This is a genomic window from Flavobacterium sp. GCM10022190 (genome assembly GCF_042656445.1).
Taxonomy (GTDB): Bacteria; Bacteroidota; Bacteroidia; order Flavobacteriales; family Flavobacteriaceae; genus Flavobacterium; species Flavobacterium nitratireducens.
In genome coordinates, this window is the sequence record NZ_JBHSOQ010000006.1 from 1 (window position 1) to 115,343 (window position 115,343).

A 115,343-nucleotide genomic window follows, 5' to 3' on the forward strand; every position below is an offset into this window, starting at 1 on the left:
GAGCCAGGATCAAACTCTTCATCGTATATTGTTTATCCTGAATTAATTTCAGGATCATTTTATATTGACTCCAAGTTACTATCGGTTTATTCAAATCTCGCGATTCTATTACTCTTATTTTATTTGTTTCGATTTGCATCGAAACGGCTGTCAATTCAATATGTCTAGGAACGTGTCTTTTTGTTTTTAAACTGAATTTATTTCAGTTTCTCGCTTATCTTTCAAAGCGGCTGCAAAACTACAACTTATTTCTTTACTCACAAGAAAAATTTAAAGTTTTTTTTCGATTTATTTACCGAAGCTTAACTCCTCTTCTCTTGTCAATATTTCAAATAACTTTGCATGTTTTATCTCGCTTAACTTTTATTTAAAAACAAGCTCGATAAACTCACGTTTGCGGGGTGCAAATGTAAATCGCTTTTTCAAATCTCACAAGCTTTTTTGAAACTTTTTTTCAAACTTTCGTTCGATTATCTCTTTATCGCTTGTCTGTATTTAAAGGAACGTTTTCGCTGTTGCGGGTGCAAAAGTAGAACCTTTATTCGATTAAACAAGCACTTTTTGAAACTATTTTTGGTTTATTTTTTAATCAACTGATAACATGCGATTTAATTTTTGAAGTTTTTTCAGTTTTGTAGGAATTTTAACTCTTTAAGATTAATATAAACACAAAGAACACTAAGAAGACACGAAGAACACAAGATTCTTTATACTATATATTATAGCAATTAAGCCGTTTTAACCGCAAAGACCACTAAGAAATCGCCAAGAAAAGGAAGACTACACTATATATTATAGTAGAAAAGAGTTCTTAAACAGTCATCACACGACATAAAACAAGAGATTAACCATCATCCTACACTATGTATAATAGCACAAACATCATCTTAAGCCACTTCCCTAGCCCTGACCTTGCCTGCCGGCGAGGCAGGTAGCAGCAACATCCTCTTGTGGAAACAATAGTGAACACAAGAGATATAGCGGATAGCAGGAAATTGCTTCAAATAAAAAACCCGCCTCGACAAATCGAGACGGGTCATAAAGATTAAAACTACTCTATATTACTTAGTAGAAAATTTGAAAGCAGTTTTTGTTTTATACGTTTCACCTGGGTTTAAAACCGTTGTTGGAAAATCTTTTTGGTTTGGAGAATCAGGATAATGTTCTACCCCTAAACACAAACCAAATTCAATAAAAAAAACCTTCTTTTTCAAGAAGGCTTTCAAAATATCTTAAAATTGTATAATTACAATTTATTAACGAATTTAGTTAATTTAGATTTTAAGTTAGAAGCTTTGTTATCATGAATAACATTCTTTTTAGCTAACTTATCAATCATAGAGATTACTGTAGATAATTTCGCAGTAGCATCAACTTTATCAGTTGCTAAACGCAAAGCTTTAATAGCGTTACGTGTAGTTTTGTGTTGGTATCTATTTAATACTCTTTTTTTCTCGTTGCTTCTAATTCTTTTTAAAGCTGACTTATGATTTGCCATTTTAATTTTTTTTTTAATTGTAATAATTATTTTAAACTATTAGCTAAAAAAGAAAAACCTCCCACAATCACATTATACAAAGCAATCACTTTGGTTTTAACTAATAAAACACACATCAGAGACACTTGATATTTGTTTCATAAAACTATTTCACAACTAATTCTGTAGTCCGTAGGGGAATCGAACCCCTGTTACCAGGATGAAAACCTGGCGTCCTAACCCCTAGACGAACGGACCAAAAATTCCTCTAAGTTAAGTCAAACAATTTATTCTTAACAGAACAATTGTAGTCCGTGGGGGAATCGAACCCCCCTTACCAGGATGAAAACCTGGCGTCCTAACCGATAGACGAACGGACCATAATTCCTTTTAATAAAACAGGAACTCTATTTCAATATTTCAATCTGTAGTCCGTGGGGGAATCGAACCCCCCTTACCAGGATGAAAACCTGGCGTCCTAACCGATAGACGAACGGACCATTGCGTTACATTGTGCAGTGCATTTCTGTATTGCGGTTGCAAAGATACAACTGTTTTTTAATTGCGCAATAGCTATCTAAAAAAAAATATTTTTTTTTAATATGCCTTAGCAAAAAACACTCTTCGAGTAGACTTTTTTCCAGTAAATACGCAGGTTCCCGACTCTTCTACCCCATCCAAAGGTATACATCTTATGGTTGCTTTAGTCAACTCTTTAATCTTCTCTTCAGTTTCAGCAGTACCATCCCAATGAGCTGATACAAAGCCTCCTTTGTTCTCTAAAATATCTTTGAACTCTTCAAAGCTATTTACTTCAGTAATATGAGTCTCTCTATAATCTAATGCCTTATTAAACAAATCCGATTGAATTCGCTCCAATAATTGCGCTACAAATTCAGCAATTCCTTCTTTAGATTTGACTTCTTTGGTCAAAGTATCTCTCCTCGCAACTTCATAAGTACCGTTTTCAAGATCTTTTGGACCTACAGCAATACGCACCGGAACACCTTTTAATTCCCATTCTGCAAATTTAAATCCTGGTTTTTGAGTTGTTCTATCATCAAATTTTACAGAAATACCCAATTTACGTAAATCAGCAATTAAATTATCTACCTCAGCAGAGATTGCTTTTAATTGATCGTCTGATTTATATATAGGTACAATTACAACCTGGATTGGAGCCAAGTTTGGAGGCAACACCAAACCTTGATCATCTGAATGTGTCATTACCAAAGCCCCCATCAATCTTGTAGAAACTCCCCAAGAAGTTCCCCAAACGTATTCTTGTTTCCCTTCGGCATTTGCAAACTTCACATCAAATGCTTCAGCAAAATTCTGTCCCAAAAAGTGTGAAGTACCAGCCTGAAGCGCTTTTCCATCCTGCATTAAAGCTTCAATACAATAGGTTTCAACAGCACCAGCAAAACGCTCTGATTCTGTTTTCACTCCTTTAACTACAGGAATAGCCATGAAGTTCTGAACGAAATCTGCATAAACATTCATCATTTTCTCTGATTCTTCAATTGCCTCTGCTTTTGTAGCGTGAGCAGTATGACCTTCCTGCCATAAAAACTCGGCTGTTCTTAAAAACAAACGAGTACGCATTTCCCAACGAACTACATTCGCCCATTGATTAATCAATAAAGGTAAATCTCTATAAGACTGCACCCATCCTTTATAAGTAGACCAAATAATAGCCTCACTGGTTGGACGAACGATAAGCTCTTCTTCTAATTTAGCATTTGGATCAACAATTAACTTCCCTGGTTTATCCGGATCGTTCTTTAATCTATAATGAGTTACAACTGCACATTCTTTCGCGAAACCTTCGGCATTTTTTTCCTCAGCTTCAAACATACTTTTAGGAACAAATAATGGAAAATACGCATTTTGATGTCCTGTTTCTTTAAACATTCTATCTAATTCTCTTTGCATTTTCTCCCAAATTGCATAACCGTACGGTTTAATTACCATACAGCCTCTAACTCCTGAATTTTCGGCTAAATCAGCTTTTACAACCAGCTCATTATACCATTTCGAATAATCTTCTGATCTTGTAGTAAGGTTCTTACTCATATTGAATATTTTGGCACAAATTTTGTTTTGTATTATTTAACTAAATAGTTTGGCAAAACTAACTATTTTTGTAATGTGCAACAATAAAAAACCCATCAGATATGAAAACAAATATTTTTTCATCACAAAACGTGCAGAAATATCTATATTTTGCATTACTAAGCCTTTTTATGGTTTCATGTGGTTCTTTTCAAAATAGTTCTTATTATGAAAGCGATGGAATTTATACTGCCGACAACTACCAACCTATAGAGAGGAACACAGCATCAAGTGAATACTACAAAAATTATTTCAATTCGCTACAAAATGATGCCGAATCATCTGATACTTTTACAGATATCGATAGCTATAATAGCTTTGACTCAACTACGGATAACAATTCCGAAATAAGTTATGCTGGATGGGGAAATAATAATACCGACCCAATAATTAATATCTATTCTAACAACTGGGGATGGAATAATTGGGGTTGGAACAACTATTGGGGCGTTAATAACTGGGGTTGGAATAATTGGGGCTGGAACAACTATTGGGGATACAATAATTGGGGCTGGAATTACGGATTTGGTTGGAACAACTGGGGATGGAATAACGGCTGGGGATATCCTTATTCTTACGGATGGTATAATTATCCTTATTATTATAATCGCCCATACAGAAACACTTATTACTCATACGCTCCAAGCAGAAGATATGAGGCAGTGAATTCTAGAAGCTACAATACGACTTCCAGAAATTACTCTACTAGCAGGAGTTATACAAACGATAGAAACTATTCAAACGATAGACAAAGAACCTATTCAACTAGCAGATTTAGCAATTCAAGAGACAATAGCAATTTTAATACTAGAAGAACCTATAGTGCTCCAACTAACACTTCTGAGTCTACATCTAGAAGAAATAATACACAAAGCCAAAACAGCAACTATTCCAGAAACGATAGCTACACACCTACAAGATCATACAGTAGCCCTTCTTCTTCCTATGGAAATGGTAATAGCGGAAGATCTTATGGTGGAGGAGGCGGAAGCAGTAGCGGAGGTACTTCTAGATCTTCAGGAGGAAGTAGACGATAAACAGCTCACCCAACTTCTACTATTAAAAATTCAACTATGAAAAAATATCTATTCATACTATTAGGGCTTACTTTTAACACTATACAATCGCAAGAAGTTGTAAGCGGATTGCGATATGCTCAAGACAACTCAACAGGCACAGCTCGCTTTAGAGCAATGAGTGGCGCGTTTGGTGCTTTAGGTGGCGATTTATCATCTATAAATGTAAATCCTGCTGGAAGTGCTGTTTTTTTAAACAACCAGCTCGGATTTTCTTTCAGTAATTTTGATATCAAAAACAATTCAGAATATTATGGAAGTCAATTAACTGGCAAAAAAAACGCACTTGATCTAAATCAGGCAGGTGGTGTTTTTGTATTCAAAAATTACGATCCAAAAGCCAATTGGAAAAAATTCTCTTTAGCAATAAACTACGAGAACACTAATAATTTCAACAACACTACCAGAACATTCGGTACTAACCCAACCAATTCGGTCGCTAACTATTTTTTAAGTTATGCTAATGCTAATCCTGCTAGAAATCAAGAAGAAATTCCATTAGGTACGCTAAAAGAATACAATTATTTTGAATTGAACTACGCAAAACAACAAGCCTATTTAGGATATAGAGGATACTTAATCAATCCTATCTCAGATACTGACGACAATGTAGAATACATTTCAAATGCACCAGTAGGCACCTCTCCAAACACTAATAATTACTACCAAGAAAACACTATTATTTCTGAAGGATATAACGGAAAACTATCCTTTAATGCTGCTACCTCATACAAAGACATATTGTATCTTGGTTTATCGTTAAATTCTCACTTTACAGACTTCAGACAAAACACACTTTTTTATGAAGACAATGGAAATGCTAGTAATTTTGACGACCTAAAAGCCGTTTCTTTTGAAAACGACTTATATACCTACGGCTCTGGTTTTTCATTTCAACTAGGGGCGATTGCTAAAATCAATAATGAATTACGTTTAGGAATTTCATACGAATCACCTACTTGGAACAAATTAAACGATGAATTAAGACAAAATCTTATTACTACAACCTACTTAACAGCAACTACTTCGAATACTAATAACCCTAATTCGGACGGAACAATAGTATACAACGATTACAAACTAAAAACACCTGGAAAAATTACTGGAAGTATGGCGTTAGTTTTTAATAAAAAAGGCTTGATTAGTTTTGATTACAGTTACAAAGACTACAGTAAAATTAATTATTCCATTGAAGATGATAGTAGAAACCGATTCATCAATTCGGATATAGCCAACGAATTAACTGCCGCTTCAGAAATAAGAATTGGAGGTGAATACAAAATTGAAAGGCTTAGTTTAAGAGGAGGTTACCGTTTTGAAGGCAGTCCGTATAAAAACAAAAGTACTATGGGCGACCTAACTGGATATTCTGCTGGTTTAGGGTATAATTTCGGAGGAACCAAAGCCAATTTATCCTATGCATATGCTAAACGAAATTCAAATCAAGGTTTCTTTAGTCAAGGTTTTAGTGATGGAGCCAATATTAATTCAATAAACAACACAGTAACATTCACACTTCTATTTGAATTATAATTCCTTTAAAATATATCGATAACATCAACCGTCTTGTCTTTTTTTAAAACATGACGGTTTTTTTTCAACTAAAAATGTAAAAGGGAAAAAGCATCAACTGAAAAAAACCTATATTCTTTTAAAAATTAGCAGAAAGTAGATTATGAAAACTTGAAATGCGAACAATCCCCAATGCCATCAAGACAATTTGAATAAAAAAACGTAATTTTGCCATCCAATTTACATAGCTATGAGAACTAAGTCTTTAAAAAAGAACAAAATAAACGTAATCACCCTTGGGTGTTCAAAAAACATATATGACAGTGAGGTATTAATGGGGCAACTTCGTGCTAATGGAAAAGAGGTTGAACATGAAGCCCCTGCGGAAAAAGAAGGCAATATTATTGTCATCAACACCTGCGGTTTTATTGATAATGCAAAAGCAGAATCAGTGAACATGATTTTAGAATACGCTGATAAGAAAGAAAAAGGCTTAGTTGATAAAGTTTTTGTCACAGGCTGTTTGTCTGAGCGCTACCGTCCTGATTTGGAAAAAGAAATTCCAAATGTGGATCAGTTTTTCGGAACAACTGAATTACCACAGTTACTGAAAGCTTTGGGTGCCGATTACAAACATGAATTATTAGGTGAACGTCTTACTACAACCCCTAAAAATTATGCCTACCTAAAAATTGCCGAAGGCTGTGACAGACCTTGTAGTTTTTGTGCTATTCCAATTATGCGTGGAAAACACGTTTCACAACCTATTGAAAAATTAGTTAAAGAAGCCGAAGGATTAGCCAGAGACGGAGTAAAAGAATTAATTTTGATTGCTCAGGACTTAACGTATTACGGTCTTGATATCTATAAAAAAAGAAATCTGGCTGAATTATTAGAAGCTCTAGCAAAAGTAGAAGGAATTGAATGGATTCGTTTGCATTATGCCTTCCCTACCGGTTTTCCAATGGATGTTTTAGAGTTAATGAAACGAGAGCCTAAAATTTGTAATTATATCGATATTCCGTTGCAACATATTTCTGATTCTATTTTAAAATCAATGCGTCGTGGAACAACCCAAGCTAAAACGACTCAACTATTAAAAGATTTTAGAGCCGCTGTACCAGGAATGGCTATTCGTACAACGCTAATTGTAGGTTACCCTGGAGAAACTCAAGAAGATTTTGAAATTTTGAAAGATTTTGTTCAGGAAATGAAATTTGATAGAATGGGTTGTTTTGCCTATTCACATGAAGAAAACACTCACGCATATTTATTAGAAGATGATGTTCCAGATGATGTAAAACAAGCTCGTGCTAATGAAATCATGGAATTGCAATCTCAGATTTCTTGGGATTTGAACCAAGAAAAAATTGGAAAAACATTTAAATGCATTATTGACCGAAAAGAAGGCGCTCACTTTATTGGCAGAACAGAGTTTGACAGTCCTGATGTTGATAATGAAGTTTTAATTGATGCTAGTAAATTCTATCTAAAAACAGGCGAATTTGCGATGATCAAAATCATTGATGCCACAGAATACGATTTATACGGTGAACCTGCTTAAAAAGCAACTTGACTTTAAAATTTAATTAACATGAAAAAGACACAATTTTTCTTTGTACTAGCGTTACTATTATTATCATTTAATTCTATTCAAGCACAATACGGATACGGCGGAGGTGGATACGGAGGATATGGTGGATATGGTGGATATGGAATGGGCAGAAACAGCATGAGCCAAATGAGCCAGCCTGATTCTAAACCAAAAGAAATTCCTGTTGAAGTTACTGTAGGTAAAATTATGGAGAAATTAAAGCCTGAATTAAATCTTGACGAATTACAATCAATTGCAATTGCAAATGTATACACTGACATTATTAAATCGCAAACCGCAATTATTAAAGACGAAAAATTAAGTCAGCAACAAAAATCAGACGAGATTAAAATTCTTTTTGAAGTCAACGAACGTAAAATAAACGAATATTTAAATGACCAACAGAAAGTAAAATTCAAGGCTCTTAAAGAAGACCAAGGAGACAACAAAAAAGAGAAAAAGAAAAAATCAAAGAAAGAAGAACAAGAAGCTACTTTAAACAAGTAAATATAAATGATGATTAAACCATTTTGTTATATATTACCCATTGCTGTAATAACAGCTTGCTCTACTAATCCCTATAAAAAGAGTGAAAAAGAATACGATACGAAATTAAAAACACTAAAAGTTCAAATATCTGCCAAAGAACCTGAACCATTACCTATCGTAAATAAAGTAACAATTAGTATTGATAGTGTTTATTCAAAACAGCTATATACTTTTAAAGACAGTATTTTCAAAACAGGACCAACCCAATTAAACAACGGAATTCATACCGAATGGATTAGTGCGGTAAACTTTAATTTACGCAAACCTAATTATATAATCATCCATCATACCGCTCAGGATTCTATCCAACAAACGATAAAAACCTTTACAAAAGAAAGTTCTAAAGTTAGTGCACACTATGTAATAGGAGACAATGGTGATGTTGTACAAATGCTAAATGATTATTTACGTGCTTGGCATGCAGGTATAAGTTCTTGGGGAAAAGACACCGATATTAATTCGGCATCGATAGGAATTGAATTAGACAATAATGGAAGTGAACCTTTTTCTGAAGCACAAATTACAAGTTTAATGGCTTTATTGAGTAGGTTGAAAAAAAATCATAACATTCCCACTCAAAACATCATCGGTCATTCGGATGTTGCTCCAACCAGAAAAAAAGATCCTAGTGCTTTATTTCCTTGGAAAACACTTGCAGAAAATGGATTTGGTGTATGGAAAGACGAGGTACTTCCATTAGCTCCATTAGATTTTAATCCAGAATTAGCTTTACGCATCATTGGGTACGATACAAAAAACTTAAATGCTGCTATTACTGCTTTTAAATTACATTATATGCCCGAAGAAGTCAATGCAGTTTTAGACCAAAATACAATCAATACCATTTATTCCATTTTTCTAAAACAATAATATAAACGGTTACTAATTTTAAAAAGTTCTTTGAGGTAAAACACAAAGAACTTTTTTTATTTACAAACTTCTCGTTAAAAACAGTGCAAAAAAACTGCCAAGACACATTCGAAATGTACCTTGGCAGTAAAAAAAAAATTATGTTTTATTGCTATTGATTCATTTATTAGAATCCGTAAACCACACCTATTGTAGCTTGTGTAGCTGATTTAGTAGGAGCCATATCAGAATCAAAGAAGTTATCTTCTTTAGCGGAATCTAATCTTAACTCAGGGATGATAGTCAATCCACCTACTTTATAGTTAGCTGATAATGTAAAAGCAGTTACAGAGTTGTCAGCAGATAAACCAAACATATCACTATTTTCTTTAGCTTTAAAATACTCTGCACGTAAACCTAAACCAAAGTTATCATTTACAGCTACTGAAGGATATAAAGCGAATCCTGTATAACCAACATTATCACCATTACCTGACCAATCAGCTGCATTTAATCCTAATTTAAATTTCTCTGTCAATTGGAAAGTAGCTGTTAAATCAACGATAGTTCCACTTTCAGCACCATCCATGAAATTTAAATAAGCAGAGATTCCTTCGCTTGGAGCTAAAGATAACTGAGCACCGATGTTATTCAAACCTTTAGTAGGATTTGCCATGTAGTTATTCCACGTATTATTGAATGCTCCAACCATAATTCCTACTTTATCAGAGATAGCATAATTAGCTTTTACCCCTGCATTTTGGAATGGACCATTAGTAAACAAATAAGATGTTGAATAATGGAAGTTAGCTAAAGGAGAAATTACTTCATATCCAATAAATGTCCCCATATATCCTGCTGTGAAACTCAATTTATCAGTTGCAGCATAAGTGGCATATAAATTTTGAATGTGGAATGAATTAGCTCCTGATTCATCGTAAGTCCCATCTGAATTTGGAATCGATTGATATTGCCCTCTAGGTCCAAAAGAAACCTCACCCACGAAAGAAGTTTTACCTGTTTTTTTCTTTAAAGCGATATCGATCATACCTAAAGAAAGTGAATTTTGATCTGAAGCAAAACTTGTTCCAATATTTCCTGTTTTTGCAAAATCATATTTGTAATATACATCCGCAGAACCTGAAATTTCTAATGGTGTGTCTTGAGCAAATGTCACACTTCCTGTAAGGGCTAGAGCTAAAATAAAAATTACTTTTTTCATGTTTAAAAGTTGTTTTGGTTATTTAAATTATTTTCACATTATAGAAGATATTAACATATTATTCTCAGTTTTTAATACATTTTTAACTTCTTTGTTGAAGCAAATTTATCAACTTTTAGTTTTAGAAAAACGAAAAAACACAACTTTCTGTCATTTTTAGCGCAGAATTATCAAATAATTTGAATCATCAAAAAAAAAATACATTTTTTTTATTTTTCAACCCCCAAAAAACAATTATTCATACAGCAAAAAACACAAATACCCCTTAAAAAATAGAGTTAAAAACAAAAAACAACATCAAAAAACACCTAAAACAACACAAAAAACACAGTTAAAACCAAAACACCCCTATTTTACACAGGGGTAACTATAAATTAAAAATTTTAATTAATTGATAAATCGATAAAAAACGCTTAATATAAGCTTTACTCTGATTTTCTTAATAAGATCCGATTAATGCAAAAAAAAAGTCAACATAATCGTTGACTCGTATATATTAAGATTAATAAAAAAAAATAATGTTAAATAGCTATAGAATACAACGATTCAAGAAGCTATAAAACCAAAAGCCCATATTCTCTCAGTACACTAATAGGTTTTGAATACCAAAACAATTCAAAATCAACTAAGTTTACCTCAAAATCATTTTTTAATTCTTGGAAAGTGTAGATTTTAGTATTTCCTAACTGTATCTTTTCTAGTATTTGTGCTAACCACTCTCCTTCGGCTTTATTAGTTTGAATTGTAAAACTTTCTTTTTTATCATGGAAAGTCATTACTAATATCTCCCAGTACCTTCCTTTTTTAGTTTTAACGATACTATCTACTGTAGGCTTTCCTCCTAACCAAACAATCTTAGCTGCTGGTTTTGTGCTAAATTGATTTTCATCTTGAAGTGCATCAAAAATAAAATCAGGATGAATTTTTGTTTTAGGTATTTTAAAATCAAACCATTCTTGCAAATCATAATCAAAACAAATTCCGTGCATATAATTAAAGAGTGATTTTTTCAAACCATAGCTAAACTTATCGTGATTAATTCCTGTCGAATCTTTGTAATTGATATCATTATTAGCAAAAGTTCCAATTTCTTCACTATTTTTAATCACACCAAATTTTTCCGGATACAATCCTACAGGACTATGAGCCGTCATAGCAAACTGATGCCAAAAGCCCGACTGTAAAATACCCGCCTCAAACAATTGACGCACCATTTCTAGACTATCAATTGTTTCCTGTACGGTTTGAGTAGGATAACCATACATCAAATAGGCATGAACCATAATACCTGCTTCCGTAAAATTTCGGGTTACCTTAGCCACCTGTTCAACCGTAACCCCTTTGTCAATTAATTTTAATAATCTATCCGATGCCACTTCTAAACCGCCAGAAACTGCTATACAACCAGAAGCTTTTAATAATAAGGTTAAATCTCTAGTAAAACTTTTCTCAAAACGAATGTTCGTCCACCAGGTTACTGATAATTTTCGTCTAAGAATTTCTAAAGCTAGCGCTCTCATTAAAGCCGGAGGAGCAGCCTCATCCACAAAATGAAAACCATTTTCTCCGGTTTGCGCCATCATTTCTTCCATTCGATCACATAACAAACTAGCAGCAACAGGTTCATATACCTTAATATAGTCTAATGAAATATCACAAAAAGTACACTTACCCCAATAACAACCATGCGCCATAGTTAATTTATTCCACCGACCATCACTCCACATACGATGCATGGGATTCACTATTTCGATAACTGAAATGTATTTGTCTAATAATAAATCCGAATAATCCGGTGTCCCTACCTGGGATTGCTTATAATCTGGTTTCGTGGAATTGTTTTTATAAACAACTTTTCCATTTTCTAGAAGGAAAGTACGTTTGTATTGCTTCTCGACTTCGCTCGAAGTGACAGCATTAACAAGCTCTTCAATTGGAGCTTCACCATCATCTAATGTTATGAAATCGAAGAAATCAAAAACACGAACATCCGAAAGAGAACGCAATTCGGTATTAGGGAAACCACCGCCCATTGAGATTTTGATTTCAGGAAAATGCTTTTTAACCCATTGCGCCGAACGAAAAGCCGAATATAAATTACCTGGAAAAGGAACCGAAATCAAAAACAAATCAGGTCGAATGGTTTCGATACGTTCTTTAAGAATTGAAATAAGTATATTATCTATATAAGTAGGTTCCTGTTGTAAAGCTTCATACAATTCGTCAAAAGAATTCGCACTACGCCCCAAACGCTCCGCATACCGACTGAAACCAAAATTAGCATCGACACATTCTACAATAAAATCGGAGATATCTTCCAAATACAAAGTAGCCAAATGTTTTGCCTTATCCTGAGTTCCCATCGTACCAAAAGCCCAATCCAATTCTTCTAATTGTGCAAAGCGAGAAGCTTCAGGTAAATAACTTTCCTGGCAAATTTGCAAAGCCAAGGTTGGATTTTTTCCCTGCAAAAAAGAGATTACCGAATCAATCGTTTTGATGTATTCGTCTTGCAAGGCAATAATTCTCTTAGAGTTGTCTGTTGATGGTTGATGGTTGATAGATTTAAACAAATCCTGAAGTCCTTCTTTCGAAAAAATCTTCAAAATCACCTCTATTCCTAAATCCGCCTGAACCGATTCAATATTCTTAGTATTCAAAAAACCTTTAATATAAGCCGTTGCCGGATACGGAGTATTCAGTTGGGTAAAAGGAGGTGTTATGAGGAATAGCTTCATTTTTGAGAAAAATATTTGGCACAAAAGTAAAGTTTAATTTTAGTTTCTATTCTGAATGTGGATTGAAAGTTTTTATACATCAAATTGACTTAAAATATGCAAGTATTTAACTACTTTTGACACTGTATTTAAACAAATCATCAAAGTGAGTTACAAATCTATTATCATAACTTTATTCTTTACCCTAAATCTTTTTGCACAAAACAAGAATACCTCTTTAGGCTTTAAAGAAAACAAAGGTCAAATAATTGACCAAAACGGACATTCCAACAATGCTGTAAAATACCTACTGAACACTAACGGACTAAATGTTCAACTGAAAAAAAATGGTTTTTCGTATGATGTTTATGAAACTAAAAAAGTTACTGTAAAAAAACGTATCGAAGACAATAACATTCTATCATCCATTTCAAAAAAAGTTAAAAAGGAAGACGATTACACCTTAGAATATAGTTTTCATAGAATTGACATTGATTTTCTTAATTCTAATCCCAATGTTGAATTGATTACTGATGAAAAATCTAAAGACTATGATAACTACTATAATATTCCCAATCATCCTGAAGGTATAACTAATGTACACCAATACCAACAAATCACCTACAAGAATATTTACCCCAACATTGATGTCGTTTTTTCCATACCAAAAGACAGTTTAAAAGCTGTTGAATACAATTTTATAGTACATCCGAACGGAAAAGCTTCTGATATTCAATTAAAATTTAATGGTGCTCCAACTGAATTAGTCAATAACAAAATCAAAATGCAAGTTCGTTTTGGTGAGATGGAAGAAATTTTACCCGCAAGTTGGACTGAGGATGGTAAAAATAAAAAGTACGTTAGCACTACTTATAAAAAAATCAAAAAAGATGTTTACGGTTTTGAGACTTCAAACATTGAAAATGGAAAAACTTTAATTATTGATCCAGTGCCTGTGAGATTGTGGGGTACATATTTTGGGGGAGAAAATGGAGAAATGCCAACATATAGCTTTTGTAAAGATGATTATATTTATTTAAGTGGTATTACTTATAGTACAGAAAATATTGCCACTACAGGAACAAATATTATTTATTTTGCTAATATTTATGATTATGATAGTTTCTTAGTAAAATTTAACTCTAACGGAATAAGAATTTGGAGTACTTATTATGGAGGTAGAAAAGCGGACAATATATATCAAGTAAAAGTCTCAAATAATCAAAATGTATATATTGTAGGTGAGACACTAAGTGACAATAACATTTCTACAACTGGTAGTTTTGAAGCCGATTTTAACTTAATTATTCAGGATGGAAGGCAAAAATTGGCAGGTTTTTTTGTAAAATTTGATGCTAATGGTGAAAGAATATGGGGTACCTATTATTGGGGTAGCATTAGTAACTTATCTATAGATTCATCAGAAAAAATCTATATATCTGGAGAAACATTTGCAGATAAAAAAATAGCTACTCCAAATGCTCATCAAATAAATATTAACAACCCTAATTTAAATCCAATTTACGGTTATTTTAGTGAGGGATTTATTGCTAAATTTAATTCAGATGGAAATAGAGAATGGGGAACTTATTATGGGGGTTTAGATGATGACTACATTACTGATTCTCAAATAGATTCAAATGGTTTTCTATATTTTTCAGGAATTACCTCAAGCTCAAATAATATTTCTACAATAAACACAACTAACATTCCTAGTCATTCTAACGCAGATAGTTTTTTAATAAAATTTGACTCAAATGGAAATAGAATTTGGGGTAATTACTTTGGAGGTGAAAAACATGACTATGTATTCTCTCTAGGAATTGATTCTAATAATTATCTATATACTTTTGGTTGGACTCAAAGTTTATCAAATATTTCAACACCAGGTGTTTTCCAAGAAGCATATGATGATTCATTTTGGGCTACGTATAATAATGGTTGCATTTTTAAGTTTAATTCAGATGGAAATAAAATTTGGGGAACATATTTTTTTTCAGAAACTTTAAAAGGATCTGTTTCAAAAAACGGCGACTTATATTTTACAGGTACTACTAATATAAATAATCCTTCAATAACCACTCCAAATGCTTATCAAGAAGATAATCATGGATGGGTTCAAGCTTATTTAGTAAAATTTGACAACAATGGGAAAAGAAAATGGGGAACATTTTATGGTGGTGATTTTGGTGGAAGCACAGGAAATGTTACAGCGACTGATAACAATGGTAATATATATTTAGCTGGCACAACTAGTAGCGCTTATTATATATCTACTCAAAATACACATCAAACAAATCTGTATAATTCTGGTAATGATGCATATCTAATAAAATTTAAAGATTGTGAATCAAGCGCATTAGCATCAAGCAACTCCCCTGTCTGTATCGGAAACGACCTGGAACTAAAAGCGTCCGGAGGAACAACTTATTTATGGACAGGTCCAAATGGTTTTACTTCAACAGACCAAAATCCAACAATTACAAATACATCAACTTTAAACAGCGGACAATACAGTTGCTTAATTACTGGAACAGGAGGATGCGACGATACAAAAACAGTTGATGTATTAATCGGTGACAATCAAGCTCCAATACCTGATCTTGCCACTCTCCCAACAATAACAGGAGATTGTAATACAACTATAACCACAGTCCCAACCGCAACAGATGCGTGTGCAGGTACAATTACTGCAACAACTACAAGTCCACTAAGCTATAATTTATCTGGAACCTATACAATAGTTTGGAATTACAATGATGGAAATGGAAATTCTGTTAATCAGAATCAAACTGTTACGATTACAAGCCAGCCCCTACCAACTGCCAACTCACCCCAAACCTACTGTATTCAACAAAATGCATCTCTCAACAACATTGCTATTACAGGACAAAACATTAAATGGTATGATGCGTTAACCAATGGAAATTTACTTCCCAACACCTCTTTATTGCAAGATGATGTGACTTATTATGCTTCACAAACTGTTAACGGTTGTGAAAGTGATAGAATAGCTGTTTTGGTAAACATTCAAAACACTGTAGCTCCAACTGGTGATACTAATCAAAGTTTTTGCAGTACACAAAATGCTACTTTAAATGATATCGAAATTACGGGAACTAACATTAAATGGTACAATAATTCGAATATTGAAATTTCGAACTCAACACTCATTAGTGACAACACTACCTATTATGCTACACAAACTATTAATGGTTGTGAAAGTGCAAATAAAACAGCAATAACAACCACATTAATCAATACGCTTAATGCCAACAATTATGAAGTTGAATTTTGTGATGATAATAATGATGGTAAAGAAATCATCAATCTAAGAGATTATAATTCCAACTTAATTTCAAATCCTTCCGATAATAATTTCACCTATTATACAACTCTTGAAGGAGCCGAAAACCAAACTAATAGTTACAAAATCAACAATAGTAACAATTATAGTCTGATTACTGGTTCACATATAATATTTGTACGTATTGATTCTCCGAATAGTTGTCATCAAGTAGTCGAATTAAGTTTAGAATTATTTACTAAACCAATCATTCCCATAAATGATATCACTCCAATTTGCGAAGGCAGTTCCATAACTATAGATGCAGGAGTAGGAAATGATGAGTATCTATGGTCAACCGGTGAAACTTCCCAAACCATAAACATTCAAACACCAGGTAATTATTCGGTAACTGTAACCAATAATTACGATTCAATGAGTTGCTCAAGCACTAAAGATTTTACAGTAAAAAAATCCACAATTGCTACAATCAGTTCAATTGAAACAAAAGATTGGACCGACAATCAAAACACAATTAAAGTATTCGTAACTGGAGAAGGTGATTACGAATTTTCAATTGATGGAACCCATTTTCAGGACAGTAATGAATTTTCTAATGTAATTAGTGCTGAATATATAGTGACAATCAGAGACAAAAACGGATGTGGTTCTACAACTGACACCGTCTTTTTGCTGATGTATCCGCATTTTTTCACACCAAATGGAGATGGATTCAATGATACCTGGAAAATTAAATTTTCGGATAACGAAAAAAATATAAGTATTAAAATATTTGACCGATACGGAAAACTATTAAAACATTTATTACCCAATGCCTCTTGGGACGGTTTATTCAATAACCAACCTTTACCTTCTACCGATTACTGGTTTATTGTTACCCGAGCTGATGGCAAAGAATACAAAGGACATTTTAGTTTAAAGAGATAAAAAAAAGAGCGTAAAATGTAAAACCTTACGCTCTTTTACCATATAAATTTTAAACTTTTAAAACTTATGCTCTTCCTTACTAATTACCAATAAAGAAATCAAAGAAATACAAGCCGCAACCGTAAGATACATTCCTACTGAAGCAATTCCGTAGCTAGCGGCCAACTTTATTGCCACCATCGGAGCAAATGCAGCTCCCAGAATTCCTGCTAAGTTAAAAGTCAATGAAGCTCCTGTATAACGAACGGTTGTTGGGAATAATTCAGATAAAAAAGTACCAACCGGCCCATAAATGAATCCCATCAATGACATTCCTAAACAAACAAATAAGGTCACTAAAACAATATTATTGCTTGTTAAAAACAACGAAAAGAAAAACCCAAAAATAGCAATAGCAATTGTTGTATAAATCAACATTTTTCTACGACCAATTTTGTCGGCTGCTAAAGCGGATATTGGAATAAATAGGGCAAAAAACAACACCGAAAACAACTGAATCAAAAGCGCGTCTCTATTCGTAAATCCTAAATTTTTAGTGTTCCAATTCAACATAAAAACAGTCATCAAATAAAACACTAAGAATGTGGTTACTGCTGCCAATGTTCCAAAAATTAATTGATTCTTATACAATTTAAAAACCGTTACAAAAGGCACTTTTACTTCTTTTTGTTCTTCTTTTGAATTCTCAAAAGCAGGAGTCTCAGTAATTTTTAATCGAATATAAAAACCTACCAACACTAAAAGCGAACTAGCTAAAAAAGGAATTCTCCATCCGTAATCCATAAAAGCTTCCGAACTCATGCTATCTGTTAAAATTAAAAAAGTACCTCCGGAAAGCAACAAACCAATTGGTGCACCAAGCTGTGGAAACATTCCGTACCAGGCACGTTTATGCGGTGGAGCATTTTCGATAGCCAATAAAACAGCTCCACCCCATTCGCCTCCTAATCCAACACCCTGACCAAAACGACAAAGCATTAGTAAAATAGGCGCCAAAACACCAATACTGGCATAACTAGGTAAAAATCCAATACTCACTGTAGAAATACCCATGGTTAACAAAGCAACAACCAAGGTTACCTTTCTACCTATTTTGTCCCCATAATGACCAAAAACAGCCGAACCTAGCGGCCTAGCTAAAAAAGCAATAGAAAAAGTAGCCAAAGATTCCAAAGTAGAAATGGTACTATCCTTTCCAGGAAAAAACAATTGTGGAAAAACTAACACAGCCGCATTAGCATAAATATAAAAATCGAAAAACTCTATCGTAGTCCCAATTAAACTACCAAAAAGCACATGTTTTAAGGAATTTATTTTTGTTTTTTCAGTATTCATCATAAAAAAATTTGAATTTAAAATCTAGCAAAAGTCTTCCTTATTTTTGAAAGCAACAAATATTTAGTTCCAATATTTTTTGGTAATTTTACTAAAAAGAAACACAAACATGCCTAACGACTGTATTAGCTATCAAGAATCAGGATTTTTTACTCCATTACTAAACGATTATTTAAATCAAAACGCCAAAATACAAGCCTTATATAATCGATTTCCTAAACTCGAGAATTTTGAAGCTCAAATAGCCGAAAAACAATCCAATTTTAATCATAACAATAGAGCTAGCCTTGTTAGTGTTCTACAAAAACAATATGCAGGCATTGACATTTCTCCTTTAACGCATCAAAATATTGAGGCTTTAAAGGTTAATAATACCTATACAGTTACCACAGGACATCAATTAAATTTATTCTCGGGACCACTCTATTTTTTGTATAAAATCATTTCAACAATCAATTTAACATCTGAATTGAAAGTAAAATACCCCGAATATAATTTTGTCCCTATCTACTGGATGGCGACTGAAGACCATGACTTTGAAGAAATCAATTATTTTAATTTCAAAGGGAAAAAATTTAGATGGAATGCTGCTAGCTCAGGTCCCGTAGGAAGATTATCTACTGATGGTTTAGATGATTTTTTTGAAATTTTCGAACAAGAACTTGGTCATAGTTCAAATGCCGAATCCCTAAAAAAACTCTTTACAGCCTCCTACCTTCAACATAAAAATCTGTCTGATGCTACTCGTTATTTGGCTAATCATTTATTTGGTTCGCATGGTTTAGTCATTATTGATGCTGATGATGCTCAATTGAAGCAAAATTTCATTCCCTATATAAAAGAGGAATTATTACATCAAACAGCCTATAAAAAAGTAATCGAAACAACCGAAAAACTAAAAGAGTATACCATTCAGGTTAACCCACGTGAAATCAATTTATTTTACATCGAAGATAAATTACGTGAGCGTATTGTCTTTGAAAACAATACATTCCGAGTTAATAACACCAAAATAGAATTCACAGAGGAAGAAATCCTCCATTTACTGGAAATTCACCCTGAAAAATTCAGTCCGAATGTTATAATGCGACCTTTATATCAGGAAGTAATTCTACCTAATCTTTGTTATATTGGCGGGGGTGGTGAAATAGCCTATTGGTTGGAATTAAAATCTTTTTTTGATGCCGTGAATGTCACTTTTCCAATGTTATTGGTCCGCAATTCAGTTTTGCTTGCAACTGAAAAACAAATCAAAAAAATGGACAAATTAGATTTAAAATGGAATGACTTATTCTTAAAACAAAAAGATTTAATCAATAAGAAAACAAAAATATTATCCGAAATAGATATCGACTTATCGATGCTTAAAAAGCAATTACAATTGCAATTTGCCATTCTTCACGATATGACCACCAAAACGGATGCTTCATTTTCAGGTGCTGTCAAAGCGCAAGAAATAAAACAATTAAAAGGACTTGAAAATCTTGAAAAACGCCTGCTTAAAGCTCAAAAAATAAAACTTAAAGATACTTTAGATCGAATAATCGATTTACAGAACGAATTATTCCCTAATCATGGTCTACAAGAACGACAAGCTAATTTCTCGGAATTTTATCTTGAATGTGGGGACGAACTCATTCCTATGTTAATGGAAAATTTAAAACCACTTGAGCAATACTTCAACAACATAAAATTATAAATTAACACAATAAAGTATTTTAAAATTATTATATTTTGTCATATTAATAATTTTTAGATTAAAAAACTTATTTTTGTCAAAAAAATAATCAAAACAGATATGACAACTAACAGAACTTTCACCATGATTAAACCTGATGCTGTCGCTAACGGACACATTGGAAACATCCTTGCCATGATTACTAATGCTGGTTTTAAAATCGTTTCTTTAAAACTAACCCAACTTACTGTTGCTGATGCACAAGCATTTTATGCCGTACACAGTGAAAGACCTTTCTATGGAGAATTAGTTGAATTTATGTCTAGTGGACCAATTGTTGCTGCTATTTTAGAAAAAGAAAATGCAGTTGCCGATTTCAGAACGCTTATTGGTAGTACGAACCCAGCCGAAGCAGCTGAAGGAACTATCAGAAAACTTTATGCTACATCTATGAGTCAAAACGCGGTACATGGTTCTGACAGCGATGAAAATGCGGCTATCGAAGGAGTTTTCCATTTTTCAGGAAGAGAGCAATTTTAGTATTCAGCAATCAGATTTTTAGTGTTCATTATCATTTAAAAGTCGTAGATAAAAAGAAATCCCGTCTATTTTTAGAACAAGACGGGATTTTTTATTTGATAATAACTGATTACTAAAAGCTGTGCACTGACCACTACCTAAGAACCACCTCTTTCACAACATCACGACGTAATTCTTCGTTAATCATCTTGATAATTTTTGATTTTCCATGGCTTAATTCTTCTCGTAAAACCGATGAAGTTAACTCAACATACAAGGTATTTCCTTTCAGAACTACATTTCGGGTGTAACTGTTTACACCATTTCCCATTAGATTTTGCCAAGCCTCTTTTACATTAATTCCGTCCATTCCTGCTTGCAATTTATTTGCTTGAATAATATGCTGTAACACATCAGCTACGGAACTTTCATTATTTAGTCTCTTTGCCATCTCCTAATAAATTAATTGGTCCTGCTTTTTTATATTCGTATTCCTTATTTTGATCGTTTTTTATCACCATATTTTCATCTGAAATCTCCACTAATTCTTCTGTCCATTTAGCATAAGCGGTAGAATAGTCTAAATAAACATGTTCGTTTTCAAAACGTACTTTTACATTTTCAAAATCTTCATTAAATAAAAAAGTACCATTAAACTGCGGTCTCACTTTTCTACGAATACCTTTATTATCGGTAATTTTGAAATAATCAAAATTCTCATTCATTTTGTATTCCTTATCATCCCCCTCTTCAAAAGAAACTTTCTCGATTTCCCAATAACCGTTCAGCTTTTCAATATCAGCAGGAGTAATTTTTTGTTGGCATGAAACCAAAGACAAACACACAAAAAGTACTATTAAAACATTTTTCATCATAATTTTTTTTAGAAGCATAATCCTGCTGTTCGCTATATCTGTTGTGTTGAACCCCAACACAACAGGACACCGCTTCCATCAGGGCTAGAAATTTGGAACAAAAATACATTTTGTTCTCCTAACAAAGTTAACTTTAATTAACTTATGTTAGTTAAAAAACAAGTACTCTCTTAAACTATTTTACATATTTTTGGTCTTAAAGTAGTTATCCCTAAAACTCCAATATCATGACTAAAATACTCTTCGGTTTACTTAGTGTTTTCTTATTCATCAATTGCGGTTCTTCAGATTCGAATGATGATACTACAACTTCAGAAAGCATGTATTTCCCTCCAGTTTCTGGAACAAATTGGGAAACAAAATCCATCAGTGCTTTAGGATGGAAACAAGAAGCAGTCCAACCCTTACTGGATTATCTGGAGCTAAAACACACCAAATCATTTATAATTTTAGTTAATGGTCGAATTGTAATGGAAAATTATTTTAATGGACATTCGGCTACTTCCAATTGGTACTGGGCAAGTGCCGGAAAAACATTAACCGCAACCTTAACCGGAATTGCCGAGCAGGAAGGTTTTATCAATATCAATAATAAAGTTTCAAATTATATTGGAACAGCATGGACTGCAGAAACTTTAGAAAAAGAGAACTTAATTACTTGCAAACATTTGCTTACAATGACTTCTGGTATCGAAGATATTGCTAATGGAGATGATGTTTCACCGTCTAAACTAACTTATAAAGCTGATGCAGGGACTCGTTGGGCGTACCATAATGTTTATGTAAAATTGCAAGACGTAATTGCACAAGCTACAGGTCAAAGCTGGAGTAATTATTTCAATGCAAAACTTCGCGATAAAATTGGCATGAATGGAGTTTGGCTGCCTTTAGACAATAATATCGTTTATTTTAGCAACACCAGAAGTATGGCACGATTTGGTTTACTGATGTTAAACAAAGGAAAATGGGACGACACTGTTATCTTAAACGAAACCTTTTTTAACGCAGCTACTTCTACTTCCCAAAACATCAATTTAAGTTATGGCTACCTATGGTGGTTAAATGGTAAAAGCAGTTATCATTTACCGCAAAGCCAATTACAATTTCCCGGAAGCATTATTCCTAATGGCCCAAATGATATGTTCATGGCATTGGGTAAAAATGATCAAAAAATTTACGTAATTCCTAGCAAAAAAATGGTCGTAATCCGAATGGGCGACGCTGCCGACAATGTCAATCTGGCCTTATCTGATTTTGACGATGTACTATGGCAAAAAATTAATGCTTTGTATAAGTAAAATACAAAAGGTTTATTACAAAAAAAGGCATAAAGTATTCGTGAATACTTTATGCCTTTTTTATAAATATATGTTCTAACTATGAGTTACTTTTACTTCTGTTTTTAAAACCAATGAAAAACGATAAAATCCCAACTATAAGTAACACATAATAGAATGTTAGGTATTGATCTCTAATCAGGTTTGCGACCACAAAACAAACTACACTTATCATATAAAAATAAATAGGAGCTATATTTTTCATGATTTTTATTTAAAGAAACTGTCTACAAATTCATATTTATTGAAGACTTGTAAATCCTCAATACCTTCTCCTACTCCAATGTAACGAACAGGAATTTGAAATTGGTCTGAAATACCAATAACAACTCCACCTTTAGCCGTACCGTCTAATTTAGTCACCGCTAATGAAGTTACTTCGGTTGCAGCTGTAAATTGTTTGGCTTGTTCAAAAGCATTTTGCCCTGTAGAACCATCTAAAACTAATAAAACATCATGTGGTGCATCGGCAACTACTTTTTGCATAACACGTTTTACTTTAGACAATTCGTTCATCAAATTAATCTTGTTGTGCAAACGTCCCGCAGTGTCAATAATTACAATATCAGCATCCTGCGCAACCGCTGATTGAAGCGTATCAAAAGCTACAGAAGCAGGATCAGAACCCATATTTTGTCTTACAATAGGAACATCAACTCTATCTGCCCAAATTTGTAATTGATCAATAGCAGCTGCTCTAAAGGTATCGGCAGCACCAAGAACTACTTTGTATCCTTGTTTTTTAAATTGATAAGCCAGTTTACCAATGGTAGTTGTTTTCCCCACACCATTAACCCCTACTACCATCAAAACATAAGGCTTTGTATTAATTGGAATTACAAATTCAGTTGCTTCACCAGTATTAGTCTCTGATAATAAGGAAGCAATTTCTTCTTGTAGAATTTGATTTAATTCGGCAGTACCTAAATATTTATCTTCGGCAACACGCTTTTCAATACGAGTAATAATTTTTAAAGTAGTATCAACACCTACATCCGAAGAAACCAGAATTTCTTCCAGATTATCCAAAACATCATCATCAACCTTAGATTTCCCTACAATAGCTTTACTTAACTTGGAAAAGAAAGTAGTTTTTGATTTTTCTAGACCTTTATCTAAAGTTTGCTTTGCCTCTTCGCTTAAACTCGCGTCTTTTTTCTCTGTAGAAAATATTCTTTTAAAAAAACTCATTGCGTGTACAGTATTAAAAATAAACCAATTAGTTCTTTGAAACCAATATAGTTTTCAAATGGTAAATATAGAAAATAAAAAAGCTACTTCCGAAGAAAGTAGCTTTTCTATATATTCTTTTATGAATTATTTCTTTTTCAAGAACTCATCCACTAATTCAGGAGCAACAATAGTTTCAACGAAAGTATATGCGCCAGTTTTTGGAGATTTAACCATTTTGATGGCTTTTGATAATCTCTTAGAAGATGTTTGTAACGATGCTACGGTTTTCTTTGCCATGATTCAAATGTTATTTGAAGTTCTTTGTAAATCTCCAATGGAGTAGCCATTTGAGATTTACAAAAATCTCTAATTATTACTTAATTTCTTTGTGAACAGTTACTCTCTTCAAAACTGGATTAAATTTTTTAATCTCTAATCTGTCTGGAGTATTTTTTTTGTTCTTAGTTGTTATGTATCTTGATGTACCAGCAACACCTGAAGCTTTGTGCTCTGTACACTCTAAAATTACTTGGATTCTATTACCTTTCTTTGCCATCTTGCTATATATTTATTAAAGGAATAAGATTATTTAATAAACCCTTCTGACTGCGCTTTTTTCAAAACAGCAGAAATTCCATTTTTATTAATTGTTTTTATCGTAGATGCTGCTACTCTAAGAGTAATCCATCTATCTTCTTCTGGAAGATAAAAACGCTTTTTAACTAAGTTTACAGAAAACTTTCTCTTAGTTTTGTTCATAGCGTGAGAAACGTTATTTCCTACCATCGCTCTTTTACCTGTAAGGTCACAAACTCTTGACATTATACTTATCTTTTATATCGTTATTCAAAATCAGGGTGCAAAGAAAAGAAAAATAAACGGTTCAAACAAAAAAATTATAAGACATTTTTAAAAATTTCTTTCTTTAACATTTCCAAGCTTTTAATTTGCGCTCTGTCTATCACTTTTTCACGTGGTTGACCAAAATTAAACTCTTCTACAATCACCTCATTTGGAGTCGCTAAGGCAATAAAAACACTTCCTAGCTCGGCATTTTCTTCCCCTTTTGTTGGACCGGCATTTCCAGTTGTAGCAATTGCATAATCTGTATTTAATAATTGTTTTACATTCAAAGCCATTGCTTTAGCTACCTCAGCGCTAACTACAGAATGCGTTGCTATCAATTTTTCAGAAACGCCCAATACATTAATTTTGGCTTCCGTTGCATAAGAAACAACACTACCTTTAAAATAAGCCGAAGCCCCTGGAACAGAAGACAAACTAGCAGCAATATGCCCTCCTGTACAACTTTCAGCTGTCGCTATTGTTTTTTGCTGCTCTTTCAAAATTTTCCCTACTACCACTTCAATCGTTTCATCTTCCTCAAAACCAACTATTATATCATTAATAATTGCACTCAAAGAAGTGACATAAGCATCAATTGATTGCTCTAAAAGCTCTCTATCTTTTCCGCGAGCAGTAAGTCGCAATCGAACTCTACCCGGCGCTGGCAAATAAGCTAACTTAATAAACTCTGGTAAACTATTTTCCCAATCTTCAATTCGCTCCGCCACCAAACTCTCTCCCTGACCATAAGTCAATATGGTTTTATGAATAATATAAGGACGATCGTATTCTTTTACCACCTTAGGAATAATTTCATTCTCTACTAAATACTTCATTTCAAACGGAACACCAGGTAATGAAACAAAAACCGTATTTTCTTTTTTCATCCACATCCCTGGAGCCGTCCCTACTTGATTATGCAAGACCGTGCAACGAGAAGGAACCAACGCCTGATCTTTATTCATTTGGGTTATTTTTCTTTTAAAAAACCCTTCTATTAATTGTGTTACATGCGCTAAAACAACCTCATCTACAATTAATTCATCTTCAAAATATTCACAAAATGTTTTTTTAGTAACATCATCCTTTGTAGGCCCCAAACCTCCTGTAATGATAACCAAATCCACTTTGTTTTGCAATTTTGTAAAAGTATCCAGAATATGCTGCTTATCATCACTTATAGAAATCATCTCATAAGTTTCTACTCCTATTTTATCCAATGATTTAGCAATAAACCCCGAATTAGTATCTATAATTTGACCTATTAATATCTCATCACCAATGGTTACAATCGTAGCTTTCATTTAGTTTGCTTATAATTTATTTAAAAAAACAAAATCAACATCCAAACGCATTTGAATGTTGATTTTATCATTAGTATTTTTAGTTAAAAAAACTTCTACAAATCAAAGTCTTTCTTTATTTCTTTTATAGCCTCTTTCACTTGCGACTTGATACTATCAAAAATATGCTCAACATCTTTTCGCTTTCCTTCTGCTTTTGTCCAAGCTTCTACCTGAAGGATTTCTTCAAATGCCACTGTCATCCCCAACAAATCAAGAGTTGGCTTAATCTTATGTGCAAAAGCATAAGCTTGTTTGTAATCTTTATTTTTGATACCTTCTTTTATTTGAGCCAAATCTTCAGGCACATCATTCACAAATAGTGTTAGAATTTCGTTTACAAAATCCTGATCATTATCAGAAATTGCATATACTTTTGCTAGGTTGTAGTGTAAAGCCATTATTTTATCTGTATTCTAAATAGTTTTTGTCCTTCTAAATATCCTTCCAAAATATCATTTGGTTGTACTCTTGCAACTCCCTTGGGAGTTCCCGTAAAAATAATATCACCAATCTTTAAGGTAAAGTATTGCGAAACATAAGCAATAAGCTCATCAATTTTCCACAACATCATATTCACATTACCTTCCTGAACGGTTTTATTATTATTCTTTAATTCAAATGTAAGATTTTCTAACGAACTAAACTGTTCTTTTGGTAAAAAATCTCCAATTACAGCCGAACCATCAAACGCTTTTGCTTTTTCCCAAGGTAAACCCTTAGATTTCAATTTGTTTTGCAAATCACGAGCTGTAAAATCAATCCCCACACTAATTTCGTCATAATACTTATGAGCAAACTTTGCATCGATATATTTCCCTACTTTACTAATCTTCACAATAATTTCAACCTCATGCTGGATATCCTCGGAAAATTCAGGAATTACAAAAGGATGTTGCTTTAACAAGATAGCCGAGTCTGGTTTTATAAAAATCACTGGTTCACTTGGACGCTCATTTTGTAATTCATCGATATGGTCTACATAATTTCGACCTATACAAATTATCTTCATTCTTGCAAGTTTATCGTTTTTAGTTTATGGCTTCCTGTTGAGTTACTAAAAGAACTACAAACTATAAACCACAAATTACAAACTTATTTTGTATTTAACTTTCTTAATTTGATTGCTGTCAACACTTTTTTAGTATACAAAGGGAAATCAGCGTTTTGTACCCAACTAAAATACCCAGGTTCTTTTTCTAACACCACATCAACTTTAATACCTTTATGTTTTCCAAAAGTAAATATTTCATCGCCATCCTTATCAAAAGCGATCATTCCAGCAAAATCAGCAATCTTTTTTCTAGTGGTAAATTCAGACAATGACTTAACATCATTTTCTAAATCAGGATAACGATCCAATTGGGCTTTTAAAATCTCATAAGTAGCCATTGTATCTGCCTCTGCAGAATGTGCGTTTTCTAAACTCTGCCCACAATAAAATTTTAATGCAGCACTCAAAGTACGTTCTTCTTTTTTGTGGAAAATAGTTTGAATATCAACCGAAACTCTATTTTTCATATCAAAATCAACACCTGCACGTAGTAATTCTTCTGCCAAAAGAGGAATATCAAATCGATCTGAATTAAAACCTCCTAAATCACTATCTTTTATCATTTGGTATACTTGCGGAGCCAATTCCTTAAATGTAGGTTCATTGGCAACTTTTTCATCTGTAATACCATGAACGGCGGTGGTTTGTGGAGGAATAGGTATAGTAGGATTGACAAGCCATGTTTTACTTTCTTTATTTCCATTTGGAAAAACCTTGAAGATTGATATTTCTACGATTCTATCTTTTCCAATATCAATACCTGTTGTTTCAAGATCAAAAAAGCAAATTGGTCTGTTTAATTTTAATTCCATTTTAAAAAATATATGATGGCAAATATAAAGGTTTGAAATTAATTTAAACAACAGATAAAAAAAGAAAACCCGATAGCTTTTGGAAAACTATCGGATTTACGGGTTATTTTTTTATTTCTAAATGGTTCTTGTAATATCAAACGCTTCTAAATATTCTGTAACTCTTTTTACAAACATCCCTCCTAAAGCGCCATCAATAATACGGTGATCATATCCATGAGTTAAAAACATTTTTTGACGAATACCTATAAAGTCACCTTCAGGAGTTTCAATAACCGCAGGAACTTTTCGGATGGCTCCAAGTGCTAAAATCCCAACTTCTGGCTGATTGATAATTGGCGTACCAAATACACTTCCAAAAGAACCAACATTTGTTACGGTATAGGTTCCTCCTTTAGTTTCATCTGGCTTTAATTTTCCTAATTTAGCGCGATTACCTAAATCATTAACAGCTTTTGCCATTCCCACTAAATTAAGTTGGTCTGCATTTTTGATAACAGGAACAATTAAGTTACCATTTGGCAAGGCTGCTGCCATACCCAAATTGATATTCTTTTTCTTTATCACATACTCTCCATCAATCGAAATATTCATTCCAGGAAAATCTTTCAATGCCTTAGCAACAGCTTCCATAAAAATAGGAGTAAAAGTAAGCTTTACACCTTCTCTTTTCTCAAATTCATTTTTATGTTTATCACGCCATTTTACAATATTGGTAACATCTACTTCTATAAAAGAATAAACATGTGCCGAAGTTTGTTGCGATGAAATCATATAACCAGCAATCAATTTGCGCATTCTATCCATCTCTACAATCTCATCCCCACCATTAACAGAAACTGGAGTCGCTGATGGAATTGAACTTGGTTCTGGAACTCGTTTAACAACCTCAACTGGTGCTGCTTGCCCCCTATGTTTTACATATTCTAAAATATCGTTTTTAGTAACTCTTCCTTCGCTTCCGGTTCCTGGAATTGTTTCTAATTCAGCCATAGAAATTCCTTCGGCTGCAGCTATATTTCTCACTAAAGGTGAAAAGAACTTTTCCGAATGACTATTTACAAGGTTTGGAACAGCTAAGCTTTCTTTAGCAATTTCAATCGTTTTACTTACTTCTTCAATTATTTCAGGCGCAACTATTTCTTCACTAATTGAATTTTCTTCTACTTCTTCCCCTTCTATTTCGATAATCGCAATAGTTTGCCCTACTTCAACCAAATCATCTTTCGAAAACAATTGCTCAATTAAAACACCCGAAACCTCACTAGGCACCTCACTATCCACTTTGTCGGTAGCAACTTCTAGCACAGCCTCATCAGCTTCAATTTTATCGCCTACTTGTTTCAACCAATTAGTAATGGTTGCTTCTGCGACACTTTCTCCCATTTTTGGAAGTTTCAATTCAAATCTTGCCATATTGTTAACCCAAAAGGTAGTTTTTATTTTCTGTTTGCGAAATTACTAAATTCTTAAAACATAAATTACACAAAACACATCTTTCTATGTTAATTACAACAAGCGACTCATTTTCAAAACAATAATCCGAATATTAATAAAAATCAAATCCGAAACAGAGCGTTTTTTACCGAATTGATAAAAAAAAGGAATATTTAAAAAAACTGATTTTTACTATTACTTCAACTTTAACAATGCTTCATCAGTCATAATAACACCTAACTTTCAATTTCTAATTCTGGGTACAATTTCTATTATCTAAAACTATTGCTGTATTTTTGAATAGCTTTAAAGATTAACCACTGTATGAAACTATATTTATTGATTTTTTGCCTTATAAATTGCAGTCTTTATTCTCAGATAAGTGGCTGTACAGATTTTAGGGCTAAAAACTTCAATCCAAATGCAACCCAAAATAACGGAAGCTGCTATTATCCAAAATCAAAAATTAAAGCTCAATTTGTAACTCAACTTTCTGATTCTATTCCTGAATCATCAGGATTAATTGCTTTTGATTCACTACTTTGGACGCATAATGACGACCATGACACAACGCTCTACGGCATGGATGAATCGGGAAAAATTAGAAAAAAAATCAATTTACCCCATGTAGCCAATCAAGACTGGGAAGAAATTACTCAGGACGAAAGCTTCATTTACATTGGTGACTTTGGCAATAACTATCAAGGTAACCGAAACAACCTTCACATCTTGAAATTCAACAAAAACAGCATTTACAACGAGAATCCTCTATGTGATACCATTAGTTTTTCGTATGATAAACAAATCGATTTTAGTTCGCAAGCTGCTAATACTACAAATTTTGATTGTGAAGCATTTATAGTATACCAAGACAGTATTTATTTGTTTACCAAAGAATGAAAAAATAAAAAAACGACCCTCTATAGCTTACCAAACTCTCCCGGAAATCATATAGCAAAAGCCAAAGCCTCTCTTACTATAAAAGGACTTGTAACTGGCGTAACTTTTCTTCCAACACAAAAAATGCTTGTCCTTTGTGGTTATACTAAAAAAGGAAAAACATTTTTGTACTTATTATATGATTTTAAGGCGACGGATTTCTTTTCGGGTAATAAACGAAAAATAAATTTAAAATTACGATTTCATCAAATTGAAGGGATCGCCACATTTGATGGCATAAACTATTACATTACCAACGAACATTTACAACTAAAACCCATAATCAATGTTCCACAAAAGCTCCATAAAATCAATTTAAATGCATTTTTAAACTCTTCTTTACAAAAGTAAAATCTTAGTCAAAACAATAATCTAGTAGCGAATCAATGAAATAGTTTACTTTTGCCAAAAAATTACAACTGTGAATTATTTATCTGTAGAAAATATATCCAAATCATTTGGAGAGAGAACCCTTTTTGACAACATCTCATTTGGGATTAACAAAGACCAAAAAATTGCTTTCATTGCTAAAAATGGTTCTGGTAAAACGACCATTATGAGTATCATTAACGGTCTAGATGAACCTGATACAGGACAAGTTGTCTTAAGAAAAGGAATTCGAATGGCTTTTTTATCTCAGGATAATAATTTACAGGACGAACTAACGATCGAAGAAAGCATATTTGCATCGGATAACGAAACTTTAAAAGTTATCGAACAATATGAAAAAGCATTAGAAAATCCGGAAGACGAAGAAGCGTATCAAAAAGCCTTTGATGCTATGGATCAACACAATGCTTGGGATTTTGAAACCCAATACAAGCAAATTTTGTTCAAACTGAAGTTAGAAGACTTTAAATTAAAAGTAAAAAATCTTTCTGGAGGACAAAAAAAGCGTCTTTCCCTAGCCATCATATTAATCAACCGTCCCGATTTATTAATTCTGGATGAACCTACTAACCACTTGGATTTAGAAATGATCGAGTGGCTTGAAGCCTATTTTGCTAAAGAAAATATTACTTTGTTCATGGTTACACACGACCGTTTTTTCTTAGAACGGGTTTGTAATGAAATTTTAGAATTAGACAATGGTAAATTATATCAATACAAAGGAAATTACTCCTATTATTTAGCCAAAAAAGAGGAACGAATTGCTTCTGAAAATGCCAGTATTGATAAGGCGCAAAACTTATTTGTAAAAGAATTGGAATGGATGCGCCGTCAGCCAAAAGCGAGAACTACGAAGTCTAAATCGCGTCAAGATGATTTTTATATTATCAAAGAAAAAGCACAAAGCCGTCGTAAAGAAAACAAGGTAGAGCTTGAAATCAATATGGAACGCATGGGAAGCAAGATTATTGAGCTTCATAAAATTTCCAAGAAATTCAAAGACCGAGTAATCCTTGACAACTTCAGTTATGATTTTCAACGTGGTGAACGCATTGGAATTATTGGTAAAAATGGAACTGGAAAATCGACTTTCCTAAACCTGATGACCGGAACTTTACCTTTAGACGCTGGTCGTGTTGTAAAAGGAGAAACCATTAAAATAGGTTATTATACGCAAAGCGGAATTAACCCAAAACCGGGACAACGTGTTATTGATATCATTAAAGAATACGGCGAATACATTCCTTTAACGAAAGGAAAGATCATTTCAGCTTCACAATTACTGGAACGTTTTCTATTTGATGCCAAAAAACAATACGATTATGTCGAAAAATTAAGTGGAGGTGAATTAAAACGTTTGTATTTATGTACAGTTTTAATTCAGAATCCTAACTTTTTAATTCTGGATGAGCCAACTAATGATTTAGACATTGTAACATTAAATGTATTAGAGAATTTCCTCTTAGACTATCCCGGATGTTTACTAGTGGTTTCCCACGACCGCTATTTTATGGACAAAATTGTAGACCACTTATTTGTTTTTAGAGGACAAGGTGAAATCGAAAATTTCCCTGGAAACTATTCCGATTTCAGAGCTTATGAAGACAGTGCCGATGTAACTCAGAAAGAAGAAAACAAGGCTGAAAAAAAAGAATGGAAACAAAAAAATCCAACTGGAAATTTAACCTTCAACGAACAAAAAGAGTTCCAAAAAATAGAAAAAGACATCAAGGATTTAGAAATTCAAAAAGCAGCTATTGAACAGTTATTTTCGGAAGGAAAAGTGGCAGATAATGAAATAGAAAAGAAGGCAAAAGAACTAGAATCTATCATCACCAAAATAGAAGAAAAAGAAGAACGCTGGTTTGAACTTTCAGCTAAAATGGAAGGTTAATTTATATTCCTAACATAGTCTACAACTACCATAAAAACAACAACAAACGTTCTAATCAAATAAACAAATGCCCCAAATAGTTCCTTAACTTTTTGGGGCATTATTAATTACCAACGGGATTTTTTTAAATAATAACTAACTAACTAAACTAAATCAAAACGATCTAAATTCATTACTTTATCCCAAGCAGTAATGAAGTCTTTTACAAATTTTTCTTTAGAATCAGAGCAACCATAAACCTCAGCGATTGCTCTTAATTCAGAATTCGATCCAAATATCAAATCAACACGAGAAGCCGTCCATTTCAATGCTCCCGACTTGCGGTCATGACCTTCAAAAATATCTTGATTATTTGAGACTGCTTTCCAAGTAGTATCAAAATCCAACAAGTTTACAAAAAAGTCATTTGTTAAAACTTCAGGTGTAGCTGTAAAAACACCATGGTTCGAATGATCATAATTTGTATTTAACACACGCATACCACCAATCAAAACAGTCAATTCAGGAACGGTAAGAGTCAACAACTGCGCTTTGTCTACCAATAATTCTTCGGCTGAAACAGTATATTTTGTTTTCATATAATTACGGAAACCATCAGCTATAGGTTCTAAAACAACAAAAGAATCCACATCGGTTTGTTCTTGTGAAGCATCAGCTCTTCCTGCAGTAAACGGAACTTCAATATCGTAACCTGCATTCTTAGCGGCTTTTTCTACAGCTGCAGCACCTCCTAAAACAATTAAATCCGCAAGTGACACTTGTTTGCCATTCGTTTGAGATCGATTAAATTCGACCTGAATAGCTTCTAATTTAGTAATAACTTTAGCCAATTGAGCAGGGTTATTTACTTCCCAATCTTTTTGAGGCGCTAATCGAACACGAGCACCATTTGCACCTCCTCTTTTGTCTGAACCTCTAAAAGTAGATGCCGAAGCCCAAGCGGTACTCACTAATTCAGCCACTGACAAACCTGAGTTTATGATTTTTGCTTTCAGCGAAGAAATAGCTGTAGCATCCACTAGTTCATGATTAACGGTCGGAATTGGATCTTGCCAAATTAATTCTTCTTTTGGTACTTCCGGCCCTAAATAACGCGCAATAGGCCCCATATCTCTGTGTGTCAATTTATACCAAGCTCTTGCAAAAGCATCTGCAAATTGATCTGGATTTTCATAAAAATTTCTGGATATCTTTTCATAAATAGGATCAAATCGTAAAGCTAAATCAGCCGTAAGCATTGTTGGGGCATGTGTTTTTGAAGGAATATGAGCATCCGGAACGGTTCCTGCTCCACCGCCGTTCTTAGGTTTCCATTGGTGTGCTCCTGCGGGACTTTTTGTTAATTCCCATTCGAAACCAAATAAGTTCTCAAAATAGTTATTGCTCCATTTCGTTGGAGTTGTTGTCCAAGCACCTTCTAAACCACTCGAAATAGTGTCGGCACCATGGCCTGTTCCAAAAGTATTTTTCCAACCTAAACTTTGTTCTTCAATACTTGCTCCTTCTGGTTCAACACCAACATATTGACTAGGATCAGCCGCTCCATGTGTTTTCCCAAAAGTATGCCCTCCTGCAATCAAGGCAACTGTTTCTTCATCATTCATTGCCATTCGACCAAAAGTTTCTCGAATATCTCTAGCCGATGCTACAGGATCTGGATTACCATTAGGTCCTTCAGGATTTACATAAATCAATCCCATTTGAACAGCTGCTAATGGATTTTCTAACTCACGATCTCCCGAATAGCGTTGATCATCTAACCATTTACCTTCAGCCCCCCAATAAATATCCTGCTCCGTTTCCCAAATATCTTCACGTCCTCCGGCAAAACCAAAGGTTTTTAATCCCATTGATTCTAAAGCGCAATTCCCTGCTAAAATCATTAAATCCGCCCATGAGATTTTTTTTCCATACTTTTTCTTTATTGGCCATAAAAGCAATCTAGCTTTGTCTAAATTCACATTATCAGGCCAACTATTTAAAGGTGCAAAACGCTGTGAACCCGAACCTGCTCCTCCACGACCATCTGCAATACGGTACGTTCCTGCACTATGCCAAGCCATACGGATAAAAAATGGACCGTAATGACCATAATCAGCTGGCCACCAATCCTGTGAGCTAGTCATTAAGTCGAAAATATCTTTTTTAACGGCCGCTAAATCAAGTGATTTAAAGGCTTCAGCATAATTAAAATCTTCTCCCATAGGGTTGGAAAAAGTAGCATGCTGACGTAAAATATTCAATTTTAATTGGTTTGGCCACCAATCTTTATTTGAGGTACCAGAACCTGCAGTTTCTTTTACTATGCCACTTGAAAAAGGACATTTACCCACACCGTTTGAACTTTTCATATTTTCCATACTATTTTATTTTTATGACATTTATTAGTTTCAATGCTAAATTACAAAACTTAAAACTATTGATTTTTTATTTTTGATAGATAAAAACTATTTCTAAATATCTAAATCAATTATTCAAATAAAAAGGACTTTAAATTATGAAAAAAAATCCACACAAAAAAATAAGTGCGTTTGTTTAAAATTAATAAATTCAAACTATTCTGTAAATAAAATAGAAGGCTACTTTTTTATTGTCAAAAAAAAGAAAATTCAACAATTTTTTCCTATTTTGCATAGCATTACAAAACATGTAACCATGGCCTCAATAACTAGAATTTTTGATTTTCCCTATCATCAACAAGATGAATTCAATAGCATTCCTGACGCATTAGCATCAAAACAAAATGGAACTTGGATAAAAGTATCTACACAGGAATATATCGCTAAAGCCAATCATATATCTCGTGCACTTTTGCAACTAGAAATCAAAAAAAACGATAAAATTGCCATAATCTCATCCACAAACAGACCAGAATGGCACATCATGGACATTGGAATTTTGCAAACTGGTGCTCAAACAGTTCCAATCTACCCTACAATATCTGAACAGGATTACGAATATATTCTTAATCATTGCGAAGCAAAATATTGTTTTGTATCTGATATTGAATTATTCAACAAAATAAACGCCATTAAGAGCAAACTACCACATCTAAAAGACATTTACAGCTTTAACAGTATCGATAATTGTAAAAACTGGAATGAATTACTGAAACTTGGTGAAAGTAATTCAAATCAAGACGAAGTAGAAGCCAGAAAAAGCAGTATCAATACCGAAGATTTAGCCACAATCATATATACTTCTGGAACTACCGGAAACCCAAAAGGAGTAATGCTTTCGCATCAAAATATTGTTTCGAATGTTTTAGGTAGTGCTCCTCGAATTCCGTTTGAAGCGGGAAAAAGCAGAGCTTTAAGCTTTTTACCTATCTGCCATATATTTGAAAGAATGGTTCTTTATTTGTACCAATTTTATGGCGTATCAATCTATTTTGGAGAATCAATCGAAAAAATTGGGGAAAACATCAAAGAAGTACAACCTACAGTTATCACTGCTGTTCCTAGACTTATTGAAAAAGTATATGATAAAATTTATGCTAAAGGGGCTGACTTAACCGGAATTAAACGAAAGCTATTCTTTTGGGCCATTAATCTTGGTGAACGTTATGAACCTTATGGCGCCAATGGCTTTTGGTATGAATTCCAACTTAAAATTGCCAGAAAACTAATTTTTAGTAAATGGCAGGAAGGATTGGGAGGTAAACTTGAAGTAATGGTTTCAGGAAGTGCAGCACTACAACCCCGATTATCTAGGATATTTGCTGCGGCAGGAATCCCAGTTATGGAAGGCTATGGCTTGACAGAAACCTCTCCTGTAATTGCAGTAAACGACATGCGTAATTTTGGTTTTAGAGTAGGCACCGTTGGAAAAGTCATTGATAACGTGGAAGTCAAAATTGCAGAAGATGGCGAAATCCTTTGCAAAGGACCTAATGTAATGATGGGCTATTATAAAAATGAAACCTTAACCAATGAAGTAATTACTGATGGCTATTTCCATACTGGCGATATTGGAAACATAGATAAAGACGGTTTCTTGAAAATCACCGACCGTAAAAAAGAAATGTTCAAAACCTCTGGAGGAAAATACATAGCACCTCAACTTATTGAAAACACCATGAAGCAATCCCGTTTTATTGAACAAATCATGGTTATTGGAGAGGGACAAAAAATGCCAGCGGCTTTTATCCAACCCAATTTTGATTTCATCATCGAATGGGCTAAAAAGAATCGCATCGAATTAGATGCCAATCATGAGAACTTAATCAAAAATGAAAAAGTAATCGCCCGAATTCAAAAAGAGATTGACACTATTAATGGTAAATTTGGACATTGGGAACAAATCAAACGTTTTGAGCTTACACCAGACATCTGGTCCATTGAGAGTGGTCACTTAACACCAACTCTTAAGTTAAAACGAAAAAACATATTGGAGAAATATCAAACCTTATTTAATAAAATTTATCAATAATTGCTCTGTGAGATTTTAGACTAAAACCTAATTTTAATTAATCTAACACGAAGTTTTTAACTGATTTTTTCTTAAATTTCATCTCCAAATACCACTTAACCATTTTATATGCTCAATAATCCCGAAAATAAATTTAAAAAATTAATACGTATAGTTAGCATTTCATGTGCATTCTTGGGCATTTTTGTTCTATTTGGTTGGATATTCAATATTCCCTTACTGAAATCCATTTTTCCTGATACGGTTACAATGAAATTCAATACAGCGCTGTGCATTACATCATTAAGCTTGGCGCTGTATTTTATTAATTCTGGAATAAGTATTCAAAATAAATATTTATCTAAAATACTGGCGGCTTTTGTATTACTCATTGGAACTTTAACACTCATTGAAGGAATTTTTCAAATTAATCTTGGTATTGACGAGTTAATTGTCAAAGATTTTGATCCTCGATTTCCAAAAAATATCGTACCAGGTAGGATGTCACAAACAAGTGCTTTTAGCTTTGTTTTAATGGGGACTTCTTTTTTATTAATTAATAGTAAAAAAAAGACGATACAAATAATTTGTAATATACTTCTAAACGTTACAACATTAATAACTTTCATTGCTGCCTTAGGATATTTGTATAATGTGCCTACTTTTTATAAACTGGCATTCCTTACTTCAATGGCAGTACATACATCTATTGCACTTTGTACCTTATCAATTGCGGCTTCATTAGTTAATTACAAAATTGGATTAGTCGGAATCTATACTGGTTATAAAATTGGTAATAAAATGGCGCGAATATTATCCTTACAAATAGTAACGATGATTATCATTTTGACCTATTTAAGATTACTCACACACCGTTTTGATTACGTTTCCGTAGAATTTGGAATTATCCTTTTTTCAATATGTTTTATTCTTTCGAGTATTTTTATCATTACAAAAACTGCAAAAACACTTAATCAAATCGAGTTTAAAAAAATACAAGCCGAAATAAGTCTTTTAACCGTTAATTCCTTTTTAAATGCAACACCAGATCCTATGGTAATAGTTGATGAAAACGGATTAATTCAAACTGTAAATGATAAATTAGAATCCGAGATAGGTTATACCAAAGAGGAATTAATTAACCAACCTATAAAAACCATCCTCCCGGAAATTAACTTTATTAAGGATGATATATCCAATAAAAACAATACTATTAACATTAACGTAAACTTTGCATCAAAAAAAGATAAAACCGAAATACCTGTTGAAGTATCACTAAATAAGGTAACCATAAACAATAAGCAATGGACATCGGCATCAATTAGAAATATTTCTAAACAATATAAAATCTCTGAAAGATTAAAACTTGCCACAAACAATTCCTCTATCGGAATTTGGGATTATGATGTAATCAATAATATTTTGGTTTGGGACGACATAATGATGCACTTGTATGGTGTTGAAAAAGAAAACTTTAAGGGAGCTTACGAGGCATGGGCAGAAGGGGTACATCCTGATGATTTAGATAGAGCTGTTTTAGAATTTCAACTTGCTTTAAAAGGAGAAAAAGAATTTGACACCAATTTTAGGGTAGTTTGGCCTAATGGTTCAGTTCGTTACTTAAAAGCAAAAGCAATCGTGCATTGGGACTCTTCAGGAAAACCAACAAGAATGGTTGGTACCAATCATGATATAACCGCCAACGTAGAATTTCAAAACAAAATAAAAGAAAGCAACGAAAGAAACATGATTTTTATCGAACAGGCTCCTGGAGCGATTGCTATGTTTGATTCTAATATGTGCTATATGGCAGCATCTAAGCAATGGATTAAAGATTACAAGCTTACAGGTTTAGATCTTATTGGTAAATCCCATTATGAAATATTTCCAGAAATTGGAGACGAATGGAAAAAAATCCATCAAGATTGTTTAAATGGTGAAATAAATCAATGTGATGAATCAATATTTGAAAGAGAAGATGGCTCCATACAATGGATCACATGGGATGTAAGGCCTTGGTATTTATACGAAAATAAAATTGGAGGGATTATCATGTATACTGCCGACATTACTCACATAAAGCAAAAAGATCTAGAAAAAAGAAAAATTGAAGAAATTCTTGATAAAACTAATGAAGTAGCCCGAATCGGAACTTGGGAAGTGAATTTAAAATCGAATACTATTCATTGGAGTCGAATTACGAAAGAAATTCACGAAGTTCCTCAAGATTACCAACCTGAATTAACCACCGCCATTAACTTTTTTAAACCAGGTGAAAGTAGAGATCAAATTCAAAAAGCAGTTGGAGAAGCAATAGAAAATGGTACACCTTATGATCTCGAAGTAGAACTAACTACTTTAAAAGGAAATAATATTTGGGCAAGAGCAATTGGTCAAGCCGAATTTGAAAAAGGAAAATGTTCTAGACTTTATGGCGTTTTTCAAGATATAACTAAAATCAAACAAACCGAAAAAACCTTAAGCAGAGCTAATGAGGAATTAAAAGCCATTTTTAATAATGAATTAATTTCTATTATTGTAACTGACCCAAACGGTACAATCACTCATTTCAATACTGGTGCAGAAAGAATGCTACACTACTCTGCTGAAGAGATGATTGAAATAAAAAACCCAATTATTCTACATCTTGAAAATGAAGTAAATCAACAAGGAATCCAACTTTCAGAAAAATTGGGTAGAGAAATTACAGGTTTTGAAGTATTAGCAGAAATTGCAAAAAATGGAAATCAAAAATCTGAAGAATGGACTTATGTTCGCAAAGACGGTTCTATTCTTCATGTATTATTAACAATAACAGCATTAAAATCTGAAGATGGAGAAATATTAGGATTCTTAGAAACAGGAATAGATGTTACCGAAAAATTAGAAAATCAACATAATCTTATAATTGCAAAAGAAAACCTTGAAATCCTAGCCGAAAAACTGAGTAGTCAAAACAAACAATTAGCCAACTTTGCGCACATTACCTCTCATAATCTTCGCTCACCTGTAGGGAATTTAAACACCTTGTTGAGCTTATATAACGATTCGGATGATGAAGAAGAAAAAACACTTCTTTTTGAAAAATTTGGAATTGTTATTGGGCATCTTACATCCACATTAAATAGTTTAATTGAAGCTTTATTAATCAAAGAAAAATCAATTACCAATCTGGAAAACATAGAATTTGAATCCGTTTTCAAAAAAATAAAAGAAATTGTAACGGCTCAAATCATGGAAACAAAAACAGAAATCAAAGCCGATTTTTCACTAGCTCCTAACCTACTTTACAATAACGAGTACCTTGAAAGTATTTTGTTAAATCTACTAACAAATGCCATCAAATACAGAAGCCCTGAAAGAAATCCTAAAATTGAAATAAAAACATACTTAGAAGAAGATAAAACAGTGCTAACATTTTCGGATAACGGACTAGGAATAAATTTAGACAGACATAAAGACAAATTGTTTGGTTTGCACAAAACCTTTCATAGAAATTCAGATGCAAAAGGAGTTGGTCTTTACCTAACTAAAACACAAATTGAATCTATGGGTGGAACAATTTCTGCCGAAAGTGAAGTTGACAAAGGAACTACTTTTAAAATAGTATTTTAAAAACATAATTATAATTTGATAATCCCCAAATCTTTTAAAATAAAATTAAGCTTATGGAAAAACTTCTAGTAATTTGCATCGTTGATGATGATGATGTATATAAATTCACTTTAAACAAAACCATTGAAAGTCAAAATTTTGCAAACAAAATAATGATGTTTTCTGATGGTGAAGAAGCAATAGATTTTTTATCAGAAAATCTTAATGATCCTAATAATCTTCCAGATGTGATATTCCTAGATATAAACATGCCCATAATGGATGGTTTTGAATTTATGGAGGAGTATATCAAAATTAAACCATATGTAGGAAAAAAAATAATTATTTACATGGTGACCTCTTCGATAGACCCAATTGATATTGAGCGATCAAAAGCTATTAGCGAGATATCCGATTATATTGTAAAGCCTATCGATGCGAAGCAACTTGCCGAAATTGTAGAAAATTTAGAAACAAGTAGTGAAATTTGAAATAATTAAACAAAGTCAAACTATTTAAGAATATTTATCTTTTTTCAACATAAAGAGATTGTTTCAAAACAAATGAAACAGTCTCTTTTTTTTGTAAAAACCTTGTTTTTTAACATTAAAATAGCTAACTTATATTATGCTTGCATACTATTTTTTTCTTATATTTGAAAAACAACAATATCAGTATCGTAAATTCCACATTATAATAAAACGATTATGATAAAATAAATACATCTATTTTATCATAATCTAAAAATTATGCCGCATGAAAGACAAATCAATCGACTATATATTACGTGCTACTTGGCAATCCATTGCGAGAATGTACAATGAAGAAGCTGCAAAATATGGAGCTACAATGGCAACAGGATTTGCCTTGTTAAGTATTGATAAAGAAAAAGGAACTCCTTCAACTGCTTTAGGCCCTAAAATGGGAATGGAACCTACCAGTTTAACCCGTACGCTAAAATCGATGGAAGAAAAAGGCTTAATCATTAAAAAGAAAAACCCTAATGATGGCCGAGGTGTATTAATATATCTAACCGATTTTGGAAAAGAAAAAAGGGAGTTATCTAAGAATACGGTTATTCATTTTAACGAAACTATTAGAAAACGTTTTAGTGAAGAACAATGGGATAATTTCATTGAAATCGCCATAACTATCAATCAATTAATACAAGACAAAGAGATTTTTAGTCAATGTGAAAAGAGTAACAGTGAAAAATCATAGTTGTAAAAGTTTAAAAAACTTAAAATAGTAAATGATTTTCATGAAAATATAAATAGTACCAACGTATGAAACGCACAATTAAAAAAGTTGCCGTAATTGGTTCTGGAATCATGGGTTCTGGAATTGCTTGTCATTTTGCAAACATCGGTGTTGAGGTATTGCTTTTGGACATTATTCCTAAAGAACTAACCGACAGTGAAATTCAAAAAGGACTCACGTTAGAGAGTAAAGCCGTTAGAAACCGAATAGTGAATGAGCATTTGGCTAATTCGCTTAAATCCAAACCATCGCCTATTTACAGCCAAAAATTCGCCAGCCGAATTACAACTGGAAACACAACCGATGATATGGCTAAAATTGCAAATGTAGATTGGATTATCGAAGTAGTAGTAGAACGTTTGGATATCAAAAAAATGGTTTTCGAACAAATCGATCAATACAGAACTCCTGGAACATTAGTCACTTCAAATACTTCGGGAATTCCAATTCATTTTATGAGTGAAGGACGTTCAGAAGACTTTCAAAAACATTTTTGCGGTACCCACTTTTTTAACCCTGCGCGTTACTTAAAACTATTTGAAATTATTCCGGGTCCAAAAACTTCGGCTGAAGTATTAAGTTTTCTAAATAATTATGGAGAAAAGTTCTTAGGAAAAACCTCAGTTGTTGCTAAAGATACTCCTGCATTTATTGGAAACAGAATTGGTGTTTTTGGAATTCAAAGTTTGTTTCATTTAGTAAAAGAAATGAATCTAACCATTGAAGAAGTCGATAAACTAACAGGCCCTGTGATTGGACGACCAAAATCGGCTACTTTTAGAACGGTTGACGTAGTAGGTTTAGATACTTTAGTTCATGTTGCCAATGGGATTTATGAAAACTGCCCTAATGACGAAGCTCATGAGTTATTCAAACTCCCAGAATTCATCAGTAAAATGGTCGAAAACAAATGGTTCGGCAGTAAAGCTGGACAAGGTTTTTATAAAAAAGTTGACAAAGATATTCTTTCATTAGATTTAAACACTTTAGAGTATCGTCCAGCTAAAAAAGCATCATTTGCCACTTTAGAATTGACGAAAACCATTGAAAAACCTATTGACCGTTTCAAAGTTTTAGTAAGCGGACAAGATAAAGCAGGTGAATTTTACAGAAAAAGTTTCGCCGCTTTATTTGCTTATGTCTCTCATAGAATTCCTGAAATCTCAGATGAATTATACAAGATTGACGATGCTATGAAAGCCGGTTTTGGCTGGGAAAATGGTCCATTTGAAATTTGGGATGCCGTTGGAGTCGCAAAAGGAATTGAAATGCTAAAAGCTGAAGGTCTTACTCCTGCTGCATGGGTAAATGAAATGTTAGCTTCGGGAAATAACAGCTTTTATACTGTTAAAGAAGGCGCAAGCTATTATTATGACATTGTAAAAAAATCACAAGAAAAAATTCCAGGACAAGATGCGTTCATCATTCTGAATAACATTCGCGAAAGCAAAAAAGTTTGGAGCAATAGCGGGGCTATCATTGAAGATTTGGGAGACGGAATATTAAACGTCGAATTCAAATCGAAGATGAATACGATAGGGAGTGATGTTTTACAAGCTATTAATAAAGGAATTGATTTAGCCGAAAAAGAATATGAAGGTCTGGTAATTGGAAATCAGGCCGCCAATTTTTCTGTTGGAGCTAATTTAGCCATGATATTCATGATGGCTATAGAGCAAGAATATGATGAATTGAATTTTGCTATCAAGTACTTTCAAGACACGATGATGCGTGTACGTTATTCTTCTATTCCGGTTATTGTCGCTCCACACGGAATGACTTTTGGAGGAGGTTGCGAAATGAGTCTTCATGCCGATAAAATAGTTGCCGCAGCCGAGACTTATATGGGATTGGTGGAATTTGGCGTAGGTGTTATACCTGGTGGTGGTGGTTCGAAAGAAATGGCTTTGCGTGCCTCCGATTTATTCCGTAAAAATGATGTTGAACTGAACACCTTACAGGAATATTTCTTAACAATTGCTATGGCAAAAGTTTCTACTTCAGGTTACGAAGCATTTGACACCGGTTTATTGCAACACGGCAAAGACCTTATTGTGGTAAACAAAGACCGTCAAATTGCCGAAGCTAAAAAACATGCCCTTCTTATGGCCGAAGCAGGTTATACACAGCCTATCCGACGTAATGATATTAAGGTGTTAGGAAAACAAGCCCTTGGAATGTTTTTAGTAGGTACTGACCAAATGGTAGCAGGAAATTATATTTCGGAACACGATAAAAAAATTGCTAATAAACTAGCCTATGTAATGGCTGGTGGTGATTTATCCGAACCAACTTTAGTATCTGAACAATATTTATTGGATTTAGAAAGAGAAGCTTTCTTATCGCTTTGTACCGAAAGAAAAACCATGGAACGAATTCAGTATATGTTGAAAGCAGGAAAACCTTTGAGGAATTAATTTTGAAGTATTAAGATTTGAGTATTAAGTATTAAGACCAAAAAGAAACTATTATGCATCAATTTGAAAAATTAAAGATTTGGCAAAAAGCAATAGACATTACTGTAGATGTTTATAAAGTCACTTCAGAATTACCCATTGATGAAAGATTCAACTTAACACATCAAATTAAAAAATGTGCCGTTTCTATTCCTTCAAATATTGCTGAAGGATCAGGAAGAAATTCAAACAATGAATTTGCCCATTTCTTAGGAATTGCAAATGGTTCCACATATGAATTAATTACTCTGTTAATTATTTCAAAACGTCTTGAATTAATTGATGAAGAAAAAATTTCTCCAATAATAAATGAACTAGTTGAGATAAGCAATATGAATTTTGAACTTCAAAAATCTCTAAAAAAACAATAATGACATTGATTGGAAGTCTTAATAATTAATTCTCCAATCTTAATACTTTTTATCAATGAAAACAGCCTATATAGTTAAAGCATACCGAACAGCAGTAGGAAAAGCGCCTAAAGGATTGTTCCGATTTAAAAGACCGGATGAATTAGCCGCAGAAACCATTCAACATATGATGAATGAACTACCTGATTTTGACAAAAAACGCATCGATGATGTAATGGTAGGAAATGCCATGCCTGAAGCAGAACAAGGCTTGAATTTTGGACGATTAATTTCTTTAATGGGATTAGAAATTAACGATGTTCCAGGGGTAACCGTCAACCGTTATTGCGCTTCCGGATTAGAAACTATCGGAATGGCAACTGCCCGAATCCAGTCGGGAATGGCCGACTGTATCATTGCCGGTGGTGCCGAAAGCATGAGTTTTATTCCAATGGGTGGTTATCGTCCAACTCCTGATTATGCTGTTGCAAAAGCAGGCCACGAGGACTATTATTGGGGAATGGGATTAACTGCCGAAGCCGTCGCCAAACAATTTAATGTTTCCAGAGAAGACCAGGACGCCTTTGCTTATCATTCACACATGAAAGCTTTAAAAGCACAAGCCGAAGGTAAATTTGATAAACAAATAGTTCCTATTACCATTGAACAAACTTTTGTTAATACTAATGGCAAAAAAGAAACGAAAAGCTACACTGTAAATAAAGACGAAGGTCCAAGAGCCGATACTTCAATGGAAGCCTTAGCCAAATTAAGACCTGTTTTTGCCGCTGATGGAACGGTTACGGCAGGAACCTCATCACAAATGAGTGATGGTGCTGCCTTTGTTTTAATCATGAGCGAAGAATTGGTAAAAGAATTAAATATCCAGCCTATCGCCCGATTAGTGAATTATGCCTCAGCAGGAGTTGAACCAAGAATTATGGGAATAGGCCCAGTAAAAGCGATACCAAAAGCGTTAAAACAAGCTGGATTACAATTAAAAGACATTGAATTAATTGAATTAAATGAAGCTTTTGCATCCCAATCATTGGCTGTAATCAGAGAATTAGACCTTAATCCAGATATTGTAAATGTCAACGGAGGAGCGATTGCATTAGGTCATCCTCTGGGTTGTACCGGAGCTAAATTATCCGTTCAGTTATTTGACGAAATGAAACTCCGTGGCAGTAAATACGGAATCGTAACGATGTGTGTGGGAACAGGGCAAGGTGCAGCAGGGATTTTTGAACTGTTATAAATCATTAAAAAAACACTAAATAAATATATACCATGGCAGATACAATAGAAAAAAATGTGACTCGTGGTGGTCAGTTTTTAGTTAAAGAAACAAAATGCGAAGACATTTTTATTCCAGAAGATTTCTCTGAGGAACAAAAAATGATGCGCGACATGGTCAAAGAATTTGTGGATAAAGAACTTTGGCCAAACAAAGATCGTTTTGAAAAAAGAGACTTTGCTTTTACTGTAGAATGCATGCAAAAGGCTGCCGAGCTGGGACTTTTGAGCATTTCTGTACCTGAAGCTTATGGCGGAATGGGAATGGGATTTGTTGATACAGTATTAGTATGCGATTATATTTCGGGAGCAACTGGTTCTTTTTCAAGCGCTTTTGGGGCACATACCGGTATCGGAACCTTACCAATCACTTTGTATGGAACAGAAGAACAAAAACAAAAGTACGTCCCTAAACTAGCTTCGGGAGAATGGTTTGGCGCTTATTGCCTAACTGAACCAGGAGCAGGTTCGGATGCTAATTCAGGAAAAACAAAAGCGGTTTTATCTGAAGATGGAACACATTATAAAATCACTGGACAAAAAATGTGGATTACCAATGCCGGCTTTTGTTCCCTTTTTATTGTTTTTGCCCGAATTGAAGATGATAAAAATATCACGGGTTTCATTGTTGAAAATGATCCAAATAATGGCATAAGTACTAATGAAGAAGAACATAAACTTGGTATTCGAGCCTCCTCTACCCGTCAGGTGTTCTTTAACGAAACGAAAGTCCCTGTAGAAAACATGCTTTCAGAAAGAGGAAATGGTTTCAAAATAGCAATGAATGCACTTAATGTTGGTCGTATTAAGTTAGCTGCTGCTTGTTTAGATTCTCAAAGAAGAATCATTAGCGGAGCGGCTAAATATGCGAATGAAAGAATTCAATTTAATGTTCCTATTTCTAAATTTGGTGCTATCCGTTATAAATTAGCCGAGATGGCAACGAGCTGTTATGCTGGAGAAAGTGCTGTGTACAGAGCAGCTAAAAGTATCGAAGAACGCATTGCAATTCGCGAAAGCGAAGGCGCATCTCATCAAGAAGCTGAGTTAAAAGGAGTAGAAGAATTTGCTATCGAATGTGCTATCTTGAAAGTAGCCGTTTCTGAGGATATCCAAAATTGTTCTGACGAAGGTATTCAAATTTTTGGTGGAATGGGATTCTCTGAAGATACCCCTATGGAAAGTGCTTGGCGTGATGCACGAATCACCCGAATTTACGAGGGTACTAACGAAATTAACCGAATGCTTTCTGTAGGTATGCTTATCAAAAAAGCGATGAAAGGTCATGTTGATTTGTTAGGTCCTGCTTCTAAAGTTCAAGAAGACCTTATGAGCATTCCATCTTTTGATACTCCAGACTATTCTGAATTATTTGCTGAAGAAAAAGAAATGATTGGCAAATTGAAAAAAGCTTTCTTAATGGTTGCCGGAGGAGCAGTTCAAAAATATGGTCCTGATTTAGATGAACACCAACAACTGTTAATCGCTGCAGCCGATATTTTAATCGAAATCTATATGGCTGAGTCTACTATTTTAAGAACGGAAAAATTAGCTAAAAAACTAGGAGAAGCCAATATCAAAGAACAAATTGCAATGGCAAAATTGTATTTGTATAAAGCTGTGGATATTGTTACTCAAAAAGGAAAAGAAAGTATTATTTCTTTTGCAGAAGGCGATGAACAACGTATGATGCTAATGGGATTAAGACGTTACACAAAATATACCAATATGCCTAACATCGTAGAAATTAGACGAACAATTAGTGCAAAAATTATTGCTGAAAACAAATATTGTTTCTAAAGTTGAATATTTAAACTATAAAATGAAGCCCTTTTAAAAAAATTAAAGGGCTTCATTTTTTTTAATTCTTTTTATCCTCTTTAATTGGCATTATTTCACCAAAATAAGAAATAGGCCCTCTATTATTACTATTTATCGATAACGTTGCCATACCACTAAAAGTAACCGAAAGCCTGATATCAAAGTAATCGTTTTGCGATTTGAATAAAACCTTAACTTGATACTCCTTACTATTTTTTTCAACGGTAAATAATTCAGGCTTACCCTCAAAATGCAATCCTGCATCAGTTCCACCATAAGCTAAACCACTGAATCCACGACCAAAAAAAGGCAAATCACTTTGTATAAAATCAGGTTTGAATTTGATAAAATTAGGATTATTTGACAAGTCCATTATTGGAAAATACTGTGAATTTGAGTTTCGGGCAACGAATTGAAATTCCTTAGCCTCAACTATTCTCTGGATGGTACTTTGTTTTTCTATTTTTTGTTCTTTTCTAAGTTGTTTTTTTGTTTTTTCCTGTGAAAAACCAACCAAAACAGAACATAAGAAGAGAATATAAACAAGTATTCTAAATGTTTTCATAGCCAAAAGTTTTAAAATTTAAACCAATAAAAATCTGATAGACAACCAACTAATTTTAATATAAAAATAAGACAAATTGCTCTTTTGAAATCACAAAAATTGTTCCTATTTTAGATAAAAAAGATAAACATATGAAAATACTAGGCATAGGTTCCCGAATTACACATCCAGAATACGGAAAAGGAGTAATTACCAATGTTTCATCTAAAGAATATTGGGTAACATTCATTGAAAATGGCTTAGAAACAATTCCTTTAGACGACACATTCGAAATTATTGAAGCTGCCGAAAACGAGGTAGATACTGTAAGCTTCTCAGATGTAGAAACAACATTAAGAAACCTATTAAAAAAATGGTCGGATGTTTCTGAAATTGTCCCTATAGGCGACAAATGGAAAGGAGGAAAAATCATATTAGAACCGGGTCAGGCAAACTTAGCTAGCAAAGAAATGCCAATTGATACATTTTTTCACAAAATTGTCATGGTACGAGACCGTCTACGTGTAATGGAACAAAAAATAAACTCGAGTAATCTGGAAGAAATTGAAAAAATTGAATTACAACAATACATTACTCGAATTTATGGAAGTTTGACTTCATTTAATGTATTATTTAAATCCCCTAACAATCATTTTATTGGGGAAAAATCAAAATAGAAACGCTCTATTCTTTGATTTTTGCCCGATTTTATAGTACTTTTATGTTTTTAAACTTCAACAAAAAAATCATGAAAAATTTTATTGTATTTACATTTGCCATTAGTACAGTCTTAATCGGTTGTAAGCCTCAAAACAAATCGGCAGACAGTAAGAAACTAAATATTGCATTTGAAGCAAAAAGTAATAGTAAAGTTGGCGGAACAGCTACTTTTATTGAAAAAAACGGAAAAGTAACTTTTGAAGCAAAAGTAACAGGGCTAAAACCAGGCGTTCACGCTATCCATATCCATGAAAAATCAGATTGTTCAGCTGCTGACGGAAGTTCGGCTGGAGGTCACTGGAACCCAACCTTTAAAAAACATGGAAAATGGGGTGTTGGAGAATACCATAAAGGTGATATTGGGAATTTTACAGCAGATGAAAATGGTAATGGAACCATCAAACTAACTACAGACGAATGGTGTATTGGATGTGGTGACCAAACAAAAGATATTTTAGGTAAAGGATTAATTGTACATGATGGCACTGATGATTTTACATCACAACCAGCAGGAAATGCAGGAGCTAGAGTAGCCTGCACAGCAATTATTAAATAGTATTTTCTTAAAAAAATTTCAAGCCGTCTTAATTTAACAAAATTAAGACGGTTTTTTTATTTTAATATAACATCAAAACTATAAAAAAACATAGCTTTGTAGCTTCAAAAAAAGACTATGATTAACCCTTCTGCATCTGGTTGGATTGATAAATTTTTCATCAAACAAGAATTCAAGAAAGAACATCTTTTCTTGGACACTGGTTCTTTTTACAAAAAAACAAGAGCTACAGGATTTATCTATGGTCATATTATTTCTTTTGAAACACCAATGCTTGTTGATACTAAAGGTTGGGTGCAAAATGAAATACCTAAAGTAGCCTTATTAAATACCTTATATGGTGTTTACGGCTTGATGACTCAGGACGAAGACCCCAATAATTTCATAAAAAAAGCTTTAGATTTTTATGACGATTTACATCCTCAAGGATTTAACTTATTTAAAAAGGTGTTACCAAATGGTTCACCTTCACTAAATCTAGAAAAGATAATTGATACTCGTGTTCAAACAAATGTAGACATCATCAATAAGAACTTTTCACACATTGTTACTAATGCCTTACTTTTTATTGATATTTTGGCTTTTGGACAATATTTACGAAATGGTAAAATTCCTGAGAAATACCTAAAAAAAATTGAAGAAGCCGTAGTTAGCGTTGTCACGTTGGCTTTGAAGATAAAAACCAATAAGTCAAATTATGATGATTTATTAATTAAACTATTTGAAGCTTCAGTTCGCTACAGTAAATTCTCCAATATTAGTGTTCAAAATCTAGAAGATCTTAATCTTGATTATTTTGAATCTGATTTAGAAAAGTACTATTTGATGGATATGGCAGGAATGGCAATTTGGAGTGATGGACAAATTGAGAACGAAGAAATTTATTTTTTACACAAACTAGCCGAAAACCTAAAAATACCATCTGATTTTGTCACCGAAAGTATTAAAAACACAGATACTTTTATTACGAAGTACAAAGACCAAATCCCCTATTTTAAGTATTCTAATCCCGTAAAACATTTTTACGACCAAACTACACAAAGTGTAATCACTCTTATCAGTAGGAACAAAAATAGATTGCTCAAAGAAATTATAGAAAGTAAAGAATTAATGCTTTTATTGGCTTATTCTACACGCAGAGACTTAAGTGAGAAAGAAAAAAAGAAAGTAAAAAAACAGCTATTAGATATTTGTAAAACGATACCATCGCTAACTATTTTTTTACTTCCTGGTGGAAGTTTACTACTTCCTATCTTGATTAAATTTATCCCAACTTTACTTCCATCAGCTTTCAATGAAAATTTAGATAATGAATAAAAAAACGCCTTGATGGCGTTTTTTTATTACAAATTCAGTTGATATACTTCATCTAACTCTTTATTAGAGCTCATATTTACCTCTAAATCAGTCACAAATCCAGAATTCAATCCATAAACCCAACCGTGCAAAGTTAAATCTTGCTTGTTCTTCCAAGCTGCTTGCACAATAGATGTTTTAGCCAAATCGAAAACTTGTTCTTTTACATTGATTTCAACAAAAGTATTGAATCGTTCCGTTTCATCTTGAATGGAATCAAGATACTCATTATGCAATCGATAAACATCCTTAATATGTCTAATCCAGTTGTCGATAATTCCTATAGATTGATTTCCCATTGCTGCTTTAACCCCTCCACAACCGTAATGACCGCAAACAATTACGTGTTTTACTTTTAAAACATTGACCGCATAATCCAGAACACTTAACATATTCATATCAGAATGTACAACCATGTTCGCAATGTTTCTGTGAACAAATACTTCTCCTGGTTTAGCTCCAATAATTTCATTAGCAGGAACACGACTATCTGAACATCCTATCCATAACAATGGAGGTGTTTGCCCTTTGGCTAAATCAGCAAAATAATTTGGGTCTTTTTCTAATGCTTTTTCAACCCATTCTTTATTATTATCTAATATCTTTTTATAAAAATCAACCATATCCTTTAGCTTTATAATTTAAACAATTATTCAAAAATTTCTTTTTTTATTACTTTTCGTTTGGCTACATCATAATAATGTTCAATCGACACATGATTAGGCACTTCATCTGAATTTTCTAAATGATACGCTTCCTTAAATCCTTTTAATTTTACTTTAATATTTTCGTCAACAGCTCTAATAGTTTTAAATTCTTTAATTAAATCTAAAATATCATGAGCGATATACACCGTGTCATGTGCCGAAATAATTACTTTAGAATTTTCAGGAATTTCTTTTAAAGTGTTTTTGATTGCTGCCTTATTTAAAAAAGAAACTTCTTGGGCTAAATCAATATGTATGATATCGCCATCAACATATTCCTCCTTTTTAAAAGTATATGCTTTTTTTAAATTCCCTCTTAAAACAAAAATAATACTAATAATAATTCCAAGCATTACTCCTTTTAATAAATCTGTAGCTACTACAGCGACCATCGTAGCAATAAAAGGCAAAAATTGATATTTCCCTTTTTCAAAAAAGTATTTAATCTTAGATGGCTTAGCTAATTTATAGCCAACCATTATTAATACAGTTGCTAAGGTTGCCAACGGAATCTTGTTCAATAATGCCGGAATAAGCAGGACACTTAATAATAACATGAATCCATGAATAATTGTCGACATTTTTGTCTTTGCACCTGCATTGCTATTCGCTGAGGAACGAACTACTACAGAGGTCATAGGTAAACCTCCAATAAGAGAACTTACTATATTCCCAATTCCTTGCGCTTTTAATTCTACGTTAGTATTCGTATATCTTTTTTGAGGATCTAATCTATCCGAAGCTTCAATACACAACAAAGTTTCAATAGAAGCTACAATAGCAATAGTTAAACCTACTGTCCAAACTTTTGGGTTAGTTAATCCTGCAAAATTTGGAGTGACAATTATTGCTTTAAAATCTTCAAATGATGTTGGAACAGGTAATGATACTAAATGGTTTTTACCAATTGCAAGAGCACTACCACTATTAATAAAAATTTCATTGATAATTACTCCTAAAATTACCGCTACTAAGGCCCCTGGAACTAATTTTATTTTCTTAAAAAAAGAAACCTTTTCCCAAGAAATCAGTATGGCCAGAGAAACTACAGTTACGATAATAGCTCCCAACTGAAAATGATTCAATACCTTAAACAAGGCAAAAAAAGTATTATCACCATCAATTTGAATAAAGGCTTCATCACCTTCAAAATCTGAATCATAACCAAAGGCATGAGGTAGTTGCTTTAAAATAATGATTACTCCTATTCCTGCAAGCATTCCTTCAATTACATTAGTGGGAAAATAATTAGAAATACTTCCTGCCTTTATAAAACCTAAAAGTAATTGAATTACTCCTGCTAAAAACACTGCTAATAAAAACACATCAAAAGAACCTAAATCAGTAATTGCTGTTAAAACAATAGCTGTTAAACCTGCAGCTGGACCAGAAACACTTATATGAGATTGACTCAAATAACCTACTACTATCCCCCCTACAACACCTGCTATAATTCCAGAAAACAAAGGAGCTCCTGAAGCCATTGCGATACCTAAACACAAAGGCAATGCCACTAAAAAAACCACCAAACCAGATGCGAAATCCGATTTTAAGTTGGCTAAAAGATTATTTTTTTTTGTCATAATACGAAGAAATTAAATACGTTAGAATATTGAAAACCAAGTAATACTGTTTTCAAAATTTCTTTAAAAACATTTATTTGTATTAAGCCCAATTAGGTGGAGGTACAAAAATCTTTTTTGAAACTATGTTGTGTTTTAGTACTTTCTTAAAAAATGATATAGTTCTACTAATAATAGTTTTTTGCTCAAATAGCGGTTGAATAGTTGTATAAAATGCTTTGTCTTTTACTTCTTTTTTTACCTGTTCCTCTTCTGACATCTTTAAAATAATAGATGTAGAAGCTCCCTTTTCTACAAACGACACAATTAAAGGCGTTAATAAAAAAGCTATAAATAAAAATAAAAAAAGACGGGCTATTATTTTCATAAAGCTAAAATAAAGCTAAAAAAAACACAAAAATGAAAAAAGCGCTTTTTTTTGATAAAAAGAAAAAAATAATTTTTCCAGACTAAACAATTTTAAATTTTCACTTCCTATTTATCTTCTAAACACAGCCTTCATTGTGCTTCTATTGATGCATAATTTTATAGGAAGTTATACAATTCAATCGATAGTGTTTATATTTGCAGCAAAATCTTCTATTTATGACTATTACCCAACTTAAATACGTACTTGCTGTTGCCGAACATAAAAATTTTACACTAGCCGCCGAAAAGTGTTTTGTTACGCAACCAACGCTAAGTATGCAAATTCAAAAAATTGAAGAAGAACTTAATATTCAAATATTTGATAGAACAAAAAAACCTATTCAACTAACCGATATTGGACAAAAAATTGTTTCGCAAGCTAAAAATATAGTTAACGAAGCCGACCGAATCCAAGATATAGTTGAACAACAAAAAGGATATATTGGAGGAGAATTTAGACTGGGAATTATACCTACTATCATGCCTACTTTATTACCTATGTTTTTGAATAATTTCATTAAAAAACATCCAAAAGTCAAATTAATAATTGAAGAACTAAATACAGAAGAAATTATTACTAAACTTAACAATGGACATTTAGATGCTGCTATTGCTGCGACACCATTGATGGAGGAAAAAATCAAAGAAATAGTCTTATACTTTGAACCTTTTGTAGCTTACATACCGGAGAGTCATCACCATTTTCAGAAAAAAGAAATCGAAATAAATGATTTAAATATTGATGAAATTCTATTATTACAAGACGGTCATTGTTTTAGAGATGGAATTATCAACCTTTGTAAAAATAATACTCGAACGGCCACTAATAATTTTCAAATAGAAAGCGGAAGTTTTGAAACCTTAATTAAACTTGCCGATGAAGGACTAGGGACTACTCTATTGCCTTACTTACACACCTTAGATTTGAAAGAGTCTGATAAATTAAAATTACGCCATTTTGTAGAACCTAAACCCGCACGAGAAGTAAGTTTGATTTATCCAAAAAGCGAATTAAAAATCCAAATTATTGAAGCTTTACGATCTACAATAGCTGGAGTTGTAAAAGGAGCTATTGTTTTTCAAAATGTTCAGATTATTAGCCCTCTACAAAAAAAATAGAGTCAAGAAACTCTTGACTCTACCTCTTACTTGTTTTTGTCTAACTCAATAAGACATTGTTTTAACTCTGGTCTTTCTTTTGTATAGTAATTAAGCCAGTTTCTAAGATGTTCCATCTCATGTGGCAATAAATTTCTAACTGCTTTTTTAAGCTCTTTCACAAATAAATCTGGAGCAAAGCTTACTCTTTCGAGGATAGACTTTGTATAATCATATATCATTCTAGGCATAACATTTAGGTATTAAAATTGATATGTCTAAAGTACAAAATTCAAAATTGATTCTCACTTATCGCAGTAGTTAAAAAACACATAAAATCGACCAAATACTTTTTAATTGTTTTTTAAAAATATTTTACTTACAAAATAAGAGAATTGCAATCCATTGTGAAATTGTCCAAAATAAACAAAAAAAAAGGAATCAAATGATTCCTTTTTAATTATTTATAATTCCTAATGAAGGTTTTAATTCTGGTTTTTCTACTATAAAAGATACTAACCATTCTTTTAACTGTTCTAACTCATGTGGAAGTAAAGTTTTTATGGCTTTCTCTAATTCCTTGCTAAAAAGTACTAAATCAAAACTTACTCTTTCTAATATCGATTTGGTATAATCAAACATAACTTTTGACATAATAGATTAACGATTTTAGGTTAAACATTCATTTTTAAGCTATGTAAAAGTAAGAATTTTAGAAATAGCTTTATCAAACAATAACGAGTTACAATGATTTTTATTATTTCAAAATAAAAATTGTTAAGTTTTTAACGAAAAATCATTTTATTGCCCTAAACATTTCTCTTTTACCAGGTGGACCTGCTAATTTTTCAACTCTAAAACCAACTTCTTGCATACTCCTTTTAACCACTCCTCTGGCTGCATAGGTCACTAAAATGCCATTCGTTTTCAAAGCGTTATACATTTTTTGAAAAATTTCAGTACTCCATAATTCAGGCTGCACTCGATAGCCAAATGCATCAAAGTAAATTAAATCAAATTGTTCAATATCGTCAATATCTTGAAAAAACTGTTGTCGCTTAGTTAAAGTAAAAAAATCACTCAATACTATTTTTTCATTCCAAGCCGATTCATGCATTTTTTTAAAAATAACCAATTCATTTTCCGCATTTAATTCCTGAACATAATTCATAGAAACCAACTCTTCTGACACTACGGGATAAGCCTCTACCCCAATATAATCAATAGTTTGATGCAATCCAGAAGCTTCTAAAAAACTGATGAAAGCATTTAAACCTGTACCAAATCCAATTTCTAAAATTGAAATCGCTCTCCCTTCAAACAATGAAAGTCCATTTTTTATAAAAACATGTTTCGCTTCTTGGATGGCTCCATGTTTAGAATGATAACTTTCATTCCACTCTTCCAAATGAATTGTAGTAGACCCATCACTGGTTTGAATAATTTCTCTTTTCAATTTTTTTAATTTAAATGTATATCCACAGCCAAAATTACTTAAAAAAATTAGCAACCTTGGCTCTAAAGGAAATGAATTATTGCATTTTTCATAGAAATGATTCTAATTTTAGGTTTTATTTTAAACAAATACGAAAATCCAATTATACACTAACAAATAGTAAAGTTTTAGCAAACTTTTTGCCCTTTTTTATTTATTTTTGCAGGAAATAAAGTTGACTTTCATTATAAATGAAAAATAACTTAAAATTCAACAATGCATTCAAAAAACAAAAACATATAATTATGAGTACAACTCAAACCAAGAAAATTGAAATTATAAAAGCCTCAAATACAAAAATCAACGAAGTAGATTTTGACAATTTAAGTTTTGGTTCTGTTTTTACTGATCATCTATTTGAATGTGACTACAAAGATGGCGAATGGCAAAATCCAACAATAAAACCATATGCTCCATTTTTAATGGATCCTTCTTCAAGAGTTTTTCATTATGGTCAAGCTATCTTTGAAGGAATGAAAGCGTACAAAGATGATAATAACGACATCTGGTTGTTTAGACCTGATGAAAATGTAAAGCGTTTTAATAGTTCGGCTGTAAGAATGGCAATGCCTGAAATTCCTGAATCAATATTCATGGAAGGACTTAATGAGTTATTAAAATTAGACGAAGCTTGGATAAAAAAAGGTTTAGGAAACTCCCTTTACATTAGACCATTTATGATTGCTACTGGATTTGGTGTAGTTGCAAATCCATCAAACGAATATAAATTTATGATTATCTTATCTCCAGCTAAAGCATATTACTCTGGAGAAGTAAAAGTTATTATTGCAGAACATTACAGTAGAGCTGCTAATGGCGGTATTGGAGCTGCTAAAACTGCTGGAAACTACGCAGGACAATTTTACCCAACTAGTTTAGCTAATAAAGACGGTTTCCAACAAATCATTTGGACGGATGATGCTACTCATACTAAATTAGAAGAAGCTGGAACCATGAATGTATTCTTCAAAATTAATGATACCTTAGTTACAGCTCCTACAAGCGAAAGAATCTTAGATGGAGTAACTAGAAAAAGTATCATTGCTATGGCTAAAAAAGAAGGAATCGCTATTGAAGAAAGACCAGTTCTTGTTTCTGAATTGATTGAAGGTATTAAAAACGGAAGCTTGAAAGAAATCTTTGGCGCTGGAACTGCAGCTGTAGTTAGTCCTATTAAAGGATTTTCATATAAAGATGAGTACTACGAATTACCTCAAATCGAAAATTCAGTTGCTTTACAACTAAAAGAAAAATTAACAAACATTCAACATAAATTAGCTGAAGATCCTTTTGGATGGACAGTAAAAATTTAAATGTAATTTTGTATCAATAAAATGGCGGTTATCCAATTTCGATAACCGCCATTTTATTTTTTAATCTTAACTATTTTCAAAAATCTTTGTAAAATCAGGCTTAAAATAATTAGGCCCTTTCATCACTTTCCCATCTTCACGATAAATTGGTTTTCCATCTTCACCCAATTTACTCATATTACTCCTTTGAATTTCATCAAAAACAGCCTCAATTTTATCCTGAAGTCCGTGCTCAATAATAGTTCCACACAAGATATACATCATATCTCCTAAAGCATCTGCAATTTCCACTAAATCATTATTTTTTACTGCTTCCAGATATTCTTCGTTCTCTTCCTTCATTAAATGATAGCGAAGTGTCTTTTTTGTTTCTCCTAAATCAGCGATTGGTGTTTCACTGTATCCAATCCCGAATGCTGTATGAAATTCTTTAACAGAATTAATTTGATCTTGCATAATTATTATAAGTTAAATGAAATGCAAATTAGCAACTAATCCTAAACATTTGACTATTTTTGCAATAAATATTTTTACTATGTTTAGTCAAGGACAATTAATTTTTGCCATTTGTTTTCTAATTACTTTTATCGTTATTATGATTTTTTCTTATCGAAAAGACATTGCTACCCACCGAATTTTTTATAAAGGAAATTACAAAATACTAATTGGTTTTTTAATTTTCATAGGTTTACTATTTGTAATCAAAGTTGTTCTAAAACACTAACACTATTGAATTCCCTAATTAGCTTCTTTTTATTAAAACCAAAACACTAATAAACAACAAGTTACCTCAAAAAACTATTATCTAGTTTTTCAAGGAATTCTATTCAATACCCCTTTGTAAATCGATAAATCATCGTATTTTATAATTTTCTTACCAATAGCATTGCATATTGATAAAATTTCTAACTTTACAACAGAAATAATCAATTTATTATGAGAATTATAAAATATATCTTTCTTCTTTTATTACTTAGCTTAGTTGCCCTATCCATTTTTATTGCTACACAAAAAGGCGATTTTCTTGTAGAAAGAAGTAAGATTATTAATTCTCCTAAAACTTCTGTTTATAATTATGTAAATGATTATAGAAACTGGAGTGACTTTTGTTCGTGGACTACTCAAGATCCTGAAACCAAATTAGATTACCCTCAAAATACCATTGGAAAAGGCGCTTCTTTTTCATGGGAAAGCCAAGATGGAAGTGGTAAAATGCAAACCATCGCCGTAAAAGAAAATGACAGTATTAGTCAAACTATGGAATTTGAAGGAACAAATTCTCAGGTGAGTTGGTATTTCAAAGATACAATAGGAGGCACTAAAGTAACTTGGAGAACTAAAGGAAAAATGAGCTTTTACTTTAAAATTTATACTGCTTTACATGGCGGAATAGAAAAAGTTATTGGTGAAACTTACGAAAAAAGCTTAGCAAATTTAGACAAAGCTTTGGTTTATGAAATCAATACTTTTTCTACTAAAGAAAATGGAATTGTTCAAAAAACAGCCATGAATTACCTGGGTCAAAGTTTTACTTGTGAAATTCCTAAAGTGAACAAAAATTTCAAAATTGTTCTGCCTAAATTAATCGCTTTTTGCAAAAAAAACAACATTATAATTAACGGCAAGCCTTTCATATTGTATCACACTTACGATACTCCCAAAGGACTTACTAAAATCACCATTGGTGTTGGAATTCGTGATGCTATTTTTTTGAGCTCAGGAAGTGACTTAGTAGCAGGAAAATTGGATGCTTTTGAAGCGGCCAAAACAACGCTTACAGGTGATTATTCTCATCTAAAAACAGCTTACAACAAAACGATTAATTACTTAAACCAACAAAAAATAGCGCCAAACCCTATTTTTTCTTTCTTAGAAATTTATATTTCTGGTAAAACAGAAATAAAAAATCCATCAAAATGGGTAACTGAAGTTTATGTTCCTATTTTCCCTAGAATTATAGCGCCAAAACCAGCCATTACTGATCCCGCTACAACCAATAATATAACCCCAGAAACTCCAAATCCAGAAGAAGAATCTGAATTTTAATTTTTTTCAAAAAAAATTAAACCTTTTAGTCCATTTTAAATCTAAACTCCAAAAAACTTTGCTGGAAGAAAAGGAATTCATAGAACAATTATTAAATCCGAAAACGCAAAATGATGCTTTTCAAAAATTGTTGCATTCCTACCAAAAGCCCTTATACAATCATATTCGTAACATCGTTTTAAGTCATGATGACACCGATGATGTTTTGCAAAACACTTTTATTAAAGTTTTCCAAAATTTAAAAAATTTTAAAGGTGAAAGTAAATTATTCTCTTGGATGTATCGAATTGCAACCAATGAAGCCTTAACTTTTTTAAACCAAAAAGCAAAAAAAAGTGGAATATCATCCGAAACATTACAAAACAACACTATAAATAATCTTCAATCTGATGTTTATTTTGATGGAAATGACATTCAAATTGCGTTACAGAAAGCCATTGCTACACTTCCTGAAAAACAACAACTAGTATTTAAAATGAAATATTTTGAAGAATTAAAATACGAAGAAATTTCTGAAATTCTAGACACTTCAGTAGGAGCTTTAAAGGCTTCTTATCATCATGCCGTAAAAAAAATAGAAGCCATTTTAACCACAAATTAAACCTTTTCCATTTTATTTGGTCTAATAGATATTATGAAAGAATTTAAACTACATAACAACCCTAAGATTGAATCTGGATTCAAAACTCCAGACGAAAATTATTTTGAAAATTTTTCAGCTCAATTACTCGCTCAATTACCTAAAGAAGAACCAAAAACAATCTCATTATTCCAAAGAAAAAAATCAATAATAATGATGGTTGCAGCTGTTTTCGTTTTTGCTCTAGCAATTCCTGCATTGATAAAAAATGCGAGTACTAAAAATGATTTAGATACAATTACATTAGAAAACTATCTAAGCTATCAATCTAACATCAACCAGTACGATTTAATAAACGCTTTAGATGAAGAAGATATTAAAAACATCGATCAAGATATCGAATTAAAAGATCAAACCATTGAAGATATTTTGATTAGCAACAATAATATCGAACACTATATAATAGAATAATCCCTCAAACAGAAAAGATGATGAATTTTAGAAAACTTTTACCCTTATTATTGCTATTCACTTGTAGTTTTTATGCTCAAGACAATATAAAAGATAAAAAAGAGCAAGTAAAAGCAATGAAAGTTGCTTTTTTAACTACCGAATTAAACCTTAGCCCACAAGAAGCTGAGAAATTCTGGCCGCTTTACAATGCTTATGACGATAAGCAATTTGAGATAAGACATGAAAAAATGAGAACCTTAAAGTGGCGAATGAACGGAGATGCTTTAAATAAAATCAGTGAAAAAGAAGCTATAATTTTGCTTAATCAAATGGAAGCCGCTGATGAAGAATTATTTTTATTGCGAAAAAAATTCACTAAAAGTATCCGAACCATTTTGCCAGCAGTTAAAATTCTTAAGCTAAAAAAATCAGAGGATGATTTTTACCGAAAATTGCTTCAACAATACGGTGATCGCGGGAGGAGAAAATAAACGCAAATACTCGTTATACAAACCGTTCTGAAATTAATACAGAACGGTTTTTTTTATTTTAAATAATAGAATCTACTCTTTTGTATACTCATATTGAACATCGGCTAAATAGGTTCATAATGAATTGGCACAGTAATTGAATATACCCAATCAAGAATGTAAATATCCATTATCATGAAAAATACAATTATACTATTAGGTGTGGTAGCTACTTTGTTCTCAGCTTCTGTTGAAGCTCAAAATAGAACAACAGTAAACGCGATGAGTAACGAAATAAGCGACAATCTTGATTTAAGAGCAGTTGCTTCTGTATTTGGAGACTCCAGAAATTTAGAAGACTTTGAAAGAAGATTGAATGACCCAGAACTTCAAATTTCAAATTTAGATTTGAATAACGATAACGAAGTCGATTATTTGCGCGTAATTGAAACGGTGGAATATAACACACACGTAGTGATAATTCAATCTGTTTTAGATCGTGATGTATATCAAGATGTTGCGACTATAGATATCGAAAGAAGCAATAATAGAGTGCAAGTACAATTTATTGGTAACGAATATTTATATGGTCCTAACTACATTTATGAACCAATATACTATTCAACTCCTCACATTTATGCGTCATTCTGGATCTCTAACTATCGTCCATACATCTCTAACTGGTATTGGAATTATTACCCATCCTACTTTTACGCATGGAATCCATACCCAATTTACAGATATAGAAATAATATTAATTTATGTGTAAACTTCAGTAATCGTTATAATTATGTAAGCTATAGAAGAAGTAATGTAGCCATCTCTTTATACAACACCAGACGTTCTAATGCTTACGAAAGACGTTATCCAAATTACGCCTTTACCAGAAGATATAGCAACTATACTAATCGTTATGAATTAGATCAAAGAAGAAGTTATTATAACAAAAATTATTATTCAAACAGATATGTTGAAGGCAGACAATACAATAACAATTCGGGATCTAGAAGAGAACAAACAAGAGATTATTCGTCAAATAGAAACACTCCTTCAAGAGACTATTCTAATTCAAGAATAAACACGAGAGAATCTAACGGTAATTCGTCAAATTCAAGACAATATAACCCTTCCAGAGGTTACACTACCGAAAATAGCTCTCGAGATAATGCCTCACAAAGAGGTACAAACAGAGAGTACAATCAAAATAGAGCTGAAAACTCAAGATCGAATTCAAACCAAGCGGGACAAAATCAAAGAGCCTACACTCCAAGACAAGAAAATGGTGCAGCAAGAACAGAGAATCGAGAGTACAATCAAAATAGAGCCGAAAACTCAAGATCGAATTCAAATCAATATGGACAAAATCAAAGAGCCTACACTCCTAGACAAGAGAACAGCGCTCCTAGAGTAGAAAATAACAACAGAAATTCTAACCAAGGCTCCTACTCTAGACCAAGTAATCCATCCTATTCTGCACCAGAAAGAGGCGATTCAAATAGAAATAGAGGATCAAATCAAGGCGATAATAATGGATCTTCAAGAAGCAACAACAGAAGAATTTAACAAAATAAATAACTATTATTAAAAACACGGCTAATTAGTCGTGTTTTTCTGTTTTTTAGGGATATTAACTTTTGGTTTATTTAAAAATGAGTAAATTTGATGCCTTTACAAAAAAATATAATGAACGCATCTCATAAAAACTTACACAGCAAATTATCTTTAGGAGGTCTATTAATTACTTTAGGAATTATTTATGGAGATATTGGGACCTCTCCTTTGTATGTAATGAAAGCCATTTTAGGAGAACACACCATTGACGCAGATGTTGTATTAGGTGGTATTTCTGCTGTATTTTGGACATTAACATTACAAACGACACTGAAATACGTTATCATAACCTTAAATGCTGACAACCATGGTGAAGGTGGAATCTTTGCGTTGTATGCTTTAGTAAAGAAAACAAAAATCAAATGGCTAATTGTCCCAGCAATTATAGGGGGAAGTGCCTTGCTAGCGGATGGAATTATTACACCTCCAGTATCCGTATCTTCTGCTGTTGAAGGAATTAGAACCTACTATCCAGATATTAACACCGTCCCTATCGTAATTGGAATCTTATTTGTCCTTTTTACCATTCAACAATTTGGTACTAAACTAGTTGGTAAATTCTTTGCTCCAATGATGCTTATTTGGTTTAGTATGCTTGGAATTTTAGGTATTATCCAAATTATAGAACACCCAGAAGTATTCAAAGCTTTCAATCCTTATTATGCCTACCACTTATTGACCATTCACCCTGATGGCTTTTTTGTATTAGGATTTGTATTCTTATGTACCACAGGAGCCGAAGCTTTGTATTCTGACATGGGGCACTGTGGTCGAAAAAACATTCGCATTAGCTGGATTTTTGTCAAAGCAACTTTGGTCTTAAACTATTTTGGACAAGGAGCCTATCTTATCCATCATGAGGGAGAAACATTATTAAGTTTAGGTGGAAAAAACGGAAACCCTTTCTACCTAATTATGGCTGATTGGTTTCAACCTTTCGGAATCGTAATTGCAACTACTGCAGCTGTAATTGCGTCTCAAGCCTTAATTAGTGGTTCATTTACCTTAATTAATGAGGCTATGCGATTAAATTTCTGGCCAAAAGTAAAAATCAACTACCCAACCGAATTACAAGGACAATTGTATATTCCATCAATAAATTGGCTTTTATTCTTAGGTTGTGTTGGAATTGTATTGCATTTTAAAGAGTCCAGTAACATGGAACACGCATACGGTTTAGCCATTATTCTTTGTATGATAATGACCACTATTTTACTTAATTTCTATTTAATTATGAAAAGAGTAAAATTGTATTTTATGGTTCCATTAATCACAATATATCTTATAATAGAATTTAGCTTCTTAGCCGCAAATGTTACAAAATTTAGCGATGGAGGTTATGTAACCTTAATTATTGCAATACTTTTAATTACTGTAATGTCAATATGGTTCTCTGCCAAAAAGATTACCAAAAGCTATACTAAAATTGTAAAAGTACAAGATTACATTAAAGTACTTAGCGAGTTAAGTGTTGATTTGAGTATCCCTAAATATGCAACTCACTTAGTGTATATGACCAACGCAGGACGAGTTGATGAAATAGAAGAAAAAGTAATGTATTCTATTTTACAAAAACGACCAAAAAGAGCCGATATTTATTGGTTTGTGCACGTAAATATTCTTTCTGAACCCTATAAAACCGAATATAGAGTAACTGAAATCCGTAAAGATGATTTATACCGTGTGGATTTCAATCTTGGTTTTAGAGAGCCTACTAAAATTAACCTCATGTTTAAAGAAGTTATCAAAGACATGGTGAAGAATGGCGAAGTAGATATCAGAAGCCGATATGAGTCCTTAAATAAAAACAACATCATTGGAGACTTTAAATTTGTGCTTTCTGAAAAATACTTATCAAATGATAATGAATTAAAATGGCACGAAAACATTATTATGAATTCTTATTTCTTTATTAAAAAGCTAAGCTTATCTGAAGAAAGTGCTTTTGGTTTAGATAGTAGTTCTGTAAAAATTGAGAAATTCCCAATGGTACTTCATACTCCAGAAAATATGGATCTCACCCGATTGGAAGCCAGAGAAATACACATCGAAAAAGCATAAAACCTATCTTATTTTAATTAAAGCGATTTTTTAGAAAGTCGCTTTTTTTTTTTTTTGCAAACACTTATACTAACTCTTTTTTCAAAATAAATTTTAACATGAATTTTATTTAATTAAATTTGGAATAATAAATCAATTAATACGTTCCACTTGAAAAAAGCACTTAAAATACTTTTAAAAACGATTATTTATTTTTTAGGATTTATTATCATCTACATATCTTCGGCTTATCTGCTTTCAAAAATCACAATAGAAAAAGAAAATAACAGTAAAAGTGAAATGGAAATTTACATTCTCACTAACGGTGTTCATACAGATATTGTAATGCCTACAAAAAGTGAACAGATAGACTGGAGTAAAAAAATTCCCTATAAAAACACTATAGCAGCTGATTCAACATATCAATATATTGCAATGGGTTGGGGCGATAAAGGTTTTTATTTAGAAACGCCTGAATGGTCGGACTTAAAGGCTTCAGTTGCATTTAAAGCGGCTTCAGGACTAAGTTCGTCTGCCATACATGCTACTTACTATAAAAAAATGAAGCTAGGAAAAGATTGTAAATCCATTTTAATCAGTAAAGAACAATATAGTCGTTTGATTACATATATAACTGACAGTTTTCAAAAAGAAGCTTCAGGTGATTTTATAGTAATTAAAACAAATGCTAACTATGGCAAAACCGATGCTTTTTATGAAGCAACCGGAAGTTACAGCATCTTTAAAACCTGCAATACTTGGGCAAATAGTGCTTTAAAAGCCTGTGGGCAAAAATGTTCTTTTTGGACAGCAACCGATTCAGGAATTTTTTCGAAATACAATTAATTTTATAAATAGGATACAAAAAACATCAAATGCCTTTGTGGCTTCATCATGGATCTTAGTGATTGGTGGTAATTATAAAAATCTGCAATGAAAAGACACTTTTTTTTATTGATTTTACTCTGTAATTTAATTTCATGTGGAAATCTTGAAGAGAATAGCTTGTTGGAATATTCAGAGAAAAATAAATCTTACCAAATCACTATAACTGAAAATAATTTAAACGAAAAAGATTCAATAATCAGAAGAGCAACAAGTGTAACAAATATTTATGATTCAAAAAATAATTTAATAAATAGTAACAACTTATCATTCTATTTTTATAATTCACAAAACAAATTATCCGAAACTAAATCAGTCTACAAAAGAGAAGGGAAAGGTTTAATTTCAAAAATCCTAAAACATAAATATTTATATGATAAAAATGGAAAACTAATAAAAATAATAGATAACACTAAGAATGATGTAATCATTTGGGAATTAAAATATGATAAGTTTGGAAATTTAAAGTCTGAAATTGGATTACGAGAAACTATAAATTATGAATACTTAAATGGTAAAGTTATAAAGAAAACAGTAATCGAAGACAATGAAATTTCAAAGGTATCTGAATATAAATATGATAAACTTAACAGAATAGAAATAGAAGATTGGGTTTTTAGTGGAACAAATCGAATGAAAACTTATTATAAATATAATTCTAACAATAAACTATTTAGCAAAAGAGATAGTAGCTTTTCAAAAATTACAAATCCTAACCAATACATTGAGTTTCTAACTGAATATTATTATGACAAAAATGATTCATTAATCGAAATCAGAAAATTAGGACGAATTTATACTGAAAAGGAATTCAAAATTCGAGGGAAAACAAAATTCAAATATTTGAAAGAATAACTACCACCAACAGCTAAAGGATACGTTGCGTGCGTAGCATGAACTCCCGAGCCTTAGTGACCGGACGAAGTAATGAAGCCGGTGTTGAACAGAACCGCTCAACATTTATGCCTATGGAGTTATCGTAAAGTTTTGATAGAGAATTTCAAGAGGATTTAATGTCATCTTTTTTTGAATCGTTTTTGATGTGGTGTGTTTTTAAAAAAAATAGCTTGCTTTCTCAAAAATGGCGTATGTTAAAAATACGATTTTTCTCTCTATAAAAAAAATGAAAAACTATATTTGTTGCTAGACTGGGATGTTTTTTCAAAGTATGACATTGTAGGTAATGCACCTAGCTAGCCGTAAAATTATTTTCATCAGAAATTTAAAATTTAAAAAATATGTTTAACATATCTTCAACAACAGCTGATACGATTTATAATTATTCCAACATTGCACTAGTTTTCGGAACTACAATAGCTTTAATTGCAACAATTGGAGCAATTTATAGCAGTTCAATTCGTGAAAATTATAGTAATGAAAGAACTATAGCAAACGAGAAACTCACATCTTTAGCAAAAGCTGAAGCAGCTAAAGCTATAGAAAATGCAGCTAAAGCGAATGAAAGTGCAGCGCTTGCAAATGAAAGTGCTGCAAAATCAAATCTACGTGCAGAAGAAGTAGAAAAGCAAAACATAGAACTAAGAATAAAATTTTCAAGTCGCCATATTGATTTGAACACATATAAAATTTTATTGCGTGAATTATCTAAAACTCCCTCTTCTTTTAATATCCAAACGATGGGCGATCCTGAATCAGCAATGTATGCCTCAGATTTTTTAAAAGCGTTTTTAGATTCAGGTTGGAAAGTTGATAAAAAAGAATTTCCCTTAGGTGTAATATGGGAAGGAATAATAATATTCAAAACAAATGATCCAGCCTCATTAATAATGGCAGATGCTCTTAAAAAAGCAGGAATTGAATTTAAAATCGGAGATGAGTTTCACGATAAAGCTACAATTATGATTGGCGGAAAACCTAAAGCGTTTTAAATGCACTACATACAACAGCTAAGGGATTCGTTGCGTGCGTAGCACGAACACCCGAGCCATAGCGAACGGACGAAGTAATGAAACTCCTGTTGAACAGAACCGCTCAACATCCATGCCTATTGGAGTTATTGTAAAGTTTTGATAGAGAATTTCAAGAGGATTTAATTCCTCCTTTTTTGAATCGTTTTTGATGTGGCGTGTTTTAAAAAAATAGCTTGTTTTCTCGAAAATGGCGTATATTTAAAAACATGATTTTTCTCTCAATAAAAGAAATAAAAACTATATTTGTTTCAAGACTGGGAGTTTTTTTCACAGTCTGACGTTATAAGCAAGTTTCTGAACGAAGCTCAACAGAATCAACGATGAAAAAATATTTAACCATATTTATTTTGAGTTTAGGCTTAAATTCAATTGGACAGAATTGTTCCATGTTGGTAAATGGAGAATATGAAACTCAATATGACGACAAAGATTGGAGTTCATATAGATTTGAAATAAAAGGAAATCACTACTACACTTTTGACGAAAAAGTAAAAAAAGACTACGAAATTGTATTGCTTAGTAAATGTAGTTTTATATTGGAGAGTGTTGAAAAACTAGACGAATCTAAACTTACTGAATTTCAAAAAGTAATCTCGAAACAAAAACCATATTTTGAAATTACAAAGGTTGAAGGGAATATCTATTATTTTATATGTAGAGTAGATTTACATGTTCAATGTGGAACTGGAAAGTTTATCAAAAAAGAAAAATAAAACCTGCTTATAACCGCCATTTATCTCAATTGCTGGTTTTTTCGAAATTGAAACTATCAATTCACGCAGAAAGTTTTAACTTAAGCGAAAATAATCAATCCGCTTTGGCCACAACTTAGCCAAGTGGCCAAACGTTATAATCCACAAAAAAGCCTCAATAAATTGAGGTTTTTTTTTGATGTTTAAAATTTAAGCTTATTCACTCAAATCCATTTTTATATGCGGAATATCATCTTCCAGATACATTTCGCTGGATTGAACAAAACCCAGTGATTCATAGAATTTTTTTAGATACAATTGCGCACCAATGGTAATCTGAGTTTCGCCAAAGTATTTTTTGATGGCGGAAATAGATTGTAGCATTAATTCTTTTCCCCATTTTTTATCGCGATAATCCGCTGAAACGACTACTCTTCCTATTGACGCGGTTTCATACGTAATTCCGGGTTTAAAAAGTCGGCTGCAAGCAACAATCTGATTATCGTATATTCCAAAAAGATGTAATGCTAAGGGATCTTTGCCATCTAAATCCAAATAAACACAGTTTTGTTCCACTACAAACACTTCTGAGCGCAATTTTAAAATGGCGTAGAGTTCGCTAACTGTTAAGGTCTCAAAAGATTTAATTTGCCAAACTATTTCCATGTTGTTATTTTTAAACTATTCCTTTTATCAAGTAAAACAAAAATACATTTTATTGTTTTCATTCTTTGGTTTATGGTCGCTTCTTCTAAAAAACAATTCCTGTCTAATAGCCCTGATGGTAGCGGCATCCTTGTGGCAGCTGTCTTTAGGCTGCCACAAGATACAGCGAACAGCAGGAACTATTGCTATTAAAAAAGCCAAATGTTGTGCTCCAAATAAAAAAAACAAAAAAAATAGGCTGTCGTTGTCGGACAGCCTATTGTATGAAGAAATTGAGTGATTATTTACTCAAATACATTTTTCTTCTTGAATACAATTCGTAGAATTGATCATCTTTCAAGTCATCGATAAACAAGATGCTTTCTCCTGTTGATTTCATTTCAGGTCCTAAAGCTTTGTTTACATTAGGGAACTTACTGAAAGAGAATACCGGTTGTTTGATAGCGTATCCGTTTAATTTAGGATTGAAATCAAAGTCGGTTACTTTACTGTGTCCTAACATTACTTTAGTAGCGTAGTTTACGTAAGGCTCACCATACGCTTTAGCAATAAATGGGACTGTACGAGAAGCTCTTGGATTCGCTTCGATGATATAAACGGTATCATCTTTAATCGCAAACTGAATATTGATTAAACCTACTGTTTTTAATGCTTTAGCAATTTTGTGCGTATGATCTTTGATTTGTTGCATTACAAACTCTCCTAAGTTGAAAGGAGGTAAAGTAGCATTAGAATCTCCCGAGTGAACTCCACATGGCTCGATATGCTCCATAATTCCGATGATGTAAACATTACCATCAGCATCACAAATAGCATCTGCTTCTGCTTCGATAGCACCATCTAAATAGTGGTCTAACAATAATTTGTTTCCTGGGATTGATTTCAACAAATCAATTACGTGCTCTTCTAACTCTTGTTTGTTGATTACAATTTTCATTCCCTGACCTCCTAATACATAAGAAGGACGAACTAATAATGGGAAATCTAATGAATCAGCTAATTTAGAAGCTTCGTCTGCGCTTTCTGCAATTCCGAATTTAGGGAAAGGAATTTTCAACTCAGTTAATAAATCAGAGAAACGTCCTCTGTCTTCCGCTAAATCTAGGGCATCAAAGCTTGTTCCGATGATTTTTACACCGTATTTAGATAATTTTTCAGCTAATTTAAGCGCTGTTTGACCACCTAACTGAACGATAACTCCTTCTGGTTTTTCGTGCTGGATAATGTCATAAATATGCTCCCAGAATACTGGCTCGAAGTATAATTTATCGGCTGTATCAAAATCAGTTGAAACGGTTTCTGGGTTACAGTTAATCATAATCGTTTCGTATCCACACTCTTTAGAAGCTAAAACTCCGTGAACACAAGAGTAATCGAACTCAATTCCTTGTCCAATACGGTTTGGTCCAGAACCTAAAACAATTACTTTCTTTTTATCAGTAACAATACTTTCATTATCTACAAAACGAGTCCCATCTGCTTTTTCAATTTCAGCCTCAAATGTTGAGTAGTAGTAAGGCGTTTTTGCTTTGAACTCCGCCGCACAAGTATCAACCAATTTAAACACACGGTTGATGTTCATCTCCATACGTAAAGCGTGAACTTCACTCTCCAAACATCCCATCATGTGAGCTAATTGACGGTCAGCAAAACCTTTTTGTTTTGCCTCAAGCAATAACTCTTTTGGTAAATTGCTCACTTTATAATTCGCAATTTCTTTTTCTAAGATAAATAACTCCTCATACTGTTTCAAGAACCACATATCAATTTTAGTGATTTCATGAATTCTGCTTAATGGAATTCCCATAGCAATCGCATCGTAAATTACGAATACACGATCCCAGCTTGCATAAGTAAGTTTTTCAATAATTTGTTCGTAATTGGTATACCCTTTACCATCTGCACCTAAACCATTACGTTTAATTTCTAATGATTGTGTTGCTTTGTGTAAAGCTTCTTGGAACGAACGCCCAATTCCCATTACCTCACCTACCGACTTCATTTGAAGACCTAAAGTTCGGTCAGATCCTTCAAATTTATCAAAGTTCCAACGTGGTATTTTTACAATTACATAATCTAAAGTAGGCTCGAATAAAGCCGAAGTAGATTTTGTAATTTGGTTTTGTAACTCATCTAAGTTATAACCTAAAGCTAATTTAGAAGCGATTTTTGCAATTGGATAACCCGTAGCTTTTGATGCCAATGCAGAAGAACGAGATACACGTGGGTTAATTTCAATAGCCACAATATCTTCTTTTTCATCAGGTGATACTGCAAATTGTACGTTACATCCTCCAGCAAAGTTTCCAATACTGCGCATCATCAAGATAGCGTAATCACGTAATTTTTGGAAAGTCGTATCTGATAATGTCATAGCTGGCGCTACCGTGATAGAATCTCCAGTATGGATTCCCATTGGGTCCATATTTTCGATAGAACAAATGATAACAACATTGTCATTTTTATCTCTTAAAAGCTCTAATTCGTATTCTTTCCATCCCATTAAAGCTTTATCAATTAAAACTTCATGGATTGGTGAAGCCTCAAGACCTGCAGTTAATAATCTGTCAAAATCTTCTGGTTTATATACGATAGAAGCCCCAGTTCCTCCTAATGTAAAAGAAGGACGAATAACCAATGGGAAACCAAATTCCTGAGCAATTTCTTTACCTCTTAAATACGATGTACAAATTTCTGCTGGAGCAGTAGGTACATTAATTTTCTTTAAAAGCGCTTTAAACTGGTCTCTATCTTCAGTAATATTAATTGCGTTTACATCAACCCCAATCATTTTTACACCAAAATCATCCCAAATTCCTTTTTCCTGCGCTTCCAAACACAAGTTAAGTGCCGTTTGACCACCCATAGTAGGCAATACAGCATCAATTTGTGGATGTTCTTTAAGGATTTCAATGATCGATTTAGTCGTTAAAGGTTTCAAATAGATATGATCCGCCATTGATGGGTCGGTCATAATTGTAGCAGGATTCGAATTGATAAGAATAACCTCGATTCCTTCTTCACGAATAGAACGAGCTGATTGCGATCCTGCGTAATCGAATTCGCAAGCTTGACCAATAACAATAGGACCTGAACCTATAATTAAAACGGATTTGATTGAAGTGTCTTTTGGCATTATGATGTAATTATTGTTTTTGAAGTTTTTTATTTCTCAAATTTACTTTTTTTTAAAAGAGGTAACTCATTAAAAAACATAAACTTGAGTACTATTTTCAGACTAGGTATAAAAAAGGGCGATACTAATAAAAGTAACGCCCTTATTTATGCTTTTTCAAACATTATTTTTTGTGTCTAGGCTCGCTAGAAACAGTTAATTTATGTCTTCCTTTAGCTCTTCTACGCGCAAGAACTTTTCTTCCATTTGCAGAAGCCATTCTGTCCATAAATCCGTGTTTATTTCTTCTTTTTCTTTTCGATGGTTGAAACGTTCTTTTGCTCATTGGTTTGTATCTTTAAATCTTATTAATTGTATCTTTTATTGTTTGATATAACGGTCATTTCTAAACCGAGTGCAAATATACAAAGACTTTTTTTTCTAGCAAGAAGTTTTATAAAAATATTTTTAATTCCTTTTACTATATTTGCAAACACAAATCAAACAACCATCATGTTAAACAAGAATATCAAACTTATTATCGCTGGACTTATTGTAATTACTAGCATTTGGCAATTTACGGAAAACAATATTGGCAATGGAATCTTCTTATTATTGCTTACAATAATTCCTGTTTTTCTTTATTACAGAAACGAATTCATCTTATTGGCCTTTTTAAAATTAAGAAAACAAGACTTTTTAGGCGCTCAAAAGTGGCTTTCATACATAAAAAATCCTGAAGGAGCTTTAACTAGAAAACAACAAGGATACTTTAATTACCTTCACGGAATCATGCTTTCGCAAACAAATATCAATCAATCAGAGAAATATTTTAAGAAAGCGATTGAACTAGGCTTATCTATGGATATGGATTTAGCCGTTGCTAAACTAAATTTGGCTGGAATTGCGCTTTCAAGAAGAAGAAAAATTGAAGCGACCAATTTAATCGCTGAAGTAAAGAAACTAGACAAACAAGGAATGTTGAAAGATCAAATCAATATGATGAAAGAACAAATGAAAAAAATGTAATTTCATCACACCTTTTTTTTTAAAATCCGTCACTTATTTAAAGTTGACGGATTTTTTTTAGCCCTACTAGAATATTTAACTATAAATTAAATTTTTTGAATCTAAAATAATCGCTGGTAAATTAGCATTAAACCATCGGTATTTAGTATAAATCATTACATGTGTTCCACCTTCTACCACCACACATTTTTGGATATTTTGGATGGGAAACACTGCATCTTTATCACCATGAATATGAATCACACGTTCATCTATTTTTATACGATCCCATAAAACTACTTTCTCAAAAGCCCATTTTAAATAATTAACATCGCGTACCGATAGAAAAGTATCATACAACTGCATTCTATTTGAGCTTTTTTCACCCAAAACAAACTGCGCCAACTTACCCAAACTCAGCACCAATCGAATTGGAATCAACTTATAAAGCAATGTTTTTCGGGCAAAACGAATTCGTTTAGGAAATTCTTCCTTTGATTTAACACTCGAAATAATAATTATTTTTTGCACATTGAGAAACTTCGCCATTTCCTGCACCAAAATCCCTCCAAAAGAAACACCTATTAAAACTGATTGCTCCTTTTTCACACCCAAAGCGATGCGCTTAGCATAATTTTCAAGAGTTTCTCCTTGCTCTGGAATTTTCCATTCTAAAAAATGAACATCAAAAAGCGAATCATCCAACCTTATTCTTTCAAAAATTAAAGGATTGGCCGCTAACCCAGGCATAAAATATACAGGAATTTTACTCATTGAATCATTCGGATTTTAAATTACCAAAATACTAATTTAAAGACTCAAAAAAACATAAAACAACTAAACCAAATACAACAAACTAAACTTTAACATTCGAAGCTGTGTTAAAGTCATTTGAATTTGATATCCAAATACTTAACTTTACAATTCCTCTTATCGAATAAAATATTCACATAAAACAAAAGCAAAAAGCGATAGTACTCAGAAAATCTTTGAGCAAAAAATCTATTGTTATTGCTTTGCACAACAAAATTCTTAATTACTATGGAAACAATTGATTCAATTGAAATTAAAAACAACGCATTCGCCAGACAATTTGAAACCACCATTCCAGAAGGCCTTATTACAATTGAATATTCACTTCAAGAAAGAAAAATATTTTTAACCAAAATCAATACCCCGGAACATTTTGATAACGACAAAATCATTGATCTCATAATAAAAAACATACTCGACAACTCAATCGAAGAACGTACAAAAGTAGTTCCAGTATATCCTAGAATAGTACATTTTTTCAGAAAAAATCCAGCTTACAAAGAATTACTACCTCCTGGAATCCGAATTTAACAAAAACAATAAAAGGCACAAATTGTGCCTTTTATTTATGTTTGAATAGAAAATTATTTTTCAATTTCTTTCATACTATCCATTTTCTTGTGCGCTAAGAAACCTGTAATATCTTCGAAATGCTCTACTACTCTTTTGTTTCCAAATTCGAAAACCTTAGTCGCTAAACCATCAAGAAAATCACGGTCGTGAGAAACTAAAATCAAAGTTCCGTCAAAATCTCGCAATGCATCCTTAATAATATCTTTGGTTTTCATATCCAAATGGTTTGAAGGCTCATCCAGAATTAACAAGTTTACAGGCTCTAACAATAATTTAATCATTGCCAAACGCGTTTTCTCTCCTCCTGAAAGCACTTTTACCTTCTTAGTAATATCGTCACCTTGAAACATGAAGGCTCCTAAAATATTTTTTATTTGGGTACGAATATCTCCAACAGCAATACTATCAATCGTTTCAAAAATAGTTGCATTTTCATCTAATAACGACGCCTGATTTTGTGCAAAATAGCCAATTTGAGCATTGTGACCAATTTCTACACTACCTCCATCAATACCTATTTCTTTCATGATAGCCTTAATCATGGTAGATTTACCTTCACCATTTTTCCCTACAAAAGCTACTTTTTGACCTCTTTCGATAACGATATTAGCATCCTTAAATACTACGTGATCACCATAGGATTTAGCCAAATCTTTAACCACAACTGGATATTGCCCAGAACGAGCTGCTGGAGGAAACTTTAATTTCAAAGCCGAAGTATCGACTTCATCCACCTGAACAATCTCTAACTTCTCTAACATTCTCACACGAGATTGTACCGCATCTGTTTTGGAAAAAGTCCCTTTAAATCGCTCAATAAAAGCACGATTATCTGCAATCATTTTTTGCTGCTCATCATATGCTTTTTGCTGGTGAATTCTACGATCTTTACGCAATTCTAAATAATGAGAATACTTTGCTTTATAATCGTAAATACGTCCCATTGTTACTTCAATCGTACGGTTCGTGATATTATCTACAAAAGCTCTATCGTGTGAAATTACCACCACCGCCTTAGCCGAATTAATCAAAAAATCTTCTAACCATTGAATACTTTCGATATCCATGTGGTTAGTAGGCTCATCCAGTAAAATTAAATCTGGCTTACGCAATAAGATTTTAGCCAATTCAATGCGCATTCTCCAACCTCCCGAAAATTCAGAAGTTTTACGATTAAAATCGGCAGCAACAAAACCTAATCCTTTTAAAACTTTCTCAACCTCTGCTTCGTAATTGATTTCTTCAATAGCATAAAACTTTTCACTTAAGTCTGATACACGCTCAATAAGCTTCATGTATTCGTCACTTTCATAATCAGTACGAATCGTTAATTGCTCATTTATTTCGTCAATCTCCGCTTTCATTTGGAACACTTCAGAAAAAGCTTTCGAAGCTTCTTCTTTTACTGTAGCCGTATCAGTTGTCAATAAATGCTGTGGTAAATAAGCAATAACCGCTTCTTTTGGCGCCGAAATACTCCCTGTTGATGGCTTACTATTTCCTGCAATAATTTTTAATAAAGTCGATTTTCCAGCCCCATTTTTACCCATAAGGGCAATTTTATCGTTCTCATTAATAGCAAAGGAAACATCACTAAAAAGTGTAGTTCCTCCAAATTGAACCGATATATCGTTAATTGTAATCATTGTTTAAAGTTAGAAGTTAGAGGCTAGAAGTTAGAAATTTCTACCCTCAATAAATTTAAAAGCGCAAAGATAACTTAATTAAGTAATTTGTTCCTATAAAAAAGCTTCTAGTAAAGCATAAAATATACTACTAGAAGCTTAAATAATTTATACAATAGTTACTCTGTTTTAACTTTGTTTAAAGTATTCCAAATATGAGCATTTGAAACATCAATTGTTTCAGGTAAAAAAACAGGATCCTTTCCTTCCTTTTTCTGTTTTTCATAATCCAAAAGAGCTTTTAATGCTGGTTTTTGCAAAAGAATAATCGCAATAATATTAAACCACGCCATCAAACCTACCCCTAAATCCCCAATTGCCCAAGCCAAAGTTGCTTGATTAACCGCACCATACATAATCACAACCATCATTATTACTTTTAACACATAATAAAACGCAGGTGATTCAAATTTTCTAGTCAAATAAGAAATATTCGTTTCAGCAATATAATAATAGGCTATAACAGTTGTAAAAGCAAAGAAAAATAATGCTACTGCTACAAAATACGATCCAAAACCAGGAAAAACGGTATCCATTGCCATTTGTGTATAAGCCGGTCCTACTGCTACGTTTTTTAAACCATGATACAAAAACTCCGAAGCTCCGTTACTACCAAATTCAGGATTTTGAACATTATACATTCCTGTAATCAAAATCATAAATCCAGTAGCCGAACACACAAACAAAGTATCAATGTAAACCGAAAAAGACTGCACCAAACCTTGTTTTACCGGATGCGAAACATTGGCTGCAGCCGCAATATGAGGCGCAGTTCCTTGACCTGCTTCATTAGAGTAGATTCCTCTCTTCACCCCCCACTGAATAGCCAATCCAAAAACAGCCCCGAATCCTGCTTCTAAATTAAATGCACTCTTAAAAATCAAACTCAACACACGCCCTAACTGATCAAAATTCACTCCAATAATAATTAAAGCAAATGCTATATAACCAATTGCCATAAACGGAACTACATATTCAGTAAACCTTGCAATCCTTTTTACACCTCCAAAAACAATCGCTCCAAACAAAACAACCATTCCCAAACCTGAAATCCAAGTTTCAACATCAAAAGCATTTTTAATTCCTTCTGCTACCGAATTCGCCTGAACTCCCGGCAAAAACACACCTACCGAAACAACAGAAACTACAGCAAACAAAATTCCGAACCATTTCATTTTCAAACCTCTTTCTATATAAAAAGCAGGACCACCACGAAATTCACCTAAATGTTTCTCTTTATATATTTGCGCCAAAGTCGCTTCAACATAAGCTGTACTTGCCCCTAAAAAAGCAACTGTCCACATCCAAAACATAGCTCCTGGTCCTCCAAAAGCAATGGCAGTAGCAACTCCAGCAATATTACCTGTCCCTACTCTACCTGCTAATGACATTGCCAAAGCCTGAAAAGAAGAAACTCCTGAATCTGTACTCTCTCCATCAAATAGCAATTTCCACATTTCTTTAATATGTCGAAGTTGTAAAAAACGAGTTCGTATTGAAAAATACAAACCAATTCCTAAACACAAAACTATTAAAGCATTACTCCAGATGATATTATTCAAGGAACTCACAAAATCTTCCATATTTTGATTTTTTAATTTTCATCAAAAAAACAACAAAAGTCTGAATTAACAAACATTATTTAAACAAAAAACAAAGAAACCCTATAAAACAAAAAAATACTTCACCAAAAACAGATGAAGTATTCATTTTAAAAATTATTTATTTCCCTAAAAGTACCCTATTCTTTTCGCCACTTTTTAGTAATTTCAAAAACATGTTCTAAGATAGCCGCTTCCTTTTCATCAAATTCAACCCCTCTTCTATCCATCACGAGCCTGGCCGTTTCAAAAGCCTTTTTAGTTACATAAGTTGTAAAACCTGCGGCTCCACCCCAAGAAAAACTCGGAACAAAATTTCTTGGAAATCCTGAGCCAAAAATATTAGCACTTACTCCCACTACAGTTCCTGTATTAAACATGGTATTAATACCACATTTACTATGATCCCCCATCATCAAACCACAAAACTGCAATCCTGTTTTAGCAAAACCTTCCGTTTCATAACTCCATAAACGCACCTCATCATAATTGTTTTTCAAATTTGAATTATTCGTATCAGCACCTATATTACACCATTCCCCTAAAACCGAATTTCCTAAAAACCCATCATGTCCTTTATTTGAACAGCCAAATAACACCGAATTATTAATCTCTCCTCCTATCTTACAATAAGGACCTGTTGATGTAGGACCATAAATTTTAGCATTCATTTTCACTACAGAACCTTCACCTAGTGCAAAAGGCCCGCGAATTACTGATCCTTCCATAATCTCAGCATCTTTTCCTACATATATAGGCCCTGTAGAAGCATTTAAAGTAACAAAGGCTAACTTCGCACCTTCTTCAATAAAAATATTTTCTGCTGCAATAACATTCACACTACTTGGAATAGGCTGTGATTTTCTATCTTCTGTCAAAAACTCAAAATCCTCGCGAATAGCCTCACCGTTTTTTGAAAAAATATCCCATGTATTTTTAACCGTAATGCAATCTTCAGAATAATCTATAATCTCATAGGTGTCAAAATCCACTTCCTCTTGACTATCATTAGTATAAAAAGCAATGACCTCATCTCCTTTAAAAATCGCTTGATTAGGCTCTAAATTCGAAACCATTTCAGCTAAAATCTCATTAGGTAAAAAAGAAGCGTTGATCATTACATTTTCTTCTAATTCTACCATTGGATATTTTTCAGATAAATATTCCTCCGTCAATGTAGTAATTGTAGACCCCAGATAACGTTCCCATTTTTGACGAATGGGTATAATTCCTATTAGAATATCCGCAACTGGACGGGTAAAAGTAAATGGCAGCAAGGCATTACGAGCAGGACCATCAAAAAGTATATAATTCATAAAGTTGTTGGTTGATTTTTTTGTGATTTATCCTATACACAAGCCAAAGTTACAAAGTTTTCGTAGAGATAAAAATAAAAAAGCCTTCCGAAAGGAAGGCTTAGTGTATAATAAAACAAATTAAAATTATTTAATATGTTTAGCGTATTTAGTTTTGAATTTATCAATACGTCCTGCAGTATCGATAAGTTTAGATTTACCTGTATAAAAAGGGTGAGAAGTTCTAGAAATCTCCATTTTAACAACTGGATATTCTACACCTTCGTGTACAATTGTTTCTTTAGTTTCTGCTGTAGATTTAGTGATAAAAACGTCATCATTAGACATGTCTTTAAATGCAACTAATCTGTAATTTTCTGGGTGTACACCTTTTTTCATCTTGAATCTTTTTTATTTGTTTGGCTATAATTTATTTTGAAGCTTTCCTTTTAACAGAAAAGGTATAAACTCACTATAGCTTTTTATTTTATTAGTATTAATTTCGAGGATGCAAAAATACAATTATTTTTTAATAAACAAATGTTTATTTCTTTTTTTTATTCAAACAGCTAAAAACAGTTTTTTACGTTTCAATATAGTGGGATTTACTATATTTGTTGCTTAATTGAAAGTCACCAACAATGATTCACGAAACTATAAAAAAAAACGGAATAACATTTGGAATTATAACTGGATTAGCTTCTGTTTTAACAACCACTTTAATATACAGCATTGACTTAAATTTATTCACCTCACCTTGGATTGGTTTCGGAAATATAGCATTGTATTTAACCATTGCAATTGTATTATTGGTCAAAACAAAAAAAGAATTCACAGGAATTTACACTTTTAAAGACGCCTTTACTACTTATTTCATCTCAGCCTTAATCGGTATAGGAATCTCAGTTATCTTTAATATTATACTATTCAATCTTATTGATCCTGCAGCCAAAATAACAATCAAAGAACTTACCATTAAATATATGGTGACTGCAATGGAAAAATTCAATGCTCCAGCAGCAACAATCAATAATGCAATTAAAGATTTGAAAGAAAACGATCAATTTTCGGTTATGGGATTATTAAAAGGATCCTTATCGAATATTGTTTTCTGTACTATTTTTGGTTTAATTTTGGCCGCATTCTTTAAAAGCAAAACCCCATCACAAGCATAAAATCGATGAATCTATCCATACTAATACCACTTCTTAACGAAGAAGAATCACTAAAAGAGCTTTATACTTGGATTATTAAAGTAATGCAAGAAAACCGTTATTCTTATGAAATTATTTTTTTAGATGACGGAAGCACCGATAATTCATGGTCTATTATTCAAAGTTTTGCTACCGAAAACACTCATGTAAAAGGAATCCGATTCATGAAAAATTTCGGAAAATCACAAGCTTTACATGCTGGTTTTGCAAAAGCACAGGGTGATGTTATTATCACTATGGACGCTGATCTTCAAGACAGCCCAGAAGAAATCCCTGGATTGTACGACATGATCACTAAACAACAGTTTGATTTAGTTTCGGGCTGGAAAAAGAAACGTTACGACTCGGTTGTAACTAAAAATCTACCATCAAAATTATTCAACTGGGCAGCACGTAAAACTTCGGGTGTCGAATTAAACGATTTTAATTGTGGACTAAAAGCATACCGAAATGTTGTGGTAAAAAACATCGAGGTTTCGGGCGAAATGCACCGATACATTCCTGTTTTAGCAAAAAATGCTGGATTTGGGAAAATTGGCGAAAAAGTAGTGCAACATCAAGCCAGAAAATACGGGGAGACTAAATTTGGAATGGAACGTTTTATTAACGGTTTTCTTGACTTAATTACCATTTGGTTCTTATCCCGATTTGGAAAAAGACCGATGCACTTTTTTGGAGCATTAGGTTCGTTAATGTTCATCATCGGATTTTTACTTGCCGGATATATTGGTTTTTCTAAATTATACCATATGTACAACAACATGCCTTATAGTTTAGTTACTAGTAATCCTTGGTTTTACATTGCACTAACCACTATGGTTATTGGTACTCAAATGTTTTTAGCCGGATTCTTAGGCGAAATCATTTTACGTACAAAAAATAACGAAGAGCGATATAAAATTTCAAATGAAATTAATTTTTTATAATATGTTAGGATTGTTTGTTGAAACAAACCGATTAATTTATTAAATTTCGTTTTCGCTTTAAATAAATCACATCTATAAAGACTAGAACCAACCAATTATACAAAACAAGAATCAATACGCGACAAAATATGGAATTGAAACAAAACATTTTAGATGCCGTTAATGAATGGCAAAGCCCTATATTTGATGCTAAAACTCAAGAAGAATTACAACAATTATTAGCATCATCACCTAAAGAAATTGAAGAAAGTTTTTACAAAAATCTTGAATTTGGAACTGGAGGGATGCGTGGTATCATGGGAGTAGGAAACAACCGTATCAATAAATATACGCTTGGAAAAAGTACTCAAGGACTTTCCAACTATCTAAAATCAGTTTTCCCAAATCAACCCATAAAAGCGGTTATTGCTTTTGACTGTCGTCATAACAGTAAAACATTAGCTAAAGTAGTAGCCGATGTCTTTTCAGCCAATGGAATCCATGTTTATTTATTTTCTGATTTAAGACCTACACCTGAATTATCATTCGCATTGAGATATTTAGGATGCCAATGCGGTATTGTACTTACTGCTTCTCACAATCCACCAGAATACAATGGATATAAAGTATACTGGCAAGATGGTGGCCAAATTGTTCCTCCAGAAGATGAGGCTATTATCAATGCCATTGAAAAATTAAATTACAACGAAATCAAATTTGACGCCAATGAAGATTTGATCGAATACATCGATAAAGATGTTGATCAAGCTTTCATCAAATCGACAGTTGAAAACGCTAGTTTTAATACTCCAGCCGAAGCAAAAGACAACCTTAACATTGTTTTCACTTCATTGCATGGAACTTCAATTACTGTAACTCCTGAAACTTTAGCGCAAGCGGGATATAAAAATGTACAAATTGTAAAAGAACAAGAAGTTCCTAACGGAGATTTCCCAACTGTAAAATCACCAAATCCAGAAGAACCAGAAGCTTTAACTCTTGCATTAGAACTTGCAGATAAAACGAATGCAGATATCGTTATTGGTACAGATCCTGATTGCGACCGTTTGGGAATTGCTGTTCGCAACAACGAAGGCAAAATGACCTTATTGAATGGAAACCAAACCATGATTTTAATGACTGCCTTTTTATTAGAAAAATGGAAAAAAGCAGCTAAAATCGATGGAAAACAATTTGTAGGATCTACTATTGTATCTACTCCTATGATTATGGAATTGGCTTCTGCTTACGGTGTACAATTCAAAGTAGGATTAACAGGTTTCAAATGGATTGCCAAAATGATTAAAGACTTCCCTGAATTACAATTCATTGGTGGAGGAGAAGAAAGTTTTGGGTACATGGTAGGAGATGCTGTTAGAGACAAAGATGCTGTTGCGGCTACCTTGTTAATTTGTGAAGTAGCGGCACAAGCAAAAGCCAACGGAAGTAGTGTTTACAAAGAATTATTAAACTTATATGTTGACCACGGTTTCTACAAAGAATATTTAGTTTCCTTAACTAAAAAAGGAATGGAAGGCTTACAAGAAATCAATCAAATGATGATTGATTTAAGAGAAAATCCATTAAAAGAAATCAACGGACAACGCGTGGTTATGATTGAAGATTACCAATCATCTATTGCAAAAAACCTATTAGACAATTCAGAATCTGTAATGGATATGCCAAAATCAAATGTGTTGATTTATTACACTGAAGACGGTTCTAAAATTTGTGCTAGACCAAGTGGTACAGAACCAAAAATCAAATTCTACATCAGTGTAAACACGGAACTGGATGCTGTAGAAAACTTTAACGAAGTAGAAGCTTATTTAGATCAAAAAATTGCGGCTATAATTTCTGAAATGCAATTGAAATAATACTAATGGATAAAAATTTAATAAAACTAATACCTTACACAAAACCATATAAATCTAATATTGTATGGAACATAATATATAACATTTTATATGCCTTGTTTAGCACCATTTCGATGCTTACACTTTTTCCAGTATTAGAGGTACTTTTTGGAAAAAATAAAGCAGTATACAAAGAACCTGTATATAAAGGAATTGGCAATATTAAAGATTATGTTACTGAATTACTCTATTATAGAATTTCAGAATTTACGAAAGAAAACAGCATACAATTTGCCTTATTATTTGTTGTAGGATTAGTTATTATAACCTTTTTATTCAAAAATTTATTCAACTATTTAGCCTCATATCATATTATGCACCTCAAAAATGGGGTGCTTAAAGATTTAAGAAAATCAATGTATGACAAAATAGTCGAACTACCCATTTCGTATTACTCTGAAAAAAGAAAAGGTGATGTTATGGCTCGAATGTTAGGAGATGTAAACGAAGTACAAAACTCTTTCTTTTCCATTTTGGAACTTGTTGTAAAAGAACCTTTAACAATCATATTTGCGCTAGTGACTATGTTTGTTATCAGTACAAAACTAACGTTGTTTGTACTTGTTTTCATGCCAGTTGCTGGATTAATAATCTCCAGAGTAGCTAAAAACCTGAGAGCAAAATCACTACAAGCACAACAGGAAAGCGGTTTTCTTATCTCTATTGTAGACGAAAGTTTAGGCGGTTTGAAGGTCATTAAAAGTTACAATGCCGAACCTAACTTTAAAAATAAATTCAACCAATCCGTAACGCGTTTATTGAATTTATCCAACAGCATTGGAACCAAAAACAATTTAGCAACTCCATTGAGTGAATTTTTAGGAATCACAACGATTGCTACGTTACTTTTTTATGGAGGAAACTTAGTTTTAGTTGATCATTCCTTAGAAGGTTCTTCTTTTATCGTTTACCTAACATTAGCATTTAACATTCTTACACCTGCAAAAGCAATCTCAAAAGCCTCTTATGCTGTTAAAAATGGTTTAGCTGCAGCAGAACGTGTATTTGACGTTTTAGAAGTTGAAAACGAAATCACTTCAAAAGAAAATGCGGTTTTAAAAGATTCTTTTAATTCAGAAATAGCTATTAAAAACATTAATTTCAAATATGAAAAAGAGACTGTTTTAAAAGATTTCTCTATCCAAATCAAAAAAGGACAAACTGTTGCATTAGTTGGACAATCTGGAAGCGGAAAAAGTACTATTGCTAACCTACTTACACGATTTTATGATGTGCACGATGGTTCCATTAGTATTGACGGAGTTGACATCAAAGATATTAACTTAGAATCCTTACGTTCTTTAATGGGATTAGTCACCCAAGACAGTATTCTTTTTAACGATAGTATAAAAGCGAATGTTTCTTTAGGAAAGCAAGATGCCACCGATGAAGAAATAATTGAAGCCTTAAAAATTGCTAATGCGTATGAATTTGTAAAAGACTTTCCTAACGGAATTTACACCAACATTGGTGATAGTGGGAACAAACTTTCAGGAGGGCAAAAACAACGTTTATCTATTGCTCGTGCCGTTTTAAAAAACCCTCCTATTATGATTTTAGACGAGGCCACTTCTGCCCTGGACACCGAAAGCGAAAAATTTGTACAGCTAGCTTTAGAAAACATGATGCAAAATCGCACCTCGATTGTTATAGCCCACCGCCTTTCAACCATTCAAAAAGCAGATGTTATTGTGGTTATGAAAAAAGGAAAAATTGTTGAACAAGGGACTCACGATGAATTAATTGCTTTAAACGGCGCATACAACAAATTGGTAATGCTGCAATCTTTTGAATAAATAATTAAAAATTAACTTTTGCTAATTTTAGATTCAAAAACGAGCACTACCTTTATAGTATCTTTTTTAATTCTAAAAAAAATGTATAGCAACAATTCAAATATTAAACTTACCGAAAACACCGATACGGTAATTTGGAAATATTTAGACTTGTCCAAATTTTTAGATTTATTGCTTTCGCAAAAGTTATTCATGTCGCGTTCAGACAAATTTGAAGACCAATACGAAGGCACGTTTAGTGAACCTACCTATGAAGAAATAAAGAAATTAGCGACTAACAATCCTGATTTTCTAAATTATTACAAAACGCACAGAGAGAAAATAGCGATTAGTAGTTGGCATATTAACGAATACGAATCTTTTGCCATGTGGCAAATTTTTACGCAAAATAGTGAAGGTTTAGCCATTCAATCCACCATCGGAAGATTGCAAAAATCATTAGACCTTGAAACTAATTTTAAACAATATATTGGCGAAGTCAACTATATCGACTACAAGAAAGAATACATTCCTTTTGATGATTCCTTTTTCCCATTTTTATTTAAACGAAAAAGTTTTCAATATGAACGTGAAGTAAGAGTGATTACAGATGTATCAAAACAGAATATAAAACTCAATGATGGTTTGAAAATAAATGTAGACATCAATCAACTAATTGAAAGAATCTACATTCACCCTAAATCTGAAAATTGGTATAAAAATTTGGTTATCGAACTTATGAAACAATTGGGTTTTGATTTCGATATTGAAAAATCGGATTTAGAAAGTGATATTTTGATTTAAATAGGTTTATAATTTTTTACTTCCCAGTCAGTATCTAACAGATTGATGTAATTATAATGCAATACATCATTCTTATCAAATTGTCCATTTTTATTAGTATCCTCTACAGTTCTAAAATACAAACGGTTTTTAGATTCAATTAAATTCCAATCAATCAACTCTTCAAAATTTGCTGAAATCTTTCTGAAATTTGCTCCACTAATATCACTTAAATATAAAGATTTGATATCACTCGTATCTAATTTCCCATCTTTATTTGTATCTACATCATACATGGTGTAGACTAATATTTGTTTTTTTGTTTTATCTGCAATTGCTTTTAAGTAGGTTGCCGTTAAAATTAATGCAGGCTTCTCTGTTAACGAAGTTAAAGAATCGGAATCTATTTTTTGAAATTTTAAATTTTGCAAATAACCCGTAATTTCTTCATCGCCTACATTAGAAATAGTAAAACTTAAATCAATAACGCTTGAAGAACCATATTTTGCCTTAGCCCCTTTTTCATAAACTCTCAAATCGCCCACTGGATGAATCAAGTAGTCTGTACCTTCCATCTGAATAGGCAAATCAGCTACTGAAATTTGTGTAGAATCAAACTTAGTAACTGGTTTATCGCCATAAATTACTTTTGGTTTCTCTACCTCTTCTTTACAACTTACTAAAAGCAAAATGGCAATATTCATCAAAACGATTTGTACAGTTTTCATAGGGCTCTCATTAAAATATTTTCAAATGTAGTGATTTTTAAAAATGCTTTTGAATTTTAAAGGTAATTTATGATATCCTAAATACAGCTTGCTTGCTGCGTTTACAACTTAGCTGTCAATTTAACATAGAATACTCTTGTTGTCATATAATTGGGTACTGCATATTCGTTTTTGGTATACACATCTCTAACCCAAGTATTCGTAATCGCATTTTGATTATTAAATAAATTAAATATTTCTAGTCCAATAGCTAATTCTTTAAAATTCCCAAACCAGGATTTTTTATTTGGCAAATTAGCATCAATCAATACTTTTGAAAACCCAATATCTACTCTTCTATAATCATTTAACCTATTTTGATATTGATACGCATCTGCATAGGAAGGCGCACCTCCAGGTAAACCTGTATTATAAACCAAATTCAAATACAAACGCATACTAGGAATAGAAGGCATATAATCTTGAAACAAAACCGCAAACTTTAATCTCTGATCTGTAGGGCGAGCAATATACCCTCTATTTTCACTGTTTTCTTCCGTTTTTAAATAACCAAAACTAAACCAAGATTCGGTACCTGGCACAAATTCACCATTTAATCGAAAATCAACTCCTTGGGCATAGGCTTTTGCATTGTTATTGGCTACATAACGAATTCTAACATTGTCTATAGTATAAGTATTGACATCCGTTAATGTTTTATAATACACTTCCGAAACCAATTTAAATGATCTATTCCACATTTTAAAATTATAATCATTCCCTAACACAAAATGAACGGATTGCTGCGCTTTTACATTATCCTGAACAGCTCCCGAAGCATTTCGGAGTTCTCTATAAAATGGAGGCTGAAAATAATAACCTCCAGAAATTCTAAAAATCATATCTTTTTTCCAATTTGGCTTGAGTGCCAATTGCGTTCTAGGACTAACAACCATTTGCGAATTAGCAGAAGAATTCGTACCTGTGACATTCCAATTTTGCATCCGAGCACCCAAAGTATAACAGAGTTCAGCTTTTTCTAAATTGGTTTTAGAATTCCATTGAACATAAGCCGAAAAACGATTTATTGTATTAAAATTTGTTGCAAAAACACTTCGATAAGGAGCCAATGGACCTACAAATGAAACACCAGGCTGATCTTCTCTTGAAAATTCAAGAATGCGTGGATTAACCGAAAACCCTGCCGAATCCACAACTTCCCACTCTCTAACTCGATCTCGAATCGATTCACGAGTATATTTTACCCCAAATTCAAGATTACATTTATTCCAATCGTAAAAGCCTTTTATCTCACTATTTACAATCAAGGCATCTAAATCATTTCGAGCATGATTAAGTTGAGAACCTATTCCATTTGCATAATTACTTTCATAAGTATCTGACCCTATACCAGTTGTATTGTCTATTAAAAGATATTGTGCCAAAATATCAAAATACTCTTGTTCAATAGTATGAAAAACCGAATTAATGAATTTAAATTTTAAATTATCGGTAGCCTGAAAACTAGTTTTTAATGCCCCAAAATAAGTCGTGTAAGCATCATTTTCTTGCCCTTCATAATATACCGTTAACTGCATCGGATTATCAATTGTCCCAAATTTAGTATTCCGAATTAAAGGTTGGTAATGGTATTTATTTTGCGAAATATTCCCTAAAAAACTCCAATCCCATTTTGCTGAAGCTTTATAATTCACATTCGTTTGAACATCAACAAACGTTGGTCTATAATTCGTTTGGGTGTCTTGACTATTCACCAATAGACTATTGTTGCGATAACGCACTGCGGTAACCGAAGTCCATTTTTTATTTTTTGAAATAGCATCAACTGCGACACTTCCACCTAGCAAACTCGCTTCAAAAGAAGCCCCAAATCGAGTTGGATTTCGATAGGTAATATCTAAAACAGAAGCTAATTTATCACCATATTTTGCCTGAAATCCACCAGCAGAAAAATGGATATTTTGAACTAAATCCGAATTCACAAAACTCAAACCCTCTTGCTGGCCAGAACGAATCAAAAAAGGACGGTATATTTCAACATCGTTTACATAGACTAAATTTTCATCATAATTCCCACCACGAACAGAATATTGCGTACTCATTTCGTTGTTAGAATTGACTCCAGCCAAAGTTTTTAGAACATTTTCGATTCCAGCATTAGCTCCTGGCATTTTTTTTATTACTTCTGCTGAAAGTGTAGTAATTCCTTGTATCTGAGTCGTCTTATCTTTTGAAACAATAATTTCTCCCATTTGCTCAGCAAATTCATCCAAAACCAAATTCAATTCATAATCAGAACTATTTTTTAACAACAAAGAAATAGTAACTTTTTTATAGGTTAAATGACTGAAAACTAGATTTATTTTTTTATTTACAGGCACTTTTATCGAATAATAACCATTATCATCCGATTGGGTAGCATGTCCTAAAAACGAAATAGTAACATTACTAACTACCTGTTGCTTAGCATTCAGGACAATCCCTTTCACCTTTGCTAATTGTGCCAAAGCCGAAAAACTAATCCAAAATGCAATAAAAATATAACCTAACTTACTTTTCTTCAATTGTTATCTAATTATTTTTGACTTCTATAAAATGTAGTCTGAAATGTAGAGGAATTACCTACTTGGTCTGTAACTACCACTTTCAACTCATTAGCTCCTTCTGCCACAATACCATCACTGAAATAATGCGTTATCTTCTTGGTTTTAGAATCATATTCAAATAAAATCCATTTCCCATTCAAATAACCATTGTAGGACTTAATTCCAGATCCACTATCACTAATAGATAATTGGATTGTTTTTAAATTACTAATCCAAAGGCCTTCTATAGGTTTAGCAATACTTATTACAGGAACTGTTGTATCCATAGCTAGTGTGTATTTACCAAGAGTTCTAACTCTCGTAGTGTACACATTTGCATTTACACTTGTTGAATTATAGCCTAACTTGCCATTCGAACCTAAGCTAGCAATATACACTTTGCTTTTTTGTTCATCTGTATATTGATTGCTTTCAATAGCTATCTCAAAATTTTTATGCACTGGTACCGTATCATCATGCAAGCTGAGCACATTACCATTTACCGCAAAATTCATTGTGAAATCTTCATAAAAAGTTCCAGCAGAAAAAGTGGCTGTCATATTATCTTTAGAAAAAATATTGTCTTTTTTAGCTTTTACAAAATAATTCCCAATCGGTTTTTCGCCTTCAATTATGGAACTTGAAGTATCAAAAGCAATTGGAACAGTAATGATTGTAGTATTTCCAAAATAGTCAGCGACTTCAATTCGATAGGTCAAATTCAAATTAGGTTGTAATTTTATTATCCCATAATCGGAATCCGTTTTAATGATACTCAAATCATAAGGAGATTGCATAAACAGTTTTTGGATTCTTTGAGAAGATTTTTTATAGCGCTCATAATCAATAAGCGTATTAACATAGCGCATTTCATCAAAAGAATAGGTATCAAATTGATAACCAAAACTTGCTTTACCATTCAAATAGGATTGTACTTTATACACTCCATTTCTATTCATTGAAACATTATCGTAATCCACAGCAGAAACTCCAAAACCAAGTGGTCCATTTGCTAAAACTTTATTAGCTAAATAGGTTCCATCGGCTTGCAATCTCAGATTCAAAGGCAAAGCTCTTTTAGATTTATTAACAGTTGTACCATTCAATGGATAGACATAAACAGCTGAAACAACAGGTTTTTTTGTGTCTTTAAAATTTTTATCAAACCCAAAAAACAGGGGATTAATGACTTTTTCTGTTTTAGTATCTCTAAATTCAAAATGTAAATGAGGGCCTTCTGAAGAACCAGAATTTCCAGAAAGCGCGATTACTTGTCCTTTTTTTACCTCCAACTCATTGGCTTTTGGGAAAAGTTCAATTTCAAAAGCTTGTTCTCTATAATGTGCTTTTTTTATAAATTCTTCTATTTCACCTGAAGCTTTTTGCAAATGACAATAAACGGTTGTAATTCCATTAGGATGATTAATATAAATCGCTTTACCGTTTCCAAAAGTCGAAATCTTAATTCTCGAAATATAACCATCAGCAGCAGCACGAACTTCTAGACCTTCTCGTTGTAAGGTTTTAAAATCAAAACCCGCATGAAAATGATTCGGTCTTAATTCACCAAAATTACCGGATAACTGCATCGGAATATCCAATGGCGCTTGAAAATAGTCTTGTGGATAAGTGTTTTGAGCAATAACTACTCTAGAAATCAATAGGAAAAATAAAAAAAATCTCATGCGTAACGTTTTTGCTAAGATAAAAAAACTAATTTGGAATGCTTTATAAATAACTTTTTTTTGTAACCAATTACAGTACAACATATTGATTATTTTATAATAAAAAAATCAATAAAATATTGTAATAATAAAAACTAATACTAAATTTGTAATATTAAGTAATGATTAGGATTAATAATGAGTGTAATTGCAGAAATAATTGATACTCTTGAAAGTAAAGTTGAAAAACTGATTCTAAAGCTAAGAAATTTAGAAAAAAACAATCAAGATTTAACTATCGAATTAAATAAAGCTGCGCAAATCATACAAAATCAATCTCAAGAGATAGAAGCTTTAAAAGCACAGTATGAAACACTTAAAATAGCCAATTCATTATTAGGCAGCGAAGAAAATAAAAGAGATACAAAGCTTAAAATAAATTCATTAATTCGTGAAATTGATTACTGTATAGCGCAGTTATCAGATTAGTATAAACAATGGACGAAAAGCTTAAAATTAAAATATCAATTGCAGACCGTGTGTATCCATTAACAGTGGATCCTAGTCAAGAAGAAGGACTTAGAAGTGCTTCAAAGAAAATTGATAGTATGATTAAGCAATTTGAAGAAAATTATGCGGTTCGCGACAAGCAAGATGTTTTAGCCATGTGTGCTTTGCAGTTTGCATCGCAAGTGGAACAAAAACAAATTGATAATGCTATCAGTGCAGATGAAACTATTGATAGAATTCAAAAAATTAATGCTTTTTTAGACGAAAATCTCTAAAAACATACGTTCTTTTAAACAACTAAGATACTGCCTACATTAGTTAATTATTTGGTAAACTCAACACTAACAAATTAAAATGAGCAAATCATCGCTACTATAGCAAGCCAATTCAGTTTGGAAGCTTGAACAGTGAGTTAGCTCAAAACTTGTCTTTACGAGTTTATACAAACAACTTAATGTAGGCTTTTTTTATATATAAATTTTTAAACAAACATGGACATATTAACGATTATTATTTCGGGAATTATAGGTATTGCGGTCGGCTTTAGCATCGCTAAATTCATAGAAAAGAGCAACATCTCTAACCTTATCAAAAATGCTAAAAAAGAAGCCGCTTCTATCTTAAAAGATGCTAATCTTGAAGCTGAAAACATAAAAAAAGACAAAATTCTTCAAGCCAAAGAAAAGTTTATCGAATTAAAAGCTGAACACGAACAAGTAATTCTTGCTCGTGATAAAAAAGTGGCTGAAGTAGAAAAAAGAACGAGAGACAAAGAATCTCAAATTTCTAATGAATTATCTAAAGCAAAGAAAATCAACGACGATTTTGAAAGAAAAACAGCCGAATTACAGGCAAAAGTGGAGCATTTAGATAAAAAACAAGCCGAAGTTGATAAACTTCACAAAAGTCAATTGCAACAATTAGAGCTTATCTCTGGATTGTCTGCCGAAGAAGCTAAAGAGCAATTAGTTGAAGGATTAAAAGCGGAAGCTAAGACTAAAGCAATGTCGCATATCCAAGACACTATTGAAGAGGCTAAATTAACTGCGCAACAAGAAGCTAAGAAAATCATCATCAACACAATTCAACGTGTAGGAACAGAAGAAGCGGTAGAAAACTGTGTGTCAGTATTCAATATTGAATCGGATGATGTTAAGGGTAGAATTATTGGTCGTGAAGGTAGAAACATTAGAGCTTTAGAAGCGGCTACTGGTGTCGAAATTATTGTTGACGATACTCCGGAAGCTATTATCCTTTCTTGTTTTGATCCAGTTCGTAGAGAAATTGCTCGTTTGTCTTTGCACAAATTAGTAACCGATGGACGTATTCACCCGGCTCGTATTGAAGAAGTAGTTGCAAAAACGGCAAAACAAATTGATGACGAAATTATTGAAGTAGGTAAACGTACCGTAATCGACCTAGGAATTCACGGTTTACACCCAGAATTAATCAAAGTAGTAGGACGTATGAAATACCGTTCTTCTTATGGTCAAAACTTACTACAACACTCACGTGAAGTTTCTAAACTTTGCGGATTGATGGCTGCAGAATTAGGATTGAACGTTAAATTAGCCAAAAGAGCTGGTTTACTTCACGATATTGGTAAAGTGCCAGATACAGAGAGCGACTTACCACACGCTTTATTAGGGATGCAATGGGCTGAAAAATACGGTGAAAAAGAAGAAGTTTGCAACGCCATTGGAGCGCACCACGACGAGATAGAAATGAAATCATTATTATCTCCAATTATCCAAGTTTGTGATGCTATTTCGGGTGCAAGACCTGGCGCAAGAAGACAAGTTTTAGATTCTTACATCCAACGTTTAAAAGATCTTGAAGACGTTGCTTACGGATTCTCAGGAGTTAAAAACGCTTATGCTATTCAAGCAGGTAGAGAATTACGTGTTATTGTAGAAAGTGAAAAAGTTTCAGATGATAACGCTGCAACTTTATCTTTTGAAATCTCTCAAAAAATCCAAACAGAAATGACTTATCCTGGTCAGGTTAAAGTAACAGTTATTAGAGAAACAAGAGCAGTAAATATTGCTAAATAGGATTTTAAATTTTAATTTTAAAAACTCCAAATTCCAATAATTATAATTGGGATTTGGAGTTTTTTATTGACCGTTAATTTTCAACATTGGAATGTAATTACATTTTCTTTCTGGGATGAAAATTCTCCAAAACATCAGTCAAAAACTTCCTGTCTAAGTGCAAATAAATTTCAGTTGTTGTAATTGATTCGTGTCCTAACATCAATTGAATCGACCTTAAATCGGCGCCATTTTCTAACAAATGAGTAGCAAATGAATGCCTAAAAGTATGCGGACTAATTTTCTTTTTTAAACCTATTCGAGTAGCCAGATTATTGATAATAGTAAAAACCATTGCTCGCGTCAATTGCCCCCCTCTTCTATTTAAAAACAAAGTATCACTGAATTCTTTTTTAATAGGGATTTCAGACCTAACTGAATCTTTATAAATCTGGATATATTTTTTAGTCAAATTGGCGATAGGCACAAATCGCTCCTTATTTCCTTTTCCTGTAATTTTGATAAAACCTTCATCAAAAAACAAATCGGATATTTTTAACGAAACCAATTCAGATACTCTAAGTCCACAACCATATAAAGTTTCAAGCATAGCTCTGTTACGTTCTCCTTCTTTAGAAGACAAATCGATAGCTGCAATTAAAGCGTCGATTTCTTCCAGCGATAAAGTATCTGGTAATTTTCGAGTAGTTTTTGGTGACTCAATCAACTCCATTGGATTATCTGACCGATAATCTTCAAAAATTAAATAACTAAAAAAACTTTTTAATCCAGAAATAATTCGCGCCTGAGAGCGTGCATTTACCTGACTGGAAATAGCATAAACAAACTGTTGAATCGTTTCTTCTTTAATTTGCAATGGCGAAACTTCTATTTGGTTCGTATCAAGAAACAAACACAAACGCTCAATATCAAAAGAATAATTTGCCACTGTATTCTTTGACAAACCACGTTCAATTTTGAGATACGATTGATAGCTTTTAATATAGAAATTCCATTTCATCCCACAAATAAACGACTTTTATAGATATAAAAAAACCTCTCAAAAGAGAGGTTTGAAATTTTGAAATTAGAAAAACTATCTTCCCCATTTCCCTCCACCTAGGTAAAAACCTAAATGAATACCTAAATAAGTATTAGACACACTAGCTATTTTTTCACCAGACATATTTTGTAAATCTGATTTAGGAACGAAATTGTACTCCAATCCCATTCTAAATTTACCCCATTCAAAACCACCTCTGATCAAACCTCCCATTTTACCACTTGCATCTAAAGTCGCATCAGAAGATGAATCTATATCGTCAAATTCAACATTCGCAATTGAATAATAACCAACACCTCCACCTAAATAAGGAACAAATGAACTCCCTGAACCATTAAAATAATAATCATAAGTCCCAACATACGAACCATTAGCAGAAATTTTAGCACTAGTAGTTTCTCCTTCAGTTTCTATATCTCTAATCATTGCAGCTCCACCAATACGCAAACCAACATTCATATTGTCTTTTATATTAAATTTTGGTTCAATAGAAAAAAGTAAACCTCCACCTCCATTAGATGGAACAGTATAACCTAAATCCAAACCAACTCTAAATTTTCCTTGTTCTTGAGAATAAACATTTCCTAGAGCAAATGCAGCAATTGCTGTTAAAATAATTTTTTTCATCTTATTAACTTTGTTAAAATTTCCCCAAAAGTAATAGAATTACTATAAGTTAAAAATTTCAAAAATATAGAAGCGAATAAAAACAACAAAAAAAGAGCTTAACCACAAAAAATAAAAGTCAATATATCAATAACTTACAAGTTGAAATATCACCTAATTTAGTGATTTTTCAAAAAAAACAGCATTAAAACAAAATTAACGTTTTTACCTATAAAATAATCGCTAATAAATTTGAAAAATGAAAAAAATAAAACAATACCGCTGAATTATATAATATTTTTAAACAATAGAAGTTATAACTTGCGTACTCAAATCTATAATTAAATTTAAACTTTTAACACCATGAAAAAATTAATCTTAGTTACAATAATGCTATTTAGCATTACAACAGTTTTACAAGCGCAATCAATACGTTTTGGTATCAAAGGAGGAGCTAACTTTGCAAACCAAAATGGAGATACTCCACCGGCTTTTGAAAGTACTGAATCAATCACGAGTTATCATGCAGGTTTAGTTTCTGAAATAAAATTATTAGATAATTTAGCAATACAGCCTGAGCTTTTATATTCTACACAAGGGGCTAGCTATAAAAATGCTGTTGAAGAATTCAAAAACGAGTTGGGCTATTTATCAATTCCTGTATTGGCAAAAATTTACTTAAGCAAAAGTTTAAGTTTAGAATTAGGTCCACAAGCTTCGTTCTTGCTAAGTGAAAGAAAAAATGTAGATTTGGGTGATCAAAATACTTTTGAATTTGCAGCAGTAGGCGGTTTAGGACTAAACATCACAAAGAACCTATTCGTACAAGCACGTTACGGTTTAGGTCTAACTGAGGCTTCTAAAGATGCCGACATTAAAAACACTACTATCCAACTATCGGCTGGAATTATGTTCTAAAAAAAAATATATCCTATAAGAACCGTCTCGTTATTTTGTATAACGGGACGGTTTTTTTATTTTTACCAAAAGATAAAAAATGAAAATTAGTATTATAAACGGTCCTAATCTGAACTTGTTAGGAAAACGCGAGCCTGAAATTTATGGCAGCTTAACTTTTGAAGAGTATTTCGAAGAATTGAAAGCAAAATTCCCTTCTATAGAATTCAATTACTTCCAAAGTAATATTGAAGGTGAATTAATCGACAAAATTCAAGAATTTGGGTTTACGTATGATGGTATTATTTTAAATGCAGGAGCTTACACACATACCTCTGTTGGTATAGGTGATGCGGTAAAAGGTATTACAACCCCAGTAGTAGAAGTGCATATTTCGAATACTTTTTCAAGAGAGAGTTTCCGTCATCAATCCTACATTTCTGGAAATGCAAAAGGCGTTGTTTTAGGATTTGGGTTAAAAAGCTATGATTTAGCCATTCAATCTTTTTTATAATAGATCCACAAAACAAAAAAGCGAGTTAGATTTACTTTTAACTCGCTTTTTTGTGTTTTAATTATTCATCATCTGGTTCTATATGAATCAAGACATGTCCTAATTCTGGAATTTCTTTTCGCAAAGTATCTTTGAGAATATGCGCTAGTTGATGCCCTTCTTTTACGGATATTTCGGCACTTACTATTGCGTGCAAATCTACATGATATTTCATACCTGATTTTCGAATAAAACACTTTTCGGTATCTATTATTCCTTCTACATTAGAAGCAACTTGACGAACATGTTCGATTAAATCATCATACAAATGTTCATCCATAATTTCGCCTAAAGCAGGTCGAAAAATCAAAAAGCTATTGTAAATGATAAAACCAGAGGCAAATAAGGCAGCCCAATCATCTGCAGATTCATAACCTTTTCCTAGAACTAAGGCAATTGAAATCCCTAAAAAAGCCGCCACCGAAGTAATTGCATCACTTCGATGATGCCATGCATCTGCTTTTAAAGAAGAACTATTAGTTTCAACACTACGTTTCATTACTGTTTGAAAAGAGTATTCTTTCCAAATAATGATAGCTCCTAAAACAAATAAAGTCCAGGATTTAGGTAAATCATGCGGTGTTTGAATATTAGCAATACTTTCATAAGCTATAATGGTTGCCGAAGTAATTAAAAAACCAACGACTAAAAAAGTAATTAATGGTTCAGCTCTTCCATGACCATAAGGATGATTTTCATCAGCAGGTCGATTGGAGTATTTAATTCCAAATAAAACTAAAAAAGAGGCAAAAATATCGGTTGTAGATTCAATTGCATCCGCAATTAAGGCATAAGAATTGCCAAAAAAACCTGCTAAGCCTTTTATAATTGCTAAGCAGGTATTTCCTATTATACTAAAGTAAGTTGCCTCTACGGCTTTTTGTTCTTTATTCATATTTTTATTCTACACGAACAATATTAGCACCGATAGCTCTTAATCGTTCGTCAATTCGCTCATAACCACGATCGATTTGTTCTATGTTTTGAATGGTGCTTGTTCCTTTTGCAGAAAGTGCAGCAATCAACAATGAAATTCCGGCGCGAATATCTGGTGAAGACATCGTAGTGGCTTTCAAAGTAGATTTGAAATCATGCCCAATAACCACTGCTCTGTGCGGGTCACACAACATGATTTTAGCTCCCATATCAATCAATTTATCCACAAAGAACAATCTACTCTCAAACATTTTTTGGTGGATTAAAACATCTCCCTTAGCCTGTGTAGCAACAACCAGAACAATACTCAATAAATCAGGAGTGAATCCTGGCCATGGTGCATCGGCAATAGTTAAGATAGATCCATCGATATCTGTTTTTACTTCATAACCATTTTCATGAGTTGGAATGTAAATATCATCTCCTCTACGCTCTAAAGTGATACCTAATTTTCTAAATGTATTTGGTATTAAACCTAAATTTTCCCAGCTTACATTTTTTATTGTAATTTCACTTCTTGTCATTGCTGCAAGACCAATCCAGCTACCAATTTCGATCATATCTGGCAAGATACGGTGCTCACAACCACCCAAACGTTCAACTCCTTCAATCGTTAATAAGTTAGAACCAACTCCTGTAATTTTGGCTCCCATTGAGTTCAACATCTTACAAAGTTGTTGCAAGTAAGGCTCACAAGCAGCATTATAGATAGTCGTTTTTCCTTTTGCTAAAACAGCAGCCATAACAATATTTGCAGTTCCAGTTACAGATGCTTCATCCAATAACATATCGGTTCCTACTAATCCATCGGTAGTTTCTACACCATAAAAATGGTCTTCTCTATTATATCGGAATTTAGCTCCTAAATTGATGAATCCTTCAAAGTGAGTATCTAATCTTCTTCTCCCAATTTTATCACCTCCTGGTTTTGGGATGTACCCTTTTCCAAAACGAGCTAATAATGGTCCAACAATCATAATCGAACCTCTTAAAGCGCCTCCCTCTTTTTTGAAAGCTTCAGTTTCTAAATAATCTACATTAACCTCATCAGATTGAAAAGTATACGACCCGTGAGCATTTTTAGTTATTTTAACCCCTAAATTTCCTAACAGTGTTATTAATTTATTGATGTCAATAATATCGGGAATGTTGTTGATTGTAACTTTTTCTGAAGTTAAAAGTACAGCACATAATATTTGTAATGCTTCATTTTTAGCACCTTGCGGAGTAATTTCTCCTTTTAAACGGATTCCTCCTTCAATTTTAAAGATTCCCATATTATCTATCTCAATTTTATTTTTTACTTGTATTTTCGTTTAGTAGCAAATTCTATTGCTTCTGATTGTTATTTGAATATTTTTTCCCTTTGCCACCTTTATTATTCTTATTATTTTGAATTTTAGGTTGCCCTGTAGAAACTTTATTTGACATTCTTTTGTTAGTACGTAACAAATCGGATGTGTTTATTAACTCTTCTGTACTTTGTAACAAGTTCAATTTTCCTCCTGATAATTCGTAAAGATGTTCAAAAATCACATCATCTTTCACGGTATCTTTATTCCAACTCAAGTACGATTTTTTCATATGATTGGCAATAACTTTTACCAATGCACTTTTCATTTCTCCTTCTTCCCATTGGTTTGCAACATCAATCATATATTTGATATTGTTTCCATAATAACGGTATTTAGGGAAATTTTGAGGATATTTCAAAACCTCAGGTTTCAATTGTAACACTTCTCGTGAAGGAATAGGATATGGTGATTCAACATCTAATTTAAAGTCAGACATTATAAAAAGCTGATCCCATAATTTATGTTGAAAGTCAGGTACATCTCTTAAATGAGGATTTAGCGTTCCCATTACCTGAATAATGTATTTAGCTGCTTTATTTCTTGTTTCGGCGTCTTCAATTTCAGTCGCTTGATCGATAAGCTTTTGTAAATGACGCCCATACTCAGGAATAATCAAATGCGAGCGTTCGGCATTATATTCTAGATGATGTACAACATCATTCGCATTTTCTTTAATATATTTCTGATTCATAATTTGTTTTATTTGAAGCTTAACTACAAAAGCGAGGCTAAAATACTATTATTCCGCAATTATAAGGAAATGATTCCTTCAATTGTAGAAACTTCGATATATTTATCAATTACGGCCTGAGGACTTTGCATTTGAACGTCAATTGATACACTCGTAAATTTTCCAGTTTTAGATTGTGTTGTTTTAATTACGGCTCCCATACCATCAAATGCAGCATCTACTTGTTTGATTTTTTCAACATCAGTAGGAACAATAAATTTAAACAAATATATCGCTGGCCAAGAATTACTTTTTTCTAGCTCGGTTCTTAATCTATCAAAAAACTCCTCTGTTTTCTTATCCATTTGTCTTTAAAAAATAAAGGCAAATATACGCTTTCAATTCTAAAATCGGAATTATAGCCTATGATTTTTAGTTAAATGATTATTTTGATAGTCGCATTTTTTAAAATTCTAAATTAGTTTAACTAAGTTTGCTTTAAAATCAGTTTTTTAAGGACTAAGTACTATAAATTTGTTTAAAAAAAACTGCCGTTTTTCTCTATAAAAACGAATTAACATTTTCTTATTTGCATGTCTGAACCGCTACAAATTCTACAAAAATACTGGAACCACGATAGTTTTAGAACACCACAAAAAGAAATTATTGATGCTGTAGTAAATGGTCACGATACATTTGCACTAATACCTACAGGAGGAGGAAAATCGATTTGTTTCCAAATCCCTGCTCTAATGCAAAAAGGAATTTGCTTAGTCATTTCACCCCTTGTAGCTTTGATGAAAGACCAAGTGGCTAATTTACAAAAACGGAACATCAAAGCTATTGCACTTACTGGAGGCATTAAATCTGACGAAATAATTGATCTACTTGACAATTGTCATTATGGGAACTATAAATTTCTCTATCTATCTCCCGAGCGTTTGCAATCGGAATGGATTTTAGAACGAATTAAAAACCTTCCTATCAATTTAATTGCAATTGATGAAGCGCATTGTGTTTCGCAATGGGGACACGATTTCCGCCCTGCCTATCTTAAAATCGCCCATCTAAAAACTCATTTTCCCAAAACTCCTTTCCTTGCACTAACCGCAACCGCAACTCCTAGAGTAAAGGAAGATATAATTAAAGAGTTAGGTCTCGAAAACCCATTGTGCTTTGAAAAATCATTCGAAAGAAAGAACATTGCCTATATGGTTTTTGAAATCGAAGACAAACTATTTAGAATTCAACAAATTTTAAAGAAAAACCCGCAGCCATCAATTATATATGTTAGAAACCGAAAAGCCTGTAGCGATACCGCCAATCAACTTAACGCCCTAGGATTCAAAGCAACATTTTACCACGGAGGCTTACCTACGAAAGAAAAGAATAAAAATATGCAACTCTGGATGGACGAAGAAGTTCAAGTTATGGTTGCCACCAATGCTTTTGGAATGGGAATTGACAAGGCTAATGTAAAAACCGTAATACATATCCAACTTCCGGATAATCTCGAAAATTATTATCAAGAAGCAGGAAGAGCAGGAAGAAATGAAGAAAAAGCGTTTGCAATTTTGCTTAGCAGCCCGTCCGATATTACTCAAGCAGAAAATCAGTTTTTATACATTCTTCCAGATAAAACTTTTTTAAAAGAAGTCTTTATCAAAATGTGCAACTATTTCCAAATTGCCTATGGAGAAGGCATCAACGAACAATTTTCATTTAATTTGAATCAATTTTGCCAGAGATACAATTTCCCTGTTTTAAAAACATACAATGCTATTCAGTTTCTTGATCGTCAAGGGGTAATTAGCCTATCCCAAGAATTCTCAGAAAAAATAAGTTTGCAATTTATTATCCCTTCCAAAGAAGTCATTCGATATACAAGTCTCAATCCAAACGACGAAGAAATTATAGTAACTATTCTAAGGGCCTATCCCGGAATTTACGAAACCCCAATCAACTTAAATATTCCATTTATTGCAAAAAAATCAAAACATACGGAAGCAGAGGTAGAAATTGCATTGGAAAAATTAAAAGAAAAAGATATCGTTGCCTATCAGTCTAAAAACAATGACACAACATTACTATTTAACGAAATTCGAGAAGATGAACGAACCATTAATCGAATCGCAAAATACCTAGAAAACCAAAATAAATTAAAAAAACAACAATTTGAAGCCGTAATCAACTACATCCAAAAAGACGATTGTTGTAAAAGTCAATTACTTTTAGAATACTTTGGTGAAACCAAAACAACTAGTTGTGGTATATGCTCTTACTGCATTAGCAAAAAAGAGAAAAAAGAATCTAAAGCTACCATCTCTAAAAAAATAGTAGATTTATTGAAAACTGGCGATTTAAGTTCGAGAGAAATTCAAACAAGTTTACATAATCTTTCAGACGATGTTATCTTTGCACTTCAAGAGTTATTAGAAAACGAAATCATTCTAATACTACCAAACAATAAATATATCTTAAAACAATAATGGAAAAATTACGAATTGTATTTATGGGAACTCCAGACTTTGCAGTAGGAATCCTTGATAGCATACTAAAAAACAATTACGAAGTAGTAGGTGTAATTACCGCTGCTGACAAACCAGCTGGTCGTGGTCAAAAAATTAAGTATTCGGCAGTAAAAGAATATGCTTTAGCAAATAACCTAAACTTATTACAGCCGACAAATTTAAAAGACGAAAGCTTTCTTGCCGAATTAAAATCCTTGAATGCCAATTTACAAGTCGTGGTTGCCTTTAGAATGTTACCTAAAGTAGTATGGGAAATGCCTAAATTAGGCACTTTTAACCTTCACGCCTCCCTTTTACCTAACTACCGCGGTGCAGCACCCATCAACTGGGCTATTATTAATGGAGAAACTAAAACCGGTGTAACAACATTTTTCATTGATGACAAAATAGACACTGGAGCTATGATTTTAAGCACCGAAACAGCAATTGACCCAAATGAAAATGTAGGCCAACTTCATGACCGTTTAATGCACTTAGGAAGCGAAACTGTAATTAAAACACTAGCCTTACTAGAAAAGGATCAAGTTCAAACCACTATTCAAACGGATAGTGATGATATAAAAACAGCTTACAAACTCAACAAAGAGAACTGCAAGATTGATTGGAACAAATCGGCAACTGAAATCCACAACCTAATAAGAGGTCTAAATCCTTATCCAGCGTCTTGGTGTTTCTTTACCGATAAAAACCAAGAGTGGAATGTAAAAATTTATGAGTCGAAAATCAGTACTGAATCCCATACTCATGAAGCAGGAACCATCATTAGCTCAAAGAAAGAATTAAAAATAGCTGTAAAAGATGGATTTATTCAGGTATTAAGTTTACAATTTCCAGGTAAAAAGAAAATGACTACTGGTGAATTGCTTAATGGAATTTCATTTTCAGAAGAGGCAAAAGCAGTTTAAGCCCAATAAAAACAGGTAAAACCGCCAAAAATACCCCAAAAAACACGGTGTTATGAACAAAAAAAATAAGTTATTAACAAAATAGCGTAAAATCCGTCAAAACACTTGCGAGGTCTGTATTTACTGCTAAATTTGTTGTATAACAATTTATTTTTAACCAACATTTAATAACTTTTTATTATGAACAAATCAGAATTAATCGATGCTATCGCTGCTGACGCAGGAATTACTAAAGCAGCTGCAAAATTAGCTTTAGAATCATTTTTAGGTAATGTAGGTGAGACTTTGAAAAAAGGTGGTAAAGTTTCTTTAGTAGGTTTTGGATCTTGGTCAGTTTCTTCAAGAGCTGCTAGAGATGGAAGAAATCCACAAACTGGAAAAACTATTCAAATTGCTGCTAAAAACGTAGTAAAATTCAAAGCTGGAGCTGAATTAGAAGGAGCTATCAACTAAGGTTTTATTTTCAAAACCTAGCCAATATAAAAAACCCTCTATCGAGGGTTTTTTTGTGCTTTTTACCGAATATTTTTGGACTTTTTCATTTTTTTTATTAAATTTAATAAAAAAAATCAATTATTATGATTTCAGAACCATTAATAAAAGGGCAACTTCTAATTGCTGAACCTTCAATAATTGGAGATTTATCATTCAATCGTTCTGTGATTTTATTAGCCGATCATGATAAAGACGGATCTGTTGGTTTTATCATTAATAAACCATTGAAATATACTATTCACGATTTAATTCCTGAGATAAATTCAAAATTAAAAATATACAACGGTGGTCCTGTAGAACAAGACAATCTGTATTTCATCCACAATGTACCTAACTTAATTCCTAATAGTATTGAAATTTCAAATGGTATTTATTGGGGTGGTGATTTTGAATCTACTAAAGAACTAATCAATAGCGGACAAATCAACAAAAACAACATTCGATTTTTCTTAGGTTACACAGGATGGTCAGAAAGCCAACTTCAATCTGAAATGGAAAACAATTCATGGATAATCACATCTAACAGCTATAAAAATAAAATTATAGGCAAATCTTCCACCCATTTTTGGAAAGAACAAATTTTAGAATTAGGAGGCGAATATCTAATATGGTCTAACGCACCCGAAAATCCCTATTTAAACTAAGTAGTTGCTACGATTTGATTTAACTTTTCTACTAATTGTTCTGCTACGCTGGTAGTGAATATTTTTTTTCTGTATTTCGTTATCGGTTGAACGCCTTTTATCACATTAGTAATAAATAACTCTTCTGCTTTTTGAAGATCAAAAGGAGAAATAACATCTTCAACAACCTCAATACCTGAAATAGTTTTAGCCAAACCAAGAATCTGTTTGCGCATTACACCATTCAAACAACCTTCTGACACTGGAGGAGTAATTAATTTTCCGCCCATAACCATAAAAATATTTCCCTGAATAGCTTCGACTACATTTTTAGAATCATTCAGCAACAAACAATTATCCAAACCATTTTCATCGGCATAAATGCTTGCGGTAACATTCAAGATTCTATTGGTACTTTTAATAGAAGACAAAAGTTGCTTAGTGATGTAAAAATCTTTAAACAAGTCTACCTCATACCCTTTTTTATCAAAAGAATACATAGCCGTTTCTAAAGCCGTCGCATGCACTAAAAAAGAAACCAATCTATCCAAAGGTAGATAATAACCTCCATCATTTCTAAAAACAGTAATTCGAGCTCTAGCAGCAGCAGAAATCGCCAATTTATCAGTCAACGTTAGCAATTGTTCTTCAAAATATTCCATCGTAAAATTCATTGGAATCTCCATACGAACAACTCGCATCGAAGCCATTAACCTAAAATAATGATCTTCTAGATACAAAACTTTTGAGTTAACAATTTTTACTGTTTCAAAAACAGCATCACCATACAAAAACCCTCTGTTTTGTGTTAAAATATTTGAATCTTGAGTTACTAACGTCCCGTTGAAATTAATCATAAAAAAAGCCCTGAATTTAGTTCAGGGCAAATATAAGTCATATAAATAGAATTCACTATACAGAACCCAATAGATGTTTTAAATCCGAAATTTGATTTTCCCACAATTGTTTGGCTTCATCAATTTCATCTTCTTCGGCAAAATCAACAATCATCAAAGAAACATCTTTAGTCAATTCATCCTCTAAGATATGTAATTCAAAAAAATAATCGGTATCCTTATTTGCCGAATCTACCCATTTGAACTTTACTTTCTCACCTGATTTTTTGGAAGCTAATCTTGCTTTTTCTTCTGAATCATTCCAAATAAAAGTAAAAAACTCCCCTCTGGAATTAACATCATCAGCAAACCATTCTGCCAAACCAGAAGGAGTAGATATATATTGATACAATAATTGTGGTGAAGAGTTTATAGGAAACTCTATTTCATAACGTACTTTAACATCCATAAAAGACCGATTTATTTTTTTCGAATATATACAATATAATATCTAAAAAAAAACGTTTTTAAAAATATTTTTTTTCTGCATTTTTTTCTTGCGTGATATATTTTTATTCCTATCTTTGCACCCGCAATCAGGAACAGTATTGACCTGAACATTTGGCGAGGTAGCTCAGTTGGTTAGAGCGCAGGATTCATAACCCTGAGGTCACGGGTTCAACTCCCGTCTTCGCTACTGGATAAGAGAAATGATGAAAATCATTTCTCTTTTTTTTTTACACCCCATAAAATCAAAAGATTAGCAAAAAACAACTTTATAAACTACGTTTTTAAAGACTTTATTTTTCAATAAAATACCTGTTTTTAACATAATTAAGAAACCTTACAATTGGTGCTGTTCCTGTTTTTTTTTAACCTAAGAAAAGAAACAATTTATCGAATACCATGAAAAGAAAAGCTAAACTTAGGCTCAAAATTAAAGTACTAAAAAATCAAACCGTAAATTTTTCCAATTTATTTACTGCTTTACCATTTAATAATAGCACTTGCCCAAGTAAACCCACTTCCAAAAGCAGCTAAAACAACCGTATCTCCTTCTTTAATTTTTCCTTTTTCCCAAGCTTCCGTTAACGCAATAGGAATTGAAGCCGCCGTGGTATTTCCATATTGCTGTACATTATTATAAACTTGATTGTCGGTTAACTTAAACTTACTCTGGATATATTGAGAAATTCTCAAATTAGCCTGATGCGGAATTAGCATATCAATATCTGAAACTGCTAAATGATTTACTTCTAAAGCTTCCATAATCACTTCTGAAAATCGTACGACAGCATTTTTAAAAACAAACTGCCCATTCATATATGGAAAATAACTTTCGTCATCTGGATTATTATCAGCTAAGATATCATTCACCCATCGCCCTCCCATTCCAGGAGCTGTAAGTACTAATTCTTCCGCATGTATCCCTTCGGAATGCAAATGAGTTGAAAGAATACCTTTGGCCAAATCTTCTTCTCTACTCAAAATAGCTGCACCTGCCCCATCCCCAAAAATTACAGAAACACCTCTTCCTCTGGTAGTCATATCTAATCCTGAGGATTGCACTTCAGAACCAATAACTAAAACATTCTTATACATTCCTGTTTTAATATATTGATCAGCTACAGATAAGGCATATACAAACCCAGAACATTGGTTACGAACATCAAGAGCGCCTACTGTTTTAAGCCCTAAATCTCTTTGTACTAAAACACCTGGGCCTGGAAAATAATAATCTGGACTTAAGGTCGCAAAAACAATAAAATCAATATCATTTTTATCAATCCCTGCACGTTCCATAGCAATTTTAGCCGCTTTAACACCCATTGTAGTGGTGGTGTCTTCGCCTTTTACAATATGCCTACGCTCTTTAATTCCGGTTCGTTCCTGAATCCATTCGTCATTGGTATCCATGATTTTAGACAAATCGGCATTAGTCACAACATTATCGGGAACATAAAACCCTAGACCTGATATTTTTGAATGATACATTCTCTATTTTTTTATATTAGAAACTAAATATAATAAAAAAACCAGTCTAAAAACTGGTTTTCTAATGTTATATTCTCTGTTTTAACTAAGTTGTTTGATTATCTACAGTGGCATCCGGCGCATTTTTCTTAACCGATTCAATACCATTTTCCCGAGCTGCAACCGACTCATACATTTCGCTATTTCCAATAATTTGACCATTTCCAGCTTTCAAATTGAAATAATGCTTCCCGTTAGTCGATTCTTTACGATCAAAGCGACCGTCTTCCTGAGAATTTTTCCTAACCGATTCAATTCCGTTGTCACAAGCCGCCAGAGTTGTATAACCTTCACTTGCTAAAATTGTCTGACCATTACCTGCTTTCAGGTTAAACTGAAACTCTCCATTTGTTCTTTTTGTAATTACAAATTTTCCCATATTTTTTTATTTATAATTGGATTAAAATTAGAATTAAAACTTATGTCAGCTAAAAATAATAAAAAAACACAGAAAAATCAGAAATAAATTCAACAAATCATCAATTTAACTTCTTGATTAAATTCTAATGCTGTTTGGTGTTCGAAAAAAATCACCTTTCTGTCAAAAACCGCTTTGATTAAATAATAACCACCTTTAAAATACGATTGTTTGACTAAAACATTCATAATTCCTTTGTCATCCACTTTTAATTGGTGTGGATACAACAAAAGCAACTCATCATCCTCTTCATTTACATTTATAAGTTGGGACAATTTCAATTCGTTTACTTCCCCAAAAAGTGAAGCAACATATTTATTGATTGGGTTGTTATACAAACTATTAGAATCGGCCTTGTCTACAATTTGCCCATTATACAACACTATGGTTTCATCGGCAAAAGAAAGTGCATCTGTACTGTCATGAGTAGCTACAAGACAAGTAATACCTTGGGCTTTTAAATACGCAAATAGATTACGACGTAAAGCATTTTTTCTAAAATTATCAATGTGACTAAACGGTTCGTCTAACAATAAAACCTCAGGCTCTAAGGCTAAAACTCTGGCTAAAGCCACTCGCTGTTGTTGTCCTCCACTTAGATATTTAGCTTTTACATCGGCATATTCAGTCATCTCAACAATCTCAAGCAACTCTTGAACACGTGCTTTCTTTTTGTCTTGATAAATATTAGACAAATATTTCCCTACATTCTCTGCAACTGTAGTATAAGGCATCAAATCAAAATCCTGTGATAAATATTTCATATAAGGCATCCCTGGAACCAAATGAAAACTAGGCCCTAAAACCTCCTCGTTATTCCAGAAAATTTGTCCCTGATCTAAATCATACAAGCCGTAAATTAATTTAAGTAAAGTACTTTTACCACAGCCACTTTCGCCTATAATAGCTATATTTTGTCCTTTATTAACAGTAAAATTGATGTTTTGAACCACTGGTTTTTCGGTATAACCAAAACTAATATTTTGAACTTGGAGCATTTGAAAAGAATGATTTTTTTGAGAGTGCAAAGATAGATTTCTTTCATCTAAAAAAAGAAATAAATATTGTTATAAGTCATGTAAGTTTTTCTCTTCCTAAAAAAGAATAATTAGTTCAGAAAAGTTATTTTTAGAAAGGAAAATTTTAAAAAATCAGTGACAATCTGCTAAATCTGTTTTATCTGTGTGCTATTCTCACAAAAAAAAGTCGCCCCATAAGGACGACCTTCATATTTGAGTAAAATTTTCTAATTAGTTTCCAGCTTCTTTTTGAGCGTCGGCTTTCATTTTTTCATTTGCTGTAATAGCAAATTCTACACGACGGTTTTGACTTCTTCCTTCCACTGTACCATTGTCAGCAATTGGATCAGCAATTCCCATCCCTGTAATTGTAAAACGACTTGCTGCCAAACCTTTGCTTATTAAATATTTTTTTACTGAATTAGCACGCTCTCCTGAAAGTTTTAAATTATAATCAGCAGAACCTGTACTATCCGTATATCCAAAAATAGTAATATCAGTATCTGGATATTCATTAAAAACGGTAACTAATTTATCTAAGTTTGCTTTTGCAGAAGCTGTCAATGTAGATTTATTAGTATCAAATCGAACAGCATTTTCATTTAAAACTAATTTTATTCCCTCTCCTACACGTTCAACATCTGCTCCTGGAATAGCTTGGTCAATTTGTCTGGCTTGTTTGTCCATCTTGTTACCAATAACTCCACCGGCAACTCCACCAACTACTCCACCAATAACAGCTCCCATTGCTCCTTTTCCACCTTTACCAAGGTTATTTCCTAAGATCCCACCTAAAATAGCACCTCCAGCAGCTCCAATAGCCGCACCTCTTTGTGTTTTATTTGTATTTTTAATTGACTCACAACTAGCAAAAAGTGAACCCAACACCATGATAAATGCTAATGCTATAACTGATATATTTTTCATAACTTTCTTTTTTTAAATTATTTACTAAAACAAATTAGTTTACACGTTGAAATTGATAAACCACATCTGTTAATTTCCCTCCAACATCAATTTTGTCAATTAATTGGAAAGAACTCTCTGTTAAATTAGCCACACGTAATACATAACCATCTCTAACTTTTCTCGCTTTTTCACCAGCATCTAAGATTTTCAAAACCACTTCTCCGTTTGAATTTACAAACCAAGTAATAGGCGAACTAAAAACAGGGCAATCATATTTAGTTAAAGCCATTTCACCTTTGTTATTATTGGAAATAAACTTCCAAGTACTTCCTTCAAAACATTTCGAATCAGCTAATTGAAATGAATTTACTTTGATATAATTGGAGCCTGGATAAGTTACTGAACTAATAACCCAATTTCCTTTCATCCCTACCTGAGTTCCTCGGTCTAATTTAGTAGCTGTCACCGAAGAAGTTTTGCAAGAAAACAATGTTAATGCAAAAGCTGCAACTAAAAATATTTTTTTCATCGTTAATCGTTTTTATATTAAACTTAGACAAAGATACAATCTAAGTTTTTAGTTTTTGTTTCATAATACCATTAATTTATTACAAAATTAAGATATAAGACATTTTGTCACCCTAAATCACATTGGTACTTTATTTGAAGAAATCTGTTTACAAAATGTAAAACATTCTAAAAAATTTTAAATATGACAACTGGAAAAATTAATGTATCAGTGGAGAATATTTTCCCACTAATTAAAAAGTTCTTATACAACGATCACGAGATCTTTTTACGTGAATTAATTTCGAATGGAACAGATGCAACATTAAAATTAAAACACCTTACTAACATTGGTGAAGCCAAAGTAGAATATGGAAACCCAATCCTTGAAGTTAAGGTTGACAAAGAAGGCAAAAAATTACACATCATCGACCAAGGAATTGGAATGACAGCCGAAGAGGTTGAAAAATACATTAACCAATTGGCTTTTTCTGGTGCTGAAGAATTCTTGGAAAAATACAAAGACACCGCAAAAGATTCTGGAATCATTGGACACTTTGGTCTTGGATTCTACTCGGCTTTCATGGTAGCTTCTAAAGTAGAAATCATCACCAAATCATACAAAGACGAACCAGCGGCGCACTGGACCTGCGACGGAAGCCCAGAATTCTCTTTGGAACCAGCTAACAAAACAGAGCGAGGTACAGAGATTATCCTTCATATTGCTGATGATTCTTTAGAGTTCTTAGAAGACTACAAAATCAAAGAACTATTGAACAAATACAATAAGTTCATGCCTATTCCAATTAAATTTGGAACAAGAACAGAAACTTTACCTAAACCAGAAGACGCTCCTGAAGATTACAAAGCAGAAACGGTTGAAGTAGACAATATCATCAACAACCCAAATCCAGCTTGGACCAAACAACCTTCTGACTTAAATGAAGAAGATTATAAAACCTTCTACCACGAATTGTATCCAATGCAATTTGAAGAGCCTTTATTCAATATCCACTTAAATGTAGATTATCCTTTCAACCTAACAGGAATCTTGTATTTCCCTAAATTAGGTGCCGATTTACAAATCCAAAAGGACAAAATCCAATTGTACCAAAACCAAGTGTTTGTTACAGATAATGTTGAAGGTATTGTACCTGAATTCTTAATGATGCTTCGCGGAGTGGTGGATTCACCAGACATTCCTTTGAATGTTTCTCGTTCAGGATTACAGGCAGATGGTGCGGTGAAGAAAATTTCGAACTACATCACTCGTAAAGTAGCGGATAAATTGAAATCGTTATTTAACGAAAACAGAGCCGATTTCGAATCAAAATGGAACGATATCAAAATCGTTTTAGAGTACGGAATGCTTTCTGAGGATAAATTCTACGAAAAAGCAGGTGCTTTTGTATTGTACCCAACAGTAAATGACAAATATTACACACTTGACGAATTAAAAGAAAACCTTAAAGACAAGCAAACCGACAAAGACGGAAAATTGGTTATTTTGTACGCAGGAAACAAAGAAGCACAACATGCTTACATTGAAACTGCCGAAGCAAAAGGATACGAAGTATTGCTTTTAGATTCGCCAATTATCTCGCATTTAATCCAAAAATTAGAAAACGATAATAAAGATGTGACTTTCGTTCGTGTAGATTCGGATCATATTGATAACCTAATCAAGAAAGAAGAAACTACAATTTCTAAACTTTCTGACGAAGAAAAAGAAAGTTTAAAAACATCTTTGGAAACCTATATCCCTAAAACCTATACGGTTCAATTAGAAGCTTTAGACAGTCAGGCAGCACCGTTTATTATCACGCAGCCTGAATTCATGCGTAGAATGAAAGAAATGAGTCAAACCGGCGGTGGCGGAATGTTTGGAATGGGTAATATGCCAGAAATGTACAACTTGGTAGTGAATACAAATTCGCCTTTGGCAACCACCATTTTAAACACCGAAGACAAAACAGCTCAGGAAAGCCTTGTAAAACAAGCTTTAGACTTAGCTAAATTGTCACAAAACCTATTAAAAGGAGAAGCCTTAACTGCTTTTGTAAAACGTAGTTTTGAGTTGATTAAATAGGCAGAGAACCCATTTTATAACATAAAATGGCGTGAATCGCTTATTCCGAACTTGTTTCGGAATCTCTATAAAATACAAATCCTGCTAGTGCAAACTAGCAGGATTTTTTTGTTTAGGAGCAGAAAGTTTGATTTTCCATAAGAACTTCCCTCCCGCTATTCGTTGCAATCTCTTGTTCCATTTCACTCCACAAGAGGATTTTCACTACTATCGGGGCTATTGATAGCTTTTCATTTCCAAAATAACTTTTATGAGAATATTTTGATATATTTGATTTAAACTATAACTAATTACAGCAAAACAATTCAATATAATAACCATGAAACATTTATTGATCATAATCTTTCTAACTATTTCAAATTTAAATTTTGGACAAAATCCAATGAATTCAACAGTCATTAAAAACTCTCGAAAGAGCTGTGTAAAAATATATAGTATACAAGGACAAAGTGTGGGCACAGGATTCTTCATTTCAGATGAATTAATAGCTACATGTTTCCATGTTGTCGCAAAAATAGAAGCTGACGGGACAAACATAAATTGGTCTATTTTTCAAGACCTTACAATAGTTACAGAAAATGGAGAAAATGTTTCTGCAACTTGCATTAGCATTCCTAATAATATTTCTTCTGAACCATTATTTCAAGATTTTGCAATATTAAAAACAATCAAAAAAGTAAAAGATATAGCTATTTTACCACTATCAAAAAAACTAACACATAATATTACTGAAACAATAATGTTTTCAGGCTATCCATTGGGTACACCAATAATGGTAAGTCATGTAGGAACAATTTCAGGCATCACAAAAGATAAATCTTTAATTTCTGTTCAAGCTTCAACCAACAAAGGAAATTCTGGAGGAGCATTAATAAATAAAGAAGGTGAAGTTATTGGTATCATTAGTTTAAGAGAAGGGGGAATTTCTGCAGAGCTTCAAAGCTATTTAAAAAGGATAAATGATACTCAATCTCAAGGTAGTATAGAAATTATGGGGATAAACCCTTTACAAGCAACTAAAGAAACTATAACAATATTAGACAAATATATAAGTACGGGAATAGGATATGCAAGAAATATATCTTTCCTACAAAATTATATTTCAAAGAATGGAATTAAATTATAATGTCTCAATTATGCGGATTTGCAATCCTTGCCCACAACGAAAAGCAACTTTGTAGAAATACTAAATGAGATTGCTTCGCTATCGCTCGCAATGACTAAAACCGCCTAGTAAGTCATTGCGAGGAACGAAGCAATCTCACTAAAAAGAGAAAAAAACTAAAATACATCATATCGCCAATAAAATAAAAACATGAAACCAGGATTTGTGTACATCATTACCAATAAATCCCAAACGGTAGTTTATGTTGGTGTGACGTCAAATCTTCCACAAAGAATTATAGAACATAAAAACAAGAAATACCCAACATCATTTTCAGCCCGATACGATGTAAATATATTAGTTTACTATGAACAATTTCAATGGATTGAGGAAGCAATAGCTCGTGAAAAACAAATAAAAGCAGGTTCAAGAGCTGCAAAAAACAAATTGATTCAATCTATCAATCCAACATGGAATGATTTATTTGATGCTATTAAAGACATAATGACTGAATAATAATTATTTGTATTTTTAAAATCTATGCAACAACGAGAAACAACTTTGTAGAAATTCTAAATGAGATTGCTTCACTGCGTTCGCAATGACTAAATTGAAGACAACTAAATCAAACCAAATGCACGAAAAACCAACACTTTATTTCAAAAACGATTCCGAATGGAGAGCCTGGCTTCATGAAAACCATCAAACACACAAAGCGGTCTATCTGATTTTTTACAAAGTAGCTCACGAAGCCGAAAGTATGCGTTGGGAAGAAGCCGTAAAAGTGGCAATTTGTTACGGTTGGATTGATTCGACTGTAAAGAAATTGGATGAAGACAGAAGAATGCAACTATTTACACCTCGAAAAGACAAAAGTGTTTGGAGTAAAGTCAACAAAAATTACATCGAAGAATTAATTGCTGCCAATTTAATGCACGAAAGCGGTTTGAAAAAAATCGAAACGGCAAAGAAAAATGGTTCTTGGGAAAGTTTGGACGCCGTTGAAAATTTAGAAATTCCTGAAGATTTACAAATTGAATTTGATAAAAATCAAGAAGCATTTTCAAACTACAACAACTTTAGCAAAAGTTATAAAAAAGGCTATTTACATTGGTTAAACCAAGCCAAACGGTCAGCAACGCGACAAAGTAGAATTGCTCAAATTATTGATTTGTGCGAGCGAAATTGTAAAATCAGATAGAAATTAATTAACAATACAATTTGTCACACTGAGCTTGTCGAAGTGTTTTTAACAAAGTCTTCGACAAAATCAGACTGACAACTCAACTTTTAAATTATGAACAAACTATCTCCAGAAGAAACTTCAACGCTATTAAAAACTTTACAAAACCGTTTTGAAAAAAACATCAAGCGCCATCCCGAATTAGATTGGAACAAAATCCAAACAAAACTGGAAGCTAATCCGCAAAAATTATGGTCACTCAACCAAATGGAGCTCACAGAAGGAGAACCGGATGTCATTAGATATGATTCTCAAACAGACGAATATACTTTTTGCGATTGCTCAGCTGAAAGCCCAAAAGGACGTAGAAGTCTTTGCTATGACAAACAAGCCTTAGATTCCCGAAAAGAAAACAAACCCAAAAACAATGTCATTGATATGGCTCTCGAAATGGGTATTTCACTTTTAACAGAAGAAGAATACCGAGAATTACAAAAACTAGGGAATTTTGATAGTAAATCTTCAAGCTGGATTGAAACACCTGCTGCAATTCGAAAACTAGGCGGGGCTATTTTTGCTGATTTCCGTTATAACACTGTTTTTGTATATCATAATGGAGCCGAATCTTATTATGCTGCTAGAGGTTTTCGTGCTTCACTAAAAGTTTAACTATCTTCAAATTCTAAAAAAAAAAAAATTACTTTAAACTCAAATAAGCTTTCCCTAAATACGCAATAATATCCGAAGCGATGAACGATTGAACCCCTGTTTGAGGGATTGCAATATCAGCGGTTAATCCGTGTAGATACACTCCTATTTTTGCAGCATCAATAGGTCCATACGATTGGGCTAACAAACTCGTAATAATTCCGGTGAGTACATCACCACTTCCTGCAGTGGCCAGAGCGGGATTTCCGGTTGTATTTTTGTAAATAGTGGTTCCATCAACGATATGAGTTGGCGCGCCTTTCATTACTACAATAACATCGTATTGCTTTGAAAACGAAATGGTTTTTTCAAACTTTTCATCTTCGGATTGCCAATTCCCAATCAATCGTTCCAATTCCTTAGGATGAGGCGTTAAAATC

General features: G+C 32.8%; 107 protein-coding genes, 4 tRNA genes and 1 other RNA gene (1 of these 112 running past the window's edge). 58 read left to right on the plus strand and 54 right to left on the minus strand.

The window, feature by feature from the left end; all coding sequences use genetic code 11:
• Positions 1–1,061: 1,061 nt before the first annotated feature.
• The 6 genes from ACFPTQ_RS15170 to proS form a co-directional block, all read right to left on the minus strand.
• Positions 1,062–1,226 (minus strand): hypothetical protein, encoded by a 165-nt coding sequence (locus tag ACFPTQ_RS15170; RefSeq protein WP_379778619.1) that lies wholly within the window; start codon positions 1,224–1,226, stop codon positions 1,062–1,064.
• Between the two features lie 20 nt (positions 1,227–1,246).
• On the minus strand, positions 1,247–1,498 hold the full coding sequence (gene rpsT / locus ACFPTQ_RS15175; RefSeq protein ID WP_379778621.1) for a 30S ribosomal protein S20: 252 nt from the start codon (positions 1,496–1,498) through the stop codon (positions 1,247–1,249).
• A gap of 165 nt (positions 1,499–1,663) precedes the next feature.
• Positions 1,664–1,735 (minus strand) — tRNA-Glu (locus ACFPTQ_RS15180).
• A 50-nt stretch (positions 1,736–1,785) separates the two neighbouring features.
• A tRNA-Glu gene (locus ACFPTQ_RS15185) sits at positions 1,786–1,857 on the minus strand.
• A 48-nt stretch (positions 1,858–1,905) separates the two neighbouring features.
• Positions 1,906–1,977, minus strand: a tRNA-Glu gene (locus ACFPTQ_RS15190).
• Positions 1,978–2,074: 97 nt separating this feature from the next.
• A complete protein-coding gene (gene proS / locus ACFPTQ_RS15195; protein WP_379778623.1) occupies positions 2,075–3,553 on the minus strand; it encodes a proline--tRNA ligase in 1,479 nt (492 codons plus the stop codon).
• A 101-nt stretch (positions 3,554–3,654) separates the two neighbouring features.
• On the opposite strand from proS, the gene ACFPTQ_RS15200 reads away from it, so the two are divergent.
• The 5 genes from ACFPTQ_RS15200 to ACFPTQ_RS15220 all read left to right on the plus strand — a co-directional run bounded on the left by ACFPTQ_RS15200 (position 3,655) and on the right by ACFPTQ_RS15220 (position 9,193).
• Positions 3,655–4,629, plus strand: a complete 975-nt coding sequence (locus ACFPTQ_RS15200; protein WP_379778625.1) for a hypothetical protein — start codon at positions 3,655–3,657, stop codon at positions 4,627–4,629.
• A gap of 36 nt (positions 4,630–4,665) precedes the next feature.
• Positions 4,666–6,201, plus strand: a complete 1,536-nt coding sequence (locus tag ACFPTQ_RS15205; protein WP_379778627.1) for an OmpP1/FadL family transporter — start codon at positions 4,666–4,668, stop codon at positions 6,199–6,201.
• Between the two features lie 229 nt (positions 6,202–6,430).
• Positions 6,431–7,744: a 30S ribosomal protein S12 methylthiotransferase RimO gene (gene rimO / locus ACFPTQ_RS15210; protein WP_278035256.1), complete on the plus strand. Its 1,314-nt coding sequence runs from the start codon at positions 6,431–6,433 to the stop codon at positions 7,742–7,744.
• A 30-nt stretch (positions 7,745–7,774) separates the two neighbouring features.
• The gene (locus ACFPTQ_RS15215) at positions 7,775–8,281 is read left to right on the plus strand and encodes a hypothetical protein (RefSeq protein WP_379778630.1); all 507 of its coding nucleotides are present in this window, start codon (positions 7,775–7,777) and stop codon (positions 8,279–8,281) included.
• A 6-nt stretch (positions 8,282–8,287) separates the two neighbouring features.
• Entirely contained in the window at positions 8,288–9,193 is a 906-nt protein-coding gene (locus ACFPTQ_RS15220) for an N-acetylmuramoyl-L-alanine amidase (RefSeq protein ID WP_278035254.1), read from the plus strand.
• A 166-nt stretch (positions 9,194–9,359) separates the two neighbouring features.
• On the opposite strand, the gene ACFPTQ_RS15225 is transcribed toward ACFPTQ_RS15220, so the two are convergent.
• Together ACFPTQ_RS15225 and ACFPTQ_RS15230 are read right to left on the minus strand one after the other, a co-directional pair.
• Positions 9,360–10,394, minus strand: a complete 1,035-nt coding sequence (locus ACFPTQ_RS15225) for an outer membrane beta-barrel protein (protein ID WP_379778632.1) — start codon at positions 10,392–10,394, stop codon at positions 9,360–9,362.
• Positions 10,395–10,948: 554 nt separating this feature from the next.
• Complete coding sequence (locus ACFPTQ_RS15230) at positions 10,949–13,132, minus strand: B12-binding domain-containing radical SAM protein (RefSeq protein WP_379778634.1); 2,184 nt, start codon at positions 13,130–13,132, stop codon at positions 10,949–10,951.
• Positions 13,133–13,277: 145 nt separating this feature from the next.
• On the opposite strand from ACFPTQ_RS15230, the gene ACFPTQ_RS15235 reads away from it, so the two are divergent.
• On the plus strand, positions 13,278–17,345 hold the full coding sequence (locus ACFPTQ_RS15235) for a T9SS type B sorting domain-containing protein (RefSeq protein ID WP_379778636.1): 4,068 nt from the start codon (positions 13,278–13,280) through the stop codon (positions 17,343–17,345).
• A 57-nt stretch (positions 17,346–17,402) separates the two neighbouring features.
• Here the strand turns inward: ACFPTQ_RS15235 and ACFPTQ_RS15240 are convergent, their stop codons facing one another.
• Positions 17,403–18,683, minus strand: coding sequence for an MFS transporter (locus ACFPTQ_RS15240; protein WP_379778638.1), 1,281 nt, complete (start codon positions 18,681–18,683; stop codon positions 17,403–17,405).
• Positions 18,684–18,789: 106 nt separating this feature from the next.
• Between ACFPTQ_RS15240 and bshC the strand changes: the two genes are divergently transcribed.
• Together bshC and ACFPTQ_RS15250 are read left to right on the plus strand one after the other, a co-directional pair.
• Complete coding sequence (bshC, locus tag ACFPTQ_RS15245) at positions 18,790–20,379, plus strand: bacillithiol biosynthesis cysteine-adding enzyme BshC (protein ID WP_379778640.1); 1,590 nt, start codon at positions 18,790–18,792, stop codon at positions 20,377–20,379.
• 99 nt (positions 20,380–20,478) lie between these two features.
• On the plus strand, positions 20,479–20,898 hold the full coding sequence (locus ACFPTQ_RS15250; protein ID WP_379778642.1) for a nucleoside-diphosphate kinase: 420 nt from the start codon (positions 20,479–20,481) through the stop codon (positions 20,896–20,898).
• Between the two features lie 133 nt (positions 20,899–21,031).
• Here the strand turns inward: ACFPTQ_RS15250 and ACFPTQ_RS15255 are convergent, their stop codons facing one another.
• Positions 21,032–21,328 (minus strand): DUF721 domain-containing protein, encoded by a 297-nt coding sequence (locus ACFPTQ_RS15255; protein ID WP_278035248.1) that lies wholly within the window; start codon positions 21,326–21,328, stop codon positions 21,032–21,034.
• Entirely contained in the window at positions 21,309–21,749 is a 441-nt protein-coding gene (locus ACFPTQ_RS15260; RefSeq protein WP_379778644.1) for a hypothetical protein, read from the minus strand. Before ACFPTQ_RS15260 ends, ACFPTQ_RS15255 begins: the two co-directional genes overlap by 20 nt.
• Positions 21,750–21,979: 230 nt before the next feature.
• Here ACFPTQ_RS15260 and ACFPTQ_RS15265 point away from each other — a divergent pair, with 230 nt between their 5' ends.
• A complete protein-coding gene (locus ACFPTQ_RS15265; protein ID WP_379778646.1) occupies positions 21,980–23,050 on the plus strand; it encodes a serine hydrolase domain-containing protein in 1,071 nt (356 codons plus the stop codon).
• A 249-nt stretch (positions 23,051–23,299) separates the two neighbouring features.
• Here ACFPTQ_RS15265 and ftsY read toward each other — a convergent pair whose 3' ends face one another.
• The 9 genes from ftsY to ACFPTQ_RS15310 all read right to left on the minus strand — a co-directional run bounded on the left by ftsY (position 23,300) and on the right by ACFPTQ_RS15310 (position 29,733).
• A complete protein-coding gene (gene ftsY / locus ACFPTQ_RS15270) occupies positions 23,300–24,280 on the minus strand; it encodes a signal recognition particle-docking protein FtsY (RefSeq protein ID WP_379778648.1) in 981 nt (326 codons plus the stop codon).
• Positions 24,281–24,406: 126 nt separating this feature from the next.
• Positions 24,407–24,559 (minus strand): DUF4295 domain-containing protein, encoded by a 153-nt coding sequence (locus ACFPTQ_RS15275; RefSeq protein ID WP_081824680.1) that lies wholly within the window; start codon positions 24,557–24,559, stop codon positions 24,407–24,409.
• A 76-nt stretch (positions 24,560–24,635) separates the two neighbouring features.
• Complete coding sequence (gene rpmG / locus ACFPTQ_RS15280; RefSeq protein WP_011963553.1) at positions 24,636–24,818, minus strand: 50S ribosomal protein L33; 183 nt, start codon at positions 24,816–24,818, stop codon at positions 24,636–24,638.
• A gap of 29 nt (positions 24,819–24,847) precedes the next feature.
• Positions 24,848–25,084 (minus strand): 50S ribosomal protein L28, encoded by a 237-nt coding sequence (gene rpmB / locus ACFPTQ_RS15285; protein ID WP_007805815.1) that lies wholly within the window; start codon positions 25,082–25,084, stop codon positions 24,848–24,850.
• A 74-nt stretch (positions 25,085–25,158) separates the two neighbouring features.
• Positions 25,159–26,412 (minus strand): competence/damage-inducible protein A, encoded by a 1,254-nt coding sequence (locus ACFPTQ_RS15290; RefSeq protein WP_379778651.1) that lies wholly within the window; start codon positions 26,410–26,412, stop codon positions 25,159–25,161.
• A 95-nt stretch (positions 26,413–26,507) separates the two neighbouring features.
• A complete protein-coding gene (locus tag ACFPTQ_RS15295) occupies positions 26,508–26,852 on the minus strand; it encodes an Hpt domain-containing protein (RefSeq protein WP_379778653.1) in 345 nt (114 codons plus the stop codon).
• Positions 26,852–27,463: a fumarylacetoacetate hydrolase family protein gene (locus ACFPTQ_RS15300; protein WP_278035242.1), complete on the minus strand. Its 612-nt coding sequence runs from the start codon at positions 27,461–27,463 to the stop codon at positions 26,852–26,854. The genes ACFPTQ_RS15295 and ACFPTQ_RS15300 overlap by 1 nt, the downstream gene beginning before the upstream one ends.
• A gap of 83 nt (positions 27,464–27,546) precedes the next feature.
• Complete coding sequence (locus ACFPTQ_RS15305) at positions 27,547–28,317, minus strand: exonuclease domain-containing protein (protein ID WP_379778656.1); 771 nt, start codon at positions 28,315–28,317, stop codon at positions 27,547–27,549.
• A 117-nt stretch (positions 28,318–28,434) separates the two neighbouring features.
• Complete coding sequence (locus tag ACFPTQ_RS15310) at positions 28,435–29,733, minus strand: dihydrolipoamide acetyltransferase family protein (protein WP_379778658.1); 1,299 nt, start codon at positions 29,731–29,733, stop codon at positions 28,435–28,437.
• 345 nt (positions 29,734–30,078) lie between these two features.
• On the opposite strand from ACFPTQ_RS15310, the gene ACFPTQ_RS15315 reads away from it, so the two are divergent.
• Positions 30,079–30,654 (plus strand): hypothetical protein, encoded by a 576-nt coding sequence (locus tag ACFPTQ_RS15315; protein ID WP_379778660.1) that lies wholly within the window; start codon positions 30,079–30,081, stop codon positions 30,652–30,654.
• 460 nt (positions 30,655–31,114) lie between these two features.
• A complete protein-coding gene (locus ACFPTQ_RS15320; protein WP_379778662.1) occupies positions 31,115–32,977 on the plus strand; it encodes an ABC-F family ATP-binding cassette domain-containing protein in 1,863 nt (620 codons plus the stop codon).
• A gap of 143 nt (positions 32,978–33,120) precedes the next feature.
• Here ACFPTQ_RS15320 and katG read toward each other — a convergent pair whose 3' ends face one another.
• Positions 33,121–35,337, minus strand: a complete 2,217-nt coding sequence (gene katG / locus ACFPTQ_RS15325) for a catalase/peroxidase HPI (protein ID WP_379778664.1) — start codon at positions 35,335–35,337, stop codon at positions 33,121–33,123.
• Between the two features lie 295 nt (positions 35,338–35,632).
• Here katG and ACFPTQ_RS15330 point away from each other — a divergent pair, with 295 nt between their 5' ends.
• The 8 genes from ACFPTQ_RS15330 (at position 35,633) to ACFPTQ_RS15365 (ending at position 48,143) form a co-directional block, all read left to right on the plus strand.
• Positions 35,633–37,408, plus strand: a complete 1,776-nt coding sequence (locus ACFPTQ_RS15330) for an AMP-dependent synthetase/ligase (protein WP_379778666.1) — start codon at positions 35,633–35,635, stop codon at positions 37,406–37,408.
• Positions 37,409–37,657: 249 nt separating this feature from the next.
• The gene (locus ACFPTQ_RS15335; protein WP_379778668.1) at positions 37,658–41,002 is read left to right on the plus strand and encodes a PAS domain S-box protein; all 3,345 of its coding nucleotides are present in this window, start codon (positions 37,658–37,660) and stop codon (positions 41,000–41,002) included.
• A gap of 53 nt (positions 41,003–41,055) precedes the next feature.
• A complete protein-coding gene (locus ACFPTQ_RS15340) occupies positions 41,056–41,472 on the plus strand; it encodes a response regulator (protein WP_379778670.1) in 417 nt (138 codons plus the stop codon).
• 265 nt (positions 41,473–41,737) lie between these two features.
• The gene (locus tag ACFPTQ_RS15345) at positions 41,738–42,202 is read left to right on the plus strand and encodes a MarR family winged helix-turn-helix transcriptional regulator (protein ID WP_379778672.1); all 465 of its coding nucleotides are present in this window, start codon (positions 41,738–41,740) and stop codon (positions 42,200–42,202) included.
• 65 nt (positions 42,203–42,267) lie between these two features.
• Complete coding sequence (locus ACFPTQ_RS15350) at positions 42,268–44,658, plus strand: 3-hydroxyacyl-CoA dehydrogenase/enoyl-CoA hydratase family protein (protein ID WP_379778674.1); 2,391 nt, start codon at positions 42,268–42,270, stop codon at positions 44,656–44,658.
• Positions 44,659–44,711: 53 nt separating this feature from the next.
• Positions 44,712–45,068, plus strand: coding sequence for a four helix bundle protein (locus tag ACFPTQ_RS15355; protein WP_379778676.1), 357 nt, complete (start codon positions 44,712–44,714; stop codon positions 45,066–45,068).
• 55 nt (positions 45,069–45,123) lie between these two features.
• Positions 45,124–46,305, plus strand: a complete 1,182-nt coding sequence (locus tag ACFPTQ_RS15360) for an acetyl-CoA C-acyltransferase (protein WP_379778678.1) — start codon at positions 45,124–45,126, stop codon at positions 46,303–46,305.
• Positions 46,306–46,337: 32 nt separating this feature from the next.
• On the plus strand, positions 46,338–48,143 hold the full coding sequence (locus tag ACFPTQ_RS15365) for an acyl-CoA dehydrogenase family protein (RefSeq protein ID WP_379778680.1): 1,806 nt from the start codon (positions 46,338–46,340) through the stop codon (positions 48,141–48,143).
• Between the two features lie 61 nt (positions 48,144–48,204).
• On the opposite strand, the gene ACFPTQ_RS15370 is transcribed toward ACFPTQ_RS15365, so the two are convergent.
• Positions 48,205–48,729 (minus strand): DUF4251 domain-containing protein, encoded by a 525-nt coding sequence (locus tag ACFPTQ_RS15370; protein ID WP_379778682.1) that lies wholly within the window; start codon positions 48,727–48,729, stop codon positions 48,205–48,207.
• A gap of 131 nt (positions 48,730–48,860) precedes the next feature.
• Here ACFPTQ_RS15370 and ACFPTQ_RS15375 point away from each other — a divergent pair, with 131 nt between their 5' ends.
• The 3 genes from ACFPTQ_RS15375 (at position 48,861) to ACFPTQ_RS15385 (ending at position 51,301) form a co-directional block, all read left to right on the plus strand.
• The gene (locus ACFPTQ_RS15375) at positions 48,861–49,385 is read left to right on the plus strand and encodes a hypothetical protein (protein WP_379778684.1); all 525 of its coding nucleotides are present in this window, start codon (positions 48,861–48,863) and stop codon (positions 49,383–49,385) included.
• A gap of 71 nt (positions 49,386–49,456) precedes the next feature.
• On the plus strand, positions 49,457–49,984 hold the full coding sequence (locus tag ACFPTQ_RS15380; RefSeq protein WP_379778686.1) for a superoxide dismutase family protein: 528 nt from the start codon (positions 49,457–49,459) through the stop codon (positions 49,982–49,984).
• A gap of 117 nt (positions 49,985–50,101) precedes the next feature.
• Positions 50,102–51,301: an LETM1-related biofilm-associated protein gene (locus ACFPTQ_RS15385; RefSeq protein ID WP_379778688.1), complete on the plus strand. Its 1,200-nt coding sequence runs from the start codon at positions 50,102–50,104 to the stop codon at positions 51,299–51,301.
• Between the two features lie 26 nt (positions 51,302–51,327).
• Here the strand turns inward: ACFPTQ_RS15385 and can are convergent, their stop codons facing one another.
• The 3 genes from can to ACFPTQ_RS15400 form a co-directional block, all read right to left on the minus strand.
• Positions 51,328–51,963: a carbonate dehydratase gene (gene can, locus ACFPTQ_RS15390; protein ID WP_379778690.1), complete on the minus strand. Its 636-nt coding sequence runs from the start codon at positions 51,961–51,963 to the stop codon at positions 51,328–51,330.
• A 26-nt stretch (positions 51,964–51,989) separates the two neighbouring features.
• Positions 51,990–53,630 (minus strand): SulP family inorganic anion transporter, encoded by a 1,641-nt coding sequence (locus tag ACFPTQ_RS15395; RefSeq protein WP_379778692.1) that lies wholly within the window; start codon positions 53,628–53,630, stop codon positions 51,990–51,992.
• Positions 53,631–53,712: 82 nt separating this feature from the next.
• On the minus strand, positions 53,713–53,997 hold the full coding sequence (locus ACFPTQ_RS15400) for a hypothetical protein (RefSeq protein WP_379778694.1): 285 nt from the start codon (positions 53,995–53,997) through the stop codon (positions 53,713–53,715).
• A 218-nt stretch (positions 53,998–54,215) separates the two neighbouring features.
• On the opposite strand from ACFPTQ_RS15400, the gene ACFPTQ_RS15405 reads away from it, so the two are divergent.
• Complete coding sequence (locus ACFPTQ_RS15405) at positions 54,216–55,157, plus strand: LysR substrate-binding domain-containing protein (RefSeq protein WP_278035225.1); 942 nt, start codon at positions 54,216–54,218, stop codon at positions 55,155–55,157.
• Between the two features lie 26 nt (positions 55,158–55,183).
• Here ACFPTQ_RS15405 and ACFPTQ_RS15410 read toward each other — a convergent pair whose 3' ends face one another.
• The 3 genes from ACFPTQ_RS15410 to mnmD all read right to left on the minus strand — a co-directional run bounded on the left by ACFPTQ_RS15410 (position 55,184) and on the right by mnmD (position 56,592).
• On the minus strand, positions 55,184–55,387 hold the full coding sequence (locus ACFPTQ_RS15410; RefSeq protein WP_278035224.1) for a hypothetical protein: 204 nt from the start codon (positions 55,385–55,387) through the stop codon (positions 55,184–55,186).
• A gap of 205 nt (positions 55,388–55,592) precedes the next feature.
• Positions 55,593–55,790 (minus strand): hypothetical protein, encoded by a 198-nt coding sequence (locus tag ACFPTQ_RS15415; protein WP_379778697.1) that lies wholly within the window; start codon positions 55,788–55,790, stop codon positions 55,593–55,595.
• A gap of 142 nt (positions 55,791–55,932) precedes the next feature.
• Positions 55,933–56,592, minus strand: coding sequence for a tRNA (5-methylaminomethyl-2-thiouridine)(34)-methyltransferase MnmD (gene mnmD / locus ACFPTQ_RS15420; protein WP_379778699.1), 660 nt, complete (start codon positions 56,590–56,592; stop codon positions 55,933–55,935).
• Between the two features lie 284 nt (positions 56,593–56,876).
• Here mnmD and ACFPTQ_RS15425 point away from each other — a divergent pair, with 284 nt between their 5' ends.
• Positions 56,877–57,944 carry a branched-chain amino acid aminotransferase gene (locus tag ACFPTQ_RS15425; protein ID WP_379778701.1) on the plus strand — a complete coding sequence of 356 codons (1,068 nt, stop codon included), beginning with the start codon at positions 56,877–56,879 and terminating at the stop codon, positions 57,942–57,944.
• Between the two features lie 66 nt (positions 57,945–58,010).
• Here ACFPTQ_RS15425 and ACFPTQ_RS15430 read toward each other — a convergent pair whose 3' ends face one another.
• Positions 58,011–58,400: a hypothetical protein gene (locus tag ACFPTQ_RS15430; protein WP_379778703.1), complete on the minus strand. Its 390-nt coding sequence runs from the start codon at positions 58,398–58,400 to the stop codon at positions 58,011–58,013.
• Positions 58,401–58,479: 79 nt separating this feature from the next.
• Between ACFPTQ_RS15430 and ACFPTQ_RS15435 the strand changes: the two genes are divergently transcribed.
• The 11 genes from ACFPTQ_RS15435 to ACFPTQ_RS15485 all read left to right on the plus strand — a co-directional run bounded on the left by ACFPTQ_RS15435 (position 58,480) and on the right by ACFPTQ_RS15485 (position 68,673).
• Positions 58,480–58,668: a hypothetical protein gene (locus ACFPTQ_RS15435; protein WP_379778847.1), complete on the plus strand. Its 189-nt coding sequence runs from the start codon at positions 58,480–58,482 to the stop codon at positions 58,666–58,668.
• A gap of 212 nt (positions 58,669–58,880) precedes the next feature.
• Positions 58,881–59,990, plus strand: a complete 1,110-nt coding sequence (locus ACFPTQ_RS15440; RefSeq protein ID WP_379778705.1) for an SRPBCC family protein — start codon at positions 58,881–58,883, stop codon at positions 59,988–59,990.
• 58 nt (positions 59,991–60,048) lie between these two features.
• Positions 60,049–60,591: an RNA polymerase sigma factor gene (locus ACFPTQ_RS15445; RefSeq protein WP_379778707.1), complete on the plus strand. Its 543-nt coding sequence runs from the start codon at positions 60,049–60,051 to the stop codon at positions 60,589–60,591.
• A gap of 33 nt (positions 60,592–60,624) precedes the next feature.
• Complete coding sequence (locus ACFPTQ_RS15450) at positions 60,625–61,041, plus strand: hypothetical protein (RefSeq protein ID WP_379778709.1); 417 nt, start codon at positions 60,625–60,627, stop codon at positions 61,039–61,041.
• A gap of 20 nt (positions 61,042–61,061) precedes the next feature.
• Complete coding sequence (locus ACFPTQ_RS15455; RefSeq protein WP_379778711.1) at positions 61,062–61,514, plus strand: sensor of ECF-type sigma factor; 453 nt, start codon at positions 61,062–61,064, stop codon at positions 61,512–61,514.
• A 174-nt stretch (positions 61,515–61,688) separates the two neighbouring features.
• On the plus strand, positions 61,689–63,056 hold the full coding sequence (locus ACFPTQ_RS15460) for a hypothetical protein (RefSeq protein ID WP_379778713.1): 1,368 nt from the start codon (positions 61,689–61,691) through the stop codon (positions 63,054–63,056).
• 120 nt (positions 63,057–63,176) lie between these two features.
• The gene (locus tag ACFPTQ_RS15465; RefSeq protein ID WP_379778715.1) at positions 63,177–65,165 is read left to right on the plus strand and encodes a KUP/HAK/KT family potassium transporter; all 1,989 of its coding nucleotides are present in this window, start codon (positions 63,177–63,179) and stop codon (positions 65,163–65,165) included.
• A gap of 150 nt (positions 65,166–65,315) precedes the next feature.
• Positions 65,316–65,990, plus strand: a complete 675-nt coding sequence (locus ACFPTQ_RS15470) for a TIGR02117 family protein (RefSeq protein WP_379778717.1) — start codon at positions 65,316–65,318, stop codon at positions 65,988–65,990.
• A gap of 87 nt (positions 65,991–66,077) precedes the next feature.
• Positions 66,078–66,884, plus strand: a complete 807-nt coding sequence (locus tag ACFPTQ_RS15475) for an RHS repeat domain-containing protein (protein ID WP_379778719.1) — start codon at positions 66,078–66,080, stop codon at positions 66,882–66,884.
• 383 nt (positions 66,885–67,267) lie between these two features.
• Complete coding sequence (locus ACFPTQ_RS15480; protein ID WP_379778721.1) at positions 67,268–67,918, plus strand: hypothetical protein; 651 nt, start codon at positions 67,268–67,270, stop codon at positions 67,916–67,918.
• Positions 67,919–68,280: 362 nt separating this feature from the next.
• Positions 68,281–68,673 carry a hypothetical protein gene (locus ACFPTQ_RS15485; RefSeq protein ID WP_379778724.1) on the plus strand — a complete coding sequence of 131 codons (393 nt, stop codon included), beginning with the start codon at positions 68,281–68,283 and terminating at the stop codon, positions 68,671–68,673.
• Positions 68,674–68,868: 195 nt separating this feature from the next.
• Here the strand turns inward: ACFPTQ_RS15485 and ACFPTQ_RS15490 are convergent, their stop codons facing one another.
• From ACFPTQ_RS15490 to rpmH, 3 genes are all read right to left on the minus strand, one after another.
• Positions 68,869–69,318: a GNAT family N-acetyltransferase gene (locus ACFPTQ_RS15490; protein ID WP_379778727.1), complete on the minus strand. Its 450-nt coding sequence runs from the start codon at positions 69,316–69,318 to the stop codon at positions 68,869–68,871.
• Between the two features lie 280 nt (positions 69,319–69,598).
• Complete coding sequence (carB, locus tag ACFPTQ_RS15495; RefSeq protein WP_379778730.1) at positions 69,599–72,454, minus strand: carbamoyl-phosphate synthase large subunit; 2,856 nt, start codon at positions 72,452–72,454, stop codon at positions 69,599–69,601.
• A gap of 163 nt (positions 72,455–72,617) precedes the next feature.
• A complete protein-coding gene (rpmH, locus tag ACFPTQ_RS15500; RefSeq protein WP_008464848.1) occupies positions 72,618–72,779 on the minus strand; it encodes a 50S ribosomal protein L34 in 162 nt (53 codons plus the stop codon).
• 167 nt (positions 72,780–72,946) lie between these two features.
• Between rpmH and ACFPTQ_RS15505 the strand changes: the two genes are divergently transcribed.
• Positions 72,947–73,462 carry a DUF2892 domain-containing protein gene (locus ACFPTQ_RS15505; protein WP_379778733.1) on the plus strand — a complete coding sequence of 172 codons (516 nt, stop codon included), beginning with the start codon at positions 72,947–72,949 and terminating at the stop codon, positions 73,460–73,462.
• Between the two features lie 75 nt (positions 73,463–73,537).
• Here ACFPTQ_RS15505 and ACFPTQ_RS15510 read toward each other — a convergent pair whose 3' ends face one another.
• Positions 73,538–74,215 (minus strand): alpha/beta fold hydrolase, encoded by a 678-nt coding sequence (locus ACFPTQ_RS15510; protein ID WP_379778736.1) that lies wholly within the window; start codon positions 74,213–74,215, stop codon positions 73,538–73,540.
• 267 nt (positions 74,216–74,482) lie between these two features.
• Between ACFPTQ_RS15510 and ACFPTQ_RS15515 the strand changes: the two genes are divergently transcribed.
• Positions 74,483–74,785 (plus strand): GNAT family N-acetyltransferase, encoded by a 303-nt coding sequence (locus tag ACFPTQ_RS15515; RefSeq protein WP_379778739.1) that lies wholly within the window; start codon positions 74,483–74,485, stop codon positions 74,783–74,785.
• 53 nt (positions 74,786–74,838) lie between these two features.
• On the opposite strand, the gene ACFPTQ_RS15520 is transcribed toward ACFPTQ_RS15515, so the two are convergent.
• The 4 genes from ACFPTQ_RS15520 to ACFPTQ_RS15535 form a co-directional block, all read right to left on the minus strand.
• Complete coding sequence (locus tag ACFPTQ_RS15520; RefSeq protein WP_379778742.1) at positions 74,839–76,473, minus strand: ABC-F family ATP-binding cassette domain-containing protein; 1,635 nt, start codon at positions 76,471–76,473, stop codon at positions 74,839–74,841.
• A gap of 158 nt (positions 76,474–76,631) precedes the next feature.
• Positions 76,632–78,095, minus strand: a complete 1,464-nt coding sequence (locus tag ACFPTQ_RS15525; RefSeq protein ID WP_379778745.1) for an alanine/glycine:cation symporter family protein — start codon at positions 78,093–78,095, stop codon at positions 76,632–76,634.
• 158 nt (positions 78,096–78,253) lie between these two features.
• Complete coding sequence (locus tag ACFPTQ_RS15530; RefSeq protein WP_379778748.1) at positions 78,254–79,429, minus strand: GlmU family protein; 1,176 nt, start codon at positions 79,427–79,429, stop codon at positions 78,254–78,256.
• A gap of 126 nt (positions 79,430–79,555) precedes the next feature.
• Positions 79,556–79,807 (minus strand): type B 50S ribosomal protein L31, encoded by a 252-nt coding sequence (locus tag ACFPTQ_RS15535; RefSeq protein ID WP_026714974.1) that lies wholly within the window; start codon positions 79,805–79,807, stop codon positions 79,556–79,558.
• A gap of 242 nt (positions 79,808–80,049) precedes the next feature.
• Between ACFPTQ_RS15535 and ACFPTQ_RS15540 the strand changes: the two genes are divergently transcribed.
• The 5 genes from ACFPTQ_RS15540 (at position 80,050) to ACFPTQ_RS15560 (ending at position 86,022) form a co-directional block, all read left to right on the plus strand.
• Positions 80,050–80,583 (plus strand): DUF4199 domain-containing protein, encoded by a 534-nt coding sequence (locus ACFPTQ_RS15540; protein ID WP_379778751.1) that lies wholly within the window; start codon positions 80,050–80,052, stop codon positions 80,581–80,583.
• 5 nt (positions 80,584–80,588) lie between these two features.
• The gene (locus tag ACFPTQ_RS15545) at positions 80,589–81,548 is read left to right on the plus strand and encodes a glycosyltransferase family 2 protein (protein ID WP_379778754.1); all 960 of its coding nucleotides are present in this window, start codon (positions 80,589–80,591) and stop codon (positions 81,546–81,548) included.
• 128 nt (positions 81,549–81,676) lie between these two features.
• Positions 81,677–83,404, plus strand: coding sequence for a phospho-sugar mutase (locus tag ACFPTQ_RS15550; protein ID WP_379778758.1), 1,728 nt, complete (start codon positions 81,677–81,679; stop codon positions 83,402–83,404).
• A gap of 5 nt (positions 83,405–83,409) precedes the next feature.
• Positions 83,410–85,239 carry an ABC transporter ATP-binding protein gene (locus tag ACFPTQ_RS15555; RefSeq protein ID WP_379778761.1) on the plus strand — a complete coding sequence of 610 codons (1,830 nt, stop codon included), beginning with the start codon at positions 83,410–83,412 and terminating at the stop codon, positions 85,237–85,239.
• 81 nt (positions 85,240–85,320) lie between these two features.
• Entirely contained in the window at positions 85,321–86,022 is a 702-nt protein-coding gene (locus ACFPTQ_RS15560) for a hypothetical protein (protein WP_379778764.1), read from the plus strand.
• On the opposite strand, the gene ACFPTQ_RS15565 is transcribed toward ACFPTQ_RS15560, so the two are convergent.
• The 3 genes from ACFPTQ_RS15565 to ACFPTQ_RS15575 all read right to left on the minus strand — a co-directional run bounded on the left by ACFPTQ_RS15565 (position 86,019) and on the right by ACFPTQ_RS15575 (position 90,999).
• The gene (locus ACFPTQ_RS15565) at positions 86,019–86,729 is read right to left on the minus strand and encodes a hypothetical protein (RefSeq protein ID WP_379778767.1); all 711 of its coding nucleotides are present in this window, start codon (positions 86,727–86,729) and stop codon (positions 86,019–86,021) included. The two genes, ACFPTQ_RS15560 and ACFPTQ_RS15565, sit on opposite strands and share 4 nt — an antisense overlap.
• A 101-nt stretch (positions 86,730–86,830) precedes the next feature.
• Positions 86,831–89,293 (minus strand): TonB-dependent receptor, encoded by a 2,463-nt coding sequence (locus ACFPTQ_RS15570; RefSeq protein WP_379778770.1) that lies wholly within the window; start codon positions 89,291–89,293, stop codon positions 86,831–86,833.
• Between the two features lie 11 nt (positions 89,294–89,304).
• Positions 89,305–90,999, minus strand: coding sequence for a M23 family metallopeptidase (locus tag ACFPTQ_RS15575; protein WP_379778773.1), 1,695 nt, complete (start codon positions 90,997–90,999; stop codon positions 89,305–89,307).
• 177 nt (positions 91,000–91,176) lie between these two features.
• Between ACFPTQ_RS15575 and ACFPTQ_RS15580 the strand changes: the two genes are divergently transcribed.
• From ACFPTQ_RS15580 to rny, 4 genes are all read left to right on the plus strand, one after another.
• A complete protein-coding gene (locus tag ACFPTQ_RS15580; RefSeq protein ID WP_278035199.1) occupies positions 91,177–91,467 on the plus strand; it encodes a hypothetical protein in 291 nt (96 codons plus the stop codon).
• An 8-nt stretch (positions 91,468–91,475) separates the two neighbouring features.
• Positions 91,476–91,763, plus strand: coding sequence for a cell division protein ZapA (locus tag ACFPTQ_RS15585; protein WP_278035198.1), 288 nt, complete (start codon positions 91,476–91,478; stop codon positions 91,761–91,763).
• 58 nt (positions 91,764–91,821) lie between these two features.
• Positions 91,822–91,928, plus strand: a non-coding RNA gene (ssrS, locus tag ACFPTQ_RS15590) — 6S RNA.
• 51 nt (positions 91,929–91,979) lie between these two features.
• Positions 91,980–93,542: a ribonuclease Y gene (rny, locus tag ACFPTQ_RS15595; RefSeq protein WP_278035197.1), complete on the plus strand. Its 1,563-nt coding sequence runs from the start codon at positions 91,980–91,982 to the stop codon at positions 93,540–93,542.
• Positions 93,543–93,639: 97 nt separating this feature from the next.
• Here the strand turns inward: rny and xerD are convergent, their stop codons facing one another.
• Both xerD and ACFPTQ_RS15605 read right to left on the minus strand, forming a co-directional pair.
• Complete coding sequence (xerD, locus tag ACFPTQ_RS15600) at positions 93,640–94,542, minus strand: site-specific tyrosine recombinase XerD (protein WP_379778778.1); 903 nt, start codon at positions 94,540–94,542, stop codon at positions 93,640–93,642.
• Between the two features lie 75 nt (positions 94,543–94,617).
• Positions 94,618–95,211, minus strand: coding sequence for a hypothetical protein (locus ACFPTQ_RS15605; protein WP_278035195.1), 594 nt, complete (start codon positions 95,209–95,211; stop codon positions 94,618–94,620).
• Positions 95,212–95,553: 342 nt separating this feature from the next.
• On the opposite strand from ACFPTQ_RS15605, the gene ACFPTQ_RS15610 reads away from it, so the two are divergent.
• Both ACFPTQ_RS15610 and aroQ read left to right on the plus strand, forming a co-directional pair.
• The gene (locus ACFPTQ_RS15610; protein WP_379778782.1) at positions 95,554–96,108 is read left to right on the plus strand and encodes a porin family protein; all 555 of its coding nucleotides are present in this window, start codon (positions 95,554–95,556) and stop codon (positions 96,106–96,108) included.
• A gap of 79 nt (positions 96,109–96,187) precedes the next feature.
• Entirely contained in the window at positions 96,188–96,601 is a 414-nt protein-coding gene (gene aroQ / locus ACFPTQ_RS15615) for a type II 3-dehydroquinate dehydratase (protein WP_379778785.1), read from the plus strand.
• Positions 96,602–96,662: 61 nt separating this feature from the next.
• Here the strand turns inward: aroQ and ACFPTQ_RS15620 are convergent, their stop codons facing one another.
• The 4 genes from ACFPTQ_RS15620 to ACFPTQ_RS15635 are packed head-to-tail and all read right to left on the minus strand — an operon-like array spanning position 96,663 to position 99,966.
• On the minus strand, positions 96,663–97,535 hold the full coding sequence (locus tag ACFPTQ_RS15620) for a cation diffusion facilitator family transporter (protein ID WP_379778788.1): 873 nt from the start codon (positions 97,533–97,535) through the stop codon (positions 96,663–96,665).
• A 4-nt stretch (positions 97,536–97,539) separates the two neighbouring features.
• Positions 97,540–98,853, minus strand: a complete 1,314-nt coding sequence (gene murA / locus ACFPTQ_RS15625) for a UDP-N-acetylglucosamine 1-carboxyvinyltransferase (RefSeq protein ID WP_379778791.1) — start codon at positions 98,851–98,853, stop codon at positions 97,540–97,542.
• Positions 98,854–98,905: 52 nt separating this feature from the next.
• Positions 98,906–99,622: a DUF4290 domain-containing protein gene (locus ACFPTQ_RS15630; RefSeq protein ID WP_379778794.1), complete on the minus strand. Its 717-nt coding sequence runs from the start codon at positions 99,620–99,622 to the stop codon at positions 98,906–98,908.
• A gap of 59 nt (positions 99,623–99,681) precedes the next feature.
• Positions 99,682–99,966, minus strand: coding sequence for a DUF493 family protein (locus ACFPTQ_RS15635; protein ID WP_379778797.1), 285 nt, complete (start codon positions 99,964–99,966; stop codon positions 99,682–99,684).
• Between the two features lie 228 nt (positions 99,967–100,194).
• On the opposite strand from ACFPTQ_RS15635, the gene ACFPTQ_RS15640 reads away from it, so the two are divergent.
• The 4 genes from ACFPTQ_RS15640 (at position 100,195) to ACFPTQ_RS15655 (ending at position 104,176) form a co-directional block, all read left to right on the plus strand.
• Positions 100,195–102,090 (plus strand): RecQ family ATP-dependent DNA helicase, encoded by a 1,896-nt coding sequence (locus ACFPTQ_RS15640; protein WP_379778800.1) that lies wholly within the window; start codon positions 100,195–100,197, stop codon positions 102,088–102,090.
• Entirely contained in the window at positions 102,090–103,037 is a 948-nt protein-coding gene (gene fmt / locus ACFPTQ_RS15645) for a methionyl-tRNA formyltransferase (RefSeq protein WP_379778802.1), read from the plus strand. Before ACFPTQ_RS15640 ends, fmt begins: the two co-directional genes overlap by 1 nt.
• Positions 103,038–103,217: 180 nt before the next feature.
• Complete coding sequence (locus ACFPTQ_RS15650; protein ID WP_066324007.1) at positions 103,218–103,490, plus strand: HU family DNA-binding protein; 273 nt, start codon at positions 103,218–103,220, stop codon at positions 103,488–103,490.
• A 125-nt stretch (positions 103,491–103,615) separates the two neighbouring features.
• Positions 103,616–104,176, plus strand: coding sequence for a YqgE/AlgH family protein (locus tag ACFPTQ_RS15655; protein ID WP_278035187.1), 561 nt, complete (start codon positions 103,616–103,618; stop codon positions 104,174–104,176).
• On the opposite strand, the gene ACFPTQ_RS15660 is transcribed toward ACFPTQ_RS15655, so the two are convergent.
• A complete protein-coding gene (locus ACFPTQ_RS15660; RefSeq protein ID WP_379778807.1) occupies positions 104,173–105,012 on the minus strand; it encodes an aminotransferase class IV in 840 nt (279 codons plus the stop codon). The genes ACFPTQ_RS15655 and ACFPTQ_RS15660 overlap by 4 nt on opposite strands.
• Before the next feature lie 55 nt (positions 105,013–105,067).
• A complete protein-coding gene (locus ACFPTQ_RS15665) occupies positions 105,068–105,460 on the minus strand; it encodes an START-like domain-containing protein (protein ID WP_278035185.1) in 393 nt (130 codons plus the stop codon).
• 154 nt (positions 105,461–105,614) lie between these two features.
• Here ACFPTQ_RS15665 and ACFPTQ_RS15670 point away from each other — a divergent pair.
• Positions 105,615–105,688 (plus strand) — tRNA-Met (locus ACFPTQ_RS15670).
• Between the two features lie 290 nt (positions 105,689–105,978).
• Here ACFPTQ_RS15670 and ACFPTQ_RS15675 read toward each other — a convergent pair.
• The 5 genes from ACFPTQ_RS15675 to ACFPTQ_RS15695 all read right to left on the minus strand — a co-directional run bounded on the left by ACFPTQ_RS15675 (position 105,979) and on the right by ACFPTQ_RS15695 (position 109,900).
• The gene (locus ACFPTQ_RS15675) at positions 105,979–106,986 is read right to left on the minus strand and encodes a 3-oxoacyl-ACP synthase III family protein (RefSeq protein ID WP_379778810.1); all 1,008 of its coding nucleotides are present in this window, start codon (positions 106,984–106,986) and stop codon (positions 105,979–105,981) included.
• 85 nt (positions 106,987–107,071) lie between these two features.
• A complete protein-coding gene (locus tag ACFPTQ_RS15680) occupies positions 107,072–107,404 on the minus strand; it encodes a YegP family protein (protein ID WP_379778813.1) in 333 nt (110 codons plus the stop codon).
• A gap of 89 nt (positions 107,405–107,493) precedes the next feature.
• A complete protein-coding gene (locus ACFPTQ_RS15685) occupies positions 107,494–108,441 on the minus strand; it encodes an ABC transporter ATP-binding protein (protein ID WP_379778816.1) in 948 nt (315 codons plus the stop codon).
• Between the two features lie 252 nt (positions 108,442–108,693).
• Positions 108,694–109,389, minus strand: coding sequence for an OmpA family protein (locus tag ACFPTQ_RS15690; protein WP_278035169.1), 696 nt, complete (start codon positions 109,387–109,389; stop codon positions 108,694–108,696).
• Positions 109,390–109,423: 34 nt separating this feature from the next.
• A complete protein-coding gene (locus ACFPTQ_RS15695) occupies positions 109,424–109,900 on the minus strand; it encodes a hypothetical protein (protein ID WP_379778819.1) in 477 nt (158 codons plus the stop codon).
• A gap of 183 nt (positions 109,901–110,083) precedes the next feature.
• Between ACFPTQ_RS15695 and htpG the strand changes: the two genes are divergently transcribed.
• From htpG to ACFPTQ_RS15720, 5 genes are all read left to right on the plus strand, one after another.
• Complete coding sequence (htpG, locus tag ACFPTQ_RS15700) at positions 110,084–111,967, plus strand: molecular chaperone HtpG (protein ID WP_379778822.1); 1,884 nt, start codon at positions 110,084–110,086, stop codon at positions 111,965–111,967.
• 382 nt (positions 111,968–112,349) lie between these two features.
• Positions 112,350–113,093, plus strand: coding sequence for a S1 family peptidase (locus tag ACFPTQ_RS15705; protein ID WP_379778825.1), 744 nt, complete (start codon positions 112,350–112,352; stop codon positions 113,091–113,093).
• Between the two features lie 189 nt (positions 113,094–113,282).
• A complete protein-coding gene (locus tag ACFPTQ_RS15710; protein ID WP_379778828.1) occupies positions 113,283–113,588 on the plus strand; it encodes a GIY-YIG nuclease family protein in 306 nt (101 codons plus the stop codon).
• A gap of 118 nt (positions 113,589–113,706) precedes the next feature.
• A complete protein-coding gene (locus tag ACFPTQ_RS15715) occupies positions 113,707–114,273 on the plus strand; it encodes a YdeI/OmpD-associated family protein (protein WP_379778831.1) in 567 nt (188 codons plus the stop codon).
• Positions 114,274–114,369: 96 nt separating this feature from the next.
• Entirely contained in the window at positions 114,370–114,924 is a 555-nt protein-coding gene (locus ACFPTQ_RS15720) for a DUF4256 domain-containing protein (protein WP_379778834.1), read from the plus strand.
• 28 nt (positions 114,925–114,952) lie between these two features.
• Here ACFPTQ_RS15720 and ACFPTQ_RS15725 read toward each other — a convergent pair whose 3' ends face one another.
• Positions 114,953–115,343, minus strand: partial view of an NAD(P)H-hydrate dehydratase gene (locus tag ACFPTQ_RS15725; protein ID WP_379778837.1) — the 3' end only. It continues 455 nt past the right edge of the window; only the last 391 of its 846 coding nucleotides appear in the window; the start codon falls outside the window, past its right edge; its stop codon occupies positions 114,953–114,955.

Excerpts from the sequence above, each read along its gene's own strand:
- ACFPTQ_RS15375 (WP_379778684.1), top strand. The coding sequence starts at position 48,861 with ATGAAAATACTAGGCATAGGTTCCCGAATTACACATCCAGAATACGGA.
- htpG (WP_379778822.1), top strand. The coding sequence starts at position 110,084 with ATGACAACTGGAAAAATTAATGTATCAGTGGAGAATATTTTCCCACTA.
- ACFPTQ_RS15665 (WP_278035185.1), bottom strand. The coding sequence starts at position 105,460 with ATGGATGTTAAAGTACGTTATGAAATAGAGTTTCCTATAAACTCTTCA.
- ACFPTQ_RS15460 (WP_379778713.1), top strand. The coding sequence starts at position 61,689 with ATGAAAAATACAATTATACTATTAGGTGTGGTAGCTACTTTGTTCTCA.
- ACFPTQ_RS15225 (WP_379778632.1), bottom strand. The coding sequence starts at position 10,394 with ATGAAAAAAGTAATTTTTATTTTAGCTCTAGCCCTTACAGGAAGTGTG.
- ACFPTQ_RS15305 (WP_379778656.1), bottom strand. The coding sequence starts at position 28,317 with ATGGAATTAAAATTAAACAGACCAATTTGCTTTTTTGATCTTGAAACA.
- fmt (WP_379778802.1), top strand. The coding sequence starts at position 102,090 with ATGGAAAAATTACGAATTGTATTTATGGGAACTCCAGACTTTGCAGTA.
- ACFPTQ_RS15565 (WP_379778767.1), bottom strand. The coding sequence starts at position 86,729 with ATGAAAACTGTACAAATCGTTTTGATGAATATTGCCATTTTGCTTTTA.
- ACFPTQ_RS15655 (WP_278035187.1), top strand. The coding sequence starts at position 103,616 with ATGATTTCAGAACCATTAATAAAAGGGCAACTTCTAATTGCTGAACCT.
- ACFPTQ_RS15260 (WP_379778644.1), bottom strand. The coding sequence starts at position 21,749 with ATGAAAAATGTTTTAATAGTACTTTTTGTGTGTTTGTCTTTGGTTTCA.
- ACFPTQ_RS15475 (WP_379778719.1), top strand. The coding sequence starts at position 66,078 with ATGAAAAGACACTTTTTTTTATTGATTTTACTCTGTAATTTAATTTCA.
- ACFPTQ_RS15715 (WP_379778831.1), top strand. The coding sequence starts at position 113,707 with ATGCACGAAAAACCAACACTTTATTTCAAAAACGATTCCGAATGGAGA.
- rpmB (WP_007805815.1), bottom strand. The coding sequence starts at position 25,084 with ATGTCAAGAGTTTGTGACCTTACAGGTAAAAGAGCGATGGTAGGAAAT.
- ACFPTQ_RS15675 (WP_379778810.1), bottom strand. The coding sequence starts at position 106,986 with ATGTATCATTCAAAAATATCAGGTCTAGGGTTTTATGTTCCCGATAAT.
- ACFPTQ_RS15525 (WP_379778745.1), bottom strand. The coding sequence starts at position 78,095 with ATGGAAGATTTTGTGAGTTCCTTGAATAATATCATCTGGAGTAATGCT.
- ACFPTQ_RS15380 (WP_379778686.1), top strand. The coding sequence starts at position 49,457 with ATGAAAAATTTTATTGTATTTACATTTGCCATTAGTACAGTCTTAATC.
- ACFPTQ_RS15355 (WP_379778676.1), top strand. The coding sequence starts at position 44,712 with ATGCATCAATTTGAAAAATTAAAGATTTGGCAAAAAGCAATAGACATT.
- ACFPTQ_RS15220 (WP_278035254.1), top strand. The coding sequence starts at position 8,288 with ATGATGATTAAACCATTTTGTTATATATTACCCATTGCTGTAATAACA.
- ACFPTQ_RS15635 (WP_379778797.1), bottom strand. The coding sequence starts at position 99,966 with ATGGATAAGAAAACAGAGGAGTTTTTTGATAGATTAAGAACCGAGCTA.
- ACFPTQ_RS15295 (WP_379778653.1), bottom strand. The coding sequence starts at position 26,852 with ATGGCTTTACACTACAACCTAGCAAAAGTATATGCAATTTCTGATAAT.
- ACFPTQ_RS15680 (WP_379778813.1), bottom strand. The coding sequence starts at position 107,404 with ATGGGAAAATTTGTAATTACAAAAAGAACAAATGGAGAGTTTCAGTTT.
- ACFPTQ_RS15620 (WP_379778788.1), bottom strand. The coding sequence starts at position 97,535 with ATGAATAAAGAACAAAAAGCCGTAGAGGCAACTTACTTTAGTATAATA.
- ACFPTQ_RS15345 (WP_379778672.1), top strand. The coding sequence starts at position 41,738 with ATGAAAGACAAATCAATCGACTATATATTACGTGCTACTTGGCAATCC.
- ACFPTQ_RS15290 (WP_379778651.1), bottom strand. The coding sequence starts at position 26,412 with ATGAAAGCTACGATTGTAACCATTGGTGATGAGATATTAATAGGTCAA.
- ACFPTQ_RS15240 (WP_379778638.1), bottom strand. The coding sequence starts at position 18,683 with ATGATGAATACTGAAAAAACAAAAATAAATTCCTTAAAACATGTGCTT.
- ACFPTQ_RS15340 (WP_379778670.1), top strand. The coding sequence starts at position 41,056 with ATGGAAAAACTTCTAGTAATTTGCATCGTTGATGATGATGATGTATAT.
- ACFPTQ_RS15410 (WP_278035224.1), bottom strand. The coding sequence starts at position 55,387 with ATGCCTAGAATGATATATGATTATACAAAGTCTATCCTCGAAAGAGTA.
- ACFPTQ_RS15310 (WP_379778658.1), bottom strand. The coding sequence starts at position 29,733 with ATGGCAAGATTTGAATTGAAACTTCCAAAAATGGGAGAAAGTGTCGCA.
- proS (WP_379778623.1), bottom strand. The coding sequence starts at position 3,553 with ATGAGTAAGAACCTTACTACAAGATCAGAAGATTATTCGAAATGGTAT.
- ACFPTQ_RS15440 (WP_379778705.1), top strand. The coding sequence starts at position 58,881 with ATGAGAATTATAAAATATATCTTTCTTCTTTTATTACTTAGCTTAGTT.
- ACFPTQ_RS15330 (WP_379778666.1), top strand. The coding sequence starts at position 35,633 with ATGGCCTCAATAACTAGAATTTTTGATTTTCCCTATCATCAACAAGAT.
- ACFPTQ_RS15690 (WP_278035169.1), bottom strand. The coding sequence starts at position 109,389 with ATGAAAAATATATCAGTTATAGCATTAGCATTTATCATGGTGTTGGGT.
- ftsY (WP_379778648.1), bottom strand. The coding sequence starts at position 24,280 with ATGAGTTTTTTTAAAAGAATATTTTCTACAGAGAAAAAAGACGCGAGT.
- bshC (WP_379778640.1), top strand. The coding sequence starts at position 18,790 with ATGCCTAACGACTGTATTAGCTATCAAGAATCAGGATTTTTTACTCCA.
- ACFPTQ_RS15435 (WP_379778847.1), top strand. The coding sequence starts at position 58,480 with ATGTTTAGTCAAGGACAATTAATTTTTGCCATTTGTTTTCTAATTACT.
- ACFPTQ_RS15585 (WP_278035198.1), top strand. The coding sequence starts at position 91,476 with ATGGACGAAAAGCTTAAAATTAAAATATCAATTGCAGACCGTGTGTAT.
- ACFPTQ_RS15350 (WP_379778674.1), top strand. The coding sequence starts at position 42,268 with ATGAAACGCACAATTAAAAAAGTTGCCGTAATTGGTTCTGGAATCATG.
- ACFPTQ_RS15560 (WP_379778764.1), top strand. The coding sequence starts at position 85,321 with ATGTATAGCAACAATTCAAATATTAAACTTACCGAAAACACCGATACG.
- aroQ (WP_379778785.1), top strand. The coding sequence starts at position 96,188 with ATGAAAATTAGTATTATAAACGGTCCTAATCTGAACTTGTTAGGAAAA.
- ACFPTQ_RS15335 (WP_379778668.1), top strand. The coding sequence starts at position 37,658 with ATGAAATTCAATACAGCGCTGTGCATTACATCATTAAGCTTGGCGCTG.
- ACFPTQ_RS15640 (WP_379778800.1), top strand. The coding sequence starts at position 100,195 with ATGTCTGAACCGCTACAAATTCTACAAAAATACTGGAACCACGATAGT.
- ACFPTQ_RS15315 (WP_379778660.1), top strand. The coding sequence starts at position 30,079 with ATGAAACTATATTTATTGATTTTTTGCCTTATAAATTGCAGTCTTTAT.
- ACFPTQ_RS15215 (WP_379778630.1), top strand. The coding sequence starts at position 7,775 with ATGAAAAAGACACAATTTTTCTTTGTACTAGCGTTACTATTATTATCA.
- ACFPTQ_RS15630 (WP_379778794.1), bottom strand. The coding sequence starts at position 99,622 with ATGAATCAGAAATATATTAAAGAAAATGCGAATGATGTTGTACATCAT.
- rpmH (WP_008464848.1), bottom strand. The coding sequence starts at position 72,779 with ATGAGCAAAAGAACGTTTCAACCATCGAAAAGAAAAAGAAGAAATAAA.
- ACFPTQ_RS15265 (WP_379778646.1), top strand. The coding sequence starts at position 21,980 with ATGACTAAAATACTCTTCGGTTTACTTAGTGTTTTCTTATTCATCAAT.
- ACFPTQ_RS15465 (WP_379778715.1), top strand. The coding sequence starts at position 63,177 with ATGAACGCATCTCATAAAAACTTACACAGCAAATTATCTTTAGGAGGT.
- rimO (WP_278035256.1), top strand. The coding sequence starts at position 6,431 with ATGAGAACTAAGTCTTTAAAAAAGAACAAAATAAACGTAATCACCCTT.
- ACFPTQ_RS15415 (WP_379778697.1), bottom strand. The coding sequence starts at position 55,790 with ATGTCAAAAGTTATGTTTGATTATACCAAATCGATATTAGAAAGAGTA.
- ACFPTQ_RS15505 (WP_379778733.1), top strand. The coding sequence starts at position 72,947 with ATGTTAAACAAGAATATCAAACTTATTATCGCTGGACTTATTGTAATT.
- ACFPTQ_RS15650 (WP_066324007.1), top strand. The coding sequence starts at position 103,218 with ATGAACAAATCAGAATTAATCGATGCTATCGCTGCTGACGCAGGAATT.
- ACFPTQ_RS15695 (WP_379778819.1), bottom strand. The coding sequence starts at position 109,900 with ATGAAAAAAATATTTTTAGTTGCAGCTTTTGCATTAACATTGTTTTCT.
- ACFPTQ_RS15455 (WP_379778711.1), top strand. The coding sequence starts at position 61,062 with ATGAATTTTAGAAAACTTTTACCCTTATTATTGCTATTCACTTGTAGT.
- rpmG (WP_011963553.1), bottom strand. The coding sequence starts at position 24,818 with ATGGCAAAGAAAGGTAATAGAATCCAAGTAATTTTAGAGTGTACAGAG.
- ACFPTQ_RS15255 (WP_278035248.1), bottom strand. The coding sequence starts at position 21,328 with ATGGCAAAGAGACTAAATAATGAAAGTTCCGTAGCTGATGTGTTACAG.
- ACFPTQ_RS15405 (WP_278035225.1), top strand. The coding sequence starts at position 54,216 with ATGACTATTACCCAACTTAAATACGTACTTGCTGTTGCCGAACATAAA.
- ACFPTQ_RS15605 (WP_278035195.1), bottom strand. The coding sequence starts at position 95,211 with ATGAAAAAAATTATTTTAACAGCAATTGCTGCATTTGCTCTAGGAAAT.
- ACFPTQ_RS15490 (WP_379778727.1), bottom strand. The coding sequence starts at position 69,318 with ATGGAAATAGTTTGGCAAATTAAATCTTTTGAGACCTTAACAGTTAGC.
- ACFPTQ_RS15580 (WP_278035199.1), top strand. The coding sequence starts at position 91,177 with ATGAGTGTAATTGCAGAAATAATTGATACTCTTGAAAGTAAAGTTGAA.
- ACFPTQ_RS15705 (WP_379778825.1), top strand. The coding sequence starts at position 112,350 with ATGAATTCAACAGTCATTAAAAACTCTCGAAAGAGCTGTGTAAAAATA.
- rny (WP_278035197.1), top strand. The coding sequence starts at position 91,980 with ATGGACATATTAACGATTATTATTTCGGGAATTATAGGTATTGCGGTC.
- ACFPTQ_RS15430 (WP_379778703.1), bottom strand. The coding sequence starts at position 58,400 with ATGCAAGATCAAATTAATTCTGTTAAAGAATTTCATACAGCATTCGGG.
- ACFPTQ_RS15485 (WP_379778724.1), top strand. The coding sequence starts at position 68,281 with ATGAAAAAATATTTAACCATATTTATTTTGAGTTTAGGCTTAAATTCA.
- ACFPTQ_RS15550 (WP_379778758.1), top strand. The coding sequence starts at position 81,677 with ATGGAATTGAAACAAAACATTTTAGATGCCGTTAATGAATGGCAAAGC.
- ACFPTQ_RS15205 (WP_379778627.1), top strand. The coding sequence starts at position 4,666 with ATGAAAAAATATCTATTCATACTATTAGGGCTTACTTTTAACACTATA.
- ACFPTQ_RS15720 (WP_379778834.1), top strand. The coding sequence starts at position 114,370 with ATGAACAAACTATCTCCAGAAGAAACTTCAACGCTATTAAAAACTTTA.
- ACFPTQ_RS15480 (WP_379778721.1), top strand. The coding sequence starts at position 67,268 with ATGTTTAACATATCTTCAACAACAGCTGATACGATTTATAATTATTCC.
- ACFPTQ_RS15200 (WP_379778625.1), top strand. The coding sequence starts at position 3,655 with ATGAAAACAAATATTTTTTCATCACAAAACGTGCAGAAATATCTATAT.
- ACFPTQ_RS15530 (WP_379778748.1), bottom strand. The coding sequence starts at position 79,429 with ATGAATTATATACTTTTTGATGGTCCTGCTCGTAATGCCTTGCTGCCA.
- ACFPTQ_RS15450 (WP_379778709.1), top strand. The coding sequence starts at position 60,625 with ATGAAAGAATTTAAACTACATAACAACCCTAAGATTGAATCTGGATTC.
- ACFPTQ_RS15395 (WP_379778692.1), bottom strand. The coding sequence starts at position 53,630 with ATGACAAAAAAAAATAATCTTTTAGCCAACTTAAAATCGGATTTCGCA.
- ACFPTQ_RS15230 (WP_379778634.1), bottom strand. The coding sequence starts at position 13,132 with ATGAAGCTATTCCTCATAACACCTCCTTTTACCCAACTGAATACTCCG.
- ACFPTQ_RS15515 (WP_379778739.1), top strand. The coding sequence starts at position 74,483 with ATGGAAACAATTGATTCAATTGAAATTAAAAACAACGCATTCGCCAGA.
- ACFPTQ_RS15300 (WP_278035242.1), bottom strand. The coding sequence starts at position 27,463 with ATGAAGATAATTTGTATAGGTCGAAATTATGTAGACCATATCGATGAA.
- ACFPTQ_RS15520 (WP_379778742.1), bottom strand. The coding sequence starts at position 76,473 with ATGATTACAATTAACGATATATCGGTTCAATTTGGAGGAACTACACTT.
- ACFPTQ_RS15710 (WP_379778828.1), top strand. The coding sequence starts at position 113,283 with ATGAAACCAGGATTTGTGTACATCATTACCAATAAATCCCAAACGGTA.
- ACFPTQ_RS15360 (WP_379778678.1), top strand. The coding sequence starts at position 45,124 with ATGAAAACAGCCTATATAGTTAAAGCATACCGAACAGCAGTAGGAAAA.
- katG (WP_379778664.1), bottom strand. The coding sequence starts at position 35,337 with ATGGAAAATATGAAAAGTTCAAACGGTGTGGGTAAATGTCCTTTTTCA.
- ACFPTQ_RS15365 (WP_379778680.1), top strand. The coding sequence starts at position 46,338 with ATGGCAGATACAATAGAAAAAAATGTGACTCGTGGTGGTCAGTTTTTA.
- ACFPTQ_RS15545 (WP_379778754.1), top strand. The coding sequence starts at position 80,589 with ATGAATCTATCCATACTAATACCACTTCTTAACGAAGAAGAATCACTA.
- ACFPTQ_RS15425 (WP_379778701.1), top strand. The coding sequence starts at position 56,877 with ATGAGTACAACTCAAACCAAGAAAATTGAAATTATAAAAGCCTCAAAT.
- ACFPTQ_RS15385 (WP_379778688.1), top strand. The coding sequence starts at position 50,102 with ATGATTAACCCTTCTGCATCTGGTTGGATTGATAAATTTTTCATCAAA.
- murA (WP_379778791.1), bottom strand. The coding sequence starts at position 98,853 with ATGGGAATCTTTAAAATTGAAGGAGGAATCCGTTTAAAAGGAGAAATT.
- ACFPTQ_RS15535 (WP_026714974.1), bottom strand. The coding sequence starts at position 79,807 with ATGAAAAAAGGTGTACACCCAGAAAATTACAGATTAGTTGCATTTAAA.
- ACFPTQ_RS15610 (WP_379778782.1), top strand. The coding sequence starts at position 95,554 with ATGAAAAAATTAATCTTAGTTACAATAATGCTATTTAGCATTACAACA.
- ACFPTQ_RS15400 (WP_379778694.1), bottom strand. The coding sequence starts at position 53,997 with ATGAAAATAATAGCCCGTCTTTTTTTATTTTTATTTATAGCTTTTTTA.
- ACFPTQ_RS15250 (WP_379778642.1), top strand. The coding sequence starts at position 20,479 with ATGACAACTAACAGAACTTTCACCATGATTAAACCTGATGCTGTCGCT.
- ACFPTQ_RS15540 (WP_379778751.1), top strand. The coding sequence starts at position 80,050 with ATGATTCACGAAACTATAAAAAAAAACGGAATAACATTTGGAATTATA.
- rpsT (WP_379778621.1), bottom strand. The coding sequence starts at position 1,498 with ATGGCAAATCATAAGTCAGCTTTAAAAAGAATTAGAAGCAACGAGAAA.
- ACFPTQ_RS15370 (WP_379778682.1), bottom strand. The coding sequence starts at position 48,729 with ATGAAAACATTTAGAATACTTGTTTATATTCTCTTCTTATGTTCTGTT.
- ACFPTQ_RS15555 (WP_379778761.1), top strand. The coding sequence starts at position 83,410 with ATGGATAAAAATTTAATAAAACTAATACCTTACACAAAACCATATAAA.
- ACFPTQ_RS15575 (WP_379778773.1), bottom strand. The coding sequence starts at position 90,999 with ATGAGATTTTTTTTATTTTTCCTATTGATTTCTAGAGTAGTTATTGCT.
- ACFPTQ_RS15275 (WP_081824680.1), bottom strand. The coding sequence starts at position 24,559 with ATGGCAAAGAAAACCGTAGCATCGTTACAAACATCTTCTAAGAGATTA.
- ACFPTQ_RS15660 (WP_379778807.1), bottom strand. The coding sequence starts at position 105,012 with ATGATTAATTTCAACGGGACGTTAGTAACTCAAGATTCAAATATTTTA.
- ACFPTQ_RS15685 (WP_379778816.1), bottom strand. The coding sequence starts at position 108,441 with ATGCTCCAAGTTCAAAATATTAGTTTTGGTTATACCGAAAAACCAGTG.
- xerD (WP_379778778.1), bottom strand. The coding sequence starts at position 94,542 with ATGAAATGGAATTTCTATATTAAAAGCTATCAATCGTATCTCAAAATT.
- can (WP_379778690.1), bottom strand. The coding sequence starts at position 51,963 with ATGGTTGATTTTTATAAAAAGATATTAGATAATAATAAAGAATGGGTT.
- carB (WP_379778730.1), bottom strand. The coding sequence starts at position 72,454 with ATGCCAAAAGACACTTCAATCAAATCCGTTTTAATTATAGGTTCAGGT.
- ACFPTQ_RS15510 (WP_379778736.1), bottom strand. The coding sequence starts at position 74,215 with ATGAGTAAAATTCCTGTATATTTTATGCCTGGGTTAGCGGCCAATCCT.